This window comes from Pedobacter psychroterrae, from assembly GCF_004331695.1.
GTDB lineage: Bacteria > Bacteroidota > Bacteroidia > Sphingobacteriales > Sphingobacteriaceae > Pedobacter > Pedobacter psychroterrae.
Genome location: NZ_SJSL01000001.1, coordinates 1,094,149 through 1,209,491, shown reverse-complemented (window position 1 = coordinate 1,209,491; position 115,343 = coordinate 1,094,149). Strand labels below are relative to the sequence as shown.

102 protein-coding genes (2 of these 102 only partly in view) are annotated in these 115,343 nt (G+C 42.0%); 51 read left to right on the top strand and 51 right to left on the bottom strand.

The window, feature by feature from the left end; all coding sequences use genetic code 11:
- Together EZ437_RS05335 and EZ437_RS05330 are read right to left on the bottom strand one after the other, a co-directional pair.
- Positions 1–2,358 carry the 5' portion of an outer membrane beta-barrel family protein gene (locus tag EZ437_RS05335; protein ID WP_225869496.1) on the bottom strand. Its footprint begins 159 nt before the window's first position, so the window shows 2,358 of its 2,517 coding nt (coding positions 1–2,358); the start codon lies at positions 2,356–2,358; the stop codon falls past the left edge of the window.
- Positions 2,359–2,436: 78 nt separating this feature from the next.
- Positions 2,437–2,718, bottom strand: coding sequence for an ATP-dependent Clp protease adaptor ClpS (locus tag EZ437_RS05330; protein WP_131593969.1), 282 nt, complete (start codon positions 2,716–2,718; stop codon positions 2,437–2,439).
- 79 nt (positions 2,719–2,797) lie between these two features.
- Between EZ437_RS05330 and EZ437_RS05325 the strand changes: the two genes are divergently transcribed.
- Positions 2,798–3,844, top strand: a complete 1,047-nt coding sequence (locus EZ437_RS05325; protein ID WP_205942644.1) for a 3-oxoacyl-ACP synthase III family protein — start codon at positions 2,798–2,800, stop codon at positions 3,842–3,844.
- Positions 3,845–3,853: 9 nt separating this feature from the next.
- On the opposite strand, the gene EZ437_RS05320 is transcribed toward EZ437_RS05325, so the two are convergent.
- The 4 genes from EZ437_RS05320 to dcd are packed head-to-tail and all read right to left on the bottom strand — an operon-like array spanning position 3,854 to position 8,771.
- Positions 3,854–4,729, bottom strand: a complete 876-nt coding sequence (locus EZ437_RS05320; RefSeq protein ID WP_131593965.1) for an SDR family oxidoreductase — start codon at positions 4,727–4,729, stop codon at positions 3,854–3,856.
- A gap of 2 nt (positions 4,730–4,731) precedes the next feature.
- A complete protein-coding gene (locus EZ437_RS05315; RefSeq protein ID WP_131593963.1) occupies positions 4,732–5,493 on the bottom strand; it encodes an enoyl-CoA hydratase/isomerase family protein in 762 nt (253 codons plus the stop codon).
- 8 nt (positions 5,494–5,501) lie between these two features.
- Positions 5,502–8,186 carry a carboxypeptidase-like regulatory domain-containing protein gene (locus tag EZ437_RS05310; RefSeq protein WP_131593961.1) on the bottom strand — a complete coding sequence of 895 codons (2,685 nt, stop codon included), beginning with the start codon at positions 8,184–8,186 and terminating at the stop codon, positions 5,502–5,504.
- Positions 8,187–8,234: 48 nt separating this feature from the next.
- Positions 8,235–8,771, bottom strand: coding sequence for a dCTP deaminase (gene dcd / locus EZ437_RS05305; RefSeq protein ID WP_131593959.1), 537 nt, complete (start codon positions 8,769–8,771; stop codon positions 8,235–8,237).
- A gap of 114 nt (positions 8,772–8,885) precedes the next feature.
- Here dcd and EZ437_RS05300 point away from each other — a divergent pair, with 114 nt between their 5' ends.
- From EZ437_RS05300 to EZ437_RS05290, 3 genes are all read left to right on the top strand, one after another.
- Positions 8,886–9,527 carry a 4'-phosphopantetheinyl transferase family protein gene (locus EZ437_RS05300; RefSeq protein ID WP_131593957.1) on the top strand — a complete coding sequence of 214 codons (642 nt, stop codon included), beginning with the start codon at positions 8,886–8,888 and terminating at the stop codon, positions 9,525–9,527.
- A gap of 11 nt (positions 9,528–9,538) precedes the next feature.
- Positions 9,539–10,234 carry a lipoyl(octanoyl) transferase LipB gene (gene lipB / locus EZ437_RS05295; protein WP_131593955.1) on the top strand — a complete coding sequence of 232 codons (696 nt, stop codon included), beginning with the start codon at positions 9,539–9,541 and terminating at the stop codon, positions 10,232–10,234.
- Between the two features lie 102 nt (positions 10,235–10,336).
- Complete coding sequence (locus tag EZ437_RS05290; RefSeq protein WP_225869495.1) at positions 10,337–11,071, top strand: SGNH/GDSL hydrolase family protein; 735 nt, start codon at positions 10,337–10,339, stop codon at positions 11,069–11,071.
- Between the two features lie 19 nt (positions 11,072–11,090).
- On the opposite strand, the gene EZ437_RS05285 is transcribed toward EZ437_RS05290, so the two are convergent.
- From EZ437_RS05285 to EZ437_RS05240, 10 genes are all read right to left on the bottom strand, one after another.
- Positions 11,091–12,518, bottom strand: coding sequence for an L-serine ammonia-lyase (locus EZ437_RS05285; RefSeq protein WP_131593951.1), 1,428 nt, complete (start codon positions 12,516–12,518; stop codon positions 11,091–11,093).
- A 241-nt stretch (positions 12,519–12,759) separates the two neighbouring features.
- Positions 12,760–14,400 carry a chaperonin GroEL gene (gene groL / locus EZ437_RS05280; RefSeq protein WP_131593949.1) on the bottom strand — a complete coding sequence of 547 codons (1,641 nt, stop codon included), beginning with the start codon at positions 14,398–14,400 and terminating at the stop codon, positions 12,760–12,762.
- 60 nt (positions 14,401–14,460) lie between these two features.
- Positions 14,461–14,751, bottom strand: coding sequence for a co-chaperone GroES (locus tag EZ437_RS05275; RefSeq protein WP_131593947.1), 291 nt, complete (start codon positions 14,749–14,751; stop codon positions 14,461–14,463).
- A gap of 241 nt (positions 14,752–14,992) precedes the next feature.
- Positions 14,993–15,337, bottom strand: a complete 345-nt coding sequence (gene secG / locus EZ437_RS05270; protein ID WP_131593945.1) for a preprotein translocase subunit SecG — start codon at positions 15,335–15,337, stop codon at positions 14,993–14,995.
- A 14-nt stretch (positions 15,338–15,351) separates the two neighbouring features.
- Positions 15,352–16,410 (bottom strand): hypothetical protein, encoded by a 1,059-nt coding sequence (locus EZ437_RS05265; protein WP_131593943.1) that lies wholly within the window; start codon positions 16,408–16,410, stop codon positions 15,352–15,354.
- A gap of 22 nt (positions 16,411–16,432) precedes the next feature.
- Entirely contained in the window at positions 16,433–16,930 is a 498-nt protein-coding gene (locus EZ437_RS05260) for an LptE family protein (protein WP_131593941.1), read from the bottom strand.
- A gap of 1 nt (position 16,931) precedes the next feature.
- The gene (locus tag EZ437_RS05255; RefSeq protein WP_131593939.1) at positions 16,932–18,164 is read right to left on the bottom strand and encodes a sigma-54 interaction domain-containing protein; all 1,233 of its coding nucleotides are present in this window, start codon (positions 18,162–18,164) and stop codon (positions 16,932–16,934) included.
- A 66-nt stretch (positions 18,165–18,230) separates the two neighbouring features.
- Entirely contained in the window at positions 18,231–19,769 is a 1,539-nt protein-coding gene (locus tag EZ437_RS05250; RefSeq protein WP_131593937.1) for a MiaB/RimO family radical SAM methylthiotransferase, read from the bottom strand.
- Positions 19,770–19,984: 215 nt separating this feature from the next.
- Entirely contained in the window at positions 19,985–20,377 is a 393-nt protein-coding gene (locus EZ437_RS05245; protein ID WP_131593935.1) for a VOC family protein, read from the bottom strand.
- A gap of 91 nt (positions 20,378–20,468) precedes the next feature.
- Positions 20,469–21,701, bottom strand: a complete 1,233-nt coding sequence (locus tag EZ437_RS05240) for a PQQ-dependent sugar dehydrogenase (RefSeq protein ID WP_131593933.1) — start codon at positions 21,699–21,701, stop codon at positions 20,469–20,471.
- 142 nt (positions 21,702–21,843) lie between these two features.
- On the opposite strand from EZ437_RS05240, the gene EZ437_RS05235 reads away from it, so the two are divergent.
- The 11 genes from EZ437_RS05235 to EZ437_RS05185 are packed head-to-tail and all read left to right on the top strand — an operon-like array spanning position 21,844 to position 34,364.
- Complete coding sequence (locus EZ437_RS05235; RefSeq protein ID WP_131593931.1) at positions 21,844–22,644, top strand: methyltransferase, TIGR04325 family; 801 nt, start codon at positions 21,844–21,846, stop codon at positions 22,642–22,644.
- Positions 22,637–23,644: a glycosyl transferase gene (locus tag EZ437_RS05230; RefSeq protein WP_131593929.1), complete on the top strand. Its 1,008-nt coding sequence runs from the start codon at positions 22,637–22,639 to the stop codon at positions 23,642–23,644. The genes EZ437_RS05235 and EZ437_RS05230 overlap by 8 nt, the downstream gene beginning before the upstream one ends.
- Positions 23,628–24,026 carry a sugar 3,4-ketoisomerase gene (locus EZ437_RS05225; RefSeq protein ID WP_131593927.1) on the top strand — a complete coding sequence of 133 codons (399 nt, stop codon included), beginning with the start codon at positions 23,628–23,630 and terminating at the stop codon, positions 24,024–24,026. The genes EZ437_RS05230 and EZ437_RS05225 overlap by 17 nt, the downstream gene beginning before the upstream one ends.
- Positions 24,023–25,105 (top strand): DegT/DnrJ/EryC1/StrS family aminotransferase, encoded by a 1,083-nt coding sequence (locus tag EZ437_RS05220; protein ID WP_131593925.1) that lies wholly within the window; start codon positions 24,023–24,025, stop codon positions 25,103–25,105. Before EZ437_RS05225 ends, EZ437_RS05220 begins: the two co-directional genes overlap by 4 nt.
- A 55-nt stretch (positions 25,106–25,160) precedes the next feature.
- On the top strand, positions 25,161–25,646 hold the full coding sequence (locus EZ437_RS05215) for a CHRD domain-containing protein (protein WP_131593923.1): 486 nt from the start codon (positions 25,161–25,163) through the stop codon (positions 25,644–25,646).
- A 13-nt stretch (positions 25,647–25,659) separates the two neighbouring features.
- Entirely contained in the window at positions 25,660–26,268 is a 609-nt protein-coding gene (locus tag EZ437_RS05210) for an RNA polymerase sigma factor (protein WP_131593921.1), read from the top strand.
- A 10-nt stretch (positions 26,269–26,278) separates the two neighbouring features.
- Positions 26,279–27,238, top strand: a complete 960-nt coding sequence (locus EZ437_RS05205) for a FecR family protein (protein WP_165500345.1) — start codon at positions 26,279–26,281, stop codon at positions 27,236–27,238.
- Positions 27,219–29,774 carry a TonB-dependent receptor domain-containing protein gene (locus tag EZ437_RS05200; RefSeq protein ID WP_131593917.1) on the top strand — a complete coding sequence of 852 codons (2,556 nt, stop codon included), beginning with the start codon at positions 27,219–27,221 and terminating at the stop codon, positions 29,772–29,774. The genes EZ437_RS05205 and EZ437_RS05200 overlap by 20 nt, the downstream gene beginning before the upstream one ends.
- Before the next feature lies 1 nt (position 29,775).
- Positions 29,776–30,615: a DUF4249 domain-containing protein gene (locus EZ437_RS05195; protein WP_131593915.1), complete on the top strand. Its 840-nt coding sequence runs from the start codon at positions 29,776–29,778 to the stop codon at positions 30,613–30,615.
- 50 nt (positions 30,616–30,665) lie between these two features.
- Complete coding sequence (locus EZ437_RS05190) at positions 30,666–32,531, top strand: AsmA family protein (protein WP_205942643.1); 1,866 nt, start codon at positions 30,666–30,668, stop codon at positions 32,529–32,531.
- Between the two features lie 33 nt (positions 32,532–32,564).
- Entirely contained in the window at positions 32,565–34,364 is a 1,800-nt protein-coding gene (locus tag EZ437_RS05185; protein WP_131593913.1) for a hypothetical protein, read from the top strand.
- Between the two features lie 4 nt (positions 34,365–34,368).
- On the opposite strand, the gene EZ437_RS05180 is transcribed toward EZ437_RS05185, so the two are convergent.
- The 6 genes from EZ437_RS05180 to EZ437_RS05155 all read right to left on the bottom strand — a co-directional run bounded on the left by EZ437_RS05180 (position 34,369) and on the right by EZ437_RS05155 (position 42,316).
- The gene (locus EZ437_RS05180; RefSeq protein ID WP_131593911.1) at positions 34,369–35,166 is read right to left on the bottom strand and encodes a glycoside hydrolase family 16 protein; all 798 of its coding nucleotides are present in this window, start codon (positions 35,164–35,166) and stop codon (positions 34,369–34,371) included.
- A gap of 2 nt (positions 35,167–35,168) precedes the next feature.
- Positions 35,169–37,316: a S9 family peptidase gene (locus EZ437_RS05175; protein WP_131593909.1), complete on the bottom strand. Its 2,148-nt coding sequence runs from the start codon at positions 37,314–37,316 to the stop codon at positions 35,169–35,171.
- A gap of 619 nt (positions 37,317–37,935) precedes the next feature.
- Positions 37,936–39,000, bottom strand: coding sequence for a branched-chain amino acid aminotransferase (locus EZ437_RS05170; RefSeq protein WP_131593907.1), 1,065 nt, complete (start codon positions 38,998–39,000; stop codon positions 37,936–37,938).
- 39 nt (positions 39,001–39,039) lie between these two features.
- On the bottom strand, positions 39,040–40,002 hold the full coding sequence (locus EZ437_RS05165; RefSeq protein ID WP_131593905.1) for a tryptophan 2,3-dioxygenase family protein: 963 nt from the start codon (positions 40,000–40,002) through the stop codon (positions 39,040–39,042).
- A 45-nt stretch (positions 40,003–40,047) separates the two neighbouring features.
- On the bottom strand, positions 40,048–41,346 hold the full coding sequence (locus EZ437_RS05160) for an HAD-IB family phosphatase (RefSeq protein WP_131593903.1): 1,299 nt from the start codon (positions 41,344–41,346) through the stop codon (positions 40,048–40,050).
- A 1-nt stretch (position 41,347) separates the two neighbouring features.
- The gene (locus EZ437_RS05155; protein ID WP_131593901.1) at positions 41,348–42,316 is read right to left on the bottom strand and encodes an NAD-dependent epimerase/dehydratase family protein; all 969 of its coding nucleotides are present in this window, start codon (positions 42,314–42,316) and stop codon (positions 41,348–41,350) included.
- 73 nt (positions 42,317–42,389) lie between these two features.
- Between EZ437_RS05155 and EZ437_RS05150 the strand changes: the two genes are divergently transcribed.
- On the top strand, positions 42,390–43,571 hold the full coding sequence (locus EZ437_RS05150) for a formimidoylglutamase (RefSeq protein ID WP_131593899.1): 1,182 nt from the start codon (positions 42,390–42,392) through the stop codon (positions 43,569–43,571).
- An 89-nt stretch (positions 43,572–43,660) separates the two neighbouring features.
- A complete protein-coding gene (locus tag EZ437_RS05145) occupies positions 43,661–44,803 on the top strand; it encodes a TlpA disulfide reductase family protein (RefSeq protein WP_131593897.1) in 1,143 nt (380 codons plus the stop codon).
- A 13-nt stretch (positions 44,804–44,816) separates the two neighbouring features.
- Here the strand turns inward: EZ437_RS05145 and EZ437_RS21515 are convergent, their stop codons facing one another.
- Together EZ437_RS21515 and EZ437_RS05140 are read right to left on the bottom strand one after the other, a co-directional pair.
- Entirely contained in the window at positions 44,817–44,960 is a 144-nt protein-coding gene (locus EZ437_RS21515; protein WP_165500344.1) for a hypothetical protein, read from the bottom strand.
- Between the two features lie 91 nt (positions 44,961–45,051).
- Complete coding sequence (locus EZ437_RS05140) at positions 45,052–45,462, bottom strand: GNAT family N-acetyltransferase (RefSeq protein ID WP_225869494.1); 411 nt, start codon at positions 45,460–45,462, stop codon at positions 45,052–45,054.
- A 134-nt stretch (positions 45,463–45,596) separates the two neighbouring features.
- Here EZ437_RS05140 and EZ437_RS05135 point away from each other — a divergent pair, with 134 nt between their 5' ends.
- Together EZ437_RS05135 and EZ437_RS05130 are read left to right on the top strand one after the other, a co-directional pair.
- A complete protein-coding gene (locus EZ437_RS05135; RefSeq protein ID WP_131593892.1) occupies positions 45,597–46,055 on the top strand; it encodes a DUF1569 domain-containing protein in 459 nt (152 codons plus the stop codon).
- A 133-nt stretch (positions 46,056–46,188) separates the two neighbouring features.
- Positions 46,189–46,656 (top strand): pyrophosphohydrolase domain-containing protein, encoded by a 468-nt coding sequence (locus EZ437_RS05130; protein WP_131593890.1) that lies wholly within the window; start codon positions 46,189–46,191, stop codon positions 46,654–46,656.
- A gap of 83 nt (positions 46,657–46,739) precedes the next feature.
- Here the strand turns inward: EZ437_RS05130 and EZ437_RS05125 are convergent, their stop codons facing one another.
- Complete coding sequence (locus tag EZ437_RS05125; protein ID WP_131593888.1) at positions 46,740–47,108, bottom strand: DUF3127 domain-containing protein; 369 nt, start codon at positions 47,106–47,108, stop codon at positions 46,740–46,742.
- Between the two features lie 72 nt (positions 47,109–47,180).
- Between EZ437_RS05125 and EZ437_RS05120 the strand changes: the two genes are divergently transcribed.
- The 8 genes from EZ437_RS05120 (at position 47,181) to EZ437_RS05085 (ending at position 54,609) form a co-directional block, all read left to right on the top strand.
- Entirely contained in the window at positions 47,181–48,359 is a 1,179-nt protein-coding gene (locus EZ437_RS05120) for a THUMP domain-containing class I SAM-dependent RNA methyltransferase (protein WP_131593886.1), read from the top strand.
- 66 nt (positions 48,360–48,425) lie between these two features.
- Positions 48,426–48,683, top strand: a complete 258-nt coding sequence (locus EZ437_RS05115) for a helix-turn-helix domain-containing protein (protein ID WP_131593884.1) — start codon at positions 48,426–48,428, stop codon at positions 48,681–48,683.
- Positions 48,684–48,688: 5 nt separating this feature from the next.
- The gene (locus tag EZ437_RS05110; RefSeq protein ID WP_131593882.1) at positions 48,689–49,333 is read left to right on the top strand and encodes an HD domain-containing protein; all 645 of its coding nucleotides are present in this window, start codon (positions 48,689–48,691) and stop codon (positions 49,331–49,333) included.
- An 81-nt stretch (positions 49,334–49,414) separates the two neighbouring features.
- Complete coding sequence (locus EZ437_RS05105; protein ID WP_131593880.1) at positions 49,415–50,671, top strand: putative DNA modification/repair radical SAM protein; 1,257 nt, start codon at positions 49,415–49,417, stop codon at positions 50,669–50,671.
- 2 nt (positions 50,672–50,673) lie between these two features.
- Positions 50,674–51,438 carry a TIGR03915 family putative DNA repair protein gene (locus tag EZ437_RS05100; protein WP_131593878.1) on the top strand — a complete coding sequence of 255 codons (765 nt, stop codon included), beginning with the start codon at positions 50,674–50,676 and terminating at the stop codon, positions 51,436–51,438.
- A 112-nt stretch (positions 51,439–51,550) separates the two neighbouring features.
- Entirely contained in the window at positions 51,551–52,576 is a 1,026-nt protein-coding gene (locus tag EZ437_RS05095) for a sensor histidine kinase (protein WP_131593876.1), read from the top strand.
- 90 nt (positions 52,577–52,666) lie between these two features.
- The gene (locus tag EZ437_RS05090; RefSeq protein ID WP_131593874.1) at positions 52,667–53,308 is read left to right on the top strand and encodes a DUF47 domain-containing protein; all 642 of its coding nucleotides are present in this window, start codon (positions 52,667–52,669) and stop codon (positions 53,306–53,308) included.
- An 8-nt stretch (positions 53,309–53,316) separates the two neighbouring features.
- Positions 53,317–54,609 (top strand): inorganic phosphate transporter, encoded by a 1,293-nt coding sequence (locus tag EZ437_RS05085; RefSeq protein ID WP_131593872.1) that lies wholly within the window; start codon positions 53,317–53,319, stop codon positions 54,607–54,609.
- On the opposite strand, the gene EZ437_RS05080 is transcribed toward EZ437_RS05085, so the two are convergent.
- Entirely contained in the window at positions 54,606–55,856 is a 1,251-nt protein-coding gene (locus EZ437_RS05080) for a carboxypeptidase-like regulatory domain-containing protein (RefSeq protein ID WP_131593870.1), read from the bottom strand. The two genes, EZ437_RS05085 and EZ437_RS05080, sit on opposite strands and share 4 nt — an antisense overlap.
- Positions 55,849–56,427, bottom strand: a complete 579-nt coding sequence (locus EZ437_RS05075; RefSeq protein ID WP_131595173.1) for an RNA polymerase sigma factor — start codon at positions 56,425–56,427, stop codon at positions 55,849–55,851. Before EZ437_RS05075 ends, EZ437_RS05080 begins: the two co-directional genes overlap by 8 nt.
- Positions 56,428–56,526: 99 nt before the next feature.
- Between EZ437_RS05075 and EZ437_RS05070 the strand changes: the two genes are divergently transcribed.
- From EZ437_RS05070 to EZ437_RS05040, 7 genes are all read left to right on the top strand, one after another.
- Complete coding sequence (locus EZ437_RS05070) at positions 56,527–58,500, top strand: vWA domain-containing protein (protein ID WP_131593868.1); 1,974 nt, start codon at positions 56,527–56,529, stop codon at positions 58,498–58,500.
- The gene (locus EZ437_RS05065; RefSeq protein WP_131593866.1) at positions 58,487–59,230 is read left to right on the top strand and encodes a DUF4197 domain-containing protein; all 744 of its coding nucleotides are present in this window, start codon (positions 58,487–58,489) and stop codon (positions 59,228–59,230) included. Before EZ437_RS05070 ends, EZ437_RS05065 begins: the two co-directional genes overlap by 14 nt.
- 44 nt (positions 59,231–59,274) lie before the next feature.
- Positions 59,275–60,528, top strand: a complete 1,254-nt coding sequence (locus EZ437_RS05060; protein WP_205942642.1) for a DEAD/DEAH box helicase — start codon at positions 59,275–59,277, stop codon at positions 60,526–60,528.
- Between the two features lie 21 nt (positions 60,529–60,549).
- A complete protein-coding gene (locus EZ437_RS05055; RefSeq protein ID WP_131593864.1) occupies positions 60,550–61,830 on the top strand; it encodes a replication-associated recombination protein A in 1,281 nt (426 codons plus the stop codon).
- A gap of 1 nt (position 61,831) precedes the next feature.
- Positions 61,832–63,304, top strand: a complete 1,473-nt coding sequence (locus EZ437_RS05050) for a DUF5687 family protein (protein ID WP_131593862.1) — start codon at positions 61,832–61,834, stop codon at positions 63,302–63,304.
- Between the two features lie 2 nt (positions 63,305–63,306).
- Positions 63,307–64,005, top strand: coding sequence for an ABC transporter ATP-binding protein (locus tag EZ437_RS05045; RefSeq protein WP_131593860.1), 699 nt, complete (start codon positions 63,307–63,309; stop codon positions 64,003–64,005).
- A 163-nt stretch (positions 64,006–64,168) separates the two neighbouring features.
- Entirely contained in the window at positions 64,169–64,849 is a 681-nt protein-coding gene (locus EZ437_RS05040; protein WP_131593858.1) for an OmpA family protein, read from the top strand.
- Positions 64,850–64,936: 87 nt separating this feature from the next.
- Here EZ437_RS05040 and EZ437_RS05035 read toward each other — a convergent pair whose 3' ends face one another.
- Positions 64,937–65,284, bottom strand: a complete 348-nt coding sequence (locus tag EZ437_RS05035) for a hypothetical protein (protein WP_131593856.1) — start codon at positions 65,282–65,284, stop codon at positions 64,937–64,939.
- An 80-nt stretch (positions 65,285–65,364) separates the two neighbouring features.
- Here EZ437_RS05035 and EZ437_RS05030 point away from each other — a divergent pair, with 80 nt between their 5' ends.
- The gene (locus EZ437_RS05030) at positions 65,365–66,378 is read left to right on the top strand and encodes a Gfo/Idh/MocA family oxidoreductase (RefSeq protein ID WP_131593854.1); all 1,014 of its coding nucleotides are present in this window, start codon (positions 65,365–65,367) and stop codon (positions 66,376–66,378) included.
- 10 nt (positions 66,379–66,388) lie between these two features.
- Here EZ437_RS05030 and EZ437_RS05025 read toward each other — a convergent pair whose 3' ends face one another.
- Both EZ437_RS05025 and EZ437_RS05020 read right to left on the bottom strand, forming a co-directional pair.
- A complete protein-coding gene (locus EZ437_RS05025; RefSeq protein ID WP_131593852.1) occupies positions 66,389–67,381 on the bottom strand; it encodes an alpha/beta fold hydrolase in 993 nt (330 codons plus the stop codon).
- 100 nt (positions 67,382–67,481) lie between these two features.
- Positions 67,482–69,782, bottom strand: a complete 2,301-nt coding sequence (locus EZ437_RS05020) for a TonB-dependent receptor (RefSeq protein ID WP_131593850.1) — start codon at positions 69,780–69,782, stop codon at positions 67,482–67,484.
- Positions 69,783–70,528: 746 nt separating this feature from the next.
- On the opposite strand from EZ437_RS05020, the gene EZ437_RS05015 reads away from it, so the two are divergent.
- On the top strand, positions 70,529–70,921 hold the full coding sequence (locus EZ437_RS05015; protein WP_131593848.1) for a response regulator transcription factor: 393 nt from the start codon (positions 70,529–70,531) through the stop codon (positions 70,919–70,921).
- Between the two features lie 14 nt (positions 70,922–70,935).
- On the opposite strand, the gene ku is transcribed toward EZ437_RS05015, so the two are convergent.
- A complete protein-coding gene (ku, locus tag EZ437_RS05010; protein ID WP_131593846.1) occupies positions 70,936–71,709 on the bottom strand; it encodes a non-homologous end joining protein Ku in 774 nt (257 codons plus the stop codon).
- 82 nt (positions 71,710–71,791) lie between these two features.
- Here ku and EZ437_RS05005 point away from each other — a divergent pair, with 82 nt between their 5' ends.
- Complete coding sequence (locus tag EZ437_RS05005) at positions 71,792–72,268, top strand: nuclear transport factor 2 family protein (protein ID WP_131593844.1); 477 nt, start codon at positions 71,792–71,794, stop codon at positions 72,266–72,268.
- Here the strand turns inward: EZ437_RS05005 and hisS are convergent.
- The 3 genes from hisS to pdhA all read right to left on the bottom strand — a co-directional run bounded on the left by hisS (position 72,265) and on the right by pdhA (position 76,509).
- Positions 72,265–73,650 carry a histidine--tRNA ligase gene (hisS, locus tag EZ437_RS05000; RefSeq protein ID WP_131593842.1) on the bottom strand — a complete coding sequence of 462 codons (1,386 nt, stop codon included), beginning with the start codon at positions 73,648–73,650 and terminating at the stop codon, positions 72,265–72,267. The genes EZ437_RS05005 and hisS overlap by 4 nt on opposite strands.
- A gap of 175 nt (positions 73,651–73,825) precedes the next feature.
- The gene (locus EZ437_RS04995) at positions 73,826–75,484 is read right to left on the bottom strand and encodes a pyruvate dehydrogenase complex dihydrolipoamide acetyltransferase (protein WP_131593840.1); all 1,659 of its coding nucleotides are present in this window, start codon (positions 75,482–75,484) and stop codon (positions 73,826–73,828) included.
- A gap of 29 nt (positions 75,485–75,513) precedes the next feature.
- Positions 75,514–76,509, bottom strand: coding sequence for a pyruvate dehydrogenase (acetyl-transferring) E1 component subunit alpha (gene pdhA, locus EZ437_RS04990; protein ID WP_131593838.1), 996 nt, complete (start codon positions 76,507–76,509; stop codon positions 75,514–75,516).
- 407 nt (positions 76,510–76,916) lie between these two features.
- Here pdhA and EZ437_RS04985 point away from each other — a divergent pair, with 407 nt between their 5' ends.
- Both EZ437_RS04985 and EZ437_RS04980 read left to right on the top strand, forming a co-directional pair.
- A complete protein-coding gene (locus EZ437_RS04985) occupies positions 76,917–77,471 on the top strand; it encodes a C40 family peptidase (RefSeq protein ID WP_131593836.1) in 555 nt (184 codons plus the stop codon).
- Between the two features lie 31 nt (positions 77,472–77,502).
- On the top strand, positions 77,503–78,630 hold the full coding sequence (locus tag EZ437_RS04980; RefSeq protein ID WP_131593834.1) for a CapA family protein: 1,128 nt from the start codon (positions 77,503–77,505) through the stop codon (positions 78,628–78,630).
- On the opposite strand, the gene EZ437_RS04975 is transcribed toward EZ437_RS04980, so the two are convergent.
- The 5 genes from EZ437_RS04975 to EZ437_RS04955 all read right to left on the bottom strand — a co-directional run bounded on the left by EZ437_RS04975 (position 78,627) and on the right by EZ437_RS04955 (position 83,793).
- Complete coding sequence (locus EZ437_RS04975) at positions 78,627–78,812, bottom strand: hypothetical protein (protein WP_131593832.1); 186 nt, start codon at positions 78,810–78,812, stop codon at positions 78,627–78,629. The two genes, EZ437_RS04980 and EZ437_RS04975, sit on opposite strands and share 4 nt — an antisense overlap.
- Before the next feature lie 145 nt (positions 78,813–78,957).
- Positions 78,958–81,105, bottom strand: coding sequence for a carboxy terminal-processing peptidase (locus EZ437_RS04970; protein ID WP_225869493.1), 2,148 nt, complete (start codon positions 81,103–81,105; stop codon positions 78,958–78,960).
- A 157-nt stretch (positions 81,106–81,262) separates the two neighbouring features.
- The gene (locus tag EZ437_RS04965; protein ID WP_131593828.1) at positions 81,263–81,949 is read right to left on the bottom strand and encodes a tetratricopeptide repeat protein; all 687 of its coding nucleotides are present in this window, start codon (positions 81,947–81,949) and stop codon (positions 81,263–81,265) included.
- Positions 81,950–81,980: 31 nt separating this feature from the next.
- Entirely contained in the window at positions 81,981–82,823 is an 843-nt protein-coding gene (locus EZ437_RS04960) for an isoaspartyl peptidase/L-asparaginase (RefSeq protein ID WP_131593826.1), read from the bottom strand.
- A gap of 1 nt (position 82,824) precedes the next feature.
- Positions 82,825–83,793, bottom strand: coding sequence for a cyanophycinase (locus tag EZ437_RS04955; protein WP_225869492.1), 969 nt, complete (start codon positions 83,791–83,793; stop codon positions 82,825–82,827).
- 11 nt (positions 83,794–83,804) lie between these two features.
- Here EZ437_RS04955 and cphA point away from each other — a divergent pair, with 11 nt between their 5' ends.
- Positions 83,805–86,420, top strand: a complete 2,616-nt coding sequence (gene cphA, locus EZ437_RS04950; protein WP_131593824.1) for a cyanophycin synthetase — start codon at positions 83,805–83,807, stop codon at positions 86,418–86,420.
- Here the strand turns inward: cphA and EZ437_RS04945 are convergent, their stop codons facing one another.
- The 3 genes from EZ437_RS04945 to fumC are packed head-to-tail and all read right to left on the bottom strand — an operon-like array spanning position 86,421 to position 89,132.
- A complete protein-coding gene (locus tag EZ437_RS04945) occupies positions 86,421–87,209 on the bottom strand; it encodes a S1/P1 nuclease (protein ID WP_131593822.1) in 789 nt (262 codons plus the stop codon). It lies immediately after the preceding gene.
- A gap of 18 nt (positions 87,210–87,227) precedes the next feature.
- Complete coding sequence (locus EZ437_RS04940) at positions 87,228–87,731, bottom strand: fumarate hydratase (RefSeq protein WP_131593820.1); 504 nt, start codon at positions 87,729–87,731, stop codon at positions 87,228–87,230.
- A 3-nt stretch (positions 87,732–87,734) separates the two neighbouring features.
- The gene (gene fumC / locus EZ437_RS04935; protein ID WP_131593818.1) at positions 87,735–89,132 is read right to left on the bottom strand and encodes a class II fumarate hydratase; all 1,398 of its coding nucleotides are present in this window, start codon (positions 89,130–89,132) and stop codon (positions 87,735–87,737) included.
- 245 nt (positions 89,133–89,377) lie between these two features.
- Between fumC and EZ437_RS04930 the strand changes: the two genes are divergently transcribed.
- The 3 genes from EZ437_RS04930 to EZ437_RS04920 all read left to right on the top strand — a co-directional run bounded on the left by EZ437_RS04930 (position 89,378) and on the right by EZ437_RS04920 (position 93,111).
- Positions 89,378–90,991 carry a sensor histidine kinase gene (locus EZ437_RS04930; RefSeq protein WP_131593816.1) on the top strand — a complete coding sequence of 538 codons (1,614 nt, stop codon included), beginning with the start codon at positions 89,378–89,380 and terminating at the stop codon, positions 90,989–90,991.
- A 4-nt stretch (positions 90,992–90,995) separates the two neighbouring features.
- Positions 90,996–91,742: a LytR/AlgR family response regulator transcription factor gene (locus EZ437_RS04925; RefSeq protein ID WP_131593814.1), complete on the top strand. Its 747-nt coding sequence runs from the start codon at positions 90,996–90,998 to the stop codon at positions 91,740–91,742.
- Positions 91,743–91,878: 136 nt separating this feature from the next.
- The gene (locus EZ437_RS04920) at positions 91,879–93,111 is read left to right on the top strand and encodes a serine hydrolase domain-containing protein (RefSeq protein WP_131593811.1); all 1,233 of its coding nucleotides are present in this window, start codon (positions 91,879–91,881) and stop codon (positions 93,109–93,111) included.
- Here EZ437_RS04920 and recG read toward each other — a convergent pair.
- The 4 genes from recG to meaB form a co-directional block, all read right to left on the bottom strand.
- Entirely contained in the window at positions 93,108–95,213 is a 2,106-nt protein-coding gene (recG, locus tag EZ437_RS04915) for an ATP-dependent DNA helicase RecG (protein ID WP_131593809.1), read from the bottom strand. The two genes, EZ437_RS04920 and recG, sit on opposite strands and share 4 nt — an antisense overlap.
- A gap of 5 nt (positions 95,214–95,218) precedes the next feature.
- The gene (locus EZ437_RS04910) at positions 95,219–95,599 is read right to left on the bottom strand and encodes a RidA family protein (protein WP_131593807.1); all 381 of its coding nucleotides are present in this window, start codon (positions 95,597–95,599) and stop codon (positions 95,219–95,221) included.
- A gap of 120 nt (positions 95,600–95,719) precedes the next feature.
- Entirely contained in the window at positions 95,720–97,072 is a 1,353-nt protein-coding gene (locus tag EZ437_RS04905) for an OmpA family protein (RefSeq protein ID WP_131595167.1), read from the bottom strand.
- A 383-nt stretch (positions 97,073–97,455) separates the two neighbouring features.
- The gene (meaB, locus tag EZ437_RS04900; protein WP_131593805.1) at positions 97,456–98,358 is read right to left on the bottom strand and encodes a methylmalonyl Co-A mutase-associated GTPase MeaB; all 903 of its coding nucleotides are present in this window, start codon (positions 98,356–98,358) and stop codon (positions 97,456–97,458) included.
- Between the two features lie 33 nt (positions 98,359–98,391).
- Between meaB and EZ437_RS04895 the strand changes: the two genes are divergently transcribed.
- The 4 genes from EZ437_RS04895 to EZ437_RS04880 all read left to right on the top strand — a co-directional run bounded on the left by EZ437_RS04895 (position 98,392) and on the right by EZ437_RS04880 (position 103,006).
- Complete coding sequence (locus EZ437_RS04895; RefSeq protein ID WP_225869491.1) at positions 98,392–99,333, top strand: glycosyltransferase family 2 protein; 942 nt, start codon at positions 98,392–98,394, stop codon at positions 99,331–99,333.
- A gap of 62 nt (positions 99,334–99,395) precedes the next feature.
- A complete protein-coding gene (locus EZ437_RS04890) occupies positions 99,396–101,225 on the top strand; it encodes an ABC transporter ATP-binding protein (protein WP_131593803.1) in 1,830 nt (609 codons plus the stop codon).
- 10 nt (positions 101,226–101,235) lie between these two features.
- Positions 101,236–102,288 carry a glycosyltransferase family 4 protein gene (locus EZ437_RS04885; RefSeq protein ID WP_131593801.1) on the top strand — a complete coding sequence of 351 codons (1,053 nt, stop codon included), beginning with the start codon at positions 101,236–101,238 and terminating at the stop codon, positions 102,286–102,288.
- Positions 102,281–103,006 carry a glycosyltransferase family 2 protein gene (locus EZ437_RS04880; protein ID WP_131593799.1) on the top strand — a complete coding sequence of 242 codons (726 nt, stop codon included), beginning with the start codon at positions 102,281–102,283 and terminating at the stop codon, positions 103,004–103,006. The genes EZ437_RS04885 and EZ437_RS04880 overlap by 8 nt, the downstream gene beginning before the upstream one ends.
- A gap of 38 nt (positions 103,007–103,044) precedes the next feature.
- On the opposite strand, the gene EZ437_RS04875 is transcribed toward EZ437_RS04880, so the two are convergent.
- Positions 103,045–103,788 (bottom strand): hypothetical protein, encoded by a 744-nt coding sequence (locus EZ437_RS04875; protein ID WP_131593797.1) that lies wholly within the window; start codon positions 103,786–103,788, stop codon positions 103,045–103,047.
- Between the two features lie 422 nt (positions 103,789–104,210).
- Between EZ437_RS04875 and EZ437_RS04870 the strand changes: the two genes are divergently transcribed.
- The gene (locus EZ437_RS04870) at positions 104,211–105,068 is read left to right on the top strand and encodes an alpha-1,2-fucosyltransferase (RefSeq protein ID WP_131593795.1); all 858 of its coding nucleotides are present in this window, start codon (positions 104,211–104,213) and stop codon (positions 105,066–105,068) included.
- On the opposite strand, the gene EZ437_RS04865 is transcribed toward EZ437_RS04870, so the two are convergent.
- The 4 genes from EZ437_RS04865 to rimP all read right to left on the bottom strand — a co-directional run bounded on the left by EZ437_RS04865 (position 105,058) and on the right by rimP (position 110,976).
- On the bottom strand, positions 105,058–105,978 hold the full coding sequence (locus tag EZ437_RS04865) for a glycosyltransferase family protein (RefSeq protein ID WP_131593793.1): 921 nt from the start codon (positions 105,976–105,978) through the stop codon (positions 105,058–105,060). The two genes, EZ437_RS04870 and EZ437_RS04865, sit on opposite strands and share 11 nt — an antisense overlap.
- A 111-nt stretch (positions 105,979–106,089) precedes the next feature.
- Positions 106,090–109,188, bottom strand: a complete 3,099-nt coding sequence (gene infB / locus EZ437_RS04860) for a translation initiation factor IF-2 (protein ID WP_131593791.1) — start codon at positions 109,186–109,188, stop codon at positions 106,090–106,092.
- 84 nt (positions 109,189–109,272) lie between these two features.
- The gene (gene nusA / locus EZ437_RS04855; RefSeq protein ID WP_131593789.1) at positions 109,273–110,508 is read right to left on the bottom strand and encodes a transcription termination factor NusA; all 1,236 of its coding nucleotides are present in this window, start codon (positions 110,506–110,508) and stop codon (positions 109,273–109,275) included.
- Positions 110,509–110,511: 3 nt separating this feature from the next.
- Positions 110,512–110,976 carry a ribosome assembly cofactor RimP gene (gene rimP, locus EZ437_RS04850; protein WP_131593787.1) on the bottom strand — a complete coding sequence of 155 codons (465 nt, stop codon included), beginning with the start codon at positions 110,974–110,976 and terminating at the stop codon, positions 110,512–110,514.
- A 496-nt stretch (positions 110,977–111,472) separates the two neighbouring features.
- Between rimP and EZ437_RS04845 the strand changes: the two genes are divergently transcribed.
- The 3 genes in view from EZ437_RS04845 to EZ437_RS04835 are tightly spaced (at most 14 nt apart) and all read left to right on the top strand, a layout consistent with a single transcriptional unit that may run on beyond the window.
- Positions 111,473–113,911, top strand: coding sequence for a TonB-dependent receptor (locus EZ437_RS04845; RefSeq protein ID WP_131593785.1), 2,439 nt, complete (start codon positions 111,473–111,475; stop codon positions 113,909–113,911).
- A 14-nt stretch (positions 113,912–113,925) separates the two neighbouring features.
- Positions 113,926–115,272, top strand: a complete 1,347-nt coding sequence (locus EZ437_RS04840) for a PepSY-associated TM helix domain-containing protein (protein WP_131593783.1) — start codon at positions 113,926–113,928, stop codon at positions 115,270–115,272.
- Positions 115,269–115,343, top strand: the beginning of a protein-coding gene (locus EZ437_RS04835) for a hypothetical protein (RefSeq protein WP_131593781.1). 171 nt of this gene lie beyond the right edge of the window; 75 of the gene's 246 nt are visible here — the first part of the coding sequence; it begins with the start codon at positions 115,269–115,271; its stop codon lies off the right edge, out of view. Before EZ437_RS04840 ends, EZ437_RS04835 begins: the two co-directional genes overlap by 4 nt.

Sequence of the window (115,343 nt, the reverse complement as noted above, 5' to 3'; positions counted from 1 at the left end):
AGTCATGCTCCAGTTGCGGGTATTGAATACATCCCTTACGTTCAGGCTTAAGGACGATTTCTTGTTTTTAAAGTCGTATTTGGCTCCGGCATCTACTGCATACATTGCATTCCTTTTACCCTGGGCCATTACTTCAGGAGCACGGTAATCGCCCTTGATCTGCAATGTCACCCCATAAGGCAATACAAAGTTATTGGTCAGGTTGGCATTCCAGCTAAAGCCTGAATTCTCCACGATGCCAAAGGCCGGTACACCTTCTATTTTACTCTGATAGAGATTTACATTTCCGGTAAAGTTCCATGATTTTGTAGGGTCAACACGACCGATTAGCTCCAGTCCGCTTGAAATATTCCTGGTTAAGTTTTGTGGTGTTGTAATGGTGATCCCATTTTCATCCGGCTCTGTACGTATTCTCTGGATGACGTCATTAGTCTGACGCAGGTATGCACTTGAAGTAAATGTCACTGCTTTCCAGAACTTGCTGTAGCTAAGTTCAAAAGCATGCACATCCTCTGGTTGCAGGTTGGGATTTCCGCGACGGTAGTTTAAAGGATCTGAAACATCCAGAAAAGGATTGGTATCCCATCCTCTTGGTCTGTTTACCCTTCTGCTGTAACTAAGTTGTACCTGCTGCTCTCCGGCAAATTTCTGAGTCAGGAACGCACTCGGATACAACCTGGTATAGGCCACCTTGCCGGGCGTATAGTTCAGTCCGCCGGATGTATTGTACATCCCGAGGCTTGTGGTCAATAAAGCATCTTCAGCCCTCAGACCTGCCTGATATCCGAAATTTCCGATCTGGTTTTGATAATTAAAATACAGGGCATGCACCTGGTCTTTGTTATTAAAATCATTGGTCAGGGCAAAGTTGGTAACAAAGTCGCCTGTAAGGATGTCCCGCTGATCCGCATAGGTACTGTTCTCAGAAAAGCGGATCTGGCTGCGGTATCCGGCCTCAATCTTGCCCATTTTTCCGATTGGCAGTGTATAATCAGTCTGGATGTTGTAGTTCCTGTTGAACCCATCCCCGTCAGTACGCTGTATACTTGGATAGGAACTTACCGCTTCTCCGTTGATGTTATATATATCAGTGTCATAGATCTGATAATTGTCATTATCTCCTTCAGAAAAGCTGAAATTGAAAGTCAATTCTTCCTTAGGCTTTTTAAATTTCTGATTGAAGTCCAGGTTGAGGTCATAACTCCCGCCAGTACCTGAGTTGTCATTATCTCTTCTGCTTAACTGCAGCGGGTTCCTTAACTTGTCCAGCTGATCTATGTTAAGCAGTTCATTTCTGTCATTATCCCGAATGTTAAATCCTCCTGAGAAGCTCAGCACACTGCTCTGAGTGAGGTAATAATCAATACCAGCTTTCGCATTATGGCCCTTGTCCAGTGAACTTCCATCAGTAAGCTGGTTGGCATAGGCAGTGGGAAACTGACTGTTCAGATAAGTAATGTTGCTATAGCCACCGCCGTTTCTATTGCCGTACCGGTAACTATAATTTCCATATAAATTCACTTTACTGTTCTGAAAACTCAGGTTGGTACTGGCATTGTAATTATCCTGGTTGCCCGCCGTCAGTGCCACCGAACCATTCAGTCCCAGCTTCTTGTTTTTCTTCAATACGATATTGATAATACCAGATTGCCCCTCTGCATCGTACTTTGCTGACGGATTGGTGATAAGTTCTACACTTTCAATAGAGCTGGCTGGTATAGATTGCAGGATTTGAGCGACATTCCCCCCTGCGATCAATGATGGTTTGCCATCTATCAGCACCCTTACTCCACTGGAACCTCTCAAACTTACGTTTCCTTCTATGTCAGTTTGTACAGAAGGCACATTCTGCAGGAGGTCTGAGGCAGAACCACCCTCGCTTACAAGGCTTTGGTCTACCGAGAATACTTTTTTATCTATGCCCAGCTGCATGGTACTTTTCTGTCTTGTGATCTCCACTTCATTCAGCACAGTTCCCTTGGCTGTCTTCATTTTAATAGCACCCAGGCTTACCTCTGGCTGCGCATCGGTGATCGAGAGCGAATCCCTGACCATCGTTTGATAACCAACATAACTAACTCTAAAAGTAAATACTCCTTTAGGCAGGCCAGTCATTACCAGGTTGCCATCGGCATCTGTCTGAACACCTTTTATCACCGCCTTTGTTTTCCGGTCTATAATAATTGCTGTAGCAAAAGGGATGGTCTCATTGTTTTGGGCGTCTGTAACTTTTGCGGTGATTTTACCACTACTGCTTGTCTGTGCATGTAGCTTTACTGTTGTAAAACCTATCATCATGGCCAATAGCAGAACTTTTGGCAGACAATTGTTCATCTGGTGCTTTATTTTATTATTCATAATCTACTAAGAGGGACAAAGAAACGATGGGTAAGTTTAAAAACACAGGAGTAACTATTTTATTACAGCGTGTTTGGATTAATCCACAGAAACGGTCAGGCCTTCCTGCTGCAGGATTTTGCGGTAAACTTCCATTTCCGTAAAAGAGCCTTCCAGTACAGCGCATTTGCCCTTGTTGTGTACTTCCCAGGCTATTCGCTCTGCCTGATGTTCAGAATAATCAAGGTATTTCATCATACAGTGTATCACGTGGTCAAAAGTATTTACATCGTCGTTCCAAAGTATCAGGCGGTGAACGGTTTTTAGTGAGGTGAGTATCTCTTCTAATGTAAATGTTTCCTCTTTTGTTTCTGTAGACATCTTACAAAAATAAGGTAATTTAAAATAATGTTGCAGTTAAAGTTATTTTTGCTTAAAATTAATACTAAACCAAATTATTATGCAGCGTTCCAGGATTGCCGGAGTAGGCCACTACGTTCCAAAAAATGTTTATACCAACAACGATCTCGCACGTTTTATGGATACAAACGATGAATGGATACAGGAACGCACCGGAATTAAGGAGCGCCGTTTTGCCGACAGGCTGGAAGAGACGACCACCACAATGGGTGTGGAAGCTGCCAAAATTGCCATAGAAAGAGCAGGCATCACAGCTCAGGACATTGACTTTATCATTTTTGCAACGCTAAGCCCGGATTATTATTTCCCCGGTTGCGGCGTATTGCTGCAGCGCGAAATGAAAATGAAAGAGATTGGCGCATTGGATATCCGCAATCAGTGCTCTGGTTTTGTATATGCACTTTCTGTAGCCGATCAGTTTATTAAAACAGGTATGTACAAGAATATTCTTGTAGTAGGAAGTGAGAAGCATTCCTTTGCAATGGATTTCGAAACAAGGAGCCGCAATGTGTCGGTGATATTCGGGGATGGTGCAGGCGCTGTGGTACTACAGCCTACTCAGAACGAGGGACAAGGAATACTAAGTACACACCTGCACAGCGATGGTGCCGATGCAGAGATCCTTGCTATGTTTTATCCAGGTGCGCATGCCAATAAATGGCTCAAGGACAAACCCGGATACCCGGACCAGGAACTTGGGGGACTATTCATCACGCAGGAACAAATAGAAAGTGGGGCCGCGCTTCCTTATATGGACGGCCCTGCGGTATTTAAAAAAGCAGTGGTTAAATTTCCCGAGGTGATCAGGGAAGCGCTTCAGCAAAACAATCTTGATGAAAAAGACATAGACCTGCTGGTACCTCACCAGGCCAACCTAAGGATTAGTCAATATGTGCAGCAATTGCTAAAACTGCCTGATGAAAAGGTTTTTAATAACATCCAGAAATACGGAAATACTACTGCGGCATCTGTACCAATAGCCTTAAGCGAAGCCTGGGAGCAGGGGTTGGTCAAGGAAGGTGACCTGGTGTGCCTGGCAGCCTTTGGTTCAGGATTTACCTGGGCCAGTGCGCTCATCAGGTGGTAAAATTGAAGTTTAACTCCCTTTAGCAGACCTCGTCATCTGCTCAAAGGCGTCCCACATTTCTCCTGGTATAGCCTCCAGTCCGTTAAACTGGCCGGCTCCCTGCAACCATTCACCTCCGTCGATGGTAATGACCTCTCCATTGATATAACCTGCAAAATCACTGATTAAAAAAGCTGCCAGATTAGCCAGTTCCTGGTGGTCGCCCAGCCGCTTTAACGGAACACGGTTTTTGAAGTCAAACTTTTCCGCCAGCTCTCCGGGCAACAATCTTTCCCATGCTCCCTTTGTAGGAAAAGGCCCCGGCGCAATCGCATTGGTACGGATGCCATACTTTCCCCATTCTACTGCCAGCGAACGAGTCATGGCCAAAACACCTCCTTTGGCACAGGCAGATGGCACTACGTATGCAGACCCGGTATAAGCATAAGTGGTCACTATATTGAGTACGCTTGCTGCTTGCTTTTCCTTGATCCAATGTTTGCCAAAAGCCAGTGTACAGTTTACTGAGCCCTTTAGCACAATGTCTATAATAGAAGAAAATGCATTTGCGGAAAGCCTTTCAGTAGGCGATATGAAATTGCCCGCTGCATTATTGATCAGTCCGTCTACGCTGCCAAATGCCTTAAGCGCTTCAGCCAGGACGTCTTCTACCTGTTCGTATTCCCTTACATCACAGGCTACCGCCAGCACTTTTCCGCCTGTGGCCTGTTCCATTTCCAATGCTGTCTTCTTCAATACCTCTTCCTTGCGGCTGGTGATAACCAGATTGGCCCCAAGCTTTAGAAAATAAGTACCCATCGCCTTACCAAGGCCGGTACCACCCCCGGTAATTACATATGTTTTACCCTTTAAAGCATCATCTCTTAGCATTGGCTGGTTGTACATGGCTATTTCTTTTGAAGGTTATCAATAATTGTTTTGAGAATGCTACGGGTAGATGGCGACCACCATTGTTTCAGCATGGCCTCCAGATCTTTACTTTGATCTGCAGCAGTCGCTGCAATCAGGTCTCTTCTGATATTCAGTTTACTCTGCGACCAGGTATTGCGTTCCATACCCATGTATTTCCTGATCTTACGTTCAGCTGTGGTAACTATGCTTGCAGGATTTGCCAGTTCATCTACCAGTCCGATCTCAAATGCTTCCTCCGGAGAGAACAACTTACCTTCCAGCAAACTTCTGGTAGCATTGGCCTGACCAATCCAAAAGGAGTAAAGTTTAAAAATACTGTTGGGCACAATAATCCCAACGGGAACTTCATTTAAGCCTATAATGTATTTTCCTTCAGCCATGACCCTATAGTCACATGCGAGTGCAATCACACACCCACCTGCCGGACTGTGTCCGTTTACAGCAGCTACCAGTGGCTTTGGGAAGGCGGTGATGGTAGCACTAAATGCTAAAAACAAATTCCAGAAAGCGCTTGCTTCAGACTCAGAATAGTTATACAGCTCTATCAGGTCCAGACCGGCAGAAAAGAAATGCTCCTTGCCGGTGATGATCACTCCGGCAATGTTCTGGTCAGTAGCAATATTGACCAGCATGTCGTTCAATTCGGTAATCATCTCACCGTTTAAAGCATTCGATTTGCCCCTGTCCAAGGTAATAATGGCCAGATGATCTTTTATGGTGACTCTTATTGTATTCATTTCTTCAATTATTTGACTTCGTAAGTATAAACACTGCGTGCTATATTTCCAAGCATATCTATACCTTCCAGCACCACCCTATAGGTTCCTGTTTCGTCCGAATTATAATATTCCAGTACGGCTTCTCCATTTTCTGCCGTCACTACATGCGGGTTCCAGTAAATGGTAGACCTAAAGTCGGGCCTGCTATCGGCCACGTCATATTGAGGGGAATAAAATAGTCTTGGTGTATAAAATCCCTTTGGCGCATAGGTGACGATGCCTGGGGTATAAGAAGAGATACCAGACATGCCGCCCCCTCTTTTTGTGGTGATTACCAATATTCCACCCGCACCGCGGCTTCCATAAATGGTGGTGTAGTTGATAGATTTTAAGACTTCTATGGTCTCTACATCAGAAGGCGGGATATTGTCCAGAAAATCAGCACCGACATCCATTCCGTCCAGCATGATCGTCATCGGAATATTTCCATTTCTAAGCAGGTAGGGAACACCTGCTTTAAACAAAAGGCCGGCCACCCTGCCCTGAAGGCAGATCGTAAGCGTAGGACAGGTACCCAATTGTTCCGCAGTAATTACCGCATCCGCATTTCCTCCCCCATTTAAGTTCGTTGAGTTCTTGGCAGGGTTCTTCTTTTCTACGATGTTCACTTCTTTCAGCATGATTGTTCTTTCAAGCACGCCCCGTTTGGCTAGTTCATCAAAATAGTTGTCGCTCTGCTTCAGGTAACTGGCTATAGATTCATTCACATTCACCGTTACATCCCCTGCATTTTTACTCTTGGTAACCAGCTGCCCTGACACCACATCCACTTTAATCTCCAGATTTCGCTTCCCTTTTTCGGTACGTGCCTGTACTACAAACTTGGTGCTGTCGCCGAAGCTCATGTTGTCAAAGTTAAACTTCCCTTGTGCATCGGTTAGGGTATCGATGGCAAAAAAACCACCGCTGGAAGAAAATAAGGAAACTTTACTATTTGGCACAGGCTTGCCTCCCAAAGTGGTAACAGTCCCGCTGATCTTTAAGGATTTTTCTGCCTGGAAACTGGAAGCAGGCAATACGCCGGCAATAACATTTTTCCACAGCACCCTTCTCCAACCCTGGGTAAGCATCAGGTTGTCAAGATCCTGCTGTGTCTTTGGTTCCTTATTAAGAAAATAATAATTGGGTTTTTCTATATAGCCGGCCAGGTCCGAGCTAAGTAGCAGAGAAGTGAATATATTACTTTCATTTTCCAGATCAGGCTTTACTGAGGCTGTATTGGTCACCGAAACAGAGAAACTGCCCTGAACTGGCTTACCTTCAAATAGGGCCTTAAGGTTTACACTTACTTTTTCCTTCCTTTCGTAGCTTTGCCTTGCCGTGCCAAGCGTTGCACTGATGGCATTCGAATTGTTATTTACAAACACCAGCCTTTCCGCTATCGGCATATTGGTTTCAGAGAAAGCAGTAAACTGGATAATCCCTGCAGGCAGGTCCTTCTTAGGGATATTTGTGGTAATGATCTGCTTCTGGGATGGCGACCGGGATACAAAAAGCACATTGCCATTGTACAGGGCCACTAATTTCAGCTCTCCTTTTCCTACGAGATCTGCTGTCATTAATATTTTGGCAACCACATTGTCGGTGGTACTGTTCACTGTAATGAGATATCCGCTTGCCAACGCCCGCGGAAGATTAAATTTGCCTTCTGAGCCATCTTTGAACTTTACTTTCGCAAAATACAGTTTGCCAGGCTGAGGATTGATCACAAAACTTCCCATGCCCAGGTGCTGTGTTTCGAATTTATTCACCTCCGTTCCCTCTACATCCACGATCACACCACTCACATCCTCTCCAAGGCCTGAAGCATTTACTGCCTTGATGCCTACCTTATTTGGAAGGCCCTCTACCAGGTTGCCGCTTTCAGGAAAAAACTGTACATCCACATTATTTGAGGTTGCCTTAATCGGAATATTCTTCACAATTTTCTTTTTGTCGGGCAAGGTCAAAGTAGCAACAATTTTACCTGATTTGTAGATGGCCGGCTGATTATTTAAGAAACTGATATTGATTTCTCCCTGCTCATTTGTGGTAGCCTTGCCTTTTGCAATGTTTCTGGAATTTAGCTGAACTTCATATTCCACATTATTTGCCGCATAGGCCTTGCCTTCTTTATCTGTAAATTTGATATTTGCTTCCACTTTCTCCGCTGCATTCTGCTTACTGAAAGCATAGTTGGTACTGGTAAAAACACTGTTCGACCAGGAATTACCAATTTTAATGATCTTATCAAAGAAGAATTCGGTCCCCGCATTCTTCATCCACTGTGTGTAGGCCCGGATTCTATAATTTCCTTCTGCCAAAGAATCAGGGAGTTTAAAATCTCCCCAGCTAAGCCCGGAAACAAGGGGTAGTTTCAATTGCTGTTTTATGGAATCCTTTTCATTGAGCAGCTCTACATAAATGGCAGAGCTAATGCTGGAAGGGGCTGAGGTTTGTGCATTCATTACGTAAGCCTTCACCCAGATGTCATCGCCAATTGCATAATAAGGCTTATCCAGATGAATGTGCACCTTCTCTTGCGGATACTTTTCAAGATAGGTCTCCAGCTTTTTAAGCAGAGCAGCAAATGGGTCGTCATCTGATTTATAACCAAGCGCAAAAACAAGGACAAGCAAGGTCAGGAGCGGAAAGAATAATTTATATTTCATCTAAAAGGGCAATAGCGTTACAAAACCCTAATATATATAAAAATGAGGCTAAAACCTATTCTTCCACATCATGCTTTCTACCGGCTTGGTGGTTTTATTATTGTATTTGGCGTTGCTTTTTGCATTGTACATGGTCTCTATTTCACCGGCTACCATAAAGTAGATCAACTGCCCTATCGGCATCCCTGCATACACCTTTACCGGCTGTGCACAGGATATTTCAAGTGTCCAGGTATTACAAAAGCCCACATCTCCTTTTCCTGCGGTAGCATGGATATCTATACCCAGCCTGCCCGTACTGGATTTGCCTTCCAAAAATGGAATATGGGCATGCGTTTCTGTATATTCCAGTGTTACGCCAAGGTATAAAGTACCGGGGTGAAGTACAAAGCCATCCTTAGGGATTTCAAAATGATCTATTTGATTATGTGCCTTTGCATCCAATACCCTGTCCTTATAGGTTGCAAGGTATTTGCCCAGATGAACGTCATATGAATTGGTACCAAGACATTCCGGATCAAAGGGCTCAATTATAATAGTCCCTTTGTCTATTTCTTCCAGGATTCGCTTATCTGACAGTATCATGTTGGTTTATATGGTTTTTAAGGACAATAAAGCAGGTGGAATAATCACTTTAAAGTATTTGGGCGAAATTATGATTAATTTAAGATACTTTTGCATAGTTTTTCTAAAATAGAGATGCCTGTAGTTTTTAACAAAAATATTGACGATGACACCATGCTGGCAGTATGGAAGATCGAAGAGACCGAAGCAGCGTTGACCGCAGGTCTGCAACTGAAACAGCATGAGCTGGATGTCATTGCTTCTTTAAATAATGGCAAGCGTTTATTACATTGGCTGAGTACCCGCGTTCTGCTCAGGACCCTGCTCAATACGGATGAATACATAGATTGCCGAATGGACGATCATGGCAAACCTTATCTCCCTGCTCTTGGTTATGAAATTTCCCTGAGCCACTCCTACGACTATGCGGCCGTGATCATCAGCAAGACTAAGAAAGTGGGGGTAGACATCGAGCTGATCAAGCACAAGATCAAGAGTATCAAACAGAAATTCCTGTCAGATGTGGAACTTGCACAAAAACAAATAGGCGATAACACAAATGGCCTCTATGTATGCTGGTGCGCCAAAGAAGCCATTTACAAATGGAATGGAAGGAAGGGCCTGGAATTTAAACAGGACATACACATCAAGCCATTCAAACTCAAAGATAAGGGCATGCTGAATGCGCTTGTCGACCTGCAGGAAGGCAGCAGGGAACTGACTGTAAACTACTTCAAAACAGATGATGGTTATATGCTTGGGTACGTGGTAGCCTAACCTTCTGCAGCATGAACAAAAAAACTGAATTTATAGACTGGGGACTGACTGATTATCAGGATGCATGGGCCAGGCAGGGAGCGATCTTCGACCAGACTGTCGCGGTAAAAACCCGTAACCGGACGGAAAGCTTACAGTTGCCCACGCCCAACTATCTCATATTCTGCGAACACCCTCATGTCTATACCCTGGGGAAAAGCGGCCAGCCTGAAAACCTGCTGCTGGACGAGGCCGGGCTTGAGAAAAAGCAGGCCAGTTACTATAAAATCAATCGCGGGGGCGACATCACCTATCATGGTCCCGGGCAGATTGTAGGCTATCCCATTCTGGATCTGGACAACTTCTTTACCGACATCCATCTTTATCTGAGGACACTGGAAGAGGCGGTAATCCTGACACTGGCAGATTACGGCATCTCCTCGGGCCGCTATTCCGGTTTTACCGGGGTATGGCTGGATGCCGACAATGATAAGGCCCGCAAGATCTGCGCATTGGGCGTAAGGTGCAGCCGCTGGGTTACCATGCATGGTTTTGCTTTAAATGTGAATACCGATCTTGATTATTTCGGCAACATCGTGCCCTGTGGTATAGACGATAAGGAGGTAACATCCATGCAAAGGGAACTAGGTGCTGCACTTAACATGGACGAGGTAAAAGACAGATTAAAACAGCACATCGCCCATCTTTTCGGCATGGAGCTATATTAGGCAATCCGCATTACTCCCGCTCTCGTATTTATAGGTATGAAGGTATTTACAGTATTTCTGAGTTTATGCTTATTATTGGCCTGCAAAAAAGGGATAATACCAATGAACAATGAGAGACTTCCTGCCGATACACTAGTTAAGGTGGCAGATACGACCAAAAAACCGGCAGACACTGTTAAAAAGCCTATGGATACTACTACAAAGCCTGTCGACCCAAATCTGGGTAAACAGCTCAACTACCTTGCTCTTGGAGATTCCTATACCATTGGTGAATCTGTAGACCGTCCACAAATTTTCCCTGCGCAACTGGTTAAGCAACTTGAAAAAGCAGGCTTGATAATCAACCCTCCAGTCATAATTGCCAGAACGGGCTGGACCACTAGCGAGCTGCTAGACGCCATCAAAGTATCTGGCGGGATACGGAAATTCAATTTCGTAACCCTGCTGATCGGCGTCAATAACCAGTACAGGGGAGAATCAAAAGATAAATACCGCAAGGAATTTAAAGAGCTGTTGCAGACCGCGATCGACTACGCGAATGGCGACAAAACACATGTCTTTGTAGTCTCTATTCCCGACTGGGGAGTTACTCCTTTTGGCAAACAAAGCGGTCGCGACCAGCAAATGATCTCGCAGGAGATAGACGCCTTTAATGCGATCAATAAGGAAGAGACCCTTACATTGGGAATCAGCTATACCGATATTACCCCGGCTTCGCGAAATGCCGCAACTGACAATAGCCTGGTTGCATCAGACGGGCTGCACCCTTCTGGCAACATGTACCTCGACTGGGGAGCAAACGTTGCCCCTGCGGTACTAAAGGTTTTTAAGCGATAAGCTCTTCAGACAAACCGGTTTAGCACTCCGGCAAACTGATAGGAATATTCGTTGCCAGTCCGCCATCAGACGTTTCCTTATATTTAGAGTTCATATCCAGGGCTGTCTCCCACATGGTATTTACTACAGCATCCAGACTTACCTTCGCTTTATCAGGATTGCTCTGCAAAGCCAGCTGGCTGGCAGTAATGGCTTTAATTGCCCCCATGGTGTTTCTTTCTATACAGGGGATCTGTACCAGTCCGCCTATGGGATCGCAGGTGAGCCCCAGGTGATGCTCCATAGCAATCTCCGCGGCCATTAACACCTGTCTTTGCGAACCTCCCATGCATTCCGTCAGCGCTGCCGCAGCCATCGCTGATGACACACCGATCTCTGCCTGACATCCCCCCATTGCGGCGGATATGGTCGCCCCTTTCTTAAAAATACTTCCTATTTCAGAAGCGCAGGCAATGAACTGCATAATCCGCTCTTCAGTAAAACCATCACAAAAAGTAATGTAATACTGCAGCACCGCCGGGATTACACCTGCAGCACCATTGGTAGGTGCAGTTACTACCCGGCCAAAAGAAGCATTCTCTTCATTTACCGCAAGGGCAAAGCAGCTTACCCAGTCAAGGATATAGTTAAAGCCATTACCTCCCTGCCTGATTGCCATTACCCAACTCTCATAATCTGAATATCCAGTGCTACCGATCAGCTTTCTATTGAGTGCCGACGCCCTACGCGCTACATTCAGTCCCCCCGGCAATACCCCGGGAGTATGACAGCCACGGTAGATGCATTCCTTCATAACTTTAAAGTGCTGGATAATACCGCTACGGGTTTCCTTCTCCTGGCGCCAGGCCGATTCATTCTCCATCACCACTTCAGAAACCTTTAATCCTGTGGTCAGGCACCAGTGCAGCAAATCGCCCGCCTTCTCTATCGGAAAGGGCAGATCTACCTGCGTCTTTTCATTCCCGTTTTCGCCTTCCTTAACTACAAAACCACCCCCAATAGAATAGTACGTTTCTGAAACAGCCTTTCCATTACTCAAAAAGGCTTGAAAAGTAACCGCATTGGGATGAAAAGGCAAACTTTCAAAGAAAAGAAAGATCAGGTCCTCTTCGTAATTAAACGTGATAAGCTTTTCATCTGCCAGTTTTAGCAACTGATCATTTTTAATGGTTTCGATGGTGCTGTCTATTGCATTTACATCAAATGTAACCGGATCGGCACCGGCAAGGCCCAACAATATGGCTATATCTGTTCCATGGCCCTTACCGGTCTTAGCCAGTGAGCCATACAGTAAAATCTTTACTTGTTCAGTCTGCTCCATCAGTCCTTGTGCTTTCAGGAATGCAGTGAACTGTTGCGCGGCCCTCCAGGGGCCCAAAGTATGTGAACTGGAAGGCCCGATGCCGATCTTAAAAATATCAAATACTGAGATCTGTTCCCTTTGCATAGTCTTACAAAACTAACAAAAAATAAGGGCAGTTTTGATAACTGCAGCTACGTTTGAAATTAATTGCTACCTCAGCCCGGGCTATGAACCCGTCATCTCGAACCAAAGGAGAGATCTTTGGAAAATACAAGAATCTCTCGTCGCTCCGCTCCGTCGAGATGACGTGAAAGTCAACAATAAAAAAAGTTCATAAAAAAACCCGCTATAAAGCGGGTTTTTTTATGAACTGTAAAGCGAATGATTACATCATGCCGCCCATACCGCCGCCGCCCATTGGAGGCATACCGCCACCTGCAGGAGCATCTTCAGGATCGTCAGCCAATACCACTTCAGTGGTCAATAACATAGCCGCGATAGAAGCTGCGTTCTCTAATGCAACACGACCAACTTTAGTTGGGTCAATTACACCAGCAGCAATTAAATTCTCATATACATCAGTACGTGCATTATAGCCAAAGTCGGCAGTACCTTCTTTAACTTTTTGTACTACGATAGAACCTTCAATACCTGCGTTTTGGCAGATTTGACGTAGAGGCTCTTCGATTGCACGGCGAATGATCTGAATACCTGTAGTTTCATCATCATTGATGCCTTTCATGCCTTCCAATGCTTCAATCGCACGGATGAAAGCAACACCACCACCAGCTACGATACCTTCTTCAACCGCAGCGCGGGTTGCATGTAATGCATCATCAACACGGTCTTTTTTCTCTTTCATTTCTACTTCAGAAGCAGCACCAACATAAAGAACTGCAACACCGCCAGCTAATTTAGCCAGACGCTCTTGTAATTTCTCTTTGTCATAATCAGATGTAGTGGTCTCAATCTGAGCCTTGATCTGGTTAACACGCGCTTTGATGTCTTCAGACTGACCAGCACCGTTGATGATAGTAGTATTGTCTTTATCAACAAGTACTTTCTCAGCAGTACCTAAATAGGTAAGGTCAGCATTTTCTAATTTATATCCTCTTTCTTCAGAGATCACTGTACCACCAGTTAAGATCGCGATGTCTTCTAACATGGCTTTACGACGGTCGCCAAAACCAGGAGCTTTAACGGCTACTACTTTCAGAGATCCGCGGATCTTGTTCACTACCAAAGTAGCTAAAGCTTCGCCGTCAAGATCTTCAGCTATGATCAATAAAGGTTTACCTGTTTGAACTTGTTTTTCCAATACAGGCAACAATTCTTTCATGTTGCTGATCTTTTTGTCATAGATCAAAATGTAAGGGTTTTCTAATTCCGCTTCCATTTTGTCCGCATTGGTTACAAAGTATGGAGACAAATAACCACGGTCAAACTGCATACCTTCTACTGTTTTTACTTCAGTTTCAGTACCTTTCGCCTCTTCCACAGTGATTACACCATCTTTACCTACTTTACCCATTGCCTCTGCAATTAAAGCACCGATAACCTCATCATTGTTAGCCGAAATAGAAGCTACCTGTTTGATTTTGTTATTGTCCTCACCTACAGTTTGCGACTGAGATCTTAAGTTTTCAACGATTGCAGTTACCGCTTTGTCGATACCGCGTTTCAAATCCATTGGATTTGCACCAGCAGCTACGTTTTTAATACCCGCTGTTACGATGGCCTGTGCCAATACAGTTGCAGTTGTAGTTCCGTCACCTGCTATGTCAGCAGTTTTAGAAGCCACTTCTTTAACCATTTGGGCACCCATGTTTTCAATAGGGTCTTTCAATTCGATTTCTTTAGCCACTGTAACGCCATCTTTAGTGATAACAGGTGAACCAAATTTCTTATCTATAATTACATTACGACCTTTAGGGCCTAAGGTTACTTTTACCGCATTGGCCAAAATGTCAACACCTCTTTTCAGGGCGTCACGGGCTTCTACATTATATTTTACTTGTTTTGCCATTGTTATTTAGTAGTTGTTTTTAGTAGTTAATGAGTTCTTTATCCTGATATCAGTTACTGATTATGCAAGTACTGCGTAGATATCAGTTTCACGCATGATCAGGTAATCTTTACCTTCATAAGGAAGTTCTGTACCACCATATTTACCGTAAATAACCACATCTCCAACTTTAACAGTCGGTTTTTTACCTTCTGAATCTTCTTCAGAAACAGATACTACAGTTCCTTTTGATGGTTTTTCTTTTGCAGTGTCAGGGATATATATTCCCGATGCCGTCTTTTCTTCTGCCGCTGCAGGCTCAACAATAACTCTGTTTGATGTGCCTGAAATGGGTTTAAGGTTTAAAGCCATAACTTGATATTAATTTATTTTTTTAGTTAAAATGTAAGTTCGTATTAAGTACGTATCAACAATTACATCAGTTTTTATGCCAATGGCTTCAGCTTGCCAAATTTACACAGCATTGTCAGCTAATGCATTATCACAACATTTATTTCGTGTCAGACTGGCAGTACATAAAAAAAAGAGCCTGATCATGAAAGATGATACAGGCTCTTTTTTAACATTCATCGTCCTACTGACGATGATATATTTATTTCTTTGTTGTGTCTGATGTAGCCGGAGGCGTATTGGCCGGGGCCATATTACCTATTGGAGGAGGGGCCACACTATTGTCCAGCTGCTGCTGGATTTTAGAAGAAGCGCCAGAACCTGCACTTCCGGATTTAGCAATTGTAGTAATAGAAAGTGTAACCACCACTACCAATGCCAACAAAATCCAGGTTCCTTTTTCCAACACATCACCAGTACGCTGTACGCCAAACATATTGCTTCCGGACCCACCTGTAGCCAAACCACCACCCTTAGGGTTTTGTATCAAAACAAACAGCGCCAAGGCAATACAAATAATGACTAATAAAATAATTAAAAAAAGCATAATCGGTTATATTGTTAAATTTTCTTTTCCAAAGATTGAATAAGGTCGGCAAAGTAACGGCTTTTTTCTGGAAACTTCAAACTTAATTTTTCATAAGTCTCTATTGCCTTATCATAAAGCATTTGCTCAATATAAATATTCGCCAGCGTTTCAGACACCAGGTCGTTATGGTCTTCTGCGCTCTTCCTGGCCTTATTCTCGTTGTTTATTGCTTCCGGCTTAGGCGGACTGATCTGCGGCTCATTCTTAATAAAGCTCTCGATGATCTCACTGCCCTTGCTGTTTTTCTTAAATGCCAGAGGTGAATACTCCTGTTCGGCTCCGTCAAAAGCGCTTTGCATATGAAATATATGCTCTACATACTGCTGCTGCAGTTCAGGAGAACTTTTTGCACTTCCCTTTTTTAACTCGCTGCCGGCATGCTCCTGCCTAGGTGTGGCATAAGGCTGAAAGATCTGCTGGTGCTCTTTTCTTGTCTTTGCCAGCCACCACAAAAAGGTATAAGGAAGTTTATCATCATCATACTTACTGATCACAGGTTCTGGTATCGGTTCCGGCTCCTCTTCAACCGCATCTCCCTCCCTGTACTCCTCTATTTGAAAGTTATCCTGAAAAGCGAAGAAATCTGTAGCTACGATGTTTTCAAGAATAGGGCTCCGGAATTCGGCAACATCGACTTCACCGATCTCTTCAAATACTTCCTCCTCATCAGGGATTTCTGAATTTTCAGACTGCACCTCACCGATCACGGCCTCATCCAGTGCTTCAGGCTCGCCTGCATCATTCCCGTACGAAGGATAACTGACTACATTAAATTCAGCATCCAGCAAGTCCTCCGGCGTATGCAGCAGGTTATGCAGCAAAGCCCCGCTAGTATACAAAACTGCTGTCGTCAGCTGCTCATTGCCATCAGCTTGTCCTACTGTAGCCTTAGCCAGCAACAGGTGAGCGGGCTGAAAGTATGGGTACAACAGTACAAGATCCCTGAGCATTGGCGCGTCTTCCGGACTTACCTTCCCGGGATCAGCAATTAAAGCCGCCAGTTGTTGTTTGATCATTGTTTCCTGCTCCACGTTGCTAAGTTAATAAATTAGCTTACCATTGCGCAAAGGCCCTGTTAAAAATATCCTCAGTAAGCTGAGCAGTAACATCCTTAATTAACGGCCCCTCCAGCGACTGAAGACTTCCCACCAGTTTAAAATCTTTGTACCGCTCGAACGACTCTTCAAAACTCAGTTTTGGATTGAGGTTGTTTACATATTTAACCTGAATCCTTATGGTCAGCCTGTTGGCCCCTGCGGTGGGCTGCTTGTTGTCCTGTATCGCTACAGGCGTAATGTCATATCCGGTTATATTTCCAGAGAACACCGCATGCGGTTCGTTTGGCGTTATGCTTAATTTGGTCTGGTTCCTGATCCTCGTCTTCAATTCTTCTGTAAACTGGGAACTCAATGAAGCCACCACAAGCGGGGCATTGTTTTCAAATACCAATACGTTTACTGTTTTCATAGTTCCGGTGGAAGCCCCGTCCAGGCTAATCTTACATCCGCTCAATATAAGTACACATACCAGCACATTTATTAGTTTCTTCATCTTAATTTAAATTAAGTTCTTTAATCTTTCTATATAGCGTACGCTCCGAGATCCCCAGTTCCTGCGCTGCAAATTTACGCTTGCCCTTGTGCTTCTTAAGCGCCTTTTTTATCAGGTCAGACTCCTTGTCGATCAGTGACAGCGATTCCTCCACCTCCTCAACATCCTGATGCGAATAATTGTACTCGCCCGGATTGTTCTGAATTGGCTTCTTGATGGTCAGTGTAGGTTCACCACCTATCGTCTGATCGACTTCCTGGTAAAGCTGGTTGATGTAGTGTGTATTATCGGCCATCACATGCGCGGTATTGCCACCACTCTGAATGATTTCAGCCACCAGCTTCTTCAGCTCCATCATGTCCTTTTTCATATCAAAAAGTACTTTATACAGGATGTCCCTTTCGGTGTAGTCTTCTTTATTGCCATTGATAGCCATTGGCAAATTGGTGGCGCTCTCGTTTGGAATGTAATTAAGCAATGCCGCCGCAGTGACGTTCCTGTCTTTCTCTAAAACACAGATTTGCTCTGCAATATTTTTCAACTGTCTCACATTTCCCGGCCAACTATAATTGCTCAGGATCTGTACAGCATCCGGTTCAAGTGCTATGCCCGGGCTGCGGTATTTATCGCTAAAATCAGCAGAAAATTTCCTAAACAGCAAGTAGATATCTTCTTTGCGCTCATGCAGTGCAGGAATCCTTAAAGGCACGGTATTCAGCCTGTAGTACAGATCTTCACGAAACTTGCCCGATTTAACCCTGTTGTATACATCCACATTAGTAGCCGCAATGATCCGCACATCTGTTTTCTGGACTTTCGACGAACCCACCCTCAGGTACTCCCCGCTTTCCAGTATCCTTAACAACCTTGCCTGGGTTCCAATCGGAAGCTCTGCCACTTCATCCAGAAAGATGGTACCACCATTTGCTACTTCAAAATAACCTTTACGTGCTTCATGGGCACCAGTAAACGATCCCTTCTCATGCCCGAACAATTCTGAGTCAATAGTTCCTTCCGGTATCGCACCACAGTTGACCGCAATAAAAGCACCGTGCTTGCGTGTACTCATCTGGTGTATGATGTGTGAAAAAACTTCCTTACCACTGCCACTTTCGCCAGTTATCAACACAGACATATCAGTCGGCGCGACTTGTCGGGCTATATCTATCGCCCGGTTTAACAATGGCGAAGCGCCAATGATCCCAAAACGGTTTTTTATCTCTTGTATATCCATCAATTAATGAAATCAATAATACTTATCTTTTTAATTCGCTCGTGATGAGCCTAAAGAACTGCAAGTTTATTCAACAACCCTTCCTATCAAAGTAGCAGATGTACAACGTTCTATGTAAACACTAGCATACTCTCCTGGTTTTACTTTATCTGTAACAGGGAATACCACCATTGCATTTTCATCATTACGCCCCCGGTATTCCTTATCAGATTTTTTAGAAAACCCTTCTATCAGCACCTTAACTGTTTTGCCAACAAACTCTTCCAGACAAGCCAAAGAATCTTCCTGTTGTTTTTTAAAGATTTCTGCCAGTCTGCGGGCTTTTACATCCTCCGGCACATCGTCTTTATACTTACGTGCGGCCAGTGTACCCGGACGTTCGGAATAAGAAAAAGTATACGCAAAATTGTAACGTGCATAATGCATGATGCTAAGCGTATCCTGATGCTCTTCCTCCGTCTCTGTACAGAACCCTGCAATGATGTCCGCTGAGATGGCGCAGCCCGGAATGATCTGGCGAATCGCGTCAATCCTGTTCATATACCACTCGCGGGTATACGTACGGTTCATTAATGCTAGTATCCTTGAATTACCGGATTGTACTGGCAGGTGAATATAATTGCAAATGTTATCGTATTTTTTGATGGTATAAAGTACTTCATCAGTAATGTCTTTGGGATGAGAAGTAGAAAAACGGATCCTTAGCTCCGAACTGATCTCCGCTACGCCGGACAGTAACTGTGCGAAGTTTACATCTGCATTACCCAGCCCTGCTTTTAAGCGGTGAGCCGGCAATTCGCTTTCTTTGCTCAACGCATCTAGTAAAGCATCACCCGTCAGCGTATTGATGTCATCGGTAAGGTCGTCATTTTTTACCTGATCTGCCTTAGGCTGATTCCATTGATAGGAATCTACATTCTGACCCAACAGGGTCACCTCACGGTATCCCCTGTCGAACAAATCCCTTGCCTCAGCCAATATCGAATGCGGATCGCGGCTGCGCTCGCGACCTCTTGTAAAAGGCACTACGCAAAACGAGCACATGTTATCACATCCGCGCATGATTGAAATGAAAGCAGTGATCCCGTTACCGTTTAACCTGACAGGACTGATGTCGGCATAGGTCTCTTCTCTGGAAAGCAGTACATTAATTGCTTTATGTCCACTTTCTACCTCGCTCAGTAATTGAGGCAGTTCACGGTAAGCATCCGGACCCACTACCACATCTACCAGTTTTTCTTCTTCCAGAAATTTTGATTTGAGGCGCTCGGCCATGCAACCCAGTACACCAACTATCAGGTTCGGGTTTCTGCGTTTTTCTACGCCAAACTGAGAAAGGCGGTTTCTAACCCTTTGCTCTGCATTTTCCCGGATAGAGCAGGTATTGATAAACACTACATCAGCTTCTTTATAGTCGCTGGTAGTCTCAAACCCCTGGTCTAGTAAAATAGAGGCAACAATCTCGCTATCAGCAAAATTCATCTGACAACCGTAACTTTCTATGTACAGTTTACGGCCACCGCGCACCAAAGGTGCATCGATCACCAGAGCCTCTCCTTGTCGCGCTTCATCGTGTGTCTTATCTGTCAGCTGTAAATCAATCATAAAGTTTTAGCTTTTTTACGGGCTTCAAAAATACTAAAATTTATTTATAAATGACAAATTGGCAGAGTTAAAAGCAATTGTTTGGAATGAAGACCGGACCTCTGCGCTATATAGCTTCGGGCAGATCCGTAATTCTCTCGCATCTTGTTCGCAAATGATGCGCAAAACAGGTACTTTTTGCGAACAAGATGCGAAGGAGATATGGCTGAGATATGTTACTCCATAGAAAAAAGGCCAAATGGATTTCCTTCTGTATCTACACATATGGAGCAAAATCCATATTCACCGATAGAGAATTTAGGCTTACTCACCATTCCTCCTGCAGCTGTAATCCGGCTTTCTTCTACACTGGCATCCTGACAAGGGAAATAGACCATGGTATTTACACAATGGCCATCTCCCTCTTTGGTGCCAGCCATTTCAATTAGGGCGCCTGATACCCCCTGGTTTTCCATTGGTGAGAAGAAGGACATTTTCATGCCGCTAGGCGAGTCACCCATTGCCGGACTGTCTATGAATGCTGTTCCTAATACCGCATTGTAGAATTTTTTTGCCCGTTCGATATCCTTTACATAGATTTCAAACCAGCAGATGATGTTTTGGTTCATGGCCTTAGATTTAATTTGTTTATCAAATTTAAATTTAATGCGCTGAAATGCAAATGGGCAATTGCGTCATATGAAAGGGGGCTTTACGACACTATTCTCTGTCAATTTTATACAATCTTCCCTGGTCAGTAATGACATATAGCGCACCATCGATGCCCTGGGTAATGTCTCTAAAACGCTGTTTTTCGCTTGCCAACAATCTTTCCTCACCGGTAACCTTATTGTTTTCGATCACCAGCCGAACAATATGCATACCGCTAAGAGCACCTATAAACAGGTTGTGTCGCCACTCCGGAATTCGGTCACTACTGTAAAAAGTCATACCGCTCGGTGACACCACCGGGTCCCAATAGTAAACAGGTTGTGCCATTCCATCTCTTTGCTGGATTCCTGTAAGAACTGGTTGGCCACTATATTCCAGTCCGTAGGTAATAGTGGGCCATCCATAATTTGCACCCGCTTGAATGTGGTTTAATTCATCGCCTCCTCTTGGGCCATGTTCAGCTTGCCATATCTCTCCGGTCACAGGATGCACAGCCAATCCCTGCGGATTTCTATGGCCAATGGAATATAGTTCAGCAAGTGCACCTGCTTGTCCAATAAATGGATTGCCTGGAACAACATGCCCCTCTTTTGTAATTCTGATTATCTTACCTATTGAAGCGCTTACTGATTGTGCTTGGACACGGGTAACGTTGTCTGAACGCTCTCCTGTGCTTGCGAAGAGATTACCTGAATGATCAAACACTACCCTGCCACCGTAATGGTTCGTCCCGGCATAGGCTGGATTTGACCGGAAGATAACAGTAGCCCCCTCAATGGAACGCTCATTATCAGCCAGTCTGCCCTTTGCTATAGCTGTTCGGTTCCCCTCGGCACCTGGTTCGGAAAATGACCAGTAGACCATACGGTTTGACGCAAAACCTGGGTCTAAACATAATCCCAATAACCCGCCCTGCCCGGCAGCGTTCACTGTTGGAATTCCTGTAATGGGTTCCCCAACTGTCCCGGTAGCAGTGACGATGCGCATGCGGCCTGCCTTTTCATTTATCAGGAACCGCCCGTCTGGCAGGGCTGCGATTCCCCAGGGTGCCGTGAGCGAAGATGTCACTATGCCTGAGCGAATTTTTGTTGCAGTTGTAACCCCTGCAATGCGGGTCTGCCCGATAAAAGCCGGGGTGTAACTAGAATTAGCCGGATTTTTTTCTACAGGTGGTCCAGAAGGAGTTGGCTCCTCAATAACCACATTCTTTTTTTTTGAACAGGATATCAGCACCATCAGGCAGCTGCCGATAAAAATCAATGTAAGTGTTCTTTTTTTCATGGCTAAGTTCATATCGCGTTGCAATTGGTTATCCTAGGCAATAACAAATTATTTTAATAAATGTTAGTTAAACAAATTCCCCTCTTCCTATAGGACTTTTTAAATATCCTGTTGTCTTGTATGCAAGAACCGCACACCAGATATGTTAAAACAATTATTTTCAAGGCGCAGAAAGAACCGATACGGCTGGTTTGGAGATTATACATCCTGGGAGAAAGTGCGTGAAAAAGCAGCTGGATATGATTCGAATGTCATCCTGGAAAGAACTACCAATGCGCTGCTTAAAGTAAAATTGGGAGAAGCGGTTTATGAACGTGATTCTGTGCTCTTCGATAAAAAAGTTTACCCATATCCGCTGATGGCTTATCTTTCGCTAAGCCGAAATCTGAAAAAACAACCGCTTAACATATTGGATTTTGGCGGGTCATTAGGGAGCACTTATTACCAGCTTAGAGAAATTTTAACCCCCGATGTGTGTGCCAGCTACAATGTAGTAGAGCAAGAGCACTATGTAACCAGCGGGAACGCGAACTTTGCAAATGATACATTAAAATTTTACCGTTCTATTGACGCCTGCCTGGCAGAAAAGGAAATAGACTTCGTATTACTTTCCAGCTCTGTGCAATACCTTGAACAACCCCATCCATTTCTGGAAAAACTGGCCGGGTATAATTTTGATTTCATTTTATTTGACCGTACTGCTTTTAATAAACAGTCCTTCGACAGACTGACCCTGCAGATCGTACCACCGGAAATTTATCCGGCATCCTACCCTGCCTGGTTTTTTCATGAAGAGTTTTTTTTAAGCCATTTTTCCGGCATGTACAAAGTAGCCGCTGAGTTCTCCTCCTACGTAGAAGGGGAAGCGGTAATGTATATAGACAATAAACCTTCTGGAGCCGACAAAGGATTTTACCTGATTAACCGAACCATACATGCTTAATTTTTGCACCCTATTTAATTCGACCTATTTATCGCGGGGATTGGCCATGTACCACTCGCTTGAAAAAAACAGCTCAGATTTTCATCTCTACATCTTTGCTTTTGATGATCACTGCCTTAATTTACTCAACAGGCTTTACCTAAAGCATGCTACTGTGGTAAGCCTGCATAAATTTGAGAATGAAAGTCTGAAAAGTGTAAAACCCGGCAGGACTGCAGGCGAATACTGCTGGACCTGTGCTTCATCGTCTATAAAATACTGCCTTGACACCTACAAACTAGACCATTGCACGTATGTAGATGCTGATTTACTTTTCTTTAAAGATCCGACAGTCCTGATAGAAGAAATGGGGACCAAATCTGTGCTGATCACCGAACACAGATATACACCCTGCTATGATCAATCGGCCACCAGCGGAACATATTGCGTACAGTTCATGACCTTCAAAAACACCACAGAAGGCATGGAAGTGTTGAACTGGTGGATAGATGCCTGCCTGACGTGGTGTTTTAACCGGTTTGAAGACGGAAAGTTTGGAGATCAGAAATATTTGGATAACTGGCATAGCAGATTTAGTACTGTTCATGTGCTGAAACATCTGGGGGGTGGCGTTGCCCCCTGGAATGTTCAGCAATATGAGTTTAGCAAAACTGATAACCAGGTTACCGGCATTGAAAAATCAACAGGAGAAAAGTTTGACTTGGTTTTCTATCACTACCATGGCTTTCACTATACGCTAAACAATAGCTATATCCTTTCTGATCCCTGCTACAAAATAGAAAGAAACCCCGTAAAGAACATTTACAGGCCATATATCAATGCGCTCTCTATTGCGGAAAGAGCAATTGGTGCTTTTAACAAAGGTATTGTAACCCATGAAGTCACCAACGACATCCAATGGGTACGTAAAACAGCCGGGCGTTATATCCTGTTCTTTTTAAGAGGTTATTATAAAAATGTATATACCAAAACTGCATTGAGCTATGGCTTCCTTAATTAATTTAAAAACATTTACGGACGACCGCGGAAATCTTACGGTGATTGAACGTGTAATTCCTTTTGATATTAAAAGGATATTTTACATCTATGGGGTCGATAATTCGCAGCGTGGAGGGCACCGTCATCATAAAACAATACAGGCCGCTATCTGCATCCGCGGGCATTGCATTATCCATAACAATAACGGCAGTGCTGAATCCTCTTTTGCGCTGGATACCCCTGATAAATGCTTGATCATAGAGCCGGAAGACTGGCATTACATGCATAGCTTTAGTGAAGATGCAATACTGATGGTGCTGGCATCCGAATATTTTGAACCGAATGATTATATATATGTTCCATATACATTTGAGAGCCTGTTAGCCGCTTACGAAAAGGTATGATAGCATACGAAGACCTTTATTTGCTGAACCAGCCATTTATGGAGCGCTACCGGGAAAGTTTTTCGGATAGCCTGGATAAGGGATGGTTCATTCTGGGCAATAAGGTAAAAGCATTTGAAGATGAGTTTGCACACTTTTGCGGCAGCAGGTACTGTGCAGGACTGGCCTCCGGTCTGGACGCACTGGTACTGGCACTTAAATATTTTGAATTTCCGAAGGGTGCCGAAGTAATCGTACCCTCCAATACCTATATCGCCACCATCCTGGCCATCTATCACAATGACCTGGTACCGGTGCTGGTAGAACCCGACCTCCATACTTACAATATAGATCCTGATAAAATTGAAGAACAGATTACCAGCCTGACAAAAGCAATCCTGGTGGTGCACCTCTATGGAAAGTCTTGCAATATGGAGCCTGTCATGGCAATAGCAGCACGCCATCAGCTTAAAGTGGTGGAAGACTGTGCTCAATCGCACGGCGCGGGCTATAAAGGAAAAATGACAGGAACTTTTGGTGACTTTGGTGCATTTAGCTTCTATCCTACCAAAAACCTGGGTGCATTGGGCGATGGCGGTGCATTAATGATGCAAAAGGCTGAAATGGACGAAAAGATCAGGGCCCTGCGCAATTATGGCTGTCAGGAAAAATACCACAACAATTATATCGGTATGAACTCAAGACTGGATGAGATCCAGGCCGGATTTCTTTCGGTAAAACTGGCCCATTTGGATGAAATAAACACACATAAACGTGCATTGGCACAGCTATATCAGGAGGGCCTTAAAGACGATTTCATAAAGCCTCAGGTACAGCAGGACTATCATGATGTGTACCATATCTACGCAATAAGGCATCCGCAAAGGGATAAACTGAGAGAACATTTGCTTAAAAACAACATACGGACGGAGATCCACTATCCGGTACCTCCTCACCATCAAAATGCATTAAAGACCAGGCTAAAAGGGGCCTATCCCATATCAGAGAACATTCATCAAACTATATTGAGCCTGCCGGTTTCATATTGCCACAACAGGCAGCAAATAGAACAGATAGTGGATGTGATGAACGCCTTCTAGCAGGCTTATAATATGTTAGAATTTAGTATTTTAGCCCCTGCGTTAAAACACTAAAATGAGTAAGGGTAAAAATAAGCGGTTAATAACAGGTATTGGCATTGTTTTGATGCTGTTTTGCATGGTTTCCTGCAAGAAGGAAATAGCCATGCAGGATGAAGCAAAGATCAAACCACCGATAAGGACTTATATAGTAACCGCCAGGATTGATAAAAAAGGAACCAATACCAACTCAGAAGGAACGGCCGTATTAAAAGGCTCATACGATGAGAAGACTAAAGAACTAAAGTATGGAGTTGAATATCAAAACTGCATACCTGAAGTGATTGCGTTAAGAAGCGGGCCTAAAGGCTCTGCGGGCTCTTTGATAAAAGAATTATACAGAAAGGATACTGAAAGTACTCCTGCCGGACCTCTGACGGGCGCACTGAAGTTGAGCCCCTTGCAGGAACGTAATTTACTGAAAGGACAATGGTTTGTTGCCGTTAGTACCATTTTAATGTCTCCTGAAATATCAGGAGTCCTTACATTAAAACAAAAATAAGGGCAGCAACGGAATGGACAGAAAGCAAATACAATTGACGGAGGAGGATATAGAGCTGATAACAGCAATAAAACAGCGAAATAAGCGGTTATTTGAGGTATTCTATAAAAAATATTATAAGCAGTTATTTGCAATCGCCCACAGATATACAGGCCAGGCGCAAACTGCAGAAGAAATAGTACATGATGTATTTATAACAATATGGAATAAGGCAGACCAATTAAATGTTCAGCAGTCAATGAAAAGTTATCTATTTAAAGCAGTGGTAAACTCATCGCTCAACTTCATCAAAAAAGAGAAGTCGAATGCAGAAAAGCAGCTGGTATATATGAAAGTGCAGGATGAAAGCACTGATGAGGACCATGAAGGGCATGCTGAGGAGGAACTGCTGAACAGACTGGAAGAGGCGCTGAAGTTATTGCCCGAAAAATGCCGGCAGGTGATGTACTTGAGCCGCTTCGGAAAATTAAAACAACAGGAAATAGCCGACCAGATGAATATTTCCATAAAAACAGTGAAAAATCACCTGACCTACGGCTTTCAGAAATTAAGGGAACATCTCGAAAAACGAAAACAGGTCATCAGTATTTTATTAATGCTCTTAAACCTTATCATACGCTAAAATGGCTGACATGGAACAATTTGAAACCACCGAAGAAGTTTACTCCTACATCATAGATGAACTGGAGGGAACTATTCTGCCTGAAAACAAGCTGATACTTGATAAATGGAGAATGGAAAGCAGGGCTAATGAAAAGATCTATCAGGATTTTCTGAGTGTACAGCTAAATATGGACAAGCTTTATAGCCGGGAGGGTTATGATGTAGAGGAATCATGGGAATCTCTCGACCAGAAAATAAAACAGCCAGCCAGATTTTTATGGTACAAAATAGCTGCTGCTGTACTGCTTACCTTATCTGTTGGGTACTATTTTACCCTTGCAGACAAGTACATAACTCTTACTACAGAAGCCAGCGCAGCGGTTTCAAAAGTGGTACTACCCGATGGAACGATCGTAAGTCTCAACACTGGCACTAGCATAAAGTATAACAAAGATAATTTCATGGCCAACAGAAACCTGATCCTGCTGCAGGGAGAGGTATTTGTAAAGGTGATAAACCATGATGGTCCTCAGTTTAGGATAGACCTGGGTGAGGTACAGGCTGCAGATATCGGCACAAGTTTTAATGTGAGCAGAAATGACCGCAAAATATCGGTCATTGTGGAAGAGGGGAAAGTAGCGCTGGAGCATGCTGGCAAATCAGAACAAGTATTACTGACCGCAGGCAAATTAGGGGTTTATGACATAAATACCAAAGCGCTGAGCAGTACCAGCAATCCGGACGTCAACTACAAAGCATGGATGGACAAACATTTCATATTTCAGGAAGTGCCTTTTGAACAGGTAGCCGGACAATTGGAAAAAGTATATAAAATGCCCTTGGAGATTAAAGGAGCCGCATTGAAGAACAGAAAACTAACTGCCAGGCTGCATTATCAAACTTTAGATAGTGTCCTTGCAGTAATTTCTGCATCTTTACAATGTAAGGTAACCAAGGAGAATAACACTTATGTCTTATCGGGCGATTAAAAAACTGTTTTTTTTATTACTTGTATTTTCATTTATTTATTGCGGCAGTTTATCTGCACAGCAAACCGATCCGCTTAAACGACAGGTTACCATCAGCCTTCCCGGCGATTCTCTGATCAGAACACTACTTACCCTGGAGAAAAGAACCGGTGTAAGCTTTGCTTTTAATCCTGACAAACTTCGATCAAAAAAGGTACTGGCTTCCAGATTTGTCCAGGTACCACTGCAGCAGATATTGCGGCAGCTATTGTCGCCAAATAACCTTGACTTCTCCCTGGTCGGCAACGACATAGTTATCGTACCTGTAGAAGCCAGAAGATGGACCATACACGGCCACGTCAGGGACAAGACGAATGGAGAGGAACTGATCGGGGCTACAGTACAAATTCCCGGACTGGAAGCAGGTGTTACTACCAATCAATATGGGTTTTACTCAATATCTGTTCCTGAAGGAAACTACCAGCTGTACATCTCGCATACTGGGTACGAAACACAACAGAAATATATTCATTTGTCCAACGACGTGCAAGAAGAGATAGAGCTTTCTATCCAATCACGCAACCTGGAGGAAGTAGTGATCCAGCCGTCGCGGGTTACACCAAACCCTATATTGCTGAATGAGCAGAACTTCACCGTTAAACAGCTGAACAATGCAGCCTATTATGCAGGAGAAACGGATGTGCTGAAACGCCTGCAGATGCAGAACGGCATTAAAGCCATTACCGAAGGCAGCTCCGGATTGTTTGTAAGAGGGGGGAATTCAGATCAGAACCTCATCCTGCTGGATGAAGCTGTGGTCTACAATCCCTCACACCTGTACGGCTTGGTTTCTGTATTTAATTCAGATGCGGTAAACAACTTGCAGGTATACCGTGATTACATGCCTGCCAATTTTGGGGGCAGGCTTTCGTCCGTAATTGTAAACCGTATGGCAGAGGGCAACAGTAAAGAATACCATATCAACGGCGGAATCAATTTAATGTCGGCAAGGATTGCTGCAGAAGGCCCCATTATCAAGGATAAAGGATCGTTTATCCTGGCGTACAGAAGAAGTCTGCTGGATGTATTTCAAAACCGGTTCAAACTGTTCAACCCAAGTTCTGTGTATTATGACATCAATGCAAAGGCCAACTATAAACTGGATAAGGACAACAGTGTATTTTATTCGGTCTACATAGGGAAGGACAACCTGCTGTCTGAAAATTCCTATACCAATAACTGGGGAAACTTAACTTCTACCTTGCGCTGGAACCATATTTTCAATTCGCGGGTATTCTTAAATTTCTCAGCCATCTACAGCAATTACAGCAATCAGCTGGACCTCAATGCAGATACCCTTTCGCAAAAAAGCCAATGGAACACAGGGGTAAAAGACCTTACCTTTAAGGCCGATTACACCTACTATCGCAATCCTTTCAATCAGATCAAGTTTGGCGTGTCTACAATTTATCACCGGTTTATTCCCGGGGAAATGTTCGGACAAAACGATTTTGAATTTAACATCTCCAGAGATAAATCTATTGAATCGGCTATTTATTATTCTCAGCAGATTGAATTAAACAAATCATTTGAACTGAACTATGGCCTGCGCCTGGGTTATTTCAGAAATGCAGAAGAAAAACGCAATCTTTTTGATGAAAACGGAAATCTGCTGAAACATGATGAGATCAGGATTTTTGTAAAGCCTGAACCAAGGATTAATATTAGCTACCTACCCACCGTCAACCAGCGTTTGTTCATTACTTACAACCGAAACTACCAGTACCTGCAGCTCATACAAAACAGCACACTGGCTTTTTCTTCATTGGAACCCTGGATACCTGCCTCTGTAAATATAAAGCCGCAGCGTTCGGATCATTTTTCTCTCGGCTACCGCTATGCACCGGATAATTATAATTTCCTGGCAAATGCCTACTATAAGAAACTCAACAACCAGCTCGATCTGATGGATCATGTACAAATCATCAGGAACCCATTTGTAAGGAGCCAGCTAAGGGCCGGAAAATCTAATGCCTATGGAATAGAAATGGAGGCAAACAAAATAGCAGGCAGATTTGTAGGAAGTCTGGCCTACAGTTATTCAAGGGTATTTCGCAAGATTGCCGACCTGAATTTTGGAAACCGGTTTGTAGCGAATTATGACATCCCCCATGAGCTAAAGCTGATGGCCAAGTTCGATGTGAACAGCAAGCTTTCCTTTCAGTCGTTTTTTACCTATGCTACCGGCAGGCCACTCACACTGCCTGTCGGGTATTACCAGCATGACGGCTTGAACGTACCGATCTTTGAAGGAAGAAATACCTCGAGATTTCCTGACTTCAGCAGGCTTGACTTTTCGGCACAATACCGGTTGCAAACCAGGGTTTCTGGAAAAAGAAGTCTGTCGCATATTATTTCAGCGGGGGTATATAACCTTTATAATCGTAAAAACCCCTTATATTACCACCTGAATTCGTCTCCCGATGAAAACAAAAGAAGTAGTGTAGAATATGGGTTTGGCTTTTATCCTTGGGTAGCTTATAGTTTTAAATTGTGATATGCGTAATAGTATAAATCTTTTTTGGGTATTGCTTTTGCAGGTGCTTTTATGGAGCGGCTGCCAGAAAAACCCATTTGAAAAAGACATGTTCAATAAGCCGCAGCAAGTCTATGACCTCGCGGTGGAGGGTGGCATAAATACCCTCATACCCTGGCAATATATTCGTCTTACTAAACCTTCCGTTCATCCCGGTTTAGCTCCTGAGCCCATAAGAAATGCGACAGTAATAGTTAACGACAGCAAGTTTGACATAGTTTTTAAAGAGACTGAGGCCGGTGTGTACCAGGGGCTAAACAGAAACGATCCCAATTATAATAAGGCTTACAAACTTACTGTAAAATACAATGATAAAACCTATTTTGCCATTGATACACTCAGGCAGGTAGTAAATATCGTGGACGACTTTTTACCGCTATCTACTCATGCACTATCTGATAAGGTGATTGAAGGAACTATCCCTAAACATACTTTTGGATACTTGAATCCAAATAAATGGTTTATTTCTTACATGTCGATTCCGTTGTGGAACCCTGCCAAATTTGACCAGACCAAATATTACAGCTATACGCACCTTCTGGGCTCGCCAAATTCCCTTTATCCACTTAACAATCTTAAAAGAGATTTCGTACTTGGCGCAGATGACTTTGTATGGCTCTACAAAATTTCACTTTCAGAAAGCTATGCCAGGTACCTCTATTCTGTATTTATGGAAACCGACTGGAGCGGATTATTTTCAAGTGTCCCGGTCAATGTACGCGGGAACATCTCGGGAAATGCGCAGGGTTACTTCTCTGTAAATGACGTCGATGTACGCAGGTACAGGGCCAAAGAGCTGTAGACCTGATTTTGTGGCCTTGATATTGCATATGATAAGCATATTCAATTCTTATGGCAAAGAAAAAAACAGGAAAATACACTATACTAAAATGGGTGGGTGGCATTCTGGGGGTGCTGATCCTTTTGGTGGCCGGTGTGGCTTTATATTTCAGCGCAAAATGGAAGCCCATACTTACAGATAAGGTAAAGGAAGCTGTTTACAATGGCTCTCACGGGCTATACAGGATCAATTTTAAAGACATAAGCATTAATCTGGTTACCGGAAGCGCCACCATGGACAGTGTTTCGCTGATGCCGGATACAGCGGTTTTTAATGAACTAAGGCAACTTAAACTGGCACCAGTTCACCTATTTCAGGTTAAACTAGCCAGGCTCCAATTGAGCCGTGTAGCTGTACTCAGGGCTTATTTCAAAAAGGAAATAGAGATGAATTCTATCATACTTCACAAGCCCTCCATCAATATCATCCACAATAAAGTTCCTAAAAGACCAGATACGGTTAAGGATGAGCGGAGTTTGTATGAACAGATCTCCAAAATCCTAAAATCTATTCATGTAAAGCAGATTAAAATTATCGATGCTAATCTTGATTACATCAATGGCGCTACCTCAAAACCGCTAAATTCTGTAAAGCACCTCAGCATAAATGTTAGTGACCTGCTGATTGATTCAATGGCCCAGTTTGACACTACCAGATTTTACTACACCAAAGACATTGGTTTTGAACTAATTGACTATAAGTCGCTGGGAAAAGATAAAATGTACACGATAAAGGTCGATACTATCTATGGCTCTGCCATTAACAAATCCATTACTGTTAGCGGCTTCAAAATGATTCCCATGCTTCCCGACCTTACCTTTACCCGCAAATACAAATATGGCAAAGACAGGTATGACCTTGATTTTGACAAGATCATTTTTAGCGGGGTAGATTTTATCAAGCTGAATAACAGCGGTGATCTGCACGCAAAGTCTTTGAAGATTGGGCCGGCAAAGGCAGGCATATTTGTGAACAGGGAATTGCCCCCGCAACCAAACCTCGATAAAGGTAGAAACTTTCCGCACCTGGCATTAAAAAAATTGCCCATTCAGGCTATTATAGACACTATAAAATTAAAGAATATAGATGTGGCCTATACGGAATATAACCCAATCAGCATGAGAAGGGGAACCATCTACTTTGAAAACCTGAACGGCAACATCCTTAATGTCACCAATGACTCCACACAACTCATTAAAAACAATCATGCTGTAGCCCAACTGAATGCAATGGTGATGAAGACCAGCCGGATAGACATCAGGATAAACTTTAACCTGACAGATAAAAATGGCGCCTTCCGTTTTAATGGAGAGGTAGCCCCTATGAACATGAAAGTATTGAATACCGTGGGTACCAATATGGGTCTGGTGGAGATTGAAAGCGGGCAAATGCAAAAGACTGCGTTTGACATCAAAGCCAATCTCCAAGGATCTTCAGGAACCGTGCGTTTTCTATACAAAGATTTGAAAGTGAAATTACTCAAAGAGGATGATCAGGGCAATGCACCTAAGAAAAAAGGCTTTTTATCTTTTCTGGCCAACACCCTGCTGATCAAGAATTCCAACCCAACCAAAGATGACCCGCCCCGGACAGCAAATCTTACCTTTCAAAGAACGCCATCTGCTTCTTTCTTTAATTTATTGTGGAAAAGTGTGTTTATCGGCATGCGCGAGATCATTGGTTTGGGAGTTGTTCCGGTAAAAACACCTGAGCAGGCCCTTGAAAAAATCAATGACAAGAAACTGGACCGAAAAGAAAAAAGAGAGAAACGCAGAGAAGAGCGTAAAGACCGAAAGGAGCAGCAGGAAAAAGAGAAACTCCAGGAACAGAAAAAACGTGATGCAGAAAAAGCAAAACAGGAAAAAGACCGGCAATAATATTGTATATTACCAATAAACCAGGGGAGGCCAATGATAAAAAAGGTAAGTAGGAACTACAAAACACTTAAATGGGTCGGAGTTGCCTTGCTTTTTCTTATTGTATTAATGACTATCGCCTCCAGACAATTAAACAGGAAGGTTAAACCAACTATAAAAGCGCAGGTGAGGGAACTGGTACTTGATGCTACTGACAGCTTGTACCACATTGAATTCTCTGATGTAACCACCAATTTTTTTACAGGTGCCGCTTCGCTTACAAACGTTAAGATCACTCCGGATACGAATGTATTCAAAAAACTTATAGTGGAGAAAAAGGCGCCAAACAACCTCTACTATATCGAATTAAAAGAATTGCATATCAAACACTTTCACCCGTTCAGGATATTCAGACATAAAAAATTGAATATCGATCTGCTGCTCTTTGACAATCCGGAAATTAAGATGGTCAACAGGCGCCTGGACTTTAACGAAAGCAAAAGCGCCTATTCAGATAAAGAGCCCTATGAGTATATTTCAAAATACCTGAGGGAACTTAGGGTAAAAACCATAGATTTTAAAAACATCAGCTTTAAGTATGTCAATAATAATCTAACTGTACCTGAAACCGATTCTGTAAGAAACCTAAACATTACTTTAAAAGACTGGCTGATAAGCAAAACGTCTGCCAGGGATGAAAACAGGCTTTATCTGCTCAAGGACATCATCATTAACCTCAACGATTATACTTACGCTACGTCAGATAGTCTTTACCACATCAATATAAGTCACTTTGATTTTAGAGCCTCAACAGGAAAACTAAATATAAAAAGTTTGAATGTCGTTCCGCGCTACGATGAAATGACCTTTGGAAAAGTTGTCGGCTTTGCAAAAGACCGGTTTAATATTCAAATGAGCGACATAAGCCTGGAAGGTATTAATTTGCCATTGTATATCCGCCGACAGGAGTTATATGCCACTGCAATGACCATCACAAACGGTGCTATCAGCGTTTTCAACAACAACGAACTACCAAAGATAACGGCTGATAAAACGGGAAAATTTCCGCATCAGCTAATGCAGCAGTTACAGGCCCAGCTTACCGTAAAGCAGGTAAATCTGAACAATATCGATGTGAGCTATGAAGAGTTTGACCGCGACAGCAGGCAGAAAGGCAGGATCACTTTTGAAAAGACTTCAGGAACAGTGACCAATATTACCAATGCAGAAAATGTCAAAGCCCGCAATCCTTATATGTTTGTAAACCTCAGCACCTATATGATGGGCAAAGGAAAGTTGGATGTCAGATTTAAGTTTGATCTTGATGCCAAAGACGGGGCTTTTTCCTATTCTGGTAAGCTTGGGGAAATGGATGGCGATGCGCTAAACCAGATAACGAGACCTCTTGGTATGATTCTCGTTAAGCGGGGTGAAGTAAAGCAGCTGGAATTTGACATCACCGCCAATGAAGACAAGGCGAAAGGTTATGTTAAATTTGCATTCAATGATCTTTCGGTAGCCCTGCTCAAACGGGAAAAGAACGGAGACCGTCTGGTAAGGAAAGGCCTGATGTCTATTCTGGCCAATGCCATGGTGATCAATTCAGATAATCCAAATGCAACGGGGGTATTGATCCCCGCCCCCATAAATCATCAGCGGGTAAAAACCGCTTCCTTCTTTAATTTTGTCTGGAAAACACTCTTCCAGGGGATCAGGTATAGCGTTGGGATCACTGATAAAAAAGAAGAAGAAATCCGTAAGAAAATAGCCAGCTTTGAAAAGATCAAAACAGACAGGGACAAGCGTAAGGCAGAAAGACAGAAAAGAAGAGCCCGCCGTCCGTCAGACAGGTAAGCTCCTATTCCAATTTATATACTCTAACGTAGTCTATATAATACTTTTGAGGAAAAATCGACTCATCGATTTCGCCTCCCCAGTCACCACCGATGGCGGTATTGAGGAGTAGGTATAAGGGACTATTAAAGGAGTCTTTGTAAACACCAGAATCTGCCTTAAGGGTAAAATAATGCTCATCGTCTAAAAAAATGCTAATGCTATCCCCTTTACGCTCCAGACCGTAGAGGTGAAAGGTCTTGTTGAGGTCTGTCCTTTTAGTCTGCCCTCCTTTAGAAAGCTTCTTCCCGCTTGGGGTGTCAAACCAGTGGATATTTGCGTGAATAACATCAGGTGTGTGGCCTACAAATTCCATAATATCAAATTCGGCGCATTTAGGCCAGCCTATTTGATTTACGTTGTCACCCATCATCCATATTGCAGGCCAGATCCCCTTGCCTGAAGGCAGCTTGGCCCTCACCTCGACACGAATGTCGCCAGCAAAGCTTTGCTTACCGAGCGTATTGATACTTGCTGAAGTATAATTTGCGGCTTTGTACTGCTCTTTCATCGATTCAATCACAAGGTTGCCCCCTTTTACATAGCTGTTTTCCAGTCTAGCAGCAGCATAATACTGTTTTTCATTATTTCTAACAAAGCCTTCTTCATACCCCCATTTGGCAGGATCAGGAAGACCCTTGTAGTTGAACTCCTCAGCCCAAATCATTTTTCCCTTTTTGTGGTTTGTAGTGGGTTTGCTTTGCGACATAGCAGATGCTGACAGGGTCAACAGTATTGCAGTGATGTGATAGCTTATATTCATAATTATTTGCGTGTGGAAGTTTGAAGAACTCTCATATTAGTGATCTCGGCCGGTACAGGCTTGTTCAGCAGGTTCTGGTAGTAAAACCTAAAGCGTTCGGCCATATCATGAGGTGTTTTCGGACCGCCCCATCCATGTCGGCCACCGGGATAAATCATCAGCTCGAAATGTTTGTTTGCATTTTGCAGTTTATCCACCAGTTGGATGGTATTTTGTATATGCACATTGTCGTCCATATCTCCGTGCATGATCCTCAATAGCCCTTTGTAATTGTCTACATAACTTAAAACTGAGGCCTTTTTATATCCTTCCGGATTTTCCTGAGGGGTGTCCATAAAGCGCTCGGTATAATTGGTATCGTATAATTCCCAGCTTGTAACGGGTGCACCTGCATAACCAAAATCAAAATCGTCTGCACCCATAGTTAGCGCCAGACAGGTCATATACCCTCCATAGCTATGCCCGGTAATCAAAAGCTTTTTATTGTCTACCCAGCTTTTCGCCTTCAGCCAGCGGGCAGCAGTAGTATAATCTTTCATTTCCCATTCGCCCAGGTTGCGGTGCATCAAAGCAACACCCTCTTTACCAAACTGGCCTGAAGCACGGTGGTCTACCGCAATCTGTATAATACCCTCACTGGCCCACCACTGACCGCCAATGCCTTTCCATGAATTATTGACCGAACCTGCATTCGGCCCTCCGTAAATACTCATTACTACCGGATACTTTTTGTTCTGGTCAAAATCCGTTGGATACGTAATCACAGCTGGCAGGTTATAGCCATCATCAGTCGGAATGGCGATCATCTCCGTTTTACCAAAGCTGTACTGACCGAAATCAGCTGATTTGCTATCGCCAAGCTCTTTGATTATCGTGCCTTTATTGTTTAAAAGCGTGCGCTTTGGTGGTGTAGTAACATTGGAATAGGTGGTAATGAAATAAGACCCCCCTTCAGAAATCATGACTTGATGATTGTAATCACCAAAAGTCAGGCGTTTCAGATTTTTACCATTATAGCCCACACTGTAAAAATCAGTTCTGGTAGATGCTTCCTTACGTGCAGTAAAGTAGATTACCTTATTTTTTTCATCTACATACTCCAGGTTAGTCACCTGCCATTTTCCACTGGTGACCGGATTGAGCAAAGTACCATCCAGTTTGTACAGGTAATAGTGCGCCCAGCCCGTTTTATCGCTTTTAAGGATATAGTGTTTATTGTCTTTCAGATATGCAATACGCCCATCATGGTCTAAGTCCACCCATGAAGGCTGCTTTTCGTCATAGATCTGCTTTTTTTCTCCCGATAGCGGATTTACAGAATAGAACTTCAGGTTGTCCTGCCCGCGGTTTACCCACTGCACCATCAGGTTGCTGCCATCAAAGCTCCAGTAAGGAGTTCCAAAATACTGGTCATCCTTTTCATTGAAATCTGCCCAGATTACTCGCCCGCCTGTGGTAGGCACAAAGCCCACTTTTACTTCCGGATTGGGATCACCTGCTTTAGGATAGCGCGTTTTTTCAGTATATCCATGCTGTCCTGTAGAACCGTTGATAGGAAACATAGGGACTTTTGTATCATCAAAATGCATAAATGCCAGATGCTTGCTGTCCGGCGACCACCAAAAAGCTTTGTAATTGGTAGCCCTGCCCAGGATCTCTTCGTAATAAACCCAGGAAGACCATCCGTTATAAATCACATCAGTGCCATCAGTAGTATACCTGATCTCCTTACCTGTACTTACTTCCACTGCATACAGATCATTGTTGCGTGTAAAAGCGGCGTACTTACCATCGGGCGAAAGCGTAGGGTTTTTCTCTTCATCCTTGTTATTGGTCAGTCGCTTTGCATCATCCTTGCCATATTGAATGTAAATTTCACTGTCTCTCATAAACAGGCTCACATTACTTTTTGGTGGAGGCGTATAGGGTGATTTTGCACCCGACTTTACGTCTACTGCGTATAATTTTCTATCTGCTCCGTCAACTTCTATATAGTTATTATTATCACTCCAGCCAACAATTGTATTCAAAGACCTGGTTAATGAAGGCTGCCCTTCATATATTTGCTGCAAGGTCAGTTTTTTTTGCTGAGCCTGAACCACACCCGTATATAATACAAGGGATAGACAAAAAAGTACAGTTTTTTTCATGACCGAAAAGTAAGATTATTTGATTAGCCTTACAAGAAAAAAGGCTGCAGAAGAGTTAAATTTCTCCAGCAGCCTTTATCAGAGCTTAATTATAAGCTAGTCAGGTACCTTAAATGTATTGTCATGAGCTCATAATTTTCAGGTCTTGCATGGGGAGATTGGAGAACTGGTTACCTCCCGGAATGACTACATAACGGTACTGCAACAATGTTGACAGCGCCACACTATTAGAATTATCGGCCGTAGTGTCACTAAAGGCCTTGGCATACTACCATCCTGAAGGCAGTACTGCCCGCCGGACCAGGCAAGCCAATTTCACCTTGTTCTCCCTGCGGACCAGCTTCTTTTTTTTAGGAATAAAAAATTGTGCTGCAGCCCAGGATTACCAAGCATAGGACTGTTAATAGTTTTAATGATTTCATACAGGATTGATTTAAAATTTCCTCCAAATCTAGATAGTTTTTTCAATCCTTTTGTGCCAATCTTATGAAAGGGGTGTTTTGATTCGTGAACCGAAAGTAATAATGAGTGAACGTAATGATAAATTAAATGCTCATAAATTAAAGACAGGAAATTAACTCATAAAAAAGGCGCCTGAGGCGCCTTATCTTATCTTAAACTATACAATCCAGTTCCATCCAAATTCGTCAGGGATCACGCCGTAACGGATATCGTTAAGCGTTTTGGCAATTCCTGCAGAAACAGTACGGGTAGAAGCATCAGGTAAAGTATATAGTTTACCTTCATAGCCGATTTCTCCAATTGGGGTTACAGTGGCTGCTGTTCCTGCAGCAAAAGCATCCGTCAGTCTGCCATTTTCTATTCCTTCTATTACCTCTTTCACACTCACACGCCTTTCTTCCACTTCAATACCTGCTTCTTTTGCAAGCTTGATGATGGTATCGCGCGTTACGCCGTCCAGTACGGTACTTCTTACAGAAGGAGTCACCAGTTTACCGTCTATTACAAAGATCAGGTTGGCAGTCCCCGCCTCCTCAATAAACTCATGGGTGGCGGCATCTGTCCAGATCAACTGGTCAAAACCATCTTTCATGGCTTCCGCAAAAGGATATAATGAACGGGCATAATTACCGGCTGTTTTAGCATAACCAACCCCACCATCATCAGCACGTGTATATTCTGTTTCAATTTTTACCCTTAGGGCCTTGCTGTAATAAGGGCCTGTAGGAGTGGTCAGCAATGCAAAAGTATAGGAGTCTGAAGCCCTTACACCCAGGTATGGATCAGTTGCATACATCACAGGACGGATATACAGGGAATAACCTTCCTGCGAAGGGATCCATTTTTCATCTATTTCCAGGAGTGCAGCTATACCCTGCATAAAAATATCCTGAGGAATTGCTGCCATGGACATACGGTATGCAGACTTATTAAATCTTTCCCAGTTTTTTTCAGGCCTGAAGACACTTATTTTACCCCCCACCTGACGATATGCTTTCATACCTTCAAAAATTGCCTGTCCGTAATGCAGGGCAGAAATGGCCGGGCTCATAGGGACAGGACCATAAGGAATCACCCGCAGGTTCGTCCACTCCCCGTTGTTATAATCGGCAAGGAACATGTGATCGGAAAATACTTTCCCGAAGGGTAATTGCGAAAAATCAGTTACCGTTAATCTGCTTTGATCAGCTCTAGTGATAGCTATATCTAGTGTCTCGTTCATGATGATTAATATTTCTTTGGCAAATTTAACTAAAATTATCTATTCTTCCCTAATGCTCTTTAATACGCCAAGCACCCAGCCCTTGCCCCATTCTTCCATTTGTTCGGCAGTCCATAAAAAAGGATAGAATATTCTTTTCTGAAAACGTGGGGGAAGGTATTTTTGCCAGTTGGTTCCCCCTGTAGCCGCAATATCTACAGGATCTCTTTCCAGGTACCTTACAGCCGACTTATAGTGAGATAAAGGCCATTCTACATTGACAAAAAGATCCAGTCTTCTCAATTCTTCAGCGAGGGCCGAAACATCTTCTCCTTCGGCCTGCAGCTTATGATAAAGTGCGGCAAAATTGCTTTCCTTCCTGTCTCTTGCCAGTTGCAGGAATTGTGCAGAATATTTATTAATGAATTGTTTTAGCGTGAGGGTTTGCTTGCCGCTGGCCAGTTCAGTAGCGCCAAATTTCCAGTAAATGAATTCAAACTGCTCTTCAAGTGTGGCATGGGCCAGTTCGGTTCTTTTACTTTTGTCCACCAATTGCAGAAAATCTGCGGCGCAGATCTCAATCATCCGATATTGTCCGGACTGGAAACCACTTGCCGGCAAAAGGGACATCCTGAACTTCAGGAACTGTCCTTTTTCCATCCCGTTTACCATTACTTCAAATGAAGTAGTGAGTGCATTAAAATACGCATTGATGCGCTTTACGCGACTGGTAAAAAATGCGGCAGTCAGTGCCGGCTGCGCTGCCAGCTGCGTAAACTCATGCAGCGCCAGCTTAAAGTACAGCTCCGTAATCTGATGGTACATGATAAATATCTCTTCGTCAGGAAAAGAAGTTTTCGGACTTTGCAGGCTTAACAGCGTATCCAGATGAATATAATCCCAGTAAGTCAAGAAATCGGCATACAACAATCCGTCCAGATAGGCAGACATATCCTGGCCCATAGCCGAATATTTTTCTTGCAGCTGATCGAGCTTTGCAATTATTTGTGGTGTTAATTCCATTATGTAAGTTAGTTACCAACAAATGTAAGTAACCAAACTCTAACGTTAATACAAAACGCGAAACTTTATTGTATACTCTATTTTCTTTAAAGACTTGAACAACTGCTTATCGTACTGGGCATTAATGTCTGTAATTACATAACCGATGCTCGGATTGGTCATCAAAAACTGCCCGACAATATTGATGTCATGCTTGGCAAATATCGTATTTACCTTGGCCATAATTCCGGGCACATTCTTATGGATATGGATCAGTCTGTGTGATTTTTCTATCCTTGGCAATTGCAGGTTCGGGAAATTGGCACTTAGGTAAGTAGTCCCGGTATTCATAAAATCTATCATCCTTTTGGGGATAAAATCTATGTTCCTCGGATTGTGCTTTACATCTTCAAATACCACGATACCCTGTTCGGTACAGGTCGGAATATCAATTTTACCCTTGGTACTACCCAGATAGCCAATCGTTTTTAGCTTCACCGCACGCTTCAGGTCATTGACATCCAGTTTCTCGCCATCAGCCAGCAGCATCATATGCACATCTGCTACATACTTTTCTTCAAAAGACTCCTTATGACGGATAGAAAAACCATCCTTTTTAAGTTGCTCTATGCCCTGTGCGGGTGCATCACCTATCACAAGACATAAGATCCGGTTTTTAGGATACGAAATCGCCCTTGGTAAGTCATTTACATAGAGAAATTCATCAAAACTAGGGGTTACATGGTCGGCCTTTTTTACGATACTCTCTCTCGAAATATTTTCCGTAAAGGCATAGAACTTTTTGATCAGTCCACTTTCCCTTAGTTGGAAATCGGAATAGCCGTCCCCAATACCATAAAGATTACCTTCCAGGTTTAGCTGCTGCATTAGCTTCACCTTACCTCCTTCCTCACTCAAAGGGTTGGCATGGTCATAGTCTATGATCTTGCCGTCACCTGTGGTCACAAAAGTATTGGCATAAATATTTTCTTTTTTAATATAATATTGGCTCACAACAGGAGTGATGAATTCCTTAAAACCGCCCGAAACGATCAGCACCTCATCCGCATGTTTCTTAAAGAATTCCGCATTGCGGGAGAATGAGGCCGATACCTTTTTCTTCAGCCTGGTGATCAGCTGCTTCAGATGATCCTCAGTAGCTTCGAGCAGCTTTACCCTTTGTGCAAGGCTTTCTCCAAAAGAGAGCTTGCCTTCCATCGCAAGGTTGGTATAGTCTTCAATCTTTTTAAAGATAGCTTCCTTCTCGGGGTGCTTTTTAAGAGAGATCCGGGCCAGTTCATCCAGTGCCTCAACCTGGGTAAAGGTGCTGTCAAAGTCGATGATGTAAATGTTCTTTTGCTTCATTTTATAATGCGTTTAACCCCCGGCAAACTTCTTCAATACTTTGCTTAAGCGGTTTAAATTGTATTCCTATAGTATTTTTTATCTTTTCGTTACTGTATAAGCTTTCGTTGAGGCTGCTTTTTGCCGCATCACTGGTCAGCGCCGCGGGCTTGCCTGTAAACATGGAAGCAAAGCGGGCCATCCTCCAGGCAATGCCCAGCATCCAGGCTTTGGCTTCCCTGGCTGGGGACCTGACACCAAATCCTTTGGCGATTTCTGCAAAGAACTGCTGATAATGGCAGTTTTCTGCAGAGATGGTATATCTCTCAGCAGTTTCCTTACTGTTCATCAAGGCAATCATACTTTTGGCAACATCCTCGACATCCACCAATCCTGTTGCCCCTTTTGTATAAAAAGAAAGGCCATCTTTCACTAGTTTAAAGATAGCACCGCTTCCTTCAAATCCCGCAGCCGCACCAATAATTACAGAAGGATTTACGATTACTGCATCCAATCCCTCCGCTATTCCCCGCCATACCTCCATCTCGCCTTCATATTTAGAAATGGCATACGAATGTACACTAGAATCATATTCCCAAAAATCTTTCTCAGTGATCAGCTCTCCTTTTTTGGCATTGCCCAGTGCGGCAACGGAGCTTACATGCAACAGTCTGGCATTGTTTGCTGCACAAAGGTTGACAATATTACTCGTCCCTTCGATATTAATCTTCAGTAGTTTTGCTTTGTCGGCCGGATCAAAAGAAACCAGCGCGGCACAATGATATACCCGGTCTATGTCCTCAAAAGCATCTTCAAGAGCAGAGATCTCATTTATATCGGCACTAAACCACTCTACAAGGGCGTTTTCTTTAATTAAAGCAGGAATTACAGAACTCCCACGCTTCAGTGCCCTTACTGCCATACCCTGCCCTGTCAGCTGATGTATCAATTCTGCTCCTAAAAACCCAGTAGCACCGGTAACTAATATCATTTCACTTTTTTTAGGCTGTTCATTAAAATATGCGCTCAAAAATAGATATTTGATGCCATACATTTATTGCTTTATGTCCTTATCAGATTTTTTTTCACCCTTAAGTATTAGCAAATTTACACCAAAAGCGGGATTTTTCACCAGTCAGTTGGGTTTAAAGACGACTTTTTTTGTAGATAATTTTCCTGAGCTGACAGAAAATTCATTTGATATCGCCATTATTGGTGTGCAGGATGACCGTGCTGCGGTAAATAATGAGGGATGCGCACTGGCACCGGAGTATTTTCGTAAGCAGTTTTATACGCTAAATGAAGGAATCGCTCCTAGTAAGATTGTAGATCTGGGCGACATTAAAGCGGGTGCTGCCATATCTGATACATATGTGGCCGTAAAAATGGTAGTAGCAGAACTGATCAGGTTAAACATCCTGCCGATTATCATTGGCGGTGGTCAGGATCTGACCTATGCCCAGTATCTTGCTTATGAACCGCTCGAGCAAAAAGTCGATCTTGTGGTAGTAGACAGCAAGTTTGACCTGGATGAAGAGGATGAAGAAGGATTGGCGGCCAAATCTGATACTTATCTTAACAAAATATTGCTTCATCAGCCAAATTACCTCTTCAACTTCAGCAATATTGGGTATCAGACTTATTTTGTGAACCAGGAAAGCCTCAAGGTAATGGGCAAATTGTACTTTGATGTACACCGCCTGGGTGAATTCTCAGATGACATTACGCTGACCGAGCCGATCATACGCAATGCCAGTATGATCAGCTTCGACATAGGGGCCATCCGTTCATCAGATGCCGCTGCTAATGCCAATGCAAGCCCCAATGGCTTTTATGGCGAACAAGCCTGCCGAATCACTCGTTATGCAGGAATGAGTGATAAACTTACTTCCATTGGCTTTTATGAATTCAATCCTGCCTTTGACAGCAACGGACAGACCGCCATGCTGCTGGCGCAAATGGTATGGTATTTTATCGATGGCTATTACAACCGTAAAAAAGATTTTCCACTTACACCAAAATCACAATACCTCATCTACCGGGCCACTCTTACTGATGGCAAGGGTGAATTATTCTTTGTGAAAAGTAAGAAATCCGATCGATGGTGGATGCAGGTACCTTATCCTACAGGTATATCTGGAAATGAGCGTTTTCATCTGGTTCCCTGCAGATATGACGATTACACTGCCGCGGTAAACGGGGAAATGCCTGACCTCTGGTGGCGTACCTATCAAAAACTACTATAATTTTACAATGCATTTTACGTTAACACATTACGATTAACATATCTTTGAAAAAAGGAACAACTAACCCCTTAAAAAAACAAAATTATTCGATGAAAAAATTAGTATTATCTGCTATGGCTTTATTGCCGCTGGCAGTTTTGGCGCAAAAACCCTTCAGTATCAATGGTGATATCAAAGGATTGAAAACAGGAGATAAGGTTTACCTTATCTATCAGGCTGATGGAAACACAATTACAGACTCGGCCACGGTAACAAATGGAACCTTTGCTTTTAAAGGCACATTGGCCGATCCGGCAAGAGGTAATCTGTTCTTAAATAAGAATCCCTATGTAAACCGTCCCGAAAAGGGAGAGATTCTGGATGCAACAACTTTATATCTTGAGCCTGTTGCAATTAAACTAGCAGCGGCAGACTCTTTAAAAAAAGTAACCATTACCGGTTCTGTAATCAACGCTGATGACAAAAAACTGAAAGCATTGACCAAGCCAGTTACTGACCGAATGGACGCCATCAATGCAGAGTATGCAAAACTCGCTACAGATGAGGAGAGAAAAGAGAAGAATAAGGAATTTGGAGATCGCTATATGAAGGCTATGGAAGAATTGAAACCGATTCAATTGAATTTTGCTAAAAGCAACCCAAAATCTTATATCAGTTTGTCAGCACTTAACCAACTGGCAACTGACGCTAATTTAGCAAATGATACAGAGAAGGCTTACAATGCCCTTTCACCTGAATTAAAAGCTACTAAATCAGGTACTGCCCTTGCTCAATTATTGACTGCTGGTAAAAAAACTGCGATTGGTGTGCTTGCGATGGACTTCACGCAAAATGATGTGAATGACAAACCGGTTAAACTATCTGATTTTAAAGGTAAGTATGTATTGGTAGATTTCTGGGCTTCATGGTGTGGACCATGCCGCGCAGAAAATCCTAACGTGGTTAAAGCTTACACTACTTATAAAGATAAGAACTTCACAGTTTTGGGCGTTTCGTTAGATAATCCTGGTAAAAAGGAGGCCTGGTTGCAAGCTATTGAAAAAGATGGTTTAAACTGGACTCAGTTATCAGATCTAAAAGGATGGAGCAACGAGGTGGCTGTTCAATATGGCATTCGCTCTATTCCCGCCAACTACCTGATTGACCCTACCGGAAAGATCATTGCTAAAAACATAAGAGGTGAAGAACTCCAAACTAAGCTTGCCGAGATCCTCGGCGGTGGTGCAAAATAAGAATTTGGTAAAATCATACAAAAGGCGGTAGGCTTACACCTATCGCCTTTTGTATGATTTTACCAATTACTACACCATTGCCTGCCGTTTGGCCAGCTGCGGCAGTGTAGGCGGCTTTGCAGTACGCCCTTCTCGCCACCTGTTTGCCATTCAGCATATAATAAATCTGACGCGTATTTTATTATCACCGGGTAAGGTGCTGGAAGGAATTTAAAAAGTTACCTGAAATTTATGAGAGGGGACTACATTTAATATTGTCCAGAACGATGAATCCAGCCTTGGTAATTCAATTCAAATTTAGTTTCTCCATAGGAATAACTACCGACTTGAGTCCAGCCTTGAAGAGAATAGAATAGTTCTGCACGTGTATTTGGTGCTGTTCCCAAAACCACTTTATCTTTAGTTTGCTGAAAATACCAATCCATCATTAGTCGATGCAATTCCTTTCCAATCCCTTTTTCTGCAAACTCAGGATCTACAAACAATGCCCAGACATTCTTTCCCATCAGGTCTATAATTGAAAAACCTACAAACTGACCGTTCACCTCACAAACCCATCCCTTTCCTTTCTCGGAAATGTAATATGCCACATCTTTATCAGGCACAAGGTCTGGATTGCTCAAAGTATTTTCTTTCACCAAATGTCTCACTAACTGCATCTGTTTGATATCTGAAAGTTCCGCTACTCTAAAAATCATATTCACAAAAATATAAATTCTGACAAATAAATTTGTTTATAATATCTAGCCTACCCAAAGATAAGTTTACTTACTTTTATTGCAAATCAAATTTAATGGCACTTCCAAACATTTTTAGCAAAGAGGTCACTGATCAGGTAATCCAAAGAATTGAGCAGTTAAGCCCTGAAAGCCAACCTCAATGGGGAAAAATGAATATAGCACAAATGCTGGCACATTGCTGTGTAGCGTATGAATTGGTCTATGATAACAAGCACCCTAAACCCGGAGCGTTTATGAAGTTTATCATATCGATGCTCGCAAAAAACCAGGTAGTCGGTGAAAAGCCCTACTCAAAAAGCATACGTACCGCACCCGTATTTTTAATTACTGACGAAAGGGAATTCCAAACAGAAAAGAAACGATTGATTGCGTACCTGGAGCATACCCAGAAACAAGGTAAACATACCTTTCAGGACAAAGAATCGCATTCATTTGGAAAATTAAGCGTAGAACAATGGAACAACCTATTTTATAAGCACATTGATCATCATCTTAGGCAATTTGGAATATAAGCTTTAGTAAACTGGTTCGGCCGCAAGGCCCTTCAAGAAGATACCGAATAGCGAACCTGGCGGCATCGGAGCTTTGGGTATACGATAAAACCGTAGAAATTATATCTTTGATCTAAACAAACCGATCAATCTTATGCAAGAAACAAATTCGTTAAACCAGGTAGCCGAATTTCATAAAACATTCAAACATCCAATTCAAGACAGCCCCCTTATCCCTTCAAGAGACAGGTGTAACCTCAGGGTCTCCTTACTTGCCGAGGAACTGCACGAACTTAAACAAGCCATTGACGACAATGACTTGGTAGAAATAGCTGATGCTTTGTGTGACCTGCAATATGTGCTTTCAGGCGCTATCCTGGAATTTGGTTTGGCTGATAAATTTAAAACGCTTTTTGATGAAGTACACCGCTCAAACATGAGCAAGGCCTGCAAATCAATGGAGGAAGCAAATGATACCATACGGCATTATAGAAAAAATCAACAATGTGATGCCTACCATAAAGAAGAAGAATCTTTGTTTTTGGTTTATAGGACGAATGACAACAAAACACTTAAATCTATTAATTACTCGCCTGCTGATCTTAAAGGCATTTTGCTGTAGCAGATTTGTCAGCAACATGCATAAAAAATGCCACCCCTGTAACTGGGTGGCATCACGTTGAAATTTGTTTATTAAAAAAGATCTTAAAAAGGAAGGTCATCTTCCTCGCCCGGTGCGCTGCTTAGATCGGCAGGAGGGGCATATGCCGGAGTAGCTACCGCAGCTGCACTATTTGTAAGTGCATTGATGCGCCATACCACCAAACTGTTAAAATATGATGTCTTTCCTGCTTTATCGGTCCATGGACGACCACGTAAATTGAACGAAACTTCTACATCATCTCCCGGCTTTAAGCTGTCAAATAATGCTGTTTTATCTTGCAAAGCCTCAAACCTGATGTATTCAGGATAGGTAGGGTTTTCGGCATACTCTATAATTAGGTCGCGTTTCTTAAAAGTCTCACTCACCTGCTGTAATGCACCAATTTCATGCACTTTTCCTTTTAATTCCATATCAAATACTATTTTATTCTACTACGATGTTCAAATCTCTATATTTTTATTGATAACTTCGTAGAATTAATTATGCAAGTTTTCCACACAAAAAGTAAGGTTATCATAACCTGCAACAAGCGTCTTTCGGTTTATTTAGCAGAGGAAGTTACTGCTCTGGGTTATGAGATCGTCAGAGAATTTCCAACTGGTGTTGAATTAAACATCACTTTATCTGAATGCATCAGGCTGAACCTGAATTTAAGGTGCGCCAGTCAGATTTTATATAACATTAAAAGCTTTAAAGCAGGTAATCCTGAAGAACTATACCGCGAAATGGTAGATATGCCATGGGAAGACCTGATCGATTTTTCAGGTTATTTCTCGGTTACTTCAAATGTGGATAACCCGACCATTACGACGCCGCTGTTTGCCAATTTAAAAGTTAAAGATGCAATTGTTGACCGCATTAAAGAGAAAAAAGGCATCCGCCCAAATTCTGGCTCTGATGCCAATAAAGCGGTAATCCATTTATATTGGAAAGACAATGATGCCGATGTATTTATTGACACTTCAGGGGAAACCCTCGCCAAGCATGGATATCGTAAAATTCCCGGCAAAGCACCTATGCTGGAAGCCCTTGCCGCAGGAGTAGTGCTGAGTACCCAATGGGACCAGAAATCTCCTTTCGTAAATCCTATGTGCGGTTCCGGGACTTTGGCCATTGAAGCAGCACTGATTGCCACCAATCGCAGGCCTGGCCTGTTTAGGATGAATTATGGTTTTATGCACATCATAGGCTATGACGAGCAGGTATTTTTTGCAGAACGAAGAATACTGAAAGACCAGGTAGTTAAAAATGTGGACCTGCAGATCATCGCCACCGATATTTCTGACGATGCGGTTGACGTAAGCCGCAAAAATGCTAAAACTGCAGGTGTGGACACACTCATCACTTTTGAAGTCTGTGATTTTGCGGAAACGCAGGTACCCGAAGGCGGCAAAGGCGTAGTGATCTTCAATCCGGAATATGGTGAGCGCCTCGGTGTCCATTCCAAACTGGAAGCCACCTATAAGCGCATGGGCGATTTTATGAAACAGGAATGCAAAGGTTACTCCGGTTATATATTCACCGGAAATCCTGACCTAGCGAAAAAAATAGGTTTGAAAGCTACGCGTAAAATAGAATTTTACAATGGCAAGCTCGACTGCCGGATGCTTGAGTACGAACTGTACGATGGTAGCCGAAGGGTCGCTGAACTTGAACAATAAATTCTCAGATCCAAATTTCTTTTTAATTCGTTTATACTGCTAGAGAAATTTAACTATAATTGTTTTATGAAAGAAGCGGCATCACTAAAAGCGAAAACCGTAGCAGGCAACATTAGGAAAGTAAGGGACGTCAGGAATTACACCCAGGATTACCTGGCTGCTAAACTGGGCATTTCTCAGAATGCTTATAGCAAAATTGAATTGGGCTATAGCAAAATAACACTGGAGCGACTATTTACTATTTCGACGATCCTTGAAATTGAGGTAATGCAGCTTCTTGATGCTGACAGCACCGACTTTATTCAGACCTTAACCCGCCACTAAGCACAATGCCAATCATAGATAAAACAATAGCATTTGTTAAAGCTACTTTAGCCGGGGCCGAGGCCGGACATGATTGGTTTCATATTGCACGTGTATACAACAATGCAAAAAAAATTAATGAGTCCGAAAGAGGAGATGAGTTAATCGTATTGCTCGCAGCCTTACTACACGACATTGCTGATCCGAAATTTAATAATGGTGATGAAGAGATTGGTCCGCGGATGGCCAGTGAATTCCTAAACTCTATCGGAGTGGAAGATGAGATTATTGATCATGTACAGCAAATCATCAGAAACCTAAGCTTTAAGGCCAGTCTGGGAACCATTACCTTCGAATCTAAAGAACTTAATATCGTTCAGGATGCTGATCGGCTGGATGCAATGGGCGCAATAGGCATCGCAAGGGCATTTACTTATGGCGGATATAAGAATAGAGTATTGTATGATCCTGAAATTGCACCTAAGCTCCATCAAACGAAAGAAGAGTATAAGAACACCACAGCTCCGACTATCAATCATTTTTACGAAAAACTGCTCCTGCTTAAAGACCTGATGAAAACTGATACAGGAAAAAAAATAGCATCGCAACGCCACGATTTTATGCTCACTTATCTTGATCAGTTTTATCGCGAATGGAAGGGTGCCATATAGCGCTTTAAGGAATGCTTTTACTTCAATAATTTGACTAATTATTTTAGTTAAAATACTATATTTGTTAGCAAATTTAGTAATGTGGCTGAACGAATTAGAGAAAAACTGAACATACTGGCAGATGCCGCCAAATACGATGTATCGTGCTCATCAGGCGGCGGGACAAGAAAAAATGACAATAAAGGCCTTGGTGATAGCCATTCATCAGGAATTTGTCATACCTATACGGAAGATGGGCGCTGTGTTTCCCTCCTGAAAATCCTGCTTACAAATCATTGTATTTTTGATTGCGCCTATTGCGTTTCACGCAAAAGTAATGATATCGAAAGAGCGGCCTTTACTGTGGATGAGGTGGTATCGCTAACCATGAACTTTTACAGGAGAAATTATATTGAAGGATTATTTTTAAGTTCCGGGATTTTTAAAAATGCGGATTTTACCATGGAACGCCTGCTTAGAGTGGTTAAAAAATTAAGACTGGAAGAACGTTTTAATGGATATATCCACTTAAAGACCATACCTGGAGCGAGTCAGGAACTGATTATGGAAGCAGGCCTTTATGCCGACAGGATGAGTATTAACCTAGAAATGCCTACACAAGCAGGTTTAAAATTACTGGCCCCCGACAAAAGCCATGACGATGTAATTAAGCCACTTGGCTATGTACAAAAGCGAATTGTACAGTTCAAAGATGAAAAGAAGCTTATAAAAAGTATTCCCACATTCGTACCAGCTGGACAAAGCACACAAATGGTAATCGGAGCTACGCCGGAAACGGATAAGGATATCATGCATACCGCGGCAGCATTTTACAAGAATTTCTCATTAAAGCGGGTCTATTATTCTGGCTACATTCCTATAAGCAATGATAGCCGGATGCCCATATTAGGTTCTCAGCCACCCTTAATACGTGAAAATAGGCTTTATCAAACAGATTGGCTGATGAGGTTTTATGGCTTTGATGTAAATGAATTGCTAAATGATGCCAACCCTACCCTGGATATCGATATGGATCCTAAGCTAAGCTGGGCATTGCGCAACCTGCAGTTGTTTCCCGTTGATATTAATGTGGCTGCCTATAAGATGATTATCAGGGTTCCGGGCATAGGTGTTACTTCAGCACTAAAAATCGTACAGGCCCGAAAATTTGGCAGGTTACGAATCGACCAGCTGAAAAAGATTGGCGTAGCTTACAACAGGGCCAAACATTTTATAGTTTGTGCAGATACGCCCTATCAGTTGAAAGACTATCAGGGCACCCAGATCAAATCTTTTATCATGGCCGAGAGCCAAAGCAAGTATTTAAAAAGCAGTACACAGCAGCTAATTTTGTTTTGAATATGATCTACCTGATAGATGGAAGCCTGGAGAGTCTGCTCTGCGCAGTTTATGAATGGTTTGAGCGGAAGCCGGGCAAAATATTGATCCAGTTGAAAAGGGAACATCAGCCAGATGCCTTTGCTCCTGTTTTTGAGGTGTCCAACGACGTAAAAAAAGCCGACCGCGTATGGAAAGGATTACAGCAAAAGCTGGATAGAGGTTGGATGCGCAAATCCTATTGCGCCTTTTTGTCAGAAATCCCTGAGGCCTATACCAGTCTATTTGAATTTGCCTGCTACATTTTTTCCAATCCCACGGGCGCTGAAGCAAACTACGGAAATCCCTTTGTGCTGAGTGTGGACCAGACGGCAAGGAAAGTAGAAAGAGAAAAGCATCGCATGGAAGCTTTCATCCGGTTTCAGCAAACAGCGGACGGGATGTATTATTGCGGCATTGATCCTGATTTCAATGTACTACCCCTGATCATGCAGCATTTTAAAAACCGGTATGCGGATCAGCAATGGATAATTTACGACCTAAAGCGACATTACGGCTTGTTCTACGATCTCAATAAGGTGGAAGAAATCCATATGGATGTAGTAGCCATAAGAACAGCTTATAAACCTGCGGAGCACTTGCGCTCTGAAAAAGAAGCATTATATGCAACACTGTGGAAAGATTACTTTAAGAGCACCAACATACAGTCACGTAAAAACACAAAACTGCATGTACAGCATGTACCCAAAAGATATTGGAAATATCTTACCGAAAAACAGGTCCTGTAGTCGGTAATATAAAATATATCTTGTAAATTGCCTTTGTTTAAGGGCGTTATTACCTGTTCTATGATGCATTAGTCATCCTGACGACCGCACCTTTAAGATAAAATTACAAGGGATGAAATTAAGTGTATTGGTTTTAATTGCAGCGCTTGCTGTAGGTATAGCGATTGGTCTGGTAAATTTTTATTTTCAACAAAGCTGGTATGACCTGATGATCTCCTTTGGAGTATCTTTTGCCATTAGTTATGTGGTTTTCTATTATTTACTGCAGAAATATATTTATTCCAAGATCGTACTCATTTATAAGCTGATTCATAATTTAAAATTGGGTAAAGACCTTAAAGATGCTTTGGGAGAATATGTAAGCTCAGATCCGATCAATGATGTCGAACAGGAAGTTAAAGAATGGGCTGGCGCAAAAAAACGCGAGATCGATGTATTAAAAAAACAGGAACAGTTCAGACGTGAATTTCTTTCAAATGTGTCCCATGAGTTCAAAACACCTCTTTTTGCAGTACAGGGATACATTGATACTTTACAGGAATGCATGGTTGATGACCCGGAAACGGCAAATAAATTCTTAAAGAAAGCCGCCACAAATGTAGAACGGCTAAGCTACCTGATCAATGATCTTGATTCTATTTCTAAACTGGAATCGGGGGAGATCCCTATCAATTATCAAAAATTTGATTTTGTTTTGCTGACAAAAGAGGTAATGGATAACCTGGAAGACAGTGCCAGAGTGAGAAATATAAAACTGTCGTTCAAAGAGAAGTACACTTCTCCGGCATATGTAAGAGCAGACAGGGAAAAAATCCGGCAGGTAATGATCAACCTGATACAAAACTCATTGAAATATGGCAGGACGAACGGATCAACAGCCATAAAAATTTTCGAACTGCATGACCAGTACCTGATAGAAGTAACCGATGACGGAATCGGAATAGAAGAAAAACACCTGCCCCGTCTGTTTGAGAGATTTTATAGAATTGATACGCACAGGTCAAGGGAAGAAGGAGGTACGGGGCTTGGCCTGGCAATAGTAAAGCACATATTAGAAGCACATCAACAGATTATTTCTGTGAGGAGTACCCTTCAGATAGGCACTACATTTGCATTCACACTTGAAAAACTCGGATAGCATTGTTAACTATTTTTAAAAAAACACGACACTTAACATTAACTTAACATTACACTCATACTTTTGTATCATATTACATAGATCAATAAGATGAATAGTATTTTTAAGTTCTTCACTCCTCAGGACAAAAAATTTCAACCCTTGTTCGAACAGGCAGGAAGCAATGTAAAGGAAATCTCAGAAGTTCTGCTGCTTGCTTTATCAACAACCGACCTTGAGAAAAGAAAAGAATACACGAAAGAAATCGAACGCCTGGAGCATGTAGGTGACGATATCACCCATTCAATTTTCCTCGAACTTAGTAAGAACTTCATCACTCCTTTTGATAGAGAAGATATCCACGCGCTTGCAAGTGCTGTAGATGACATCGCAGATTACATACATGCATCGGCAAGTAATATTGAGCTTTATAATATTACCCAAATAGGTGATGCGATGATCAAACTTGCTGAGATCCTTGTAGAAATGTGCTCAGATCTTGAAAAAGCCATCAAGGAATTGAGAAGTTTTAAAAACATCAGGGTGATTGCAGATGCTTGCATTAAAATCAACAGTGGTGAGAATCAGGCCGACTATGTGTGCAATCTAGCTATTGCCCGCCTGTTTGAATTTGAAACCAACGCCATTGAGCTAATCAGACAGAAAGAAGTATTGCAGACGTTAGAAATGGCTACTGATAAATGTGAAGATGCGGCAAATGTACTGGAGTCCATCTTGGTTAAAAACGCATAAGATTTATTATGACCTTACTTCTTACAATTATAGCTTTAGCGCTCGTATTTGATTATATCAATGGTTTTCACGATGCGGCTAATGCAATTGCAACCGTAGTGGCTACAAAAGTACTGTCTCCGTTTCAGGCAGTAATATGGGCGGCGTTTTTCAACTTCTTGGCGTACTGGGTATTTGGTTTTGGTGTGGCTGATACCGTAGCAAAAACAGCCAATACGATGGAAATCAACCTGGTTGTAATATTGGCGGGGGTAATCGCTGCAATCATCTGGAACCTACTGACCTGGTGGTTCGGCATTCCTTCCAGTTCTTCCCATACACTCATCGGCGGTTTTGCAGGTGCGGCAATTGCACATGCTGGCCTGGATGTGGTAAACTGGTATAAAGAAGGTAAAGCAGGGGAACTGCCAAGCGGCGTTTTAGTCATTATCGGCTTCATTGTATTGGCTCCGCTGATCGGTGCAATCGTATCTTATTGCATTTCTATTTGGTTATTGCATTCCTCAAGAAAAAGTATTGGGCCTAAAATATTCACGCTGACTTTGATGATTGCCACCATCGTTTTTGTGTATTTACAAATGATTCCTTACGAAAAGATACACAAACCCCGTTTTGATTCTCATTTCTGGAGCGTCGCATTTGAATCTCATAACATCAAGTGGTTTTTAATAGCCTTCATTATACTTTCTATCAGCTCATTTTGTTTGATATTTAGCTATCTCAGCCATCATCAATCTACTAAATGGTTGAAGAAAATGCAGCTGCTATCATCCGCCGCCTTTAGCCTTGGTCATGGAGGGAACGATTCTCAGAAAGTGATGGGTATTATCGCAGCAGCGGTAGTGGTGTATATTCACCAATCGGGAGCCAACCTGGCCGACATGCCGGAATGGCTGCGGGTAGTACTACCCTCAAAAGACGCGTTTGGCAATGAAACTCCGGAACACATGCCTACATGGATTCCTTTGGCCTGTTATAGTGCAATTGCCATTGGTACATTAAGCGGTGGCTGGAAAATCGTGAAAACCATGGGATCTAAAATCACGAAAGTAACTCCGTTTGAAGGCGTAACTGCTGAAACAGCTGGTGCTTTGACCTTGTATTTTACAGAGCATCTGAGAATTCCGGTAAGTACTACACATACCATTACCGGATCCATTATCGGCTCCGGTCTGACTAAAGGGACTTCAGCAGTAAAATGGGGCGTAACAGTTAAACTGATATGGGCATGGGTGCTCACCATCCCCGTCTCAGCAGCACTCGCAGCAATTATCTACGCTATTCTTAGTTTATTTCTTTAGAATTTTAGCACGACACTTACTTCAGAAAGGGTCGGATCGGATAATTTCCAGTCCGACCCTTTCTTTATTAAACGAATGGCCTCTTTGTCGTATTTTTTTGAAATGCCTTTCGCGACACTAATATTTACGGGTCTTCCTTTCTTGATGACAAAAAGATATTCAGCGGTTTGCTCAGGTTTTGTTTCCTTATTGAAACGATTTTCTTTGATCAGATATTCCCTGTATTTCTCCCAGCCAATGGTTGGTTCGGCATTGACGTTATTTTGAATATTCAGCCCCGCTACCTTTCCCTGCAACAACTGTTCGACATTTGACACAGGAACATCAGCTACCTTTTTGCCGGAGACAATAAATGAACTGCCGGTAGTTACTTCTCTTGTTCTTTTCTGATAACCGCGGATCACTACTTCGTCCATAGTGCTCTTGTCTTCATGCAACGCGACTGCCAGAAGTTCGTTCGGCTTTACAGTTATTCTTTTTGTTGTATAGGATACATAACTTACAATTATCTCCTGTTCTTTCGTCAAACTATCTACCTTAATGTTAAATTCACCCGCCTGATCCGTAGCGCCAATTCCCCTGTAAGTTCCATCAGCATTCATCTTATAGATATTAGCCCCTACAATTGGTTCCCCTGTAGTTTCATCTGTAACCTTTCCTCTAATTGAATTACCAATAACAAGGGATGAGGAATAAGGGCTGGCAGAAACGGCTACCTCCATTAATACGGCTTTCTGTTCTGATAATGCTGAAGGCTCGTTTACCCTTGCTTTCATTGTCCTGGTTTTGGCTTTGGTATTCATCGCGACCTCATCTGAGGCCATCGGAGGGATTAACTCGGGCACAGGTTTTACAGGTTCTGTTGCTTTGACCTTGGGTGCAATCACTACATCCACCTTTTTAGACTGATTGTCCCCGGTCTGCTGATAATTGACCTGCTTCATCCAGAATATAATGCCTATCGAGATGAATAATACCGCTGCCGTAGCGGCGATACTTAGTCTTTGCCAGGTAATTACAGTCTTCTTTTTGACATACTGCTGTTCAGTAACACGTTGCTGAAGCTGCTTTTGAAGTAAAGACAAAGAGGCTAATGAACGTTTGGGAGACATACTCAGGCCGGCAAGGGCTTCGGCAACAAAAGGATCTTCCAAGGCAGCGCGTTCCACCCGGTTCATCGACTTGGCATCCAGCTTACCATCAAGGTAATCTTCTAATACGTCTATATCTAACCAATCCTTATTCACCACTGTTCTTCTCTATACAAATTTTTAAGTTCCTCTTTCCGTTCTGTATGTAGCTCTTTACCTTCAACATATCATAACCTGTGATATTTGCCACTTCCTTATAGCACTTTTCCTGCAAATAAAACAAATCTACGCTGATCCGTTGCTCCTCAGGTAGTGTCTCCATGCACTTTTCCATAACGGTGAGTTTATTCTCCTTTGTATCATCTACATCAAGATGCACAAATTCTGTGTTTTCCACAAAAGTATCTTCTATTGAAACCGTTTCATGTCGCGAATTTTTGCGGATCGCCATCAAACAGTGGTTGCGGGCAAGTACATGCAGCCAGCTTTTAAAATTCTGGACTTCGTGAACTTTCAACTTTACAACAAGCTCTTCAAAGATCTGCATCACCGCATCCTTGCTCTGTTCTTCATCCTTCAGGTAGTTAAGACATACCCCAAATACCAGGTGCATGTATTTATTATAAAGCGTACCCAATACCTCCAGACTACCACTTGATTTGTAGCGGCTGATCAGGCTGGCATCGTCCTGCTCGTCAATACGGGTATTATTCTTTATAAACTTCAAGGGTGCTTTTGAGACATTATTATCCAAGTATAAAAATATTTTTTGACACTGTTATGGAAATTCTACAAAGTGTACATCCTGTTAACAAATTACATAGAGATGAAAAAATTATTGTTACTACTATTTGTAGCTATTCTGTCCTCAGGTTTCAGAACCTCAAATAACCGGGAAAGATCCATTTCAGGAATTGTCACTGATAAAGTCTCCGGCGCTCCGATCCCGGGAGCGAATATCTATGTTGTTAAAAAGGACAATAAACCAAATGGGTTGAGCACTACGGACGCAAAAGGCAAGTACAGTGTAAAAGTAGGTAACGATGCCCAGGAACTTATTTTCTCTTACGTGAGTTATAAGACTGTAAGGGTAAAGATAACTTCTTCCGTGATGAACATTCAAATGGAAGAAGACAAGAGCACAATGGACGAAGTAGTGATCCGTGGTTATCAGAAAAGAACAAGAGAAGTAACTACCGGGAGTTCATTTATTGTCACCGGCAAAGAGGTAGCTGATGCTCCTGTGTCAAATGTCGGACAGTTGTTGCAGGGAAAGGTAGCAGGGTTGAACATTCAAAATTCTACAGGTTTTCCTTCCTCCGGAACTGAACCTTCTAGCGAGGCTTATTCTTCTATTGAAGAAAACACATTTAAAACTTCATTAAAAAATCCACTGTCTACGTTCTCTATCGACGTTGATGCCGCATCATACAGCAACGTACGCAGATTTATCAACAATGGGAACTTACCACCTGCGGATGCCGTGAGGATTGAAGAAATGATCAATTACTTTGATTACAAATATGCCCAGCCTACAGGGAAAGAGCCCATAAGTATCACTACAGAAATTTCAAGCGCTCCATGGAATACCAACCATAAACTGGTAAAGATTGGGCTGCAAGGCAGAAAAATCCCTACGGACAAACTGCCTGCGTCCAATCTGGTATTTCTAATAGATGTATCGGGATCCATGAATCAGGCCAATAAACTTCCCTTGCTGGTATCTTCATTTAAGCTGCTCACTGAGCAGTTGAGACCGGCAGATAAAGTGGCTATTGTGGTCTATGCAGGACAGGCAGGTCTGGTACTACCCTCTACCCCGGGAGATCAAAAGATCCGGATAAAAGAAGCATTGAACAAATTAAGTGCGGGTGGATCAACTGCAGGAGGCCAAGGTATTGAACTGGCGTATAAAGTAGCCGCTGAAAATTTCATCAAAGACGGAAATAACAGGGTAATTCTGGCTACAGATGGTGATTTTAATGTCGGAATTTCAAGCGACAAAGACATGCAAACCTTAATAGAACAGAAAAGAAAAAGCGGAATATTCTTAACTGCTCTGGGCTTTGGAATGGGAAATTATAAAGACAGCAAAATGGAGACCCTTGCCAATAAAGGCAATGGAAACTATGCATATATTGACAATATCAGTGAAGCGAGAAAAATACTGATCAATGAGTTTGGCGGAACGCTATTTACAATAGCAAAGGATGTGAAGCTACAGGTAGAATTTAATCCGGCAAAAACCCAAGCCTACCGACTGATAGGATACGAAAACCGCGTGTTAACGGCCAAAGATTTCAACAATGACCAGAAAGATGCAGGTGAACTTGGCGCTGGACATACCGTAACCGCTTTGTACGAAATAATTCCGGTGGGTGTAAAAAGCACTTTTGCCGGAAGTGTAGATGAGCTTAAATATCAGGTTGATTCAAAACCTGCTGTTTTGCTGAAAAACAGCAAAGAGCTGATGACGGTAAAGCTTAGGTACAAAAAGCCAGATGAAAATGTAAGCAAACTAATAACGCAGGCAGTAATTGACACTGCCGTTCCGTTTGGCAACACCAGTGACAACTTCAGGTTCAGCGCTGCTGTTGCAGAATTTGGGATGCTGCTGAGGCAATCTGCATACAAACAAAACGCAAGTTTTGACAATGTAATCAGTACTGCGCAAAAAGCCACCGGAAAAGATGATGAGGGATATCGTGCCGAATTCGTTAAATTAGCGAAGTCTGCAAAATTACTGGCCAAAGATTTGCTGGGCATGAATGAAAAGATCCCATTAAATGAAAAAAATTAATTTTATTTACTTTCTTGCAATTATATCAATATCGTTCAACAGTTGTGATGTACAAACTCAGTCACAGCTGGGAAACATTATAAAGCAGCTACCGGCGGGTGGAAATCCTACCGCATTAGAAATGGGTCTGGGTATAAAACAGGCGCTGGAATTAGGAACTTCAAGAGGTGCAGATCAGTTGTCGGCAAAAGATGGCTTTTTAGGAAACCTGGCCGTTAAGATATTTTTCCCGCCGGAGGCGCAAAAAGTGGAGAAAACATTGCGGACTATCGGCTTAGGCTCTCTGGCAGACAATGTGATCCTGAGCATCAATCGTGCTGCTGAAGACGCGGCAAAGGAGGCAAAGCCAATTTTCCTTTCGGCCATTAAGCAAATGACCATTGCCGATGCTACAAATATACTTTTCGGAAATAAAGACGCAGCAACAGAATATTTTAAAAGGGTAACCACTGCACAGCTTATAGAGAAGTTTAGACCTGTGATCTCAAATAGCCTGAGTAAGGTAGGAGCTACTAAGTACTGGGGCGACGCGGCGAATCAATACAATAAGATCCCTTTGGTGAAGCCGGTATCAACAGACCTCTCCAATTATGTAGCTCAAAAAGCAATAGATGGGATGTTTATCCAGGTGGCTCAGCAGGAACTCCTGATCAGGGACAACCTGGGTGCCAGAACAACTACACTGCTTCAAAAAGTGTTTGGTTATGTTGATAGAAATAAAACCAAATAAAAAGGTTACTTTTATCGCATAGTACGATTAATATAAAAAGTAGATTGGATTTTAAAGATTTTAATTTTAACCCTGAACTGTTTGAGGGTTTAATGGCAATGGGTTTTCGCAATGCCACCCCTGTTCAACAACAAGCTATCCCACTCATTCTTGACAAAAAAGACCTGATAGCATGTGCGCAAACTGGCACCGGTAAAACCGGCGCATATCTATTGCCGATCATGAATATGATAGCGGCAACAGAAAACAGACATAACAATACGCTGATCCTGGCCCCGACGCGGGAACTTGCACAGCAAATAGACCTGCAGGTAGAGGCGCTTTCTTATTTCACCAACATCAGTTCGTTGACTGTATACGGAGGAGGAGATGGCATAGCCTATGAGCAGCAAAAACGTTCTATGCGTGAGGGTGTTGACATCATCATCGCTACTCCCGGCCGTTTGATCTCTCACCTTTCATCAGGACTTTTGAAGCTGGACCAGCTTCAGCACCTGGTGCTGGATGAGGCTGACAGGATGCTGGACATGGGATTCTATGATGACATCATGCGCATTGTAAGCTTTCTGCCGCAAAAAAGACAAACGGTAATGTTTTCGGCTACTATGCCGCCAAAGATCAGAAAGCTTGCAGCTACTTTACTGCAGCACCCGGAGCAGATCAGTCTGGCTATATCTAAACCGGCAGAAGGCATTTCTCAGCAAATCTACCTGATTCATGATGAGCATAAGGTTCCGCTATTGACAGAGATATTAAAAACAGGCGATTTCAAAAGCATCATTGTGTTTGCTTCTACAAAAGACAAGGTGAAGAACCTGGGCAAAGTTTTTAGAAACCTTGGGCTCAAAGCAGAAGCATTTCATTCAGATCTGGACCAGAAAGAAAGGGAAAGCATTTTGTTGAAGTTTAAAAACAAGCAATTACCTATCCTTATAGGAACGGATGTATTAAGCCGTGGCATAGATGTGGAAGGAATAGATCTTGTGGTAAATTTTGATGCTCCCCATGATGCAGAAGATTATGTACACCGTATTGGGCGTACAGCAAGGGCTGCTACCAAAGGTACAGCGATCACGCTCGTGAATGCTAAGGATAAGCGCAAGCTGGACAACATTGAGAAACTGATTGAGAAAAAGATTGAGCGGATGCCACTCCCGGAACGTTTTAGTCAACCACTTACTACGGAAGCAACTGCTCCCGGCAAGCCAGTTCCAAGATCAGCGAACAACAGCAAGCCTAAGAAAAAATTCTGGAATAAAAAACCTAAATCTGCAGGCAGTAAGCCCCTGACTGAATAAATATTCTTTATATTTACTTTCATGCAAAACCTACCTCCTTTAGCTGAACGGATGCGTCCACAAAGTCTGGATGAGTATGTGGGTCAGCGGCATATAGTAGGTCCAGATGCAGTATTGCGCAAAGCTATTCAAAGCGGACAAATTCCCTCCATGATCTTTTGGGGTCCGCCGGGAGTTGGGAAGACGACATTAGCTTATATCATTTCACAAACACTTGACAGGCCTTTCTTTAATCTGAGTGCCATCAATTCAGGCGTTAAGGATATCAGGGAAGTGATAGACAAAGCGGCTCAGTTAAAAAACAGTCTGCTGGGTCTTCCCATCCTATTTATCGATGAGATTCATAGATTCAGTAAGTCACAACAGGACAGCCTATTGGGCGCCGTAGAACGTGGACTGGTTACCCTTATTGGTGCAACTACCGAAAACCCTTCCTTTGAAGTCATATCAGCTTTGCTCTCCAGATGTCAGGTATACATTTTAAAATCCTTGGAGGAAGATGAGCTATCTGGATTGCTCCAGACTGCGATCGTACAGGATGTAATTTTAAAAGAAAAAAAGGTCACTATAAAGGAGCATGAAGCGCTGATCAGATTGTCTGGCGGTGATGCGAGGAAATTGCTTAATGTCCTGGAGATTGCTGTAAATGGTGTGGGAGGAGATAAAGTGGTGCTCACAAATGAGAATGTACTGGCTCATGCCCAGCAAAACCTGGCACTGTATGACAAAGCAGGAGAACAGCATTACGACATTATTTCTGCTTTTATTAAATCCATACGGGGCAGCGATCCGAATGCTGCTGTCTACTGGCTGGCCAGGATGATAGAAGGCGGCGAAGATCCATTGTTTATTGCGCGCAGGTTGCTGATCTTATCCTCCGAAGACATCGGAAATGCCAATCCCAATGCGTTACTATTGGCTAATAATTGCTTTACCGCAGTAAATGTGATCGGATTTCCGGAGTCAAGAATTATCTTATCTCAGTGTGTCACTTACCTTGCCAGCTCGGCAAAAAGTAATGCCTCATACGAAGCAATAAATAAAGCTCAGGCATTGGTGAAACAAACGGGCAATTTGCCAGTCCCACTACATATAAGAAATGCACCGACCAAGCTCATGAAGAACATAGGTTACGGAAAGGACTATCAGTATAGTCATGGATACGAGGGCAATTTTTCTCCTCAGGAATATTTTCCGGACGAGCTAAGCGGGACTAAACTGTACGACCCCGGGAGCAATCCTGCAGAAGAGAAGTTAAGAGAGAAATTAAAATACAACTGGAAGAATAAATATAATTACTAATATGCTGAGTACTTTTTTAAGTCACCAAAGAAAATCATTCTGGCGTTCGCGCAACAAAGGCGGAAGCATTGCTACACAAATTGTAATGGGCTTTTTTATCCTATACTTCGTGGCTATAGCATTGATTGTCGGATTTGGCATGCCTTATTTACTCCCAAAAGTATTTAAAGGTCAGGATCCGCTAAAAATGTTTGACGGCATCATTCTATACTATTTTGCATTTGACTTTCTATTGCGTTTACAACTTCAGGAATTGCCCACTTTGAGCATCATCCCTTATCTGCACCTTAAGATCCCAAAGCAGAAGATAATCAGTTTTATAAATGTAAAAGCACTGTTTTCAGCCTTTAACTTATTGCCGCTATTTATCTTCCTGCCCTTTTGCATTATCCGGATTGCAGAAGCTTATGGTGTGTTTGCGATGCTCATGTATATCATATCCATTCTTTCCATTATGGTATTTAACAACTATACCGTTCTATATATAAAAAGAAAGTCTATTACCAATATACTCTATACAGTAATAGGCCTGGCAGTAATTGCCGGCTTTGCTGCACTCGAATACTATAAGGTGATTTCTATTATGACTGGATCGCATTTTGTATTTAGCGCCGTCGCGGCTCATCCCTACTATGGCTTGTTTTTTACATTAGTGGCAGGGCTGATGTTCTGGATAAATTCGGAATACCTGCGAAAAAATCTTTATGTAGAAGAGCTAAGTACCAAACAGGAGAAAAAAGCAAGCACAGATTATGCGTTCTTAAACCAGTTTGGCAGGGTAGGCGAATTAGCTGCACTGGAACTGAAGCTGATACTCAGACATAAACGGTCGCGCTATTCCATTACCATGAGTTTTTTCTTCCTTATTTACGGCCTTATTTTCTATAAAGAGAAAATCATTGCTGCCGATGAGTTTGGAAAGATGATGTTTGCCGCCATTTTTATGACAGGCATATCTATCATCATGTACGGTCAATTTATGTTTGCGTGGCAAAGCGCTCATTTTGATGGGTTGCTTAGCAACAAGATCAACTTTAAAGACTTTATCAAGGCCAAGTTCCTTCTTTTTACCATAGCGGCTACAATCATTACATTATTGGCAAGTTTTTATGGTTTTTTAAGCCCTAAGTTGCTTTTACTCCATCTTGCCGCATATCTGTACAACATAGGTTTTGGCACCGTAACGGTCCTATACCTAGCCACAATGAATTATAAAAGACTGGATATGACCAAATCTGCCAGCTTCAATTTTCAGGGTACTGGCGCTACTCAATGGCTCCTTATGTTGCCGTACGTACTAGTTCCTTTTTTAGTCTACCTGCCATTTGGTATGCTTGATAAACCTTACTTAGGATTGGTTGTACTTTCTGCTTTTGGCATGATCATGTTACTTATGCGTGGTTTTTGGGTAGATTTCATTACAAAAAAGTTTGAACAGCAACGATATAAGATAGCCGAAGGCTTTAGAGAATAGTTATGATTTTAGAGATTAAAAATTTAAAGAAAGTTTACGGCGATAAAACCGTTGTAAACATAGAATACCTGCAAATCGCTGAAGGCGAAACAGTAGGCCTTGTAGGAAATAATGGCGCCGGTAAAACTACATTTTTCCGGATGCTTTTAGACCTGATACGCCCTTCAGAGGGTTCAGTATTATCCAAGGGAGAAAATGTAATGCAGACAGACGCCTGGAAAGATTATACCGCTTCCTTTTTGGATGAAGGATTTCTGATAGATTATCTTACACCAGAAGAGTACTTCATCTTTATCGGCAGCCTCCACAACTTAAGCCAGGCTGATGTTTCTGCGTATCTGTCGAGGTATACGGAGTTTTTTAACGGCGAGATCATTAACAGCGGTAAATACATCCGTGATTTTAGTAAGGGCAATCAAAACAAAGTTGGCATTGCTGCTGCACTGATGCAAAATCCGGAGTTTCTGGTGTTGGACGAGCCCTTTGCCAACCTGGACCCTACTACCCAGATCAGGCTAAAAACCATTCTCCGGTCTTTAAAAAGTGAAAGACGCCTCACAACTTTTATTTCAAGCCACGACCTCAATCATGTTACAGATGTATGTGACAGGATCATATTGCTGGAAAAGGGATTGGTGATTAAGGATTTCATGAAAGATGAAAATTCATTAAAAGAACTGGAGGAATACTTTTCAGAATGATCATTGTACTGTATTTGGGTCGCTGTAACATTTTCATTGATGTTATAGTTGCCCTTTTCAATATATGTGATTAAAAATCAATGTTAAAGCCGATTTTAGAACACACCCATTAAAACTGGCATTAGGTTTGATTAGTGCCCTTTATAAAACAAATGATAATATTATGATTACTTCAAAATTTAAAATAGCAACATTCAGTATCGCCTTATCCATTGGAGCAATGGCTTTTCAAGGTTGTGATAGTTTAACAAAAACCCAAAAAGGCGCAGGTATCGGTGCTGCAACGGGTGGCGTGATCGGTGCAATAATTGGCAAAAAAGCAGGTAATACTGCTGTAGGAGCTATTATCGGTGCTGCAGTAGGTGGTACAGCTGGTGGTTTTATAGGTAAAAGAATGGATAAGCAAGCTGCAGAGATTCAAAATGCAATCCCTAATGCAGAAGTTATCAGAGAAGGAGAAGGTATCATCGTAAAGTTTGATAGTGGAATCCTTTTTGGATTTGACAAATCAGACCTTACTGCACAGGCAAAAGAAAATGTAAAATCGTTGGCTGGCTCATTAAGCCAGTATCCGGGAACTGACATCAAGATTATTGGTCATACCGACAATAAAGGCAGCGAAACATATAATATGGGACTATCTGAAAGAAGAGCGGCAGCCGTAAAAGCGTATGCAGTTTCTCAGGGCGTTTCTTCAGCACGTTTAATCACGCTAGGTAAAGGTTTTTCTGAGCCGATTGCTGACAACGCTACTGACGATGGAAGAGCAGCTAACCGTAGGGTTGAAGTTGTTATTGTTGCAAACGATCAGCTTAAAAAAGAAGCTCAGCAACAAGGAAAATAAGCGAATATCTACATCTACCTATAATAAATGAGCCCGAAGTACAATGTACTTCGGGCTTTTTAAGATTTATTATTTGCTGCTGTTCATTTAGTCGCCATAGATATCATCAAAATAATGTATCGCCAGTGATTTAAGCAATAGCTCCTGCTCCATCATGGCAAATGAAGGTACAGGTTTTAGCAGTCTCCAATGTGGCCAGCCATCCTGGTCAAGACCTTCCAGTTCATAAAATCCCATTTCGCTCAGCAATCGGCATGTTGCTATATGCATCAACTCTTCCTTTTGACGCTTACTGTATTTACCCGGGCCTTTACCCAATTCCTGTACGCCTATTAAAAACAGGATTACCTTTAGATCCGGAACATCAGAATCAAACTCTTCGGCTATTTTTTGTTGCAAAATTTTCCATTTTGCGTGTATCTCTGCAGGCTTCATACTACAAAGATACAATTAGGCACACAGCTTTATGATAATAAATGAACGGCAATTGAAACCTAATTGTTAATTTTATCCCTATGGAAAAAGCAATTGTAACAGGCTTACTGGCCTATGGTATGTCTGGAAAAGTATTTCATGCTCCATTTATTGATGGGCATCCCGGTTTTAAATTTCATGCGATTCTTGAGCGTAATCAGAAAAAAGCAGTACAAGACTACCCTGGAGTAAAAAGTTACGATACTTTTGAAGATATCCTTGCAGATCAGGAAATTGAGCTGGTTATTGTAAACACACCTAATTTTACACACGTAGATTACACTCGCCGTAGTCTGCAGGCCGGAAAACACGTACTGGTAGAAAAACCCTTTACGCCTACATCAGCGGAAGCCAGGGAACTGTTTGAACTGGCCAGAAGTTTGGGTAAAAAAATATTCATTTACCACAACCGGAGATGGGACAGCGACTGTACCTCTATACAAAAGGTAGTAGAGAGCGGACAGCTGGGTAAAATTAGCGAAGTTCATTACCGTTACGACCGTTATAGAAGAGCAATAGGGGCCAAAACATTTAAAGAAGAACCGCAAGAGGCAAGTGGCTTAATGTACGATTTGGGTCCGCATTTGCTGGACCAAGCCATCAGCCTATTTGGTAAACCGCGGTCTTTTTATAAGGTACTGGGCAAGCACCGTGAACACACGAAAGTAGACGATTACTTTATGATTCATTTAGCATATCCAAATGATCTTAACGTATTTTTAACTTCTAGCTTATTGGTAGCAGATCCTCAGAAAGCCTTTGTATTACATGGCTCAAAAGGTTCTTTTATAAAAGGCCGTTCTGATGTTCAGGAAGAGCAATTATTGAATGGCATGAAAATCAACAATCCTGTTTTTGGCATAGAAGCCCAGGAAAGCAAAGGCCGCTTAACCACTATGGACGAGCAGAGCAATCCGCAGGTAAACTATGTAGATTCTGAAGATGGAAATTATATGGGCCTGTTTGAGGCTATATACCAATCTATAGTGAATGATGTACCATATCCGGTAACAGAAGATCAGATCATTGCACAACTAGAGATATTAGAATCTTAAAACAGGGACCTTACAGACTTCCCAATAGCGCAACCGTAAATTCAGTTGGGATCTCAATATGGGGGATATGGCCACAGGCATCAAATTCTATGATCTTGGCCCCAGGGATTTTAGCTGCAGTTTGTTTACCCAATAGCCGGTACTGTCCGTATAGCGCCTGCTGATCAGTGCTCAGCAGGGCCTTACCGACTATGGTTTTATCTTCTTTGCCAATGAATAATATGGTAGGTACTTTAATGTGATAAAATTCATAGACTACAGGCTGCTCATAGATCATGGCGTAAGTTATCGCAGCAATCCTGGCCAGTCGGGGGAAATCCCCGCTAAAAGTTGTACCGCCTGCTACCCTTACCAATTCCTCATACTGAGGTTTCCAAACAGTGAAGTAGGAAGTCTGATAGTATCTCCTGATGCTCTCGGGTGTGGCCCTGAGTTCTGTACGGTACTGTTCTTCTGTACTTATATAAGGAATAAAGCGACGGTAATCTTCCAGTCCAATCGGATTTTCCAGCAGCAGCTTTTCCGTCTGCTCTGGATACATCAATGCAAAACGGGTGGCCAGCATCCCGCCCATTGAATGTCCAAGTATATTAGCCTTTTTAATTCCAAGTGTGTCTAACAAGGCTTTGTTCCAGCGCGCCATTTGATGAAAACTATAATGGATAAATGCTTTGGATGACTTTCCGAAGCCTATCTGATCTGGCACAATGACCCTAAAACCCCGACTTGTTAATGAATTGATCACATCTGTCCAATAATATCCGCCAAAGTTTTTTCCATGAAAAAGCACCACCGTTCTTCCGTTTGAAAGCTTTGTAGGGCTGATGTCCATATAAGCCATTCTTAGGTTCTGGCCTTCCGTATTTACCGGAAAAAACTTCACTGGATAAGGATACTTGACATTTTCCAGCGTAATCGATATGGTATCTGTTTTTTGAGCAAGCAATTTGCTGCTGCCATATAGAAGAAAGATAGTGGCAAGAAGAGATATTCTTTTTAACATAGGATAGTTTTAAATGAAACAAAAAAAAGCCACAAATGTTCTTAAGCACTGCAGCTATTTATAAAGCCTGTCCTTACTTTAAAGACAGGCTTATATTCATTTATAAAAAAGGAAAACTGATCCCAAATGTAACATTACGTCCGGAATTATAGATACCAGCGAGTTTATATCTGCTGAGATGATTATAATATTGTTTGTTCAGTAGATTTTGACCGGTAGCCCAAATATTAAGCTTGCTTTTTTTTGTATTAACCGAAATACCCAAACCGGCATCAAGCAAGGTATACCCATCGGTCTGTGTTTCAAAACTATCAAAACGTGCCTGCTTAAATACATTGTTGATCCCTATCTTAAGAAAGGCATTTTCAAAACCCTTAATAGATGGTTCAAATCGCAGTTCGTTATTAATACTGGCGGCAGGTATGAATGGCAGCGCCTGATTGTTTGCTTTGTTGATTCCCCTTACATATGCAAAAGAGTTTTCAAAATGAAGTGACCTGATCAGGTGAAAGTCTACAGAAGCTTCAGCACCGATCAATTCTGCATCTGTTTGTACAAACCTGTAAACAGGGAGCGTTTCAGATCCCCCATCTTCATGCTCAACGGCTATTGTTTCATCATTGAAATTACCAGGATATATATAGTTGTAAATGCTGTTTGCATACGCATTAAGACCAAATGTGATGTTCTGGGTAGTATATTCCAATCCCAGGTCAAACTGCAAGCTTGTTTCCTGTTTCAGCTTGCTATTGCCTATTTCATATCTGAAAGTTCCTTCATGCTGGCCCTTTGCACCCAATTCAGCAATATTTGGTGCCCTAAAGCCAGAGCCGGCATTACCCTTGATCACCAGCTCTTTAGCTATTTCAAACGCAAAACCAAGTGATCCTGAAACATTCGAGAATTGATTGTCAAAACTTTGGAATACTTCTTCACCTTCAAACTCAAGATCTTTTCCATTGATCGTCTTATAATCATACCGTATCCCGGCATTTAGAGCTCCCTGTTTAAAATTGCGCTTCAAATAAAAAAATGTGCCTATACTATTGCTATTATAATCTGGTATTAGAAATTCATCCCCCTTATTAATATTGTTTTGGTACATTCCCTGGACCCCAATTGCAGGCTCCCATTTACCCTGATTAGGCAGATAATACTTCAGATCATACGTATATGAGTTCAAATCCAAGTTTAAACCTGCTTCGTCCGTGCTTTCCTCAAATTCTTTTCGCAGATTTCGCTGAAACGCGAAGGTGGTTTTAAGTTGCCCCTTTCCAAGTATAATATTGCTGTTTAGTGCTGCCCGGTAATGATTGATATTTTGAAAAGGAAGCCCAAGAGTCCTATCTTTTGCATCAGCTGCTAAAACAGGCGCACCCGCTTCGTCCAGGTAATTCCCATCATTGTCAGGCCCTTCTTCTACCAGGCCAATATTAGTATGGAACCTGGAAAATGACAGATGAGAATATCCCCAGCTTTTATTTAATCCTACCATGCCGTTCAAATTAAACTCATTAAACCCCGAATTGGGGACTGTTGCATTTTTGTATTGAAAACCATGTGCATTTTTGTAGGATGTACGTCCACGGTACACTAATCCATTATTATTGCCCTGCAACATTAGCGAAGAAGCTGACAGGCCACTATTGGTGCTATACGTAGTAATAAAATCACCCTTAAATTCACCAGGAGTAGGTACCAGGTCATCAATGACATTGATGACCCCACCCAGGGCATCAGAACCGTACAATAAACTGGCAGGGCCTTTCAGAATTTCTATACGCGATGCCGAAAACTGGTCAATTTCAATACCATGTTCATCACCCCATTGTTGTGCTTCCTCTCTTGCACCATCTACCATGGTAAGTACCCTGTTATAGCCCAAACCGCGTATTACAGGCTTTGATATAGCCCCGCCTGTACTCACCTGCGAAATTCCGGGGATCCTGGATATGGCATCGATCAGATTTGTCCCTGCTGACTGAACTAACTTTTCTTTTCCAATTGTAATCACCGAAAGACTGTTCGTTTTATTATCAGAACTGAACGGAGAGCCTGTGATAACAACCTCTGCACTTTCTACTATAGATGGCTCCAAAGATATAATTATACCTTCCGGTTGGGCAAGATCTATTGTTTGGGCCTGTGTTTTGTACCCTACATAACGAACCTCCAACAAAAATCTTCCTTTAGCGGGCACATTTTTAAGTATAAATTCGCCCTCAGCATTACTGGATGTTATGGTCTTAAGGTCATTAATGTAGATGGTAGCACCGGCTAAGGGTGTCTGACTGTCAGCATCTACTACCTTACCCTTAAACTCAGCCATTTTAGTAGCAAAAACATTGGCTGTAAATAATATTTGTATCAGCAGGATCAATAGAAATTGAATCTTCTTCATTTTTAAATAATGTTTGATAATCATGACACTGCATAAATACACAGGTCAATAATAAGTTTATAACTAATTGACATAGAATAGCTTTTAGGCTATTTCAAATAAAGGAAAATAAGATATTAAGCCAGTGGAGGGCCTCTTAGCGCTAAACTTATCAGTTTTGTATAACCACCGCTTAGGACAGCAAATGGCTTTAAAATAGTATTATGTGTCCTATATAAGAGATAATGAAACTGAACTTTATCGTAGTTTTTTTCAAAATGAACAGTACAGATCAAACATTTCTCAGCATGGCTGTGGATATGAAACCGATGTGAACAGCTTTTATTATTTTCCACACATTTTGTGCCCTCTTCCTCATGATGGTGAAAAGCACTAAAAGGTGTTAATGTAATGGCAAATACCATTAGCAGGACAACTGATAAAATCTTTCTTATATGTAAGGCTGTATGATTCAAAGATCCAAAAATAAGCAATACATTATATGTTTAGCTTACAGCATTTGTAAAATTCCTGTATTTTAATTGATAGGATGTATAAAAAGGAAGGGTGCAATCGCCACAATCACACCCAATCCTAACCTAAAACTAAAACTTATATATAGGACTATGCTATATCAAAAAGGTTTGAATTTAAATCTGATTGATTTACAAATAAATTAGATTAAATTCATTTGTTCATATTTTTTAAAAAAACCATAAACAAATGAATCAACTTGAATATATTTGCATTCTATTAATTAACTGATTTTGGCAAAGAGCTCTAAAGTTTACAAAAATATACTTGTTATCGAAGATAATCACGCTATTCTGGACGTCATTACCTTAATTTTACAAAGTGAAGCCTATAAGGTATCAGGCTTTAATAAGAGCGTTGATATGATGTTACATATTGAAAAAATAAAGCCAGATCTCATCATTCTGGATATTATGTTACCGGATGGAGATGGAAGGGACCTTTTAAAACAACTTAGGTCAGATACAAAAACCGAAAATATTCCGGTGCTGATGATCTCAGCAAGATATACGGAACAAAATGTAGAGCATGGAGAGTTTAAACCCAATGGATTTTTAGCGAAGCCATTTGATATAGATAACCTTTTAGATAAAATTGAAGGCATTCTAGCAGGCAAGACCTATTGAATCAGCTAATCAAGTTAGGCACCTTTTTTACCCGATAAACTTTTCATCAACTGTCCGTACAGGTCGTCACTCAGTTCTTCCCTTGGCTTTAGTTTCTTAACCGTTGCACGTTTTCCTTTAGCTTTCGCCTTTATAATCCTCATCAGCTCCTTACTATATTCGTCATGAAAACTTTCAATATTAAACGCTGAGGTATATTGTTTTATCAATGCGAGACCTACGTCAAGCTCCTTTTTACCAATGGCACTAACATCGGGCAAAGTAAGGTCTTCTTTGTAGGACCTTACCTCTTGTGCAAACCTTATTTTAGTCACCACAAGTACATCCTCCAGCGGATGGATGACGCATAAGTTTTCGGTACTGCGCAAAACAAACCTGGCCAACCCCGCCTTATTTGATTTTATAAGTGCCTTTAAAAGTAATGCATATGCTTTTTTACCTTGCTTTTCAGGTTCTGCATAATAAGATGTTTCATAGTAGATTGGATTGATCTCTGCTATATCCACAAAATTTTCCAGCTCGATCATTTTACTTTTCTCAGGACTCGCATCCTTAAAATCCTCATCGTCAAGGATTACATAATTTTCATTCAACAGGTAGCCCTTTACGATTTTTTCATAAGCAACTTCCCTTCCACTTGATTCATTAACACGCTTAAACTTGATTTTTGAATGATCCTTTTCATCAAGCATATCCAGGTCAAGTCCGCTGTTTTGAACTGCCGAAAAAAGCCTGACAGGAATATTTACCAGCCCAAATCCTATAGAACCTTTCCAAATTGCTCTCATACAATGATATATTAGTTTATAACAAGGTATTGTAGCATTTGTTTTTTACAAAAATGTGTATCTTCCTATAAAAATTGTGTTTATGGACGGCAATAAAGCGCTGATCGAAAAATTCTATACCGCTTTTCAGCAAAAAGACGTAGCGGCTATGCAGAATTGCTATGCCGATAATGCAGTATTTAACGACCCGGTCTTTAGCAACCTAAATGCTGAACAAGTGAGGGCGATGTGGGCCATGCTAATTAAAAGCGGAAAGGATATGCGGGTAGAGTTTAAGAACATTACCGGAAGCTGTAGCGGGGGTACAGCAGAATGGATTGCTTATTATACTTTCTCTGCTACAGGCAATAAGGTCACCAATCGTATCAAAGCATCATTCTTTATTGAAAACGGAAAAATAGTGAGGCATACAGATCGCTTCAGCTTTTATAAATGGGCAAGTCAGTCACTTGGGCTAACAGGCATCTTACTTGGATGGACCGGCTTACTCAGAAACAAAATAAGCAGTAAAGCAAAAAACAACCTTGAGTTGTATATGACTGCCCGGCAAACAGTTTAGTCCTTTAACAGCTCAATGATTTCCTCAGCAGACAATTGCCGTTGTTGCCCGCTATTCATGTCTTTTAAAGTAATCCTGCCATTCTGCATTTCATCACTTCCAATCAGGATTACGTAAGGAATATGTTTGTCATCTGCGTAGCTCATCTGTTTTTTAAGCTTGGCAGATGAAGGATACAACTCCGCGGCTATACCGGCATTCCGGAACTGCTGAAGGATCGGCAGCGCGTAAATCTCAGCAGCTTCATCAAAATTACTGATTAGTACTTTTGTACCTGCGGCGGCAGATTCAGGGAAAAGGTTCAGTTCCTGCAATACATCATAGATCCTGTCGGCACCAAAAGAAATACCCACCCCGGTCAGTCCCTTTAGGCCGAACATTCCGGTCAGGTCATCATACCTTCCACCACCACCAATGCTACCCATAGCCACTTCGTTGGTCTTTACTTCAAAGATACAGCCTGTATAATAGTTCAAGCCTCTGGCCAGTGTAATGTCAAGCGTAATATCCGGTTTTACTACCTGGTCCGCTTTCAGCAGTCCTGTTACGTAAGCAAATACTTTTTCTATTTCTGCTATCCCCGCCAGACCAGTCTGAGATACTGCCAGCACAGATTTTAAACTCCCCAACTTTTGCTCATTTGTGCCATCCAATAAAATAACTGGCTTTAACCGGCTGATATCCGCTTCAGTAAAGCCACGTTCCAACAGTTCTTTAATTACCCCCTCCAGGCCTATTTTATCCAACTTATCGATGGCAACAGTCATGTCTACAATCAATTCCGGTTTTCCCACCACTTCTGCAATACCTGAAAGAATTTTACGATTGTTGATCTTAATAGTGAAATCACTTAGGCCCAGGTTGCTCAGCGCTTCCTGGTAGATCAGGATAAACTCCGCTTCATTTAGCAAGCTGTCAGAACCTACCACATCCACATCACACTGATAGAATTCTCTGTAACGGCCTTTTTGCGGTCTGTCTGCACGCCATACCGGCTGCACTTGAAAGCGCTTAAAAGGTAGTGAAATATCATTTTGGTGCATCACTACATAACGTGCAAAAGGAACGGTAAGATCATATCGCAATGCCTTTTCACTGATAGATGAAGTGATGGCATTAGAATTAGCCTGGGTCAGCAGATCTGGTTTTACTTTAGCAAGGAAATCCCCGCTGTTTAATATTTTGAATATCAGCTTATCCCCTTCGTCACCATATTTACCGGTCAGGGTAGCCAAATTTTCCATCGATGGTGTTTGTATTTCAGCATAACCATATTTTTTAAAGACCTTTTTGATGGTATCAAAAATGTAGTTGCGTTTCACCATCTCCTGGGGAGAGAAATCACGGGTACCTTTTGCTAAAGAGGGTTTGATATTCGACATACGCGCAAAAGTACAAAAAGTAACAGTTATGCTCTTCGTCATCCTTAAATAAAATGCGTAGCATTCTTTAAGGCAAAAAACCAATACCTAATACTGAAAAATTCAGGACGACGTAAAATAAAAAAGGTTGTATGCTCATAAAAGCACACAACCTTCCTAATATTTTAATGCTGTCTTAAACCAATAATCTTATAGGCTCTTCCAGCAAACCCTTAAGCGTTTGTAGGAATGCTGCACCTGTAGCGCCGTCTACCACACGGTGATCGCAACCTAAGCTAAGCTTCATTACGTTACCAGGTACCACAGCTCCATTTTTAACCACAGGAATTTGTTGTATAGCACCTACAGACAGGATCGCACCGTCAGGAGAGTTGATAATAGAGGTAAATTCATCAATACCGAACATACCCAGGTTGGAAACAGTGAACGTAGAACCTTCCCAATCAGCAGGTTGTAATTTTTTGGCTTTTGCCCTTTGACCATATTCCTTAACCTCAGCAGAGATGTGAGATAAAGATTTACCATCTGCAAAACGAACCACAGGCACCAATAGTCCATCTTCTACAGCCATAGCTACGCCAATGTTTGTATGCTCATTGAAGCGGATTTTATCGCCACGCCATGATGAGTTAACCGCAGGATGTTGTTTTAAGGCAACAGCTACAGCCTTGATGATGATGTCGTTAAATGAAACCTTAACCGGGGCTACCGTATTGATAGCAGTACGTGCAGTAATTGCATTGTCCATATCAATACTGATGTTCAGGTAGAAATGTGGAGCAGTAAACAAGCTTTCCGCTAAACGTTTAGCAATCACTTTACGCATTTGCGATACCGGTTTCTCTGTATATTTCTCTTCACCAATATATTGAGGGATACTTGGTGCAGATTTATCAGCAGCAGCCGGAGCGGCACCTTTATCAGCACTTGCCGCAGCAGGCTTGAAATTTTCTATATCTTTTTTAATGATTCTGCCGCCATCAGCACTGCCAGCCACTTGCGCAAGGTCTATCCCTTTGTCTTTAGCAATTCTTTTAGCCAGTGGAGAAGCTTTTAAACGGTCTCCCGAACCTAAAGCAGGAGCGTCCTCTTCTTTAGCTTCAGCAGTTTTTTCCGCCACAGGCACATCTGATTTTTTATCGGCAACGGCTTTTGCCGGAGCATCACCCTGTGCCAGGATACCGCTAATGTCAGTTCCCTCAGGACCAACAATTGCAATGATTCCATTCACTTTCGCCGCCTGCCCTTTCTCAACACCGATATGCAATAGCGTACCCGATGCATAGCCCATCACTTCCATGGTAGCCTTATCGGTTTCCACATCTGCGAGGATATCATCATCCTTTACCTTATCGCCTACTTTTTTATGCCATTCAGCAATTACGCCTTCAGTCATGGTATCACTTAACAAAGGCATACGGATCACCGTAACACCCATTTTTTCAATGTCAGCATCAGTAAGTCCACCTGCGGCAGGGGCATCAGAACTGCCTTTAGCTTCCGCAGCAGGCTTATCTTCTTTAGCTGGTTTCTCTTCCTTAGCAGGTTCAGCAGACGAGCCACTTTCTGCATCCAGAACAGCTTTATAATCTTCACCCTCCTTACCTACTACAGCAATTACCGCATCAACAGGAACAGCCTTACCTTCTTCTACACCAATGTAAAGTATGGTACCATCCCAATATGATTCCAGATCCATGGTCGCCTTATCGGTTTCCACTTCGGCCATAACATCACCGCTTTTTATTTTATCGCCAACTTTCTTATGCCATTTCGCCATCACACCTTCGGTCATGGTATCGCTCATTTTGGGCATTCTAACTATTTCAGCCATTCTATATATCTATTGAAATACTTTCTTAATTAATCATGTATATATGGATAGTCCTGCTGCATATACACATCAGTGTATAGTTCAGATACCTCAGGCCATGGAGATTCCTCAGCAAATTTCACAGACTCATCCACCGTCTGTTTCACCTTTGCTTCGATCTCTTCAAACCATGCCTCATCAGCATATTTTTCTTTAACGATCACCTCTCTTACCTGCTCAATCGGGTCTTTGGCTTTATATTCTTCCAATTCGTCTTTAGTACGGTATTTAGCCGGATCAGACATTGAGTGTCCACGGTAGCGATAAGTCCTCATTTCTAAGAACGTAGGTCCTTCACCATTCCGTGCACGCTGAATTGCTTCATCCATTGCATTGTGAACTGCCACAGGGCTCATTCCGTCTACAGGTGCGCAAGGCATGTCAAATCCAAGACCAATCTTATAAATCTCCGTCATATTTGTGGTACGCTCTACGGAAGTTCCCATGGCATAACCGTTGTTCTCACAAACAAATATCACCGGAAGTTTCCAAAGCATTGCCATATTAAAGGTTTCATTCAGTGCACCCTGACGAACGGCACCATCTCCCATGTAGCAAATATTTACATTGTCTGTACCTTTGTATTTCTCAGCAAATGCAATACCGGCACCCAAAGGGATCTGGCCGCCTACAATTGCATGTCCGCCATAAAAGTGGTGCTCTTTGCTAAACATGTGCATCGAACCACCTTTACCTTTAGAGCAGCCAGTAGCTTTACCATACATCTCAGCCATGATACTGTTAGCGCTTACGCCCAGCGCCAATGCATGCGCATGGTCCCTGTAGGTAGTGATCATAGAATCACCTTGCTGCATGGCAGAAATAGCTCCTGCTACAACGGCTTCCTGGCCAATATATAAATGACAGAATCCACGAATTTTTTGTTGTCCGTAAAGCTGCCCGGTTTTTTCTTCGAACTTGCGCATCAGCAACATCGACTCAAACCACTTCAGATAGGTATCCTTATTTATTTCTACTGCACTCATTGTTGGGTGTTGATTTTTATTTACGAGAACAAATTTACTTTTTTTATTGAAAGAAATGGAACAAATGATCGTAAAATCGACACTAAGCTATAGTAAATTTAGTAGTTAGTCCGCATACGACGTCTGGATCAACATACGTATTCCTGCACACAGGCAAATTAAAAGCATACAGTTTAGCAGACCTGCCATCATAAGTTGCAGCTAAACCATTAACAACAAAAATTTATATGGCTTGCCATTTTAAAAAATGAAGAAGATGTCAATAAATAATGTTAATAACTTTTAACAATATACCTGTAGCATTTGGATAAGTTTTACAAAATACATATGTTTGTCACCGAAACAATAAGCCCGCAGTGGTGTACGTTTAAGTGTAAGTGCTTATAACCCAAACTTAACAGTATAACATGATAAAAAAGTTTTTGTTGTCTACCATCATCGTATTGTGCGTCCTTTCGGCTGCAAACGCACAAACAAAAACAAAAGAAAGTACCAAATTAGAAGATCCGGACAACCTTGCCTCACAATATTTTTCTCAGGTGATGGGTGTGGCGATGGATGCAACTTCCAACATAAAATTATATAAATTCATTTACGAATGGATCGGCACACCATACAGATTTGGTGGAAATACACAAAAAGGCATCGATTGTTCGGCCTTTACAAAAGCTATTTACGATAAAGTTTTCAACACTACCATCTTAAGAAACTCACGCGATATCTTCAGTATGGTCAATCCGCTTCCTAAAGATGAACTGAAAGAAGGCGACTTGGTATTTTTCAAGATTAAAAGCAGAAGCATCACCCATATTGGCATCTACCTGGGTGACAATCGCTTTGCACACGCATCTTCTACCCGGGGGGTTGTTATTAGCAACCTAAATGAACCTTATTATTCAAGATATTTCTATAAAGGCGGAAGAATAGTTGAAGGCCTTAAAGAAGACCTGATTGAAGAATAACCATTCTTTTCACACCCTTAAACACCACGTCATGCTGAATTTATTTCAGCATCCTAAAATTTGGTTATTAGCACTTATAATAACACTATCCAGTTGCCAGCTTGGCAATAGTTCCATTGCCTCAGTAGACATTCCTGTTCTCCATCCATACGTCAATCCCGATACCTCCATCAAGTTAAAGGACACAATTAACATTATTGCCGTAGGCGATATCATGTTGGGCTCACCTTATCCTGTTAAAACCAACCTGCCCTCAGACGACGCGGTTCACAGCTTCAGAAAAGTAAATGATTTTTTAAAGGGCGATGTGATATTTGGAAACCTGGAAGGCTGCTTTCTCGACACCGGCAAGTCTGTCAAATGCAAGGACACGCTTAGTACCAGCTGTTATGCTTTCAGGATGCCTGTTAGGTATGCTTCAATTATAAAAAAAGCAGGTTTCAATGTCATGAGTATTGCCAACAACCACATTGGCGACTTCGAAGACACTGGCAGAAAACGAACAATGGATGTGCTCGACTCTTTAAACATCAGCTATGCTGGCCTGCAGTCGCACCCTTATGCATTTTTCGAAAAGGACAGCGTCAAATATGCATTTTGCGCCTTTGCTCCTAATCAAAATACCCTACAAATCAGCAACATCGACAGTGCAAAAGCACTGGTGAGCCGCTTAAAGCAGCAGGCCAATATTGTCATTGTATCCTTTCATGGCGGCGCCGAAGGCTCCCTTCACGAGCATGTACCTAAAAAGGACGAAATATACTTCAAGGAAAACAGGGGCAATGTATATGCCTTTGCCCATGCAGTAATCGATGCGGGGGCAGATGTAGTATTGGGCCATGGGCCTCACGTTACCCGTGCCGTTGAAGTGTATAAAAATAAATTCATAGCCTATAGCCTTGGCAATTTCTGCACATTTGGAATGTTCAATCTCAAAGGCCCCAATGGCATTGCACCCTTGCTCCAGCTTAAGGTAACCAGTAAAGGCGATTTTCTCTTTGCCGATATTGTATCCGTAAGGCAGGATAAGGTAAAACGTCTTAACCTTGATCCCGCCTATGGTGCTTTCAAAAAGATGAAATACCTTACTGATACTGATTTCCCCGGCCACAGGCTCATTTTCTCAGGCAGCGGAAGAATTCAGCAGAAACCGGACTAGGCTTCGTCCTTTGTATTTTTAACCAAGCCTATGCCTGATACAAAAAAGATCAGTCCGATTACGCCAATCACGATCAGCGAAGTATAAGTTGCACTATGGTTGATCAGTGCATATCCTGCATAGATCAGACCAATAATTCCTAGTATGGTAAGGATGGTGCCAAAAGTACGTTTTACATTCATAGGACTATATGTTTATTCTTCATCAAGCAATATCTATGCCCCAAACAAACTATGCCATCAATTGTGGTCATTGATTGATGATATTACTATTTCAAAATAGATGAAAACAAAGGGCCTGCTTTAATCTGCAAGCCCTTTATATTTTTTACTTATGAAAACTTTGCTGGGTTTTTACCAGTCCTGTATTCGGATTTGTAAAACGCATAAAATCAGCTATCACCTGCAAACTCTCATCCTCAACAAAGTCAAAGCTCTCCGCTTTAGTGATCTTATCCCCTTTCTTAACAGCCGGCAAACCTCTTGATGCCCTTAGCAAATTCATGCGTTGAAGGGCTTTCGCTTCCAGGCTGTCACGTTCTGCTTTTAGCTTAGTCTGGTTCAACGAAACCGAAACTTCAGTATCACGTTTTTTAAGGTCAGCCAAATCTTCATTCAGCATTTTATAATCCAGCGACTTCGCCATTCTCTCTTTATGCAATTTCACCAGCTCCGGAGTTACAGTACCCAGGTTCGCCACAGGTGTAAAATTCGATTTCGATACCACATCCCATGGTAAGGCAGATATTTCTGTATCCTCACCTATTTTATCCATAGGATACAGCGAAGGAAACTCGATATCCGGCACGACTCCTTTATGTTGTGTACTGCTGCCGTTTACCCTGTAAAACTTAGCCATAGTCAGGTTGATCTTTCCAAGTTCAGTTGCAGCATCATCTTTGCCTTGTGTACCTTTTACCAATGCGGCCAGCTTGTTTAAAATAGACGGATTTACGATATCGTTCATATTGATGGAAGACTGAACGGTACCTTTTCCATAAGTTTGGGTACCCATAATAACACCTCTTCCATAATCCTGCACCGCACCAGCAAATATTTCTGAAGCTGAAGCACTCAGCCTGTCAATCATTACACCAAAAGGACCACTCCATGCAACACCAGCATTCGCATCATCGCTCACTTCAACTTCATTTTTAAGATTTTTAACCTGTACTACGGGCCCTTTATCAATGAATAATCCGGTCAGGTCGATCGCTTCTAGTAAGGAACCGCCTCCATTACCTCTTAAATCCATAACGATAGCATCTACTTTGTCCAGCTTCTTTAAAGTATCTATCAGCAACTTCACATCACGAGTTGTGCTCTTATAATTCGGGTCTCCCGCTTTCGCCGCTTTAAAATCCGCGTAAAATCCCGGAACTGTTATGATCCCGATTTTATAGGGTTTGCCATTTGAACTGATTGTTCTAACTTTCTTCTGCGCACTCTGGTCTTCCATCACAATTCTTTCCCTTACCAGTTCAATGATAACTGGCTTGGCCGACATTTCCTGGCCTACAGGGATAATCTTAAGCCTTACTTTAGTGCCCTTAGGGCCTTTGATCTTGGAAACAGAATTCTCAATTCTCCAGCCTACAATGTCTTCAAATTCTCCTGCACCCTGCGCTACACCGATAATTCTGTCGCCAGCACTCAACTGTTTGCCTTTAAAAGCCGGGCCGCCTGGAATAATTTCAGCAATTTTCAGGATTTCATTTTCCAGTTGCAACCTTGCTCCGATCCCTTCAAATGAACGGGCCATTTCCTCATCAAACTGCTGGGCATTTACAGGATTAAAATAATTGGTATGCGGATCTATGGCCTCTGTGAAAGAGTTCATGACCATTTGGAATACATCCTGATTGTTAATCTTGCCAGACTGTGATTTTAAATTATCATAGCGTTTTGTTATCGTTTCAATGTTCTTCGCTTCAGTGGTTCCCGCAATTTTTAAATTAAGCAATTCATATTTTACGCGTTTCTTCCAGATCTCATTCAAGGCAGTTTCTGATGCTGTCCAGGGCATTTTCTCACGGTCAAAGACATAAGTGTCATTCTGACTGAAATCAAACTTGGTTTTAGACTGCACCAATGCATAGTTCAGGTAGTCATTGTATCTTTTCAAATAAACATTAAAGATATAGAAGGGCGCACTTAAGTCGCCGTTTCTAAACTGATTGTCCAGTTCGTATCTGAACTTTTCAAATTCCTTGATATCCGTAGCAGTAAAATAATATTTGGAAGGGTCAAGGTCTTTAATATATCGGTCCAGCACCACTGAGGAGATGGAGTCATTGACTTTTATTTTCTTATAATTATACGTTTCTATCAGCTTTACTATCTCTCTGCAAACCAACGCTTGCTTTTCATCCGGTAGTATATTACTAACACCCGAAACCATTGGCTGAGGTTGTGGTGAGGCGTGACATGCTATAACAGCTGCGGTAAAGGTTACCAATAATATTCTTTTCAACATCTCTTTTACTGTTTTAAAATCCATTCTTATTATTCCACACTAATATGATACCAATTTCCCAAATAAAGAGAAAAGAGACAGTATTATTACTGTCTCTTTTCTGTAATCTTACCAAAGCTATTAATTACAACGCAAAAAACATTAGGTAAGTGATTTTTTATGATTGCTTTTTAGCTGATATTTTAGCTGGGATCAATGCGCGCGCTTCCCTGATCTGGCTTTTAAACTGCGTCGTATTGGCCGAACGCGCCAAAAGTTCAGCCCGGGTCAGATCTCTTGATGCCATTGTATATTCCTTTTTCCTGATCTTCACATTCGCAATACCCAGCACCGATTCAATATAGGCAGTGTTATTTCCTATTTGCCTGGCCAAAATACCTTGTTGGGTATAGAACCACATGGATTGCGTGTATTTACTCGATGCCAGGTAAATTTTCCCAAGCTGACTATATGATTCCATCTGTCCGGCTTTACTACCGATCTTTGAATAGTTTTTTAATGCTACATTCAGCACGACCTGTTCTGCTTCTGTAAAATGGGCCAACTGAAAGTGAACATTGCTCAGACGCATTAAAGCACTTCCATAACGGACGAATTGCCTGGCACTGTTATATTCAAATGCAGCTTTTCCAAAGAGGGTTACCGCCTCATCAAGCTCCCCTTTACGTTCGTTTTTTTCAGCCTCAGCAAAATAGGTATTTCCCTCACTTTCATCCAGATTAGATACCACAATATTTATCGCACTATTAGGTGCATGAGGATCTTCAGCCAATGAATGGCCCGCCTGACTCATTGCCCGAACAGAAATAAACAGTAAAATAATTGCTAACCAACTCTTATTCATAAAGTAAAGATAACAAAAGTATTACACAACTCTATATAAACACCTGCAAACTTTCATCATAAGATGCCCATACCATATAAGGATGCGAATCGGTATGAAAAACCGCTCCTTTGGCCGATATGCCTATCACCCCTGCAAATCCATCGAAAGACTTAAGCTCTGCAAAGGACTTTTCACAGGCTGCCTGCAAAGTAAAGCCATCTGTGACCCGGGTAACGATCCTTGCCGCAAGGGCCGTATTTACGATGTCTTCACCTACTCCTGTACAGGAAACACCTGCGTATTGATTGGCAAAATTACCTGCCACAGTAGCTGAATCGCTCACCCTGCAGGGTATTTCAAAACCTTTTCCACCCGTAGAAGTGCCCACGGCAATATTGCCTGACGCATCCATTGCTACGCAACCTACAGTTCCTTTTCGGTTATGCTGATCCAGCTTTGCTTCATATTCAAACTGCCTTTGCGGGGTGATGGGATTAAAGAATTCAACTCCGTTCTTTATCGCAAAATTAAATGCCCCCTCTCCGCTCAGTACACTGTCTTCATAATCTAGTAATATTTGGGAGATCTGTATAGGATTTTGTACGTTTTCTATGTTAATGACCCCACTAAAGCGCTGGGTCTTTCCGTCCATTAATGAGGCGCTAAGCCGAACTTTTCCATCGCTTTGTATCTGCGAGCCTAAGCCGGCATTAAACAGCTCATTGTCTTCCAGCAGACTGACCGCATAAACCACTGTCTGAACCGCATCGTGTGTTTGAAGGTAATCATAAGCCTGCGTCACAATCGAGGACAGTGCATCCTGCTTAGCTTTTTTTGTCTCCTGATTGGTTGCGGATTCGCTGAAGAACCCTCCGTGAATAATTATTTTCATATCAGTCTACCGGAATTACCCTTGGGTGATGAATAGTCAGCTGGTGTGCCGTAAGGTCATAAACATCTCCGTTAGACATGACATGTACCACCATATTTTTAATGGAAACAGGTTGCCCCATCTCTACATCCGTTAGGTTGGTATCCAGCATGTTCCTTCCGTCTACCAAAATAACCATACCACTACCGATCGCTTCCATCCGGTTTCCTTTGGAAATATATAAACCGGTATCTTCTCCCAGGCCAATGCCCAAAATTCCAGGATTACTTGCTGTAGCATATAAAAGCCTCCCTATCCTGCCACGCTGCACAAAATGGGTGTCAACAATCACCCCGTCAATAAAGCCCAGTCCGCCGGTGATCTTCACTTCTCCTTTTAACAGCGCATCTTTACTGCTGCCCTGGTAGATCATATTTTTTGAACTAGCTGCAGCACCGGCCGAAGTACCTGCTATCACAATTTCCTCGTTCTCGTATTTTTCAAGCAGAATCTGATGGAAAGCCGTGCCCCCAAAAATGGAGGTAAGCCGCAACTGGTCTCCACCCGTAAAAATAACGACATCTGCTGCCTTAAGGCGTTCACAATTTTCCACTGCATTGGCCTGCTCCCTATTGCTGATATTCAAAACGCCTACATTGTGAACGTCCAGCTGGGCAAAGGCTTTAATATATTCTTCGCCTACCTTTTCGGGGATTAAAGAGGCTGTGGTGATGATCTCAAATCTTGATTCAGTATTGTTGATTGATTCGGTAGTGATCTTCTTTAAGATGCCTCTCTCAAAAAAATTCATATTTTGAGGCAGGCCAAACTGCGTTTCAGTAAAACTTCCGGTATCTATTGCACCTCCTATTATGATTAATTTACCCTTTGGAGCCATTTTTTTCTCTACATTTCCCAATAATTTCAAACATAAATAAAACTGCTGTGTTTTTATGCCGTTTACGAAAAAAATTCCTACATTAACTACCATACTATATATTCATGAAGATATTAGGCATACAAGTGCTGCGCGGACCAAACATCTGGTCTATAAATAGAAAAAAACTGATTCAGATGAGGCTGGATCTCGAAGAACTGGAACAAAGCCCAACAAACCTTATTGCGGGCTTTAGGGAACGCATCGAGAAACTGATCCCGACGTTACAATCGCACAGGTGCTCAAAAGGTGCACCCGGAGGATTTCTGGAAAGGATCGATGAGGGAACCTGGATGGGCCATGTGATTGAGCACATCGCCCTAGAAATACAGACCCTTGCTGGGATGGATACTGGTTTTGGAAGGACACGCCAGACTAAAACTGACGGGATATATAATGTGGTATTCAGCTACATTGAAGAGAAAGCGGGGGTATATGCCGCGGAAGCTTCTGTTAAAATAGCAGAAGCCCTCATCAATAATGTGGAGTATGACCTGGAAACTGACATCCAGCGTATGCGCGAACTGAGGGAACTGGAAAGATTAGGACCCAGTACAGGATCAATTGTGGACGAGGCCATTTCAAGGGATATTCCATGGATCAGGCTCAATAAAAGTTCATTGGTACAGCTGGGTTATGGAAAGAACCAGGTTCGTTTCCGCGCCACGATGACCGAAAAAACCAACAGCATTGCGGTCGACATTGCCTGCAACAAGGACGAAACAAAAAGATTGTTACAGGATTCCGCGATTCCGGTAGCTAAAGGCGTAACCATTTCTGATATAGAAGACCTGGCCGATGCCATCAAAAAGGTCGGCTATCCGCTGGTTTTTAAACCCCTCGACGGAAACCACGGCAAAGGTGCCTCCATCAATGTAAAAACGGATGAAGCAGCCAAAGAAGCTTTTGAATACGCCAAAAACTATTCAAGAAAAATCATCATTGAAAAATTCATTACAGGTTATGATTTCAGGGTCCTGGTAATTGACCACAAAATGGTAGCCGCGGCACTTCGTGTGCCTGCACACGTGACCGGCAATGGCGAGTTGACCGTCCAGCAACTCATAGACCTGGAAAATGAAGATCCCAGACGTGGTTACGGACACGAAAATGTGCTGACCGAAATCATAGTAGACCGCGATACGCTGGACCTGCTTGAAAAGAAAAACTACACATTGGACACCATTCCCCCAAAGGGCGAAATCGTTTACCTGAAATCTACGGCCAATTTAAGCACTGGTGGGACTTCAATAGACGTAACCGACCTCGTACACCCGCAAAATGTATTTATCAGTGAACGGATTTCGAGGATAATAGGACTGGACATCTGCGGTATTGATATTATGGCCGAGAACCTCACCCAGCCCTTGCCTGAAAATGGTGGCGTAATACTCGAGGTAAATGCTGCACCCGGCTTCAGGATGCACCTGGCACCGAGTGAAGGATTACCCAGAAACGTGGCTGCACCAGTAATAGATATGCTCTATCCTCCGGGCAAATCTGCACGTATCCCTATTATAGCTGTAACAGGTACAAACGGCAAAACAACCACCACAAGGTTGATAGCCCATATCGTAAAAAGCAATGGTACAAGGGTGGGCTATACCACATCAGACGGTATTTATGTACAAAATACGATGCTGATGAAGGGAGACACTACAGGCCCTGTCAGTACAGAATTCATATTAAGAGACCCAACCGTAGAATTTGCTGTATTAGAAACAGCACGCGGTGGTATCTTAAGGGCAGGACTGGGTTTTAATAAATGTGATATTGGCGTGGTGACCAATATACAGGAAGACCACCTGGGAATCTCAGACATACACACTTTAGAAGATCTCACGAGAGTTAAATCGGTAGTAATTGGTGCAGTGAAAAGAACTGGCTGGGGAGTGCTGAACGCTGACAATAAATACTGTATCAAAATTGCCGGCGAGGCAGATTGTAACATTGCGTACTTTAGTATGGATGAGCACAATCCGGTAATTAGGGAACATAGTAAAAAAGGAGGGATCTCTGCGGTATATGAGACTGGGTATATCACCATTAAGAAAGGCGACTGGAAGATCCGGGTGGAAAAAGTGACACACATCCCGCTGACATTTGGTGGTACTGTAGACTTCATGATCCAGAATGTGCTGGCTGCTACGCTTGCTACCTTTTTATGGGGATATAAGATAGAAGATATCCGCATGTCACTGGAAACTTTTATCCCGTCTGCAGCTCAGACACCCGGTAGGATGAACACTTTTAAATTCAAAGAGTTTAAGGTTCTTGTTGATTTTGCACACAACCCTGATGGCTTTAACGGCATAAAATCTTATCTGAAATCGATAGAGGCAACGGAGCACCTGGGTATTATATCAGGTACCGGAGACAGGCGCGAGGAGGATATCATTGAAACAGCCAGAATTTCCGCACAGATGTTTGACAGAATTATCATCTGCCAGGAGAAATACCTGCGCGGCCGTACGCAACAGGAATTAATAGAGCTGCTGCTTAAAGGGATTGAAGAAGTCAAACCCGGCATGGAAGTGATCATTAACAACAATGGCGATGATTGTCTCCGTTATATTATCAGCACTGCCAAACCAGGTTCATATATTACTATATTGAGCGACACCATTGACAATGCAATTGGGAAGGTATCTGAATATCTCGATAAGGAATTTGGTGTCTAGCTATTTATAAAGATCATTAAGAATATTGGCCAGGCAGATACCACCTTTTAATAACTGATCATTTAAAGTATTTACGTAGTCAAAATTGTATTTATAACCCAGCTTCGCCTCTGGTTTGGTAGTCTCATAGATTTTGTTGCATACCTCGTAAGAGCCGTATACAAAATCTTTGAGGCTATTACCTTTCCAGTTAACAAGTTGCATTGCAGTGGGGTGATCAATAGCGGCTACATATTCCATATAGCTCAACCTTTGGTAATCGATCAGTTCATCATCCCAAACCCGGTGTAAATTAGATTTTTCACCAAACCAGGTTACATATATCTTATTTCCACCCAGATCTTCCTTGCGTGCGGTATGCATTGGCTGGTTTAAATCACCAACCAGGTGTACCAGCATGCGCATGGCAAAGATCTTTTGATCAGCGCTGCTTTGCTTGTCTTTCAATATTGCAATCATCACAGGCACTTTGGTATAAACACTCGCGGCCGTATCTTTTTCTAAAAAATCAAATAACCCCTGCTTGTTCAGCCCAGCAGGCAGGTTGACAAAATGCCAGTTGTACAAATAATCATAAGCCGGATCTGATTTGATAAAATCTCCCCAATTGCTGGCCATAGCCAGACTTTCATTGCCAAGTATTGCCCTGATGGCCTTGCGGGCTTTGCTGCTCAAATGATTTTCGGCTATTTGTCCGACAATACGGTGCCCAATCATGCTCCAGGCACCTGCGCTAAAAGGCAGGTACAATATCATTGAAACAGCGAGTACTTTTAGGTATTTATTCATGGCTTTCAATCTTCTTATTTATAATTCCCTTGGGACACAGGTGATCCTTTCGTTTAACGTCAGCCTAAGCTCTCGCTGGTTGTTTGTACTTTCCAATAGCAATTTGTCTGAGGAGGCCTCTTTGATCTTGAAACTTTTAATATAGCGTCCGGTCTGATAGCATCCCGAAAGCTTCTGCTTATAATTGGCTTTGGTATAAGTGCCTTCAAAAAAAACACTGTCAGACCGTACCAGATAAACACCCTTTGCATATTCTTTCCAGATGCCGTTCTGAAAACAGCTGTCAGCATAGTAGTTGACCTTTGAATAGGTAGTAAGGTCAACATAAAATGAATCACAGGTAATCTTAAACCGGTGATGGGTATTGCTCAGCAGCTTTTCAGCATCGGGCACAGCATCCTGTACCCATACTCCTTGCATAAAACCAGAACCTTTGCCCTGTACATCAGGAAGCCGCTGACAAGACATAAAAAGCAAAATACAGGGTACCAGCAGCGCAAGATAAAATCCTTTACGAAGCATACCTTATTTTAAGCTGCCCACCATATCTTCAGGACGTAACCACTCATCAAACTGTGCTCCGGTCAGCAAACCAAGTTCTACTGCGGCCTCTTTTAGTGTTTTATTTTCTTTGTGCGCTTTTTTAGCAATTTTAGCCGCATTTTCATAACCTACATGAGGATTCAATGCCGTTACCAGCATTAACGAGTTTTGTAAATGCTTTTTGATCTCCGGCAGGTTTGGCAGGATTCCTTCTGCGCACTTATCGTTAAATGAAACACATGCATCACCAATTAATCTGCCCGACTGCAGCACATTTGCAGCTATCACAGGCTTAAATACATTCAGTTCAAAATGCCCGTTACTTCCGCCTATGCCTACAGTAACGTCATTGCCCATCACCTGTGCGCAGACCATTGTCATCGCCTCAGGCTGGGTAGGGTTAACTTTTCCAGGCATGATAGAAGAACCTGGCTCGTTGTCCGGAATGATGATCTCCCCAATTCCGCAGCGCGGGCCAGAACTTAACATCCTGATGTCATTGGCTATTTTCATTAAAGAAACAGCAGTTCTTTTATAAGCGCCGGAAAGCTCTACCATGGCATCATGTGCTGCCAGGGCCTCAAACTTATTAGGGGCGGTAACAAATGGAAGTCCTGTCAGCTCAGCTATTTTCTGAGCCACCAGCACATCATAGCCTTTCGGCGTATTCAACCCTGTTCCAACAGCAGTACCACCCAATGCCAGTTCGCTGATCATCGCCAAAGCATTTTTTACCGTACGGATACTGTTGTCTATCTGCTGTACATAACCTGAAAATTCCTGTCCTAAAGTTAGGGGTGTGGCATCCATAAAGTGCGTACGACCGGTTTTAACAATATCACCAAACTCCAGAACCTTCAGATGAAGGGTATTTCGCAATTTTTCTAAGCCGGGAATAGTCACCTCTACTGCTTGTTTATATGCCGCAATATGCATAGCAGTAGGATAGGTATCGTTTGAAGACTGGGATTTATTTACGTCATCATTTGGGTGCAAAATCTTTTTATCATCAGCTAATTGTCCCCCGTTCAGAACATGGGCACGATTGGCAATTACCTCATTGCCGTTCATATTACTTTGCGTTCCTGAACCGGTTTGCCAGATTACCAGCGGAAACTGATCGTCAAGCGCTCCTGCAATGACCTCATCACATGCCTTGGCAATCAGATTTGCTTTCTCCTGAGACAATACCCCTAGCTCGGAATTAGCCAAAGCCGCGGCTTTTTTTAAATAACCAAAAGCATGTATAATTTCCTTTGGCATACTCGCTTCGGGACCAATTTTAAAATTATTACGTGAACGTTCGGTTTGTGCTCCCCAATATTTATCAGCTGGCACTTGTACTTCGCCCATTGTATCGTGTTCTATTCTAAAACTCATAGTATTTTGAAAAATTATTTTTGCCCAAATTTAACCTTTTTGCCCCTTAAAGGAAATTTATTTAGAAACGTTACACAAATTAGAAAAACATTGGAAGAGTTTTTCGGAAATGTAAGCCCCACTTTTGGCAAATTCAAATACTGCAAAAAACAACACATCTACTATTTGAAACACTGCCTTTCCTGTTTTACGGTTTTAGTTTTGCTATTATTGTGACAAGTTTGATGAAAATTAAACTTATTAACATGAAAAAGATACTCTTCACATTCCTTAGCTTCATAATAGCGCTATCTACAGTAAATGCACAAAAAGGCATCAACTATTTTCGCAAAGCCGGTGTGGGAGGAAAAATGCTCATGTCTGTAGACAGTTCGGCCAAAAACCTCTTTTGCTGGAATATATTTTCCAATCAACCTCATACATCTTTTAATTTCTTACCCGACGTCCATAATGCAAGCGTCGAAATTTATTTTAGAAAGGTAGACAGTCCACAGCATTATCGGTACACAATTTTAGAGAATAACAAGCCGTTAGTGGTAAACAAGCCGATCGACCTGGCACAACTGAAAGACGCCAACGCGGGGGACGAAGAAGTATTCCGAGCTGCAACGTTTGGTATCGTTCCTATAAAAGATAAAATCATTACCATAATCACCTACGACATCCAAAAGCCTCAGGATGTTTATAAAACCGTTTTTTACGGGAAGCCCATTCCGAGAGCGAAAATTCAAGGTTTTTCAAAGCGCTTCAAAACTGACTTAGGTGTTGACTACAGCTGGATCAGCCACCCAAAAGACAGAACAAAGCTTACTTTCACTGAAAAGGACGATGAACTAACCATTATTAAAGACAAATCAGACGTTGATTATCTCTACTATATCTCAATAAAAGAGAATAAAACAGGGGAAATTATCTTCGAATCCACTGCCTGGCAATATGGAGGCATAAGTGAGGAACATCAGTTTTTGCCTTACGTAGCGTTTGACAAAAGCATTTTCAAAAAATCGGGGGATTATGAAATTATCATTCAGCCAAGGATAAAATGGGAAGGATGCCGTGATTGCGACCTTTCAGTAAAAGACAGAGAAAAATATATTACCAGACATACGCTTTCTATAACGTTAAATGAAGAAAGCTACACCAAAAAGGAACTTTTGATCTATACGTTTGCCGTCGCCTTATCCATTGGACTAATCTTTCTCATAATCCTTTATTTCAACAAAAAAAGGAACAAAAGAAAGCTGGCAGAAAAAGAGCAGCAAAAAAACATTGCAAAGCTCGAGCTGAACTCCATTCGTTCCCAATTAAACCCTCATTTTCTGTTCAATGCACTCTCTGGCATTCAAAATTTAATGAACAAGAACGAAATAGACAATGCCAACAAATACCTTTCTAAATTTGCTCGGTTAACCCGTAACGTATTGGATGATAAAGAACTGATCAGTCTATCACAAGAAAAAACTTTATTGGACGATTACCTGCAAATGGAGCAATTGCGGTTCGGCTTTAAATACGAAATTGATCATTCAGAAGACCTGGATTTAGATATCATAGAAATACCAAGTATGCTGCTGCAGCCTTTTGTAGAAAACGCAGTGAAGCACGGCATAGCGAAAAAAGCTACTGATGGAAAAGTGACCATCACAATGATGAAGCAAGCAAATGATTTAGTATTAACCGTTACCGACAATGGAAATGGATTTGATACGAAAAAAAAGTATATGGGTTTGGGTTTGGCATTGAGCGACGGTAGAATAGCGCTGTTAAATAGTATTTATAGAAAAAATCGCTTTACTTTAGCCATAGAATCAACCACTATAGGCACCAATATAAGCTTAACGTTAACCGATTGGCTATAATATAATGAGGGCAATTTTAATAGATGACGAAATCTCCAACTTAGAGAACCTGCGGTCTTTGCTGGAAAAGCATTGTCCGCAGGTGACTATAATAGCAACAGCGCAAAACGTAAGTGATGCGGTTGATGCTATTGAAAAATATTCGCCTGATTTGGTGTTTCTGGATATTCAAATGGGCGATCAAACCGGTTTTGATGTGCTGAGGCAGCTACTAACACGTAATTTCGATATTATTTTTGTTACTGCTTACGACCATTATGGTATACAAGCTGTAAAATTTGCCGCCCTGGATTATCTTCTGAAGCCTATTGATATTGATGAACTGCTGAACGCAGTCAATAAAGCTGAAGAAAAACTGGCGACCCAAATACAAACTTCGCAACTCGATTTTTTGCTGCAGCAATTAAAAAAGCCGGAAACGAACGTGAGCAAAATTGCCCTGCAGATGCAAAGCGAAATCAGGTATGTTACTTTATCGGAAATTATACGTTGTGAAGCAGACAATACGTATACACACTTCTTCCTTTCGGGTGATGAAAAAATACTGGTTTCTAAGTCCCTTAAAGAATATGCAGATTTACTGCGCCCCAAAGGATTTCTAAGAACTCATCAAAGCCATTTAGTAAATCCAAAATATGTAAAAAGCTGGTTAAAAGAAGACGGTGGTATTCTACTTTTAATATCCGGAGAAAAAATACCCGTTTCTAAGCCCAACAAGGACACTGTAAAACAAGCCTTGCAACAGCTATAAGTAATAACTTCTATAAATATGCTTGCTTAGCATAAGACCAATTTACTTCTACCTAAAGCAATGTTTAAAACTCTTTTGCGTTTAAAGTGTTAAAAATCCTTAATTTTCGACTTTTTAACAAGTATCTACCCAATCAATGAAGTTTAATCTGCTGACCTTAACCATTTCGCTTGCCATTTTTTCATTATCAGCCTGTTCCAGTCCGGAAGAAAAAGCTAAAAAAGCTGAAGCTGACAAAAAAGTAAGAATCAAGGAAGACGATAAAACCGACAGCCTTTTATTAGCATATGATCCTGCAAAAGGAGATAAATGGATTGCTGGTTTCGTACAGAACCTGCATAAAAAATCAGGCTTTAACGGAAACATGCTGGTGGCAAGAAAGGGAAAGATCCTGTATCAAAAAGCCATTGGCTGGGCAGACTACCTGCATCGTGACAGCTTAAAGATCAGTTCTGAATTTGAACTCGCATCCATCACCAAAACTTTTACCAGTGTAGCGGTAATGCAGTTGGTTGAAGCCGGGAAACTTAAGTTAACGGATGATGTGAAGAAATTCTATCCTAATTTTCCTTATGATGGGATTACGATAAGCTTGTTATTGTCGCACCGGAGCGGGATGATGAACTATGTTTATTTTATCGACGACATATGGCGAAAGGAAAAGCGCAACATGAAAAAAGGGGTTTCCAATCAGGAGGTAATGCAGGTTATAGCCGACAAAAAGCCCAATCCATACACCAGGCCAGACCGTGTGTTCCATTACAACAATTCTAATTTTATGGTACTGGCTGCCATCGTAGAAAAAGTAACCAAACAGCGGTTTTCCCAATACATGATGGAGCATGTTTTTAAACCTGCAGGGCTTAAAAACACGCATGTTTATTCCACCAGTGAATATGAAAAAATCCCCGTTGACGTAGTTGGGCATGACCGTACCTGGCGCTATTCTGTGGCCCAGAACTTTCTGGACGGGCCGGTGGGTGATAAAGGGATTTACAGTACGCTGCATGACCTGGTATTGTATGACAAATATTTAAAAAACGGCCGCCTGCTGAAAAAAAACAGCTTGGATTCTGCTTACAAAGGCCGCAATAAACCCGTTAATGGACATTTTAATTATGGTTACGGATGGCGTATGTTTGATGGCAAAGGGATGGACAAAGTAGTTTACCATACCGGTTGGTGGCATGGTTTCCGTCACATTTATATCCGTGATCTGGATAAGGATATTGTAGTGATCTTTTTAGGCAATTTGACCAATGGTAGTTTATTACACCTGGATGAATTGTTCAAATATTTAAAAATGCCGGTCATAAGAAAAGGCGCCTATTCAGGCGCTGGTTCATTACCGGGAAGTGACGAGGATTAGGATATTTTATCAAAAGCAATACCACGGCTTCTTTTGCTCAGATAGGTTCTCAACAGACTGCTTTTCGGATCATCCAGCATTGGGTCTTCTGAAAGGATATCGATAACGGTATTTCGTGCTTCCTGCAAGATCAGCTGATCTTTGGCCAGATCCGCCAGCTTTAGCTCCAGCACCCCACTCTGCTGTGTCCCGGTGATATCTCCTGGTCCGCGAAGCTGCAGATCGATCTCCGAGATCTCAAAACCATTGTTCGTTTTGACCATGGTTTCCAGACGAAGCTTTCCGTCGGCACTTAACTTATTACCTGACATCAGGATACAAAAAGACTGCTCTGCCCCCCTTCCTACACGCCCCCGCAACTGATGCAGCTGCGACAGCCCGAAGCGTTCCGCATTTTCAATCACCATTACGGATGCGTTGGGTACATTGACACCCACCTCAATCACGGTAGTAGCCACCATGATCTGGCTTACCCCTTTTATAAACCGCTGCATCTCGTATTCCTTATCGGCATTGCGCATCTTTCCATGAACAATACTGATCTGATACTCCGGCAAAGGAAACTGATAACTCATCTGTTCTATCCCGGCCTCCAGGTGTAAAAGGTCCAGCTTCTCACTTTCTTTAATCAATGGATACACCACATATACCTGTCTTCCTTTAGCTATTTCCTGCTTCATGAAGCCAAACATTCTCAGGCGCTGGCCTTCGTATAAATGCCGGGTCTCAATAGGCTTTCTTCCCGCAGGCAATTCATCAATAACAGATACATCGAGGTCCCCATAGAGGGTCATGGCCAAAGTGCGCGGGATGGGCGTGGCTGTCATTACCAGGATATGAGGGGGTATTGTGTTCTTTCTCCACAATCTGGCCCTTTGTTCCACACCAAAACGGTGCTGCTCATCTATCACCACCATACCGAGGTTTTTGAAAACTACCTTATCCTCTATAAGCGCATGCGTGCCAATCAGCAGATCTATTTCCCCTGCCTCCAGTTCTTTATGCAATAGGGTACGTTGCTTGCGGGTGGTACTTCCTGTAAGAATAGCGACTTTTACCAGCCTGTCTTTTAAAAGCGATAGGATAGAACTATAATGCTGGCGGGCCAGTATTTCCGTAGGAGCCATCATACAGGCCTGAAACCCATTGTCACAAGCCAGTAACATACTCATCAGGGCCACTACTGTTTTGCCACTGCCTACATCGCCCTGTACCAGTCTGTTCATCTGTATACCCCTTTGGGTATCTGTTCTGATCTCTTTTATAACTCTCTTCTGCGCATTGGTCAGTTTAAAAGGAAGCAGCTCTTTGTAAAAGACATTCACCTTTTCGCCTACGGTATCAAAAGAATGCCCTTTAAAGCGAAGCTCCCTAAGCTGCTTATTGTGCAGCAGCTGAAGCTGTATGAAAAATAGCTCCTCAAATTTCAACCGCTTCTCTGCTTCTTTCAATGCCTGTACATCCTTTGGAAAATGTATGTTCAGCAAGGCTTCCCGACGGCTTAGCATGTGGTATTTTTGAAGTATATAAAGCGGGAGCGTCTCTTTCACTTCCCTGATCTGCTGTTCGATTACCAGCGTTACCAGCTTTTGAATGCCCTTGCTGTCAAGAAAAAATTTCTTTAGTTTCTCTGTAGAGTTGTAAACAGGTTGCAGCCTTAGATTACCTGTGATAGTAGCAGGCCTTGGGTAGCTTTCAAGATCTGCATGGGATATGCTAAAGGAGCCATTGAAAACAGCAGGCTTGCCAAAAACAATGTAGACCTTGCCCTTCATAAGGTGCTCGTCCACCCATTTCAAACTTTGGAACCACACCAGCTCTATTGAGCCCGTTTCATCTGTAAGGCGGGCTACAAGCCGCTTCTTTTGCTTTTCCCCAATCACTTCCTTGCTGGTAATCCTTCCCAGAATCTGTACATATGGTAGATCAGGGTCAAGCTCATTTATTTTATAGAACCTCGTGCGGTCTATATACCGGAAGGGAAAATAATTCAGCAGCTGCTCGCACGTAAAGATGCCCAACTCCTTTTGTAAAAGCTCGGCACGTTTAGGCCCCACACCTTTAAGAAATTCTATAGCAGTATCTAACGTAGGCGCAAGCAAAGGATTTAGCTTTTGTAAGCTGTAACTGAAATCTCTACATTCACACCCTTAGGAAGACCCTTTACAGCCACTGTTTCACGCGCAGGGAAAATGCTTTCGAAATAAGCGCCATAGATGTCATTAACCTCGGCAAACAAAGCCATATCTGACAGGAATATAGTTGTTTTAACAATATCTTCAAATCCATATTCGGCTTCAAGCAGTACTGCTTTTATATTCCTCATTACCTGATGCGTTTCTTCAGCGATGGATGTTTGGATCACCTGTCCATTCTCAGGATTTATGGCTACCTGTCCTGACAAAAACAAAAAGCCATTGGCAATCACCGCCTGGCTATAGGGCCCGATAGGAGCGGGCGCATTCGATGTGTTAATTATTTTGTTCATTTTATAAAATCCAGTAAATTATGCATAATGTTAATATTTGTATTTACTTAAAACAAAGTTACAAAAAAAGAGGGCCTCCTATTGGAAGCCCTCTTTTTTATTATTTAATATCAGAAAGGATTAGTTCCTTGCAGTTTCAACACGACGGTTCTGGATACGACCTTCTTCAGTATCGTTAGAAGCAATTGGGTTAGCTTCACCATTACCTTTAGTTACAACCTGACTAGCACTTACACCAGAGTTTACTAAATAAGTTTTAACAGAATTAGCTCTGTCTTTAGATAATTTCAAATTGTATGCAGCAGTACCTTCACTTGAAGCGTAACCATTAGAAGTTACTTTACCACCGCTTTCACGCAATACTGAAGATAGTTTATCTAATACAGGATAAGCTTCAGTTTTTAAAACTGATGAGTTAAATTCAAATTGGATAGTTTCAAAACCACTTACGCTAGATACAGCTACTGGTTCAGCAGCTTTAGGAAGCGGACATCCTGAACCGTCTACTGCAGTACCTGCTGGAGTTCCAGGACATTTGTCAAACTGATCAGAAACACCGTCACCATCAGAATCTTTTTTAAGATCTTCGATTGATTTCTCAACGTTAGCAACACGGCTTTTCAAAGCTTCAACTTCTTGACGTAGTGAAGGATCTTTCAATTCATCATACATCAAAGCAAGTGGATTAACCCAGTCAAGAGACGGTTTAGCAGAAGAACCCAAAGAGAATTCTAAACCACCGTATCCATAAGCAAATTTATCTTTAGTATAGTTTTTAAGCTCATCAGGAAGACCATTGAAATCATCAGTATCTACAAAGTGAACAGTATAACCTAAGTTAAATGAAACACGGTCAGATACTTTAAATTTAACACCAGCTCCAATTGGAACATATGGTTGCGTTTTATTATCGTCTACACCACCATCGCCATACTTGTATACAAATTCTTCACCACCACCACCAGCAGGGTTACGAACTGCAGAATAATTAGCAACTCCATAACCAGCAGTTACAAAGAAATTTACACTATTTTCACGACGAAGGAAATCTACAGTAGCCACGTTTACAACACCTCTGATGTCAGCAGCCCAGTTGATTTCAGTTTCGAAGCCATATATAGCAGTTTGAATACCTCCTACTGGTACAGTTACAAATCCACCTGGAGCATCTTTATTAGTACCGCCAACTTTACCACGGAAACCATTGACTTCAATACCGAAAGCATGACCCAATTGTTTTCTTAAGCTCAATCCATAACCAAGGTTGATGTCAGCATTTTGGAAATCGTTAGAGAATGGAGTTAAAACACCTGCGTTAACGCCAAGTGACCATGTCCGGTATTGGGCTCTTCCACCAAATACCTTAGCAGAAGATGAAGTCGTAGCAGCATCCTGTGCATTAGTAAGCGTTACAGCTCCCATTAATGCGACAAAGGACAATGCCAAGCCTTTTTTAAATGTAGAATAATTCATAATTTTCTTTTTTAAGGTTAAACAAATTTTAATCGTGTATTTTTTTTGTACAGCGAAATTAAACAAATTTTTAATTTCTGAAAACTGTTGTACAAACTCCGTTCCAAACTTTTTCCAATTCATGATTTATGTTCAATTAACAGAATTACATAAATCTTTCAGGAATAACAGATTTCCAAAAGTTTATTAACTAAAATTAACATCTGCTAAAAATATATAAAAACCTGATTTAAAGGGACAAAGCAAATTAAAACACTTAAAAGAAATGCTAAATTAAGATTTAATGAATCTTTGAATTACCTGCCAAAACTATACCTGAATTGGCAGTATTGTCCTATTGGCTCAAAAAAAGAGTCTATTTTTTAAGACATTTTTATTTTTTTCTATTCAGTTCGATTAATCCATCGGTCCGCAAAACGATAAATATTAAAATCCGGTGTTTTTAACGCCTCATTTAGTTTTTCGTATAACATTCTTTTAGAGATTTCCTCCATTCTATAATGCTGTATGATTTTAAATGCTTTCTCTGCCAACATCAGGGCTTTTCGCTCGTTGCTTACCAGAACAGGATCAATTAGCCAGTCACATAGTTCAGTGATTCCTTCATTTTTGTCTGCAACAGTCTTAAATATGGGAACCGGTTCTTGCTGCTGATGTACGAGTTTCTTTAAATTATTGGCAAAGCTATCTGCACCTGCTCTGTCGGCCTTGTTTACCACAAAGGCCTGGGCGATCTCCATAAGTCCTGACTTTATATGTTGAATCTCATCCCCCGATTCCGGCACCAGAACTACCACCGTCTTATCAGCCAATCCTGCTATGTCTATTTCAGATTGCCCTACCCCCACAGTTTCAATCAATATCATATCAAATCCCGCAGTTTTAAGCACATCTGAAATCTCAATAGTCTTTGCCGAAATACCGCCAAGCGCACCTCGTGTGGCCAGGGATCTGATATAAACATTTGGATTGTTAAATTGCTGGGCCATCCGGATTCTGTCGCCCAGTAGCGATCCGAAATTAAATGGAGAAGTCGGATCTACAGCCAGAATAGCTATTTTCTTTCCCTGCTTTACAATATGATCGGTAATGGCATTTACCAGCGTACTCTTGCCTGCACCCGGAGGACCGGTAATGCCTACTACCGGAACTTTGGTATTTACATGCATTGCCCTAAGCAGTTGGGCTGCAGGAGCAATGTCATTTTCCACCAGGGTTATTGCCCTTGCCAATGCATTAAAATTTCCCTTCGCTATTTCTGCTATAAGTTGCTGGTAGCTAATCATTGTTTAAAATCTTGGTACAAAGAAATAGAATTTATGCAACATTCTACATCTTCTAAAACTATCTTTGTGGAGATTCCATTGTTAATTAAATCTCAGATGAAAGTCGCAGGCTTTACCTTCATAAGAAATGCAATCATAAACGATTACCCAATTACGGAGGCAATCCTCTCCATTCTTCCTATATGTGATGAATTTGTAATTGCTGTCGGCAAATCTGATGACGACACACTCCTGATGATGAAAAACCTCGAATCCCCAAAGATCAGGATTGTCGAAACCGTTTGGGATGAGCGCCTTAAAGAGGGTGGCTCTGTCTTTGCGAGCGAAACCAACAAGGCTTTTGACGCGATATCAGCCGATGTTGACTGGGCCTTTTACATTCAGGGCGATGAATGTGTTCATGAACAGGACCTTCCATTGATCAAAAAGGAAATGGAAGATAGATTAGACGACAAAAGAATAGAGGGACTGCTATTTAATTACCACCATTTTTACGGATCTTATAATTTCCTTGCCGAATCAAGAAAGTGGTACCGCAGAGAGATCAGAATTATCAGAAGACACCTAAACGTAAAGTCATACAAAGATGCACAGGGATTCAGAATTGACAACAGAAAGATCAGAGTAAGACTCATAAAAGCATTTGTTAACCACTATGGTTGGGTAAAACCGCCAAATAACCTTGTTGAAAAAGGCCAGAACTTCAGGCAGTTTTATGATAAAAACGCAGTAAAAACTGAAGTGCCTCCCAATGCTTCATTCGACTATGGCAATGCGGACAACTTAATTCCTTTTAAAGCAACGCATCCTGCAGTGATGAAAAGCAGAATTGAGCGTGCAAACTGGAATTTCGACGGCAACATCAGCAACATTAAAAGCAGTCACTCATTCAGACAGCAAGTGCTGCAAAAAGTCTTTGAACTGACCAGAATCAGGATTGGCGAACATAAAAACTATATTATCGTCTCTAAGTAGCCACTTTCCCTTAATCAGAGTAAGCTTGTAAATACGTACATTTGGGAAATTTATGCCTTTTAATGAAAATTTACTTTAGACTTTTATCCTTTGCAAAACCGATCGAAAAGTTTGCTATACCATATGTCATAGCTACGCTGCTGGCTATTTTTTTTAATACTTTTAATTTTGCACTGATGTCTCCCCTGCTGGAGACTCTTTTTTACAAAGACAAAGCGCCTGCTTCATCATTAAAGGGGGAAGTAGCCAGTTCATTTGATATACTTGCGAAGTTCAGAACTTATATAGAACACTCTATTAACACCAACGGAGAAATCAAAACACTATATCTCATTTGTGGAGTGATCCTGGTATCCGTATTACTTTCCAATTTTTTTCGTTATTTTTCTCAGCGTTTCATGGAGGACCTTCGGGTACATACACTTTTAAATCTGCGGAAAACAGTCTTTAACAACGTGATGGATCTGCATATTGGTTACTTTAACAATGAACGAAAAGGAGACATTATCTCTAAAGTTGCATCAGACGTACAAGTAGTTCAGTTTACTGTAACCAATACGCTGCAGGTAGTGTTTAAAGAACCTGTTCAGTTGCTTTTTTACATAGCATTCCTGCTTTCCATTTCTGTAAAGCTAACCGTTTTCTCCTTATTGGTGATTCCCATTTCTGGGTTTATTATTAGCAAAATAGTAAAGCGTCTTAAGCGTCAGGCCACTCAGGCACAGGAATCTTTCGCAAAGATGATCGGATTTCTGGATGAAGCCCTTGGAGGTATCAAGATCATTAAAGCTTTTAATGCAACTCAAAGGATAAAGGACAAATTTCATCAGGAAAATATATTCTATTCCGACCTGACACGGAAAATGGTTAGACGACAGCAGTCTGCTTCGCCCGTATCACAGTCCTTGGGTGTCCTTGTGGTAGTGACTATTGTCATTTACGGTGGTTCCCTCATAATTAACGGGGAAGATGGGGCACTCAAGCCCGCAGATTTTATTGCATATATCCTAGCCTTCTCACAGGTAATGCAGCCTATTAAAGCTCTTACAGATTCTTTTAGCGGAATCCATTCAGGAATTTCCTCAGGAGAAAGGGTTTTAGACCTGATAGACACCAAACCTGAGCTGGTGAATAACCACAATGCACAAGCGCTGGATGGATTTAAAGATGCCCTGGTATTCGAAAACGTATCATTCAGTTACGGAGACAAAGAAATCCTGAAAAACATTTCAATGGAAGTCAGAAAAGGACAAACAGTAGCTCTTGTTGGGCCTTCAGGCGGCGGAAAAAGCACCCTAATGGATCTGATCCCCCGCTTTCACGACCCTAAATCAGGAACGATCCTGATTGACGGGCATCCATATACCGAACTCAATACAGATAGCATCCGCTCACAAATGGGCATAGTCAACCAGGAGTCTATTTTGTTTAACGATTCCATATTTAATAATATTGCCTTTGCCAAACCGGATGCCACCGAAGAGGAAGTAATGGCCGCCGCAAAAATAGCCAATGCACATGAATTCATCCTGAGCACGGAACATGGTTACCAAACTTCAGTGGGCGACCGGGGAAACAAATTATCCGGCGGACAAAAGCAGCGGATTTGCATTGCCAGGGCAGTATTGGCCAACCCTCCCATCATGCTGCTTGATGAGGCTACCTCTGCACTCGACACAGAGTCAGAAAAACTTGTTCAGGACGCGCTAAACCATTTGATGCAAAACCGCACATCTATCATCATTGCCCACCGTCTTAGCACAATACAGCATGCAGACACCATCATTGTAATAGACAACGGACAGGTTATAGAAACCGGGAATCATGCAGAGCTGATTAGAAAAAACGGATTGTATAAAAAACTGATTGACATGCAGTCATTCACAGAATAAAACCTGATAAATGAAGAGGATAGTTTTTGACTGTGAAAGAATGAAATATGCCCATACCGGCCTGTTTGAATATTGCCATCAGTTGGGCATGGCATTAAAAGCCGGTAAAAATCCAAAAGATAGACTCTTATATTACCTTAATCCTGAGCTGCAGAAACACTTTAACAACGATGATGAGTTCCTTGATCAGCGCGGTTTTCAAAAGTTTATTTTCCCCGCATACAAAGGAATAGACCTGTGGCATACTACTTATCAGCTCTCCTCCTATATCCCAACCAGCAAAAAGATCAAACGTGTATTAACGGTGCATGACCTGAACTTTTTACATGAAGAAAAATCTAAAGCAAAAATTCAGAAATACCTGCGTAAACATCAGCAGAATATAGACTTGGCCGACCATATTGTGGCCATTTCTAATTTTACCAAACATGATATTCTTAACAACCTGAATACTTCCAACAAACCTATTACTGTTATTTACAATGGCTGTGCTGCGCCGCAACTTCTAACAGGGAAAAACACTAAATACCAACCCGTTAGACCTTTTCTTTTTGCATTGGGGACAGTAAACCCTAAAAAGAATTTTCATGTACTTGTCCCTTTACTTAACAACAACGATTTTGAACTGATCATCGCCGGGAAAATTGACGGGACGTATCAGGACAGGATCCTGGCTGAAGCAGCAAAACACGGATTTGCAAATAGGGTAAGGGTAATAGGAGCCGTATCAGAAGTTGAAAAAAACTGGTATTATAAATATTGCGAAGCATTTCTGTTTCCATCACTGGCAGAAGGATTTGGCATTCCGCCGATTGAAGCTATGAAATACGGAAAGCCGGTTTTTCTGTCCGACAGAACATCCCTTCCCGAAATCGGAGGAGATAATGCTTACTATTTTAAAAGCTTTGAACCCTCAGCAATGCAGCAGACTTTCAATGAGGGAATGAAGCACTATCAACTGACTATGCCGGCCGAAAAGATCATTGCTCATGCGAGCAGATTCAACTGGCAAAACAGTGCACATGCCTATCTGGAAGTTTACAGAAGTACACTAAATGGATAAGACAGCACAAAATATAGTCAGTGTAGTGATCGTTACCTATAACGCTGAAAATACAATTGCAGCGTGTGTTCAAAGCATTTTCAGCCAATCATGTAAGCAAATAGAGTTAATCGTTATAGACGGCGCAAGTACAGATGGCACAATCAAAATACTGGAGGAAAACGACTATAGAATAACTTATTGGAAGAGCGAACAGGATAATGGCATCTATGATGCCATGAACAAAGCGCTAACTCACATCAGTACAGACTGGGTGATCTTCCTGGGTGCTGATGACCTGCTATTACCAGACTTTTCAAAAATGCTATCTGAATTGCATAATCCAGCGAGTATTTATTATGCCAATGTAATGTATAAAGGTGCCAGACACTCAGGATATACCACACCTTATCATCAAGCCAAACTAGGGATTTTCCACCAGTCCATCATTTACCCGGCTGCAGTATTCCGCAGGTACCAGTACAATCTGAAATACAAAATAGCGGCCGATTATGCATTAAACATGCGGCTTTATAAAGATGCAAGCTTTAAATTTGAATATAAAGACTATGTGATTGCCTATTATAATGACACCGGTATATCAGCTGTAGCAAAAGATTTCCCTTTTGAAGCCGATAAAAGTAAAATGATCTACCAGAATTACGGCATCAAGCTCTGGTTAAGGTATGCATTCCGTAACCTTAAAAATAAGTTTAAACCTGAGCTTCGGTTAATGTAACGTATTAGCTTTAAAGACCCCAAATATGAATCCTTTCTTTATTCTTTCAAAAACAGTTTAAAGCGAATCATTTTCCGCAAATTCTTTCTAAACCAGGGAAAGAACGAATGATCATAAATTACTTTGTCGGTACCTGACTGACCCATGATCCTGGGTCTGTATTTTAAAGGTAAGTAAGCATAATTATCAACGATTGCCTGAAAAACGGATCTGTTCAATATATGCTCAAAGTGCACTCCGCTGGTATCATTTATTAGCCCTGCACGCTTAAACAAATAATCATTAAAGAATGACTTCTCTGCTAAAAAAATCCGGGAATCAGCATACGTCATCTTGTGTGTCAAGTCTACCATCACATCACATCTATGTCCGGAATACGACCTTAAAATGCTATTGATATTTAGAATTTTATACCGCCCTGTGATCTTGCAAACAGACGAACTTAAGTTAACAAGACTTGAGTGTTCAAATGCGTACTCAATAATCAGCATTTCACCATAACCCTTTCCCAGCTCCTTTGGGTAATCGTTCCCTAAAAATGTGAGGACTTCCAGCCTATCTTTATGTCCTTCAAATTCCGCAGATATATCAACTCCCGAATTTTCAACGAAAATAATGACATTGTCAGTAACCTTTAAGTAGAAATTAATCGCATCAATATATTGTGCCCGTCTGAAATCAGGATTTTGCAATGCAGTAAATGTCATTCCCTTCGGATTGATGCAACCGGTCAACAAAATTACTGGCTTTCGAATTATACCAAGACCATCTTCACTATTCATTATCTTCTATTAATTATAAGTTAGAGATTAACGGACTCCAAAGCTCGCCCCCTCATTTTTCTATCACAAATTACCTTGACCATTCAGTTAACGCTTTAAAATTTCCAGCAAGTCATTTTTTACGCTTGATGGAGAAAATTACTAATGGCATACTCTTTTCCCGCCCATGTCTTCCCATCTATATCAACTGCAATATATTTCATCAACATAATTGTAGACTCTTGATAACGATGTTTTAACATATTCATAGTCGTACGAGATTAGATACCCTACCTTTATAACACTCATTAATACAAATATAAATAATAACGCTCAACATACTATACATACTCTCAATCCTTGATATAGTGAGGTATAGTTGTAACTTAGGTCATAGTAAATACCATTTTTAACTTACGGATATTTAACATATAAAATTATAAATGAAAATCATCCGCTTTTTAGGGGGGCTTGGAAATCAAATGTTCCAATATGCTTTTTATAAAGCAATGAAAGAAAAATACCCAAATGTACTCGTTGACTTGGCTAGCTACAAAACAGATCGGTCACATAATGGATATGAGTTGGAAAAACTATTCGACTTAACGCTTAAAAAAGCCAACTCATTCTCAGCTAGGATCTATAATATTGAAAACCAAAAGAAACTCCATAAGACAATCAGCAACATCTTCAATCTGAGCAGATATTATGAAGAAGAAAAAAAATACTATTCGTTCGATCCTAAAGTTTTTGCAGACAACAAGAAGCGTTACTACTATGGATTCTGGCAAAATCAGCAATATTTCTTAACCTTAGAAAAAGAAATTAGAAAAGACTTTATTTTTAAGCCACTTACTGACCCAAAAAATATAACTATTTTAGATAAGATAAACTATACAAACAGCATTTCCATACACATAAGACGCGGAGATTATGTAAACCATCCATCATTTGGCGGAATCTGCGAACAAGAGTACTATCAAAAAGCAATACGTTACATAAAAGGTTGCATTGAAAATCCCTCATATTTTATCTTCTCTAATGACATTGATTGGTGCATAGAAAATCTACACATGGAAGATGCCGAATTTATATCCTGGAACACTGGTAAGTCCAGCTATATAGACATGCAGTTAATGAGTTCCTGCAAACACAATATTATTGCTAACAGTAGCTTTAGCTGGTGGGCTGCATGGCTAAATAACCATCCTGATAAGATTGTTATTGGTCCGGAAAGATGGTTACAGGACGAAGAGTTTGATACTTCTACACTAATGCCGACATCCTGGATTAGACTTTAGGCCTAAACAAAGATTTTATTTTTTTAAAAGACCGGGACAACACACCCTTTTTGACAACAATTGGCAACCTTCTCCTTAAAAATTCAGCAAACGCTTGATAAGCCTCTAAATCAGGCTTTACATCTGCAACCACAGATATTGGAGATTGTGCCAGTTCTACATCATATTCTTCACTATCTCCGCAATGTGTACCACTTCCATCATTCCCTATATTATGAACTAAAGATTTTCCGGGATAAAGAGTCAATTTGTTTAAGAGAAATGCAGATGCGTACCATCTAATGTCCCATTCCTTTGTATTACCAATAGCCTGTTGTTCCAACGCCTTAGTATATGGGTAAGTATTATTGAAATCAAATTCTTCCTGAAGTCCGCGTGCCTCTATTTGCCTTAGAAGTATAGAGCCATCTGCTTCAAACAATTTCCATTCCTTTTTCCAAGTAGCCCAACCCCAGCAATCAGCCCCTTTAAGAAAAAATGACTGCTTCAAACTGACTGTAACGGGATAAATATAACCATGTATTGAAATTACATCTTCATTAGTTTCATAATAATTTAATCCCTCATTCATATACTGGAGAAACCAGGGGGAGGTGACGAGATCATCTTCCAGCACAATTACCCTCCCATGCCTGTTTACAACCTCAGTTACGCCCTGAATAATGTTGTCATCTACTCCAAAGTTAGTTTCCCGCAAACGAATATGAATCTTTTTGAAACCTGTAACTGAGGTAAGATAACTTCTAAGTGTGCTAACCGAAGTCGCGGCAGCAATATCTTTCGGGCCATCAGAGAAAATATACAGTTCACTTTCTTCTGCAAGATTGTTTTCCTGTAAAGCCTGCAAAGTTTTTCGCGTATGGTCTAACCGATTGTACACGAATAAAACAATTGGCGCAGTCTGATTCATTTTTTCACAAATTAATCAAAAGATAGGTTTCTCTTTCGATATTGATAACAAAACAAAGCGCATTGAACTTAAACCTTCCAATGCGCTTTTCAATATAATTACAAGAAGTTATTACAATTTTCGTTTCACCTCTACCTGTTCGTAAGCCTCCACTATATCCCCAACCTCGATGTTGTTAAAATTATGGATATTCAATCCACACTCATAACCCCTCGACACTTCTTTAACATCGTCTTTATAACGTTTTAATGAAGCAAGCTCTCCTGTATAGATCACCACACCATCACGAACGATACGGATCTTACTGTTACGTGTAATCGTACCATCAAGCACCATACATCCGGCAATAGTACCCACCTTAGTAATTTTGAAAGTATCTCTGATCTCCACATTGGCAGTGATCTTCTCTTCAAATTCCGGAGCAAGCATACCTTCCATCGCCGCTTTGATCTCATTGATCGCATCGTAGATGATAGAATACAAGCGAATATCAATTTGTTCCGCTTCAGCAAGCTTACGCGCACCTGGCGAAGGCCTTACCTGGAAACCGATGATGATCGCATCAGAAGCTGAGGCCAGCAATACATCAGATTCAGAGATCTGACCCACCGCTTTACTGATCACATTGATCTGTATTTCAGGGGTAGACAATTTCAACAGGGAGTCAGACAATGCCTCGATAGAACCATCCACATCACCTTTCACAATCAGGTTGAGCTCCTTAAAGTTACCGATCGCCAAACGACGGCCGATCTCATCCAATGTGATGTGTTTCTGTGTACGAAGGCCCTGCTCACGCATCAGCTGTAGACGCTTGTTGGCAATCTCTCTAGCTTCCACTTCACTTTCCATCGCGTTAAAACGGTCACCAGCTGTTGGCGCACCCTGCATACCCAATACCTGTACCGGTACTGAAGGGCCTGCTTTATCCACTTTCTGTCCACGCTCATTGAACAATGCTTTCACACGTCCGCTATAGCTTCCGGCCAGGATCGGATCACCCACTTTCAATGTACCTGCCTGTACCAGGACCGTAGTCACGATACCACGCCCTTTATCTAAAGTAGCCTCAATGACACTACCTGTTGCACGCTTGTCAGGGTTTGCTTTCAATTCCAGCAATTCCGCTTCCAATAAAACTTTCTCTAACAGAAGGTCTACATTTAATCCGCTTTTACCGGATATTTCCTGCGACTGGAAGTTACCGCCCCAATCCTCTACAAGAATGTTCATCGTAGACAATTGCTCGCGTATTTTTTCTGAGTTTGCACCCGGTTTATCAATTTTAGTAAAGGCAAATACCAATGGAACGTTAGCTGCTTGGGCATGGCTGATCGCCTCTTTTGTTTGTGGCATCACCGCGTCATCCGCAGCGATCACAATGATCGCGATATCCGCTACCTTGGCACCCCTTGCACGCATCGCCGTAAAGGCCTCGTGACCCGGTGTATCCAGGAAGGTAACTTGTTTGCCCGTCGCAGTTGTCACCATATAGGCACCAATGTGCTGGGTGATACCACCGGCCTCACCTGCTACCACATTTGCTTTACGGATATAATCCAGCAAGGAAGTCTTACCATGATCCACGTGACCCATGATGGTCACAACTGGTGCTCTTGGCTGCAATTCCTCATCTGCATCTACCTCTTCAATGATGCTATCGCTCTCATCGTCAGGTTTCACAAACTGAATCTCGTAACCAAACTCGTCGGCCACGATCGTCAGTGTCTCTGCATCCAAACGCTGGTTGATCGACACAAACATACCAAGACTCATACAAGTACCAATAATTTTGGTTACCGGTACGTCCATCATGGAAGCCAGTTCATTTGCCGTTACAAATTCTGTAACCTTCAAAACTTTAGACTGAAGTTCTTGCTCCATTGCCGCTTCTTCCGCAGAAAGGGCGACGTCATCTCTTTTACCACGACGTAGTTTAGCACGCTGTGCGAATTTACCAGATTTACCGGCACCGCTCAAACGGGCAAGTGTCGCTTTGATCTGATCTTGTATTTCTTTTTCCGTAGGCTCTTCTTTCGGACCGCCTGAAGACGGGGCTCCCGGTTTATTGTTTCTGAAATTAGGCCTGTTGGCTGTATTGTTTGTATTGTTCCTGAAATCTGGTCTGTTACCAACAGGAACCGGAGGTCTTTGCTGATTAGGCTGACCACCTTGTTGTTGATTGCCCGTATTTGGCTGACCCTGACCTGGCTGGCCTGGACCTTGCTGGCCCGGATGTCCTCCTCCAGGAGTTTTCTTACGCTTACGTTTTCTTTTTGCATCTGCACTCTCACCTGAAGAGGCAACGGGCTGAGATTTACGGTCGGGCGTTACAGGCAAGGTAATCTTACCAATAATGTTTGGACCGGAAAGTTTTACTGAACGTGCTTTGATCACGTCATTATCATCAGCCTTATCGGCAGGTTTAGCTTCTAGAGGGGCTGGAACTGGCGTCGCAGCAACTGGGGCAGGCGTTACGGCCGGCTCCTGTTTAACCACTGGTTCTTCCACTGGCTTAGGCTGCTCTGCCACAACTGGCTTTGCAATCTCCTCGTGTTTAGGAGCTTCCTCCACAGGCTTAACAGCTTCTGCTGGTTTTGCCGCAGCTTCTTCCTGTTTAGCAGTTTCCTGCACTACTGGAGCTTTAGGCTCAGATGCTGGTACAGGAGTATCTTCCCTTCTCACAGGCCGGGTCTTCGAATTTAAATCATCAAGATTTATCTTTCCTACTATTTTAACTCCCGGCAATCCGCCTTCCTCCTGCCTGTCATCCTTGCTCAAAACGCTCTCAACGCTCTCAGCGTTCCCTACTTTCTCCACGCGCTCCGCTACCGGAGAAACTGGTGCAGCAGGTTTTACAGGCTCTTCTTTTACCTTTTCAACAGGAGGCGTATAAGCATTCAGGTTCTTAATTAAGATCCCTTCATTTTCGAATTCAACATTTTTTCTAGGTGCCTCAGCAACTTTTTCAGTTACTTCAGGTTCATCACGACGAATTTTACCAATAACAATCTGATTGGCTTCTTCTTTTACGATTTTATCGCCCTGAAACTCCTTCAACAATGCATTATACATGTCGCGAGAGAGCTTAGTAGTGGGTTTATTCTCAACAGAAAAGCCTTTCTTTTCCAGAAACTCAACGGCCGTAGCTATCCCTACGTTAAGTTCCTTAACTGCCTTAAATAAAATTATTGGTTTGTCGTCTGACATTGATTATCCTATTTTTCTTTTAATTCTTATTACAAAAGTAACGTTTATTCTTGTTTATTTCATGTGTGAAGCGCAGTTTTTGTATTACTCAAACTCTGATTTTAAAATGCTCATCACTTCTTTCACAGTCTCCTCTTCCAGATCGGTACGTTTTACCAATTCATCGATAGAAAGCGCCAATACACTCTTAGCCGTATCACAACCAATAGCTTTAAGTTCATCAATGATCCAGCTATCAATTTCATCCGAGAATTCTTCTATATCCACATCCTCATCTTCTTCACCTGCTTCACGGTATACATCTATCTCATAACCTGTCAATTTACCTGCCAGTTTGATGTTGTGTCCACCACGGCCAATGGCCAGTGAAACCTGGTCCGGTTTTAAATAAACCGCAGCATGTTTAGTGTCATCATCCAGTTTGATCGAAGTGATCTTGGCAGGGCTCAATGCCCTGGTAATGTATAGTGAAATATTATTGGTAAAGTTAATTACGTCAATGTTCTCATTTTTAAGCTCTCTTACGATACCATGTATCCTCGATCCCTTCATACCCACACATGCTCCTACCGGATCAATTCTGTCATCATAAGATTCTACCGCAACTTTGGCTCTTTCTCCTGGCTCTCTTACAATCTTTTTGATCGTAATCAGGCCATCAAAGATCTCAGGAACCTCAATTTCAAATAACCGCTGTAAAAACTCAGGGGCAATTCTTGAAATAATGATCTTAGGCGTAGCATTTACCATATCCACTTTAAGGATTACAGCACGCACAGTATCCCCTTTTTTGAAATAATCTGCAGGAATCTGTTCCGTCTTAGGCATCATCAGCTCATTGCCTTCATCGTCAAGCACCAAAGTTTCCTTTTTCCATACCTGGTATACTTCACCAGTTACGATCTCACCCACTCTGTCCTTATATTTTTTAAAGATCTCGTCTTTTTCCAGTTCCAGTACCTTAGATACCAGTGTCTGACGGGCAGCTAAAATAGCCCTGCGGCCAAAGCTTTCCAAAGTGATCTGCTCAATGTAATCGTCGCCGACTTCCATATCCGCGTCAAGTGCTTTAACTTCTGCAAGTTCAATTTCCAGATCATCATCCTCAGAAAAGCCATCTTCCATCACTTTTCTGGTTCTCCAGATCTCCAAATCCCCGTTATCCGGATTAACGATTACGTCGCAATTCTCATCAGTACCGTATTTCTTGCGCAGCATACTACGAAATACCTCTTCCAGCACACTAATCACTGTAGGACGGTCGATGTTCTTGAAGTCCTTAAACTCCTGAAATGAATCGATTAAATTAATATTGCTCATTTGTTATTTAAATGAAATTAACACCTTTGTTTCTGTTATGTTATTAAAGCCGACACTGGTTTCTGCCAGTTCCGCCTTTTTACCTTTTACTTTTACTTTAGCTTCTATGACAATCCCATTGTCATCTACACTCAGCAACTTACCCTCTTTCACCTCACCGCCTTCCAGCTTAACGCTCAGCTCCCGGCCAATATTTTTGTGGTATTGCCTGGTCAGTTTTAGTGGCTCACCTATACCCGGCGATGAAACTTCCAGATTGTATGCTTTTTCAATCACACTCTCTTCCTCCAGATGGAAACCCACATGTCTGCTAATGGCTGCACAATCCTGAATATTGATCCCTTCATCACCGTCAACATGGATAATAAGCTTGTTATTTGGCAGCATTTTTATGTCAACCAAAAACAGCTCAGGTCTGTCGGCGATTTTCTCTTCAACCAGTTCTTTTACTCTCTTTTCTACTTGCATAATGAATTAGCCAGTAACAGAAAAGAGGGGACACCTGCCCCCTCTTACCTCTATTACAGTGCAAAGATAAGAATAATTTTGGTAAAATAAAAATCAGGAACGCAACTGTATCATCTGCACAAAACCTGTTAAAATGACCTATTGAGAATTCTGCCTCTTCAGTATAAGACATGGAAGACATAAGACACTTAATCGCTTTGGCTTCTAACCGTCCTTTATCTGTGTACTTTTGTCTTCCGGATTACCTCTGGGCCAGGTTCGGCCCAGGTTCGGCTCATGAGCGGGTTTGTCCGAACCTGAGCCGAACCTGAGCCGAACCTGGCCCGAAGCTCGTCCGATGCTCAAAGGGTGTCAGATCAAACGCAAATCAAACGCACACAATGCAAAAAGCGGTCTTTCAAGACAGGGAACGCTATTAAGATTTATTATAAATAATTACGGATTTATCAGTAAAATATCTATCATTGCGGTTTATTTTTAACAAATCTAAATAAGCATGAAGATATTCTACCGTTCGCTCTCTTTGTTTTTTCTGTGCATCTTAGCTCAATCTGTTTATGCGCAGTCCGTTCTGACCGGAAAGATTCTGGATCAATCTAACAAACCTATAGCTGGTGTTACCGTAAAATTACTTGAAAAGAATGCTACCACAAGCACTGACGCTGAGGGAGAATTTTCCTTTCAAAGTATGGAAACAGGAACTTACAACATCTCTGCTTCTTATATAGGCTTTGAAACCAAACAGGTTAAATATAATTTTAAAAATAATAGTCAGTCATTAATAATCGTCATCCGGGAAGACGACAACGATCTGCAAGGTGTGGAAATAACCGGACGAAAAGAACAGGCCTATAAAAACACCAAATCATTTTCAGGCACAAAAACTGAAACGCCCTTGAGATATGTACCTCAGTCCATCAGTTACGTCACCAAGGAGGTAATTGATGATCAGCTAGCCTTCAAAGCAAGTGATATCATTAAAAACATCAGTGGTGCTACCCACTTTTCTTTTTACAACAATGACATTGCACTAAGGGGCTACCGCTCCGGTAATGCTTTAATCAACGGATTGAGAACACCTACCAGTAGCTGGAGTCAGCCGCTGTTGCCAAATGTTGAACGTGTCGAAGTGATCAAAGGACCTGCATCTGCCTTATTTGCAAATACCGATCCGGGGGGTACTGTAAATACGGTAACGAAAAAACCTCTTGATGAGGCACGTAAATCCATCAACTTCGCTACAGGAAGCTTTAATACCAATAGGCTTACTGCAGACTTCACCGGTCCCATGAATGAGAATAAAACATTACTCTACCGCCTAAACCTTGCTTATCAAAACGCAGAATCTTTCCGTGTGCTGCAAGGTGGTGAAGATGTAGTAATTGCTCCTTCTATTTCTTTTATACCAGACGATAAGACGCAGGTGAACTTTGACTTTGTGTACTCCAAAACCAAAAGCCGCCTGGATCGTGGTCAGCCAATTTTTGGTGCTACTGCCGGAACAAACCTAAATTCTACTCCGATCTCATTTGCTCTCGGAAAAAGAAATGACTTTGAAAATGAACTCAACCTATATGTAACGACTTCAATGCAAAGAAAGATCACCGGCTATATTACTTTCAATGCTTCTTATATGAAATTCATGTATGAGGAAGATCTACTGGAGCACCGTACTTCTAACCGGTATGCGGTAGATGCAGCCGGCAATTCCATTCCAACAAAGATGGAAATGCAGACCATTCGCAGACAAGGAAAGAATTATAGCGACAATCTCACCGGATATTTCATTACGGATGTTAAAACTGGCCCACTTACTCATAAAATAGTAACGGGTTATGACTACATACAAAACGAAACACCGATAGGAAACTCAAATTATAACGCTACCGGCTATCGCAAAGTCGACGGAACAGTTGGAAACTACAACAAAAATACTCCCGCTCTTTTCGTCATGAAAGGCGGAGTTCCGGTCCCTAATGTTCCGCACTTTGACTTGATCAATCCAGATTATTCCATCTCTGAAATCTCCGGCTATATAAATGCTTCTTCACAGACAGAGCCTTCAAAATATTATGTAAATGGTGTTTATATTCAGGATCAAATCAGCATTGGCAAATTCCAGGCCTTGCTCGGACTCAGACAGGAGTACTATACTGATGTTACCAGCTACAAGAAAACCGACGAAAAAACGGTAGAACAAAATGCGTTAATTCCACGGATCGGTTTAGTGTACACTCCTTTTGATCAGGCAAGCTTCTATGGAACATATACAGAGGGATACCAGCCACAGGGTGCTGCTCAGATCGGAGATCCGGCACGGTTTGGAGGGCCATTTGACCCGCTGACAAGCAACATGTATGAAGTTGGGGCAAAAACGGAATGGTTCGAAAAACGTCTTGCCGCAAATATTTCATTTTATCAAATCAAACAGAACAACATACTGCAGAATGCCGGAAGTGAAGGAAACCCAGAATTACTTGACGCAATCGGTCAGCAAACCTCAAAAGGCATCGAGTTGGATATCAATGGTTCAATCCTTACCAACCTGAGCGTTTCTGCTAATTTTGCGATCAGCAGAGCGGAAACTACCAAGGATGAAGACGAAAGTAAAATCGGCTTGCTAAATCCCAACGCCCCTAAGGCGCAAGGTAGTTTATGGGCTAAGTATACGTTCCTAAACCCTGAATTGAAAGGTCTTGGCGTAGGAGCTGGTGTAAATTATACCGGCAAACGCAACACCTTGAATGTGGCCTTGGAACTACCTGAATATACTGTGTTTACGGCTGCCCTGTACTACAACATCGATAAATTTAAAATATCTGGAAATCTGAACAATGTGTTCAACAAAACGCATTGGGTGGGCGGGTATGACTACAACCGCTTATATCCTGGTGCTCCAAGGAATTTCCTGATCGGTATTGGGTATACTTTCTAATCAATAAAGCAAAGATGGCACCGGATAATAAGGATAAGGATCAAAAGCTGCTCTGGCGGATACACCACTGGACAGGACTTTATGCAGGAATCATCATTGGCATATTGTGCTTCACCGGTGCTGTGGCTGTGTTCATTCCTGAAATAGATTCTCTAATCCTCAAAAACTATTATTCGGTTTCGTCCTCGACGATATCTGATCCCTCGGCCTTGCCAAGTATTAATAATGCGCTGGCCGAAACGAAGAAACAATACCCTAAAATGAGTGGCTTGTTAATAGACATGCCAGAAAAGGCCGGACAAGTGGCTACTTTTAGCTTTTCGGTGAAAGGGGAAAAAAAATCAGACAACAAGTTCTATTATCTCTTTATAGACCCTGTAAAAGATAAAATACTGGGTAGCCGGGACCGGCAAAATTCACTGGCCAACTACCTGAGGCAGATGCATGTCAGACTCTATGAAGGCTTTTGGGGCAGGCAACTGGTAGGCTTAGGCGGTATTGCATTCATTGTAGTCACCGTTACCGGTTTCCTGATCTATGGCAAATTCATGAAAAAGCAGCCATACCCTAAGATCAGAAAAAAGAACACCCGCATTTTAATGGCCGACTGGCATAAAATATTGGGCATAACCGCATTGGCTTTTAACTTTGTGATCGCCTGTTCAGGTGCCTGGCTGGGATTGCAGCCAAAGCTGATGCAATGGTTTGACATCAAAGCTCCCAATGACCATGAATTTGATAAAGTCATGGACCCTAAAGAGGATGCAAAAATTACCGTCGACTGGGACGAAGTATTTAAAGCAGTGCGGCAAGAATTCCCCGGACTCAAACCCGGCTACATCCGTGCTTCAGAAGACGGTACTGCCACGATTGAAATACACGGAAGTATAGAGGGCCAGATTTATGAGAAGAACATCAATACATTAGTGATCGCGAAGAAAACGTACCAGCCTGTTTTTAAATGTGATCTGCGAAATGCTTCTTTTATAGACAAATTCTATTCCGTACAGGAGGCGCTTCATTTTGGAGATTTTGGTGGCCTCGGACTAAAGATCGTCTATACCATACTGGGTCTTGTAAGTGCATTCCTATCTATCAGCGGATTTGTAGTTTACCTGTCCCGTACAAACAAAAAGGAGAAAAGAAAGACCAGTCCGTTAAAAACGACTTTCATCTATTCTATGCTCATTCTTTTTGTACTGATACTGATCGCAATGATCAGCATGTTTATCGGTTACCGGCAGGCATCGACACTGGCAGCCTATATCATTAATGGCGGTCTGGCAATATTTCTTGTTTATTCGCTGTGGAAATACATTCTTAAAAAAATGAACCCTAAAGCTAGCTTACCCGTATCATGAAGGCATTTCGTTTAGTACAGCACTGGCTGATCCCTTTTGCCCTCATTTCAGCCAATGCAGCGCTTATACAC

Coding starts and splice junctions, on each gene's coding strand:
- EZ437_RS05240 (WP_131593933.1), bottom strand. CDS start 21,701: ATGAAAAAAAGAACACTTACATTGATTTTTATCGGCAGCTGCCTGATG.
- EZ437_RS05100 (WP_131593878.1), top strand. CDS start 50,674: ATGATCTACCTGATAGATGGAAGCCTGGAGAGTCTGCTCTGCGCAGTT.
- EZ437_RS05285 (WP_131593951.1), bottom strand. CDS start 12,518: ATGCAAAGGGAACAGATCTCAGTATTTGATATTTTTAAGATCGGCATC.
- EZ437_RS05025 (WP_131593852.1), bottom strand. CDS start 67,381: ATGTTAAAAAGAATATCTCTTCTTGCCACTATCTTTCTTCTATATGGC.
- EZ437_RS05155 (WP_131593901.1), bottom strand. CDS start 42,316: ATGATATTAGTTACCGGTGCTACTGGGTTTTTAGGAGCAGAATTGATA.
- EZ437_RS05310 (WP_131593961.1), bottom strand. CDS start 8,186: ATGAAATATAAATTATTCTTTCCGCTCCTGACCTTGCTTGTCCTTGTT.
- EZ437_RS05210 (WP_131593921.1), top strand. CDS start 25,660: ATGGACAGAAAGCAAATACAATTGACGGAGGAGGATATAGAGCTGATA.
- EZ437_RS04870 (WP_131593795.1), top strand. CDS start 104,211: ATGAAAATCATCCGCTTTTTAGGGGGGCTTGGAAATCAAATGTTCCAA.
- EZ437_RS05140 (WP_225869494.1), bottom strand. CDS start 45,462: ATGCAGTTAGTGAGACATTTGGTGAAAGAAAATACTTTGAGCAATCCA.
- EZ437_RS05215 (WP_131593923.1), top strand. CDS start 25,161: ATGAGTAAGGGTAAAAATAAGCGGTTAATAACAGGTATTGGCATTGTT.
- EZ437_RS05290 (WP_225869495.1), top strand. CDS start 10,337: ATGAACAATGAGAGACTTCCTGCCGATACACTAGTTAAGGTGGCAGAT.
- EZ437_RS04960 (WP_131593826.1), bottom strand. CDS start 82,823: ATGAAAATAATTATTCACGGAGGGTTCTTCAGCGAATCCGCAACCAAT.
- EZ437_RS04905 (WP_131595167.1), bottom strand. CDS start 97,072: ATGAATTATTCTACATTTAAAAAAGGCTTGGCATTGTCCTTTGTCGCA.
- EZ437_RS05190 (WP_205942643.1), top strand. CDS start 30,666: ATGGCAAAGAAAAAAACAGGAAAATACACTATACTAAAATGGGTGGGT.
- EZ437_RS05185 (WP_131593913.1), top strand. CDS start 32,565: ATGATAAAAAAGGTAAGTAGGAACTACAAAACACTTAAATGGGTCGGA.
- EZ437_RS04945 (WP_131593822.1), bottom strand. CDS start 87,209: ATGAATAAATACCTAAAAGTACTCGCTGTTTCAATGATATTGTACCTG.
- EZ437_RS04885 (WP_131593801.1), top strand. CDS start 101,236: ATGAAGAGGATAGTTTTTGACTGTGAAAGAATGAAATATGCCCATACC.
- EZ437_RS05120 (WP_131593886.1), top strand. CDS start 47,181: ATGCAAGTTTTCCACACAAAAAGTAAGGTTATCATAACCTGCAACAAG.
- EZ437_RS04970 (WP_225869493.1), bottom strand. CDS start 81,105: ATGTTGAAAAGAATATTATTGGTAACCTTTACCGCAGCTGTTATAGCA.
- EZ437_RS05050 (WP_131593862.1), top strand. CDS start 61,832: ATGCTGAGTACTTTTTTAAGTCACCAAAGAAAATCATTCTGGCGTTCG.
- EZ437_RS05070 (WP_131593868.1), top strand. CDS start 56,527: ATGAAAAAATTATTGTTACTACTATTTGTAGCTATTCTGTCCTCAGGT.
- EZ437_RS05165 (WP_131593905.1), bottom strand. CDS start 40,002: ATGGAATTAACACCACAAATAATTGCAAAGCTCGATCAGCTGCAAGAA.
- rimP (WP_131593787.1), bottom strand. CDS start 110,976: ATGCAAGTAGAAAAGAGAGTAAAAGAACTGGTTGAAGAGAAAATCGCC.
- EZ437_RS05320 (WP_131593965.1), bottom strand. CDS start 4,729: ATGTACAACCAGCCAATGCTAAGAGATGATGCTTTAAAGGGTAAAACA.
- EZ437_RS05095 (WP_131593876.1), top strand. CDS start 51,551: ATGAAATTAAGTGTATTGGTTTTAATTGCAGCGCTTGCTGTAGGTATA.
- EZ437_RS05020 (WP_131593850.1), bottom strand. CDS start 69,782: ATGAAGAAGATTCAATTTCTATTGATCCTGCTGATACAAATATTATTT.
- EZ437_RS05055 (WP_131593864.1), top strand. CDS start 60,550: ATGCAAAACCTACCTCCTTTAGCTGAACGGATGCGTCCACAAAGTCTG.
- EZ437_RS05330 (WP_131593969.1), bottom strand. CDS start 2,718: ATGTCTACAGAAACAAAAGAGGAAACATTTACATTAGAAGAGATACTC.
- EZ437_RS05195 (WP_131593915.1), top strand. CDS start 29,776: ATGCGTAATAGTATAAATCTTTTTTGGGTATTGCTTTTGCAGGTGCTT.
- EZ437_RS05115 (WP_131593884.1), top strand. CDS start 48,426: ATGAAAGAAGCGGCATCACTAAAAGCGAAAACCGTAGCAGGCAACATT.
- EZ437_RS04910 (WP_131593807.1), bottom strand. CDS start 95,599: ATGAACAAAATAATTAACACATCGAATGCGCCCGCTCCTATCGGGCCC.
- EZ437_RS05005 (WP_131593844.1), top strand. CDS start 71,792: ATGGACGGCAATAAAGCGCTGATCGAAAAATTCTATACCGCTTTTCAG.
- EZ437_RS04980 (WP_131593834.1), top strand. CDS start 77,503: ATGCTGAATTTATTTCAGCATCCTAAAATTTGGTTATTAGCACTTATA.
- EZ437_RS05275 (WP_131593947.1), bottom strand. CDS start 14,751: ATGGCTTTAAACCTTAAACCCATTTCAGGCACATCAAACAGAGTTATT.
- meaB (WP_131593805.1), bottom strand. CDS start 98,358: ATGATTAGCTACCAGCAACTTATAGCAGAAATAGCGAAGGGAAATTTT.
- EZ437_RS04940 (WP_131593820.1), bottom strand. CDS start 87,731: ATGCTTCGTAAAGGATTTTATCTTGCGCTGCTGGTACCCTGTATTTTG.
- EZ437_RS05145 (WP_131593897.1), top strand. CDS start 43,661: ATGAAAAAATTAGTATTATCTGCTATGGCTTTATTGCCGCTGGCAGTT.
- secG (WP_131593945.1), bottom strand. CDS start 15,337: ATGCTTTTTTTAATTATTTTATTAGTCATTATTTGTATTGCCTTGGCG.
- EZ437_RS05065 (WP_131593866.1), top strand. CDS start 58,487: ATGAAAAAAATTAATTTTATTTACTTTCTTGCAATTATATCAATATCG.
- EZ437_RS04925 (WP_131593814.1), top strand. CDS start 90,996: ATGAGGGCAATTTTAATAGATGACGAAATCTCCAACTTAGAGAACCTG.
- EZ437_RS05260 (WP_131593941.1), bottom strand. CDS start 16,930: ATGAAGAAACTAATAAATGTGCTGGTATGTGTACTTATATTGAGCGGA.
- EZ437_RS05245 (WP_131593935.1), bottom strand. CDS start 20,377: ATGAACCAAAACATCATCTGCTGGTTTGAAATCTATGTAAAGGATATC.
- EZ437_RS05175 (WP_131593909.1), bottom strand. CDS start 37,316: ATGAAAAAAACTGTACTTTTTTGTCTATCCCTTGTATTATATACGGGT.
- EZ437_RS04880 (WP_131593799.1), top strand. CDS start 102,281: ATGGATAAGACAGCACAAAATATAGTCAGTGTAGTGATCGTTACCTAT.
- EZ437_RS04930 (WP_131593816.1), top strand. CDS start 89,378: ATGAAAAAGATACTCTTCACATTCCTTAGCTTCATAATAGCGCTATCT.
- EZ437_RS05180 (WP_131593911.1), bottom strand. CDS start 35,166: ATGAATATAAGCTATCACATCACTGCAATACTGTTGACCCTGTCAGCA.
- EZ437_RS05150 (WP_131593899.1), top strand. CDS start 42,390: ATGTCCTTATCAGATTTTTTTTCACCCTTAAGTATTAGCAAATTTACA.
- EZ437_RS05205 (WP_165500345.1), top strand. CDS start 26,279: ATGGAACAATTTGAAACCACCGAAGAAGTTTACTCCTACATCATAGAT.
- EZ437_RS05220 (WP_131593925.1), top strand. CDS start 24,023: ATGATAGCATACGAAGACCTTTATTTGCTGAACCAGCCATTTATGGAG.
- EZ437_RS05085 (WP_131593872.1), top strand. CDS start 53,317: ATGACCTTACTTCTTACAATTATAGCTTTAGCGCTCGTATTTGATTAT.
- groL (WP_131593949.1), bottom strand. CDS start 14,400: ATGGCAAAACAAGTAAAATATAATGTAGAAGCCCGTGACGCCCTGAAA.
- EZ437_RS05255 (WP_131593939.1), bottom strand. CDS start 18,164: ATGGATATACAAGAGATAAAAAACCGTTTTGGGATCATTGGCGCTTCG.
- EZ437_RS05045 (WP_131593860.1), top strand. CDS start 63,307: ATGATTTTAGAGATTAAAAATTTAAAGAAAGTTTACGGCGATAAAACC.
- EZ437_RS04865 (WP_131593793.1), bottom strand. CDS start 105,978: ATGAATCAGACTGCGCCAATTGTTTTATTCGTGTACAATCGGTTAGAC.
- EZ437_RS04920 (WP_131593811.1), top strand. CDS start 91,879: ATGAAGTTTAATCTGCTGACCTTAACCATTTCGCTTGCCATTTTTTCA.
- cphA (WP_131593824.1), top strand. CDS start 83,805: ATGAAGATATTAGGCATACAAGTGCTGCGCGGACCAAACATCTGGTCT.
- ku (WP_131593846.1), bottom strand. CDS start 71,709: ATGAGAGCAATTTGGAAAGGTTCTATAGGATTTGGGCTGGTAAATATT.
- EZ437_RS04995 (WP_131593840.1), bottom strand. CDS start 75,484: ATGGCTGAAATAGTTAGAATGCCCAAAATGAGCGATACCATGACCGAA.
- hisS (WP_131593842.1), bottom strand. CDS start 73,650: ATGTCGAATATCAAACCCTCTTTAGCAAAAGGTACCCGTGATTTCTCT.
- EZ437_RS05135 (WP_131593892.1), top strand. CDS start 45,597: ATGGCACTTCCAAACATTTTTAGCAAAGAGGTCACTGATCAGGTAATC.
- EZ437_RS04840 (WP_131593783.1), top strand. CDS start 113,926: ATGGCACCGGATAATAAGGATAAGGATCAAAAGCTGCTCTGGCGGATA.
- EZ437_RS05325 (WP_205942644.1), top strand. CDS start 2,798: ATGCAGCGTTCCAGGATTGCCGGAGTAGGCCACTACGTTCCAAAAAAT.
- EZ437_RS04845 (WP_131593785.1), top strand. CDS start 111,473: ATGAAGATATTCTACCGTTCGCTCTCTTTGTTTTTTCTGTGCATCTTA.
- EZ437_RS05030 (WP_131593854.1), top strand. CDS start 65,365: ATGGAAAAAGCAATTGTAACAGGCTTACTGGCCTATGGTATGTCTGGA.
- EZ437_RS05200 (WP_131593917.1), top strand. CDS start 27,219: ATGTCTTATCGGGCGATTAAAAAACTGTTTTTTTTATTACTTGTATTT.
- EZ437_RS05160 (WP_131593903.1), bottom strand. CDS start 41,346: ATGAAGCAAAAGAACATTTACATCATCGACTTTGACAGCACCTTTACC.
- EZ437_RS05110 (WP_131593882.1), top strand. CDS start 48,689: ATGCCAATCATAGATAAAACAATAGCATTTGTTAAAGCTACTTTAGCC.
- EZ437_RS21515 (WP_165500344.1), bottom strand. CDS start 44,960: ATGCTGAATGGCAAACAGGTGGCGAGAAGGGCGTACTGCAAAGCCGCC.
- EZ437_RS05170 (WP_131593907.1), bottom strand. CDS start 39,000: ATGAACGAGACACTAGATATAGCTATCACTAGAGCTGATCAAAGCAGA.
- EZ437_RS05230 (WP_131593929.1), top strand. CDS start 22,637: ATGCTTAATTTTTGCACCCTATTTAATTCGACCTATTTATCGCGGGGA.
- dcd (WP_131593959.1), bottom strand. CDS start 8,771: ATGATACTGTCAGATAAGCGAATCCTGGAAGAAATAGACAAAGGGACT.
- nusA (WP_131593789.1), bottom strand. CDS start 110,508: ATGAGCAATATTAATTTAATCGATTCATTTCAGGAGTTTAAGGACTTC.
- EZ437_RS05125 (WP_131593888.1), bottom strand. CDS start 47,108: ATGGAATTAAAAGGAAAAGTGCATGAAATTGGTGCATTACAGCAGGTG.
- EZ437_RS05235 (WP_131593931.1), top strand. CDS start 21,844: ATGTTAAAACAATTATTTTCAAGGCGCAGAAAGAACCGATACGGCTGG.
- EZ437_RS04975 (WP_131593832.1), bottom strand. CDS start 78,812: ATGAATGTAAAACGTACTTTTGGCACCATCCTTACCATACTAGGAATT.
- EZ437_RS05315 (WP_131593963.1), bottom strand. CDS start 5,493: ATGAATACAATAAGAGTCACCATAAAAGATCATCTGGCCATTATTACC.
- EZ437_RS05090 (WP_131593874.1), top strand. CDS start 52,667: ATGAATAGTATTTTTAAGTTCTTCACTCCTCAGGACAAAAAATTTCAA.
- EZ437_RS05130 (WP_131593890.1), top strand. CDS start 46,189: ATGCAAGAAACAAATTCGTTAAACCAGGTAGCCGAATTTCATAAAACA.
- EZ437_RS05040 (WP_131593858.1), top strand. CDS start 64,169: ATGATTACTTCAAAATTTAAAATAGCAACATTCAGTATCGCCTTATCC.
- lipB (WP_131593955.1), top strand. CDS start 9,539: ATGAACAAAAAAACTGAATTTATAGACTGGGGACTGACTGATTATCAG.
- EZ437_RS04985 (WP_131593836.1), top strand. CDS start 76,917: ATGATAAAAAAGTTTTTGTTGTCTACCATCATCGTATTGTGCGTCCTT.
- EZ437_RS04955 (WP_225869492.1), bottom strand. CDS start 83,793: ATGGTAGTTAATGTAGGAATTTTTTTCGTAAACGGCATAAAAACACAG.
- pdhA (WP_131593838.1), bottom strand. CDS start 76,509: ATGAGTGCAGTAGAAATAAATAAGGATACCTATCTGAAGTGGTTTGAG.
- EZ437_RS04875 (WP_131593797.1), bottom strand. CDS start 103,788: ATGAATAGTGAAGATGGTCTTGGTATAATTCGAAAGCCAGTAATTTTG.
- infB (WP_131593791.1), bottom strand. CDS start 109,188: ATGTCAGACGACAAACCAATAATTTTATTTAAGGCAGTTAAGGAACTT.
- EZ437_RS04965 (WP_131593828.1), bottom strand. CDS start 81,949: ATGAATAAGAGTTGGTTAGCAATTATTTTACTGTTTATTTCTGTTCGG.
- EZ437_RS05225 (WP_131593927.1), top strand. CDS start 23,628: ATGGCTTCCTTAATTAATTTAAAAACATTTACGGACGACCGCGGAAAT.
- EZ437_RS04895 (WP_225869491.1), top strand. CDS start 98,392: ATGCAACATTCTACATCTTCTAAAACTATCTTTGTGGAGATTCCATTG.
- EZ437_RS05035 (WP_131593856.1), bottom strand. CDS start 65,284: ATGAAGCCTGCAGAGATACACGCAAAATGGAAAATTTTGCAACAAAAA.
- fumC (WP_131593818.1), bottom strand. CDS start 89,132: ATGAGTTTTAGAATAGAACACGATACAATGGGCGAAGTACAAGTGCCA.
- EZ437_RS05250 (WP_131593937.1), bottom strand. CDS start 19,769: ATGATTGATTTACAGCTGACAGATAAGACACACGATGAAGCGCGACAA.
- EZ437_RS05300 (WP_131593957.1), top strand. CDS start 8,886: ATGCCTGTAGTTTTTAACAAAAATATTGACGATGACACCATGCTGGCA.
- EZ437_RS04890 (WP_131593803.1), top strand. CDS start 99,396: ATGAAAATTTACTTTAGACTTTTATCCTTTGCAAAACCGATCGAAAAG.